This is a genomic window from Nitrosarchaeum sp. AC2 (genome assembly GCF_013407385.1).
GTDB lineage: Archaea > Thermoproteota > Nitrososphaeria > Nitrososphaerales > Nitrosopumilaceae > Nitrosarchaeum > Nitrosarchaeum koreense.
The window spans coordinates 509,791-625,133 of the sequence record NZ_CP030847.1; the positions used below are offsets into that span (position 1 = coordinate 509,791).

Annotated in this window: 128 protein-coding genes, 2 tRNA genes, 1 other RNA gene and 6 pseudogenes (2 of these 137 only partly in view); 63 read left to right on the forward strand and 74 right to left on the reverse strand. The window is 32.5% G+C overall.

The annotated features are described in order from the left end of the window. The 4 genes from DSQ20_RS03005 to DSQ20_RS03020 form a co-directional block, all read left to right on the forward strand. Positions 1 to 416, forward strand: partial view of a diphthine--ammonia ligase gene (locus DSQ20_RS03005; protein ID WP_179365976.1) — the 3' portion only. It extends 274 nt beyond the left edge of the window; 416 of the gene's 690 nt are visible here — the last part of the coding sequence; its start codon lies off the left edge, out of view; it ends in the stop codon at positions 414 to 416. Then, on the forward strand, positions 409 to 1,734 hold the full coding sequence (locus tag DSQ20_RS03010; protein ID WP_179365977.1) for a signal recognition particle receptor subunit alpha: 1,326 nt from the start codon (positions 409 to 411) through the stop codon (positions 1,732 to 1,734). The genes DSQ20_RS03005 and DSQ20_RS03010 overlap by 8 nt, the downstream gene beginning before the upstream one ends. Before the next feature lie 31 nt (positions 1,735 to 1,765). Continuing rightward, positions 1,766 to 2,926 carry a tRNA pseudouridine(54/55) synthase Pus10 gene (locus DSQ20_RS03015; RefSeq protein WP_179365978.1) on the forward strand — a complete coding sequence of 387 codons (1,161 nt, stop codon included), beginning with the start codon at positions 1,766 to 1,768 and terminating at the stop codon, positions 2,924 to 2,926. A gap of 167 nt (positions 2,927 to 3,093) precedes the next feature. Beyond that, positions 3,094 to 3,801, forward strand: a complete 708-nt coding sequence (locus DSQ20_RS03020; protein WP_179365979.1) for a hypothetical protein — start codon at positions 3,094 to 3,096, stop codon at positions 3,799 to 3,801. Positions 3,802 to 3,853: 52 nt separating this feature from the next. Here the strand turns inward: DSQ20_RS03020 and DSQ20_RS03025 are convergent, their stop codons facing one another. The 3 genes from DSQ20_RS03025 to DSQ20_RS03035 form a co-directional block, all read right to left on the reverse strand. After that, positions 3,854 to 4,210, reverse strand: coding sequence for a DUF6659 family protein (locus DSQ20_RS03025; RefSeq protein WP_179365980.1), 357 nt, complete (start codon positions 4,208 to 4,210; stop codon positions 3,854 to 3,856). Positions 4,211 to 4,328: 118 nt separating this feature from the next. After that, positions 4,329 to 4,520: a 30S ribosomal protein S27ae gene (locus DSQ20_RS03030; protein ID WP_007549998.1), complete on the reverse strand. Its 192-nt coding sequence runs from the start codon at positions 4,518 to 4,520 to the stop codon at positions 4,329 to 4,331. Then, positions 4,520 to 4,861: a hypothetical protein gene (locus DSQ20_RS03035; protein ID WP_179365981.1), complete on the reverse strand. Its 342-nt coding sequence runs from the start codon at positions 4,859 to 4,861 to the stop codon at positions 4,520 to 4,522. The genes DSQ20_RS03030 and DSQ20_RS03035 overlap by 1 nt, the downstream gene beginning before the upstream one ends. Before the next feature lie 83 nt (positions 4,862 to 4,944). Here DSQ20_RS03035 and DSQ20_RS03040 point away from each other — a divergent pair, with 83 nt between their 5' ends. Beyond that, positions 4,945 to 5,505: a DUF309 domain-containing protein gene (locus tag DSQ20_RS03040; RefSeq protein ID WP_179365982.1), complete on the forward strand. Its 561-nt coding sequence runs from the start codon at positions 4,945 to 4,947 to the stop codon at positions 5,503 to 5,505. Here DSQ20_RS03040 and DSQ20_RS03045 read toward each other — a convergent pair. Next, positions 5,489 to 6,754 carry an alkaline phosphatase family protein gene (locus DSQ20_RS03045; RefSeq protein WP_179365983.1) on the reverse strand — a complete coding sequence of 422 codons (1,266 nt, stop codon included), beginning with the start codon at positions 6,752 to 6,754 and terminating at the stop codon, positions 5,489 to 5,491. The two genes, DSQ20_RS03040 and DSQ20_RS03045, sit on opposite strands and share 17 nt — an antisense overlap. Positions 6,755 to 7,002: 248 nt before the next feature. On the opposite strand from DSQ20_RS03045, the gene DSQ20_RS03050 reads away from it, so the two are divergent. Then, positions 7,003 to 8,019: a galactose-1-phosphate uridylyltransferase gene (locus tag DSQ20_RS03050; RefSeq protein ID WP_179365984.1), complete on the forward strand. Its 1,017-nt coding sequence runs from the start codon at positions 7,003 to 7,005 to the stop codon at positions 8,017 to 8,019. A gap of 34 nt (positions 8,020 to 8,053) precedes the next feature. Next, positions 8,054 to 8,494, forward strand: a complete 441-nt coding sequence (locus DSQ20_RS03055) for a hypothetical protein (RefSeq protein ID WP_179365985.1) — start codon at positions 8,054 to 8,056, stop codon at positions 8,492 to 8,494. Here the strand turns inward: DSQ20_RS03055 and DSQ20_RS03060 are convergent. The 3 genes from DSQ20_RS03060 to thiD all read right to left on the reverse strand — a co-directional run bounded on the left by DSQ20_RS03060 (position 8,491) and on the right by thiD (position 11,006). Then, on the reverse strand, positions 8,491 to 8,928 hold the full coding sequence (locus tag DSQ20_RS03060; protein WP_179365986.1) for a GNAT family N-acetyltransferase: 438 nt from the start codon (positions 8,926 to 8,928) through the stop codon (positions 8,491 to 8,493). The two genes, DSQ20_RS03055 and DSQ20_RS03060, sit on opposite strands and share 4 nt — an antisense overlap. Positions 8,929 to 8,938: 10 nt before the next feature. Then, the gene (locus DSQ20_RS03065; protein WP_007550006.1) at positions 8,939 to 9,640 is read right to left on the reverse strand and encodes a nucleotidyltransferase family protein; all 702 of its coding nucleotides are present in this window, start codon (positions 9,638 to 9,640) and stop codon (positions 8,939 to 8,941) included. Positions 9,641 to 9,701: 61 nt separating this feature from the next. Then, positions 9,702 to 11,006 (reverse strand): bifunctional hydroxymethylpyrimidine kinase/phosphomethylpyrimidine kinase, encoded by a 1,305-nt coding sequence (gene thiD / locus DSQ20_RS03070; protein ID WP_179365987.1) that lies wholly within the window; start codon positions 11,004 to 11,006, stop codon positions 9,702 to 9,704. Positions 11,007 to 11,752: 746 nt separating this feature from the next. On the opposite strand from thiD, the gene thiC reads away from it, so the two are divergent. After that, positions 11,753 to 13,072, forward strand: a complete 1,320-nt coding sequence (gene thiC / locus DSQ20_RS03075; protein WP_179365988.1) for a phosphomethylpyrimidine synthase ThiC — start codon at positions 11,753 to 11,755, stop codon at positions 13,070 to 13,072. Here the strand turns inward: thiC and DSQ20_RS03080 are convergent. The 11 genes from DSQ20_RS03080 to DSQ20_RS03125 all read right to left on the reverse strand — a co-directional run bounded on the left by DSQ20_RS03080 (position 13,058) and on the right by DSQ20_RS03125 (position 22,682). Continuing rightward, on the reverse strand, positions 13,058 to 13,462 hold the full coding sequence (locus tag DSQ20_RS03080; protein ID WP_179365989.1) for an NUDIX domain-containing protein: 405 nt from the start codon (positions 13,460 to 13,462) through the stop codon (positions 13,058 to 13,060). The genes thiC and DSQ20_RS03080 overlap by 15 nt on opposite strands. 5 nt (positions 13,463 to 13,467) lie before the next feature. After that, positions 13,468 to 14,322: a prephenate dehydrogenase gene (locus tag DSQ20_RS03085; protein WP_007550014.1), complete on the reverse strand. Its 855-nt coding sequence runs from the start codon at positions 14,320 to 14,322 to the stop codon at positions 13,468 to 13,470. Next, positions 14,319 to 15,689, reverse strand: coding sequence for an aminotransferase class I/II-fold pyridoxal phosphate-dependent enzyme (locus DSQ20_RS03090; RefSeq protein WP_179365990.1), 1,371 nt, complete (start codon positions 15,687 to 15,689; stop codon positions 14,319 to 14,321). The genes DSQ20_RS03085 and DSQ20_RS03090 overlap by 4 nt, the downstream gene beginning before the upstream one ends. Before the next feature lie 4 nt (positions 15,690 to 15,693). Continuing rightward, a complete protein-coding gene (gene aroC / locus DSQ20_RS03095) occupies positions 15,694 to 16,791 on the reverse strand; it encodes a chorismate synthase (RefSeq protein ID WP_179365991.1) in 1,098 nt (365 codons plus the stop codon). A gap of 324 nt (positions 16,792 to 17,115) precedes the next feature. Next, complete coding sequence (gene aroA, locus DSQ20_RS03100; RefSeq protein ID WP_179365992.1) at positions 17,116 to 18,384, reverse strand: 3-phosphoshikimate 1-carboxyvinyltransferase; 1,269 nt, start codon at positions 18,382 to 18,384, stop codon at positions 17,116 to 17,118. After that, complete coding sequence (locus DSQ20_RS10555; protein ID WP_255458313.1) at positions 18,374 to 18,643, reverse strand: hypothetical protein; 270 nt, start codon at positions 18,641 to 18,643, stop codon at positions 18,374 to 18,376. The genes aroA and DSQ20_RS10555 overlap by 11 nt, the downstream gene beginning before the upstream one ends. Then, the gene (locus DSQ20_RS03105; protein ID WP_255458314.1) at positions 18,604 to 19,227 is read right to left on the reverse strand and encodes a shikimate kinase; all 624 of its coding nucleotides are present in this window, start codon (positions 19,225 to 19,227) and stop codon (positions 18,604 to 18,606) included. Before DSQ20_RS03105 ends, DSQ20_RS10555 begins: the two co-directional genes overlap by 40 nt. Then, a complete protein-coding gene (gene aroE, locus DSQ20_RS03110) occupies positions 19,227 to 20,048 on the reverse strand; it encodes a shikimate dehydrogenase (protein ID WP_179365993.1) in 822 nt (273 codons plus the stop codon). The genes DSQ20_RS03105 and aroE overlap by 1 nt, the downstream gene beginning before the upstream one ends. 120 nt (positions 20,049 to 20,168) lie before the next feature. Then, positions 20,169 to 20,843, reverse strand: coding sequence for a type I 3-dehydroquinate dehydratase (gene aroD, locus DSQ20_RS03115; RefSeq protein WP_179365994.1), 675 nt, complete (start codon positions 20,841 to 20,843; stop codon positions 20,169 to 20,171). 2 nt (positions 20,844 to 20,845) lie between these two features. Next, positions 20,846 to 21,907 (reverse strand): 3-dehydroquinate synthase II, encoded by a 1,062-nt coding sequence (locus tag DSQ20_RS03120; RefSeq protein WP_179365995.1) that lies wholly within the window; start codon positions 21,905 to 21,907, stop codon positions 20,846 to 20,848. Further along, positions 21,894 to 22,682, reverse strand: a complete 789-nt coding sequence (locus DSQ20_RS03125) for a 2-amino-3,7-dideoxy-D-threo-hept-6-ulosonate synthase (RefSeq protein ID WP_179365996.1) — start codon at positions 22,680 to 22,682, stop codon at positions 21,894 to 21,896. The genes DSQ20_RS03120 and DSQ20_RS03125 overlap by 14 nt, the downstream gene beginning before the upstream one ends. A 152-nt stretch (positions 22,683 to 22,834) precedes the next feature. Between DSQ20_RS03125 and DSQ20_RS03130 the strand changes: the two genes are divergently transcribed. Continuing rightward, the gene (locus tag DSQ20_RS03130; protein ID WP_179365997.1) at positions 22,835 to 23,953 is read left to right on the forward strand and encodes a CofH family radical SAM protein; all 1,119 of its coding nucleotides are present in this window, start codon (positions 22,835 to 22,837) and stop codon (positions 23,951 to 23,953) included. Here the strand turns inward: DSQ20_RS03130 and DSQ20_RS03135 are convergent. Next, a pseudogene (locus DSQ20_RS03135) lies at positions 23,948 to 25,389 on the reverse strand (menaquinone biosynthesis decarboxylase). The gene DSQ20_RS03130 and the pseudogene DSQ20_RS03135 sit on opposite strands and share 6 nt — an antisense overlap. Positions 25,390 to 25,502: 113 nt before the next feature. Between DSQ20_RS03135 and DSQ20_RS03140 the strand changes: the two are divergent. Further along, complete coding sequence (locus DSQ20_RS03140; protein ID WP_179365998.1) at positions 25,503 to 25,733, forward strand: hypothetical protein; 231 nt, start codon at positions 25,503 to 25,505, stop codon at positions 25,731 to 25,733. A gap of 5 nt (positions 25,734 to 25,738) precedes the next feature. Here the strand turns inward: DSQ20_RS03140 and DSQ20_RS03145 are convergent, their stop codons facing one another. Next, positions 25,739 to 26,113 carry a hypothetical protein gene (locus DSQ20_RS03145; protein WP_179365999.1) on the reverse strand — a complete coding sequence of 125 codons (375 nt, stop codon included), beginning with the start codon at positions 26,111 to 26,113 and terminating at the stop codon, positions 25,739 to 25,741. A 98-nt stretch (positions 26,114 to 26,211) separates the two neighbouring features. Here DSQ20_RS03145 and DSQ20_RS03150 point away from each other — a divergent pair, with 98 nt between their 5' ends. Next, the gene (locus DSQ20_RS03150; RefSeq protein WP_179366000.1) at positions 26,212 to 26,847 is read left to right on the forward strand and encodes a trans-sialidase; all 636 of its coding nucleotides are present in this window, start codon (positions 26,212 to 26,214) and stop codon (positions 26,845 to 26,847) included. Positions 26,848 to 27,069: 222 nt separating this feature from the next. Beyond that, positions 27,070 to 27,972: a trans-sialidase gene (locus DSQ20_RS03155; RefSeq protein WP_179366001.1), complete on the forward strand. Its 903-nt coding sequence runs from the start codon at positions 27,070 to 27,072 to the stop codon at positions 27,970 to 27,972. Between the two features lie 20 nt (positions 27,973 to 27,992). Here the strand turns inward: DSQ20_RS03155 and bcp are convergent, their stop codons facing one another. Beyond that, positions 27,993 to 28,457, reverse strand: coding sequence for a thioredoxin-dependent thiol peroxidase (bcp, locus tag DSQ20_RS03160; protein WP_179366002.1), 465 nt, complete (start codon positions 28,455 to 28,457; stop codon positions 27,993 to 27,995). 99 nt (positions 28,458 to 28,556) lie between these two features. On the opposite strand from bcp, the gene DSQ20_RS03165 reads away from it, so the two are divergent. Both DSQ20_RS03165 and DSQ20_RS03170 read left to right on the forward strand, forming a co-directional pair. Beyond that, entirely contained in the window at positions 28,557 to 29,261 is a 705-nt protein-coding gene (locus DSQ20_RS03165; protein ID WP_179366003.1) for an MIP/aquaporin family protein, read from the forward strand. 49 nt (positions 29,262 to 29,310) lie between these two features. Further along, positions 29,311 to 29,385: transfer RNA gene (locus DSQ20_RS03170), tRNA-Arg, on the forward strand. 40 nt (positions 29,386 to 29,425) lie between these two features. Here the strand turns inward: DSQ20_RS03170 and DSQ20_RS10560 are convergent. Next, a complete protein-coding gene (locus tag DSQ20_RS10560) occupies positions 29,426 to 29,605 on the reverse strand; it encodes a hypothetical protein (protein WP_255458315.1) in 180 nt (59 codons plus the stop codon). A gap of 298 nt (positions 29,606 to 29,903) precedes the next feature. Here DSQ20_RS10560 and DSQ20_RS03180 point away from each other — a divergent pair, with 298 nt between their 5' ends. Further along, positions 29,904 to 30,464 (forward strand): DNA-3-methyladenine glycosylase I, encoded by a 561-nt coding sequence (locus tag DSQ20_RS03180; protein WP_179366004.1) that lies wholly within the window; start codon positions 29,904 to 29,906, stop codon positions 30,462 to 30,464. Positions 30,465 to 30,467: 3 nt separating this feature from the next. Here DSQ20_RS03180 and DSQ20_RS03185 read toward each other — a convergent pair whose 3' ends face one another. Continuing rightward, a complete protein-coding gene (locus DSQ20_RS03185; protein ID WP_255458316.1) occupies positions 30,468 to 30,683 on the reverse strand; it encodes a hypothetical protein in 216 nt (71 codons plus the stop codon). Positions 30,684 to 30,934: 251 nt separating this feature from the next. Between DSQ20_RS03185 and DSQ20_RS03190 the strand changes: the two genes are divergently transcribed. The 4 genes from DSQ20_RS03190 to DSQ20_RS03205 all read left to right on the forward strand — a co-directional run bounded on the left by DSQ20_RS03190 (position 30,935) and on the right by DSQ20_RS03205 (position 32,351). Continuing rightward, on the forward strand, positions 30,935 to 31,453 hold the full coding sequence (locus tag DSQ20_RS03190; protein ID WP_179366006.1) for a ferritin: 519 nt from the start codon (positions 30,935 to 30,937) through the stop codon (positions 31,451 to 31,453). A 210-nt stretch (positions 31,454 to 31,663) separates the two neighbouring features. Further along, positions 31,664 to 31,813 carry a hypothetical protein gene (locus DSQ20_RS03195; protein ID WP_179366007.1) on the forward strand — a complete coding sequence of 50 codons (150 nt, stop codon included), beginning with the start codon at positions 31,664 to 31,666 and terminating at the stop codon, positions 31,811 to 31,813. 29 nt (positions 31,814 to 31,842) lie between these two features. Continuing rightward, positions 31,843 to 32,142, forward strand: coding sequence for a hypothetical protein (locus DSQ20_RS03200; RefSeq protein WP_179366008.1), 300 nt, complete (start codon positions 31,843 to 31,845; stop codon positions 32,140 to 32,142). 35 nt (positions 32,143 to 32,177) lie between these two features. Next, positions 32,178 to 32,351, forward strand: coding sequence for a hypothetical protein (locus DSQ20_RS03205; protein WP_007550044.1), 174 nt, complete (start codon positions 32,178 to 32,180; stop codon positions 32,349 to 32,351). Between the two features lie 234 nt (positions 32,352 to 32,585). Here DSQ20_RS03205 and DSQ20_RS03210 read toward each other — a convergent pair whose 3' ends face one another. The 13 genes from DSQ20_RS03210 to DSQ20_RS03270 all read right to left on the reverse strand — a co-directional run bounded on the left by DSQ20_RS03210 (position 32,586) and on the right by DSQ20_RS03270 (position 45,827). After that, entirely contained in the window at positions 32,586 to 33,380 is a 795-nt protein-coding gene (locus DSQ20_RS03210) for a DNA repair protein (protein ID WP_179366009.1), read from the reverse strand. Between the two features lie 37 nt (positions 33,381 to 33,417). After that, entirely contained in the window at positions 33,418 to 33,615 is a 198-nt protein-coding gene (locus tag DSQ20_RS03215) for a hypothetical protein (protein WP_179366010.1), read from the reverse strand. A 1-nt stretch (position 33,616) separates the two neighbouring features. Next, positions 33,617 to 35,203: a lysine--tRNA ligase gene (gene lysS, locus DSQ20_RS03220; protein WP_179366011.1), complete on the reverse strand. Its 1,587-nt coding sequence runs from the start codon at positions 35,201 to 35,203 to the stop codon at positions 33,617 to 33,619. A 2-nt stretch (positions 35,204 to 35,205) separates the two neighbouring features. Beyond that, complete coding sequence (locus DSQ20_RS03225) at positions 35,206 to 36,798, reverse strand: elongator complex protein 3 (RefSeq protein WP_179366012.1); 1,593 nt, start codon at positions 36,796 to 36,798, stop codon at positions 35,206 to 35,208. A 98-nt stretch (positions 36,799 to 36,896) separates the two neighbouring features. Beyond that, positions 36,897 to 38,141, reverse strand: a complete 1,245-nt coding sequence (locus DSQ20_RS03230; protein WP_179366013.1) for a cation:proton antiporter — start codon at positions 38,139 to 38,141, stop codon at positions 36,897 to 36,899. 70 nt (positions 38,142 to 38,211) lie between these two features. Continuing rightward, complete coding sequence (purM, locus tag DSQ20_RS03235; RefSeq protein ID WP_179366014.1) at positions 38,212 to 39,234, reverse strand: phosphoribosylformylglycinamidine cyclo-ligase; 1,023 nt, start codon at positions 39,232 to 39,234, stop codon at positions 38,212 to 38,214. Positions 39,235 to 39,283: 49 nt separating this feature from the next. After that, positions 39,284 to 40,009, reverse strand: coding sequence for a proteasome assembly chaperone family protein (locus DSQ20_RS03240; protein ID WP_179366015.1), 726 nt, complete (start codon positions 40,007 to 40,009; stop codon positions 39,284 to 39,286). A 21-nt stretch (positions 40,010 to 40,030) separates the two neighbouring features. Beyond that, positions 40,031 to 40,378, reverse strand: a complete 348-nt coding sequence (locus DSQ20_RS03245) for a hypothetical protein (RefSeq protein ID WP_179366016.1) — start codon at positions 40,376 to 40,378, stop codon at positions 40,031 to 40,033. Between the two features lie 169 nt (positions 40,379 to 40,547). Continuing rightward, positions 40,548 to 41,813 carry a 5-amino-6-(D-ribitylamino)uracil--L-tyrosine 4-hydroxyphenyl transferase CofH gene (gene cofH, locus DSQ20_RS03250; protein ID WP_179366017.1) on the reverse strand — a complete coding sequence of 422 codons (1,266 nt, stop codon included), beginning with the start codon at positions 41,811 to 41,813 and terminating at the stop codon, positions 40,548 to 40,550. Next, positions 41,810 to 42,979, reverse strand: coding sequence for a 7,8-didemethyl-8-hydroxy-5-deazariboflavin synthase subunit CofG (gene cofG / locus DSQ20_RS03255; protein WP_179366018.1), 1,170 nt, complete (start codon positions 42,977 to 42,979; stop codon positions 41,810 to 41,812). The genes cofH and cofG overlap by 4 nt, the downstream gene beginning before the upstream one ends. A gap of 42 nt (positions 42,980 to 43,021) precedes the next feature. Further along, on the reverse strand, positions 43,022 to 44,164 hold the full coding sequence (locus DSQ20_RS03260; protein ID WP_179366019.1) for a S1C family serine protease: 1,143 nt from the start codon (positions 44,162 to 44,164) through the stop codon (positions 43,022 to 43,024). A 37-nt stretch (positions 44,165 to 44,201) separates the two neighbouring features. Further along, positions 44,202 to 45,407, reverse strand: a complete 1,206-nt coding sequence (locus DSQ20_RS03265) for a glycosyltransferase family 2 protein (protein WP_179366020.1) — start codon at positions 45,405 to 45,407, stop codon at positions 44,202 to 44,204. A gap of 3 nt (positions 45,408 to 45,410) precedes the next feature. After that, positions 45,411 to 45,827, reverse strand: coding sequence for a type II toxin-antitoxin system RatA family toxin (locus tag DSQ20_RS03270; RefSeq protein ID WP_179366021.1), 417 nt, complete (start codon positions 45,825 to 45,827; stop codon positions 45,411 to 45,413). A 144-nt stretch (positions 45,828 to 45,971) separates the two neighbouring features. On the opposite strand from DSQ20_RS03270, the gene DSQ20_RS03275 reads away from it, so the two are divergent. Beyond that, positions 45,972 to 46,187 (forward strand): hypothetical protein, encoded by a 216-nt coding sequence (locus DSQ20_RS03275; protein WP_179366022.1) that lies wholly within the window; start codon positions 45,972 to 45,974, stop codon positions 46,185 to 46,187. A gap of 41 nt (positions 46,188 to 46,228) precedes the next feature. Continuing rightward, positions 46,229 to 46,555, forward strand: a complete 327-nt coding sequence (locus DSQ20_RS03280) for a tRNA-binding protein (RefSeq protein ID WP_179366023.1) — start codon at positions 46,229 to 46,231, stop codon at positions 46,553 to 46,555. 25 nt (positions 46,556 to 46,580) lie between these two features. Here DSQ20_RS03280 and DSQ20_RS03285 read toward each other — a convergent pair. Beyond that, positions 46,581 to 47,140: pseudogene (locus DSQ20_RS03285) on the reverse strand (TATA-box-binding protein). A 150-nt stretch (positions 47,141 to 47,290) separates the two neighbouring features. On the opposite strand from DSQ20_RS03285, the gene DSQ20_RS03290 reads away from it, so the two are divergent. Both DSQ20_RS03290 and DSQ20_RS03295 read left to right on the forward strand, forming a co-directional pair. After that, entirely contained in the window at positions 47,291 to 48,412 is a 1,122-nt protein-coding gene (locus tag DSQ20_RS03290) for a DUF1512 domain-containing protein (protein ID WP_179366024.1), read from the forward strand. Then, positions 48,409 to 48,591 carry a hypothetical protein gene (locus DSQ20_RS03295; protein WP_179366025.1) on the forward strand — a complete coding sequence of 61 codons (183 nt, stop codon included), beginning with the start codon at positions 48,409 to 48,411 and terminating at the stop codon, positions 48,589 to 48,591. Before DSQ20_RS03290 ends, DSQ20_RS03295 begins: the two co-directional genes overlap by 4 nt. 17 nt (positions 48,592 to 48,608) lie before the next feature. On the opposite strand, the gene DSQ20_RS03300 is transcribed toward DSQ20_RS03295, so the two are convergent. After that, positions 48,609 to 49,349, reverse strand: a complete 741-nt coding sequence (locus DSQ20_RS03300) for a TIGR00266 family protein (RefSeq protein WP_179366026.1) — start codon at positions 49,347 to 49,349, stop codon at positions 48,609 to 48,611. 101 nt (positions 49,350 to 49,450) lie between these two features. After that, positions 49,451 to 50,347 (reverse strand): type II methionyl aminopeptidase, encoded by an 897-nt coding sequence (map, locus tag DSQ20_RS03305; protein ID WP_179366027.1) that lies wholly within the window; start codon positions 50,345 to 50,347, stop codon positions 49,451 to 49,453. 75 nt (positions 50,348 to 50,422) lie between these two features. Between map and DSQ20_RS03310 the strand changes: the two genes are divergently transcribed. From DSQ20_RS03310 to DSQ20_RS03325, 4 genes are all read left to right on the forward strand, one after another. Further along, positions 50,423 to 50,499, forward strand: a tRNA-Pro gene (locus DSQ20_RS03310). A 144-nt stretch (positions 50,500 to 50,643) separates the two neighbouring features. Then, positions 50,644 to 50,889, forward strand: a complete 246-nt coding sequence (locus DSQ20_RS03315; RefSeq protein WP_255458317.1) for a hypothetical protein — start codon at positions 50,644 to 50,646, stop codon at positions 50,887 to 50,889. 135 nt (positions 50,890 to 51,024) lie between these two features. Continuing rightward, positions 51,025 to 54,312 carry a lamin tail domain-containing protein gene (locus DSQ20_RS03320; RefSeq protein ID WP_179366028.1) on the forward strand — a complete coding sequence of 1,096 codons (3,288 nt, stop codon included), beginning with the start codon at positions 51,025 to 51,027 and terminating at the stop codon, positions 54,310 to 54,312. Positions 54,313 to 54,347: 35 nt separating this feature from the next. Then, complete coding sequence (locus DSQ20_RS03325) at positions 54,348 to 54,842, forward strand: DUF367 family protein (protein WP_179366029.1); 495 nt, start codon at positions 54,348 to 54,350, stop codon at positions 54,840 to 54,842. Position 54,843: 1 nt separating this feature from the next. On the opposite strand, the gene DSQ20_RS03330 is transcribed toward DSQ20_RS03325, so the two are convergent. Then, on the reverse strand, positions 54,844 to 57,300 hold the full coding sequence (locus tag DSQ20_RS03330; protein WP_179366030.1) for an ABC transporter substrate-binding protein: 2,457 nt from the start codon (positions 57,298 to 57,300) through the stop codon (positions 54,844 to 54,846). A gap of 101 nt (positions 57,301 to 57,401) precedes the next feature. Between DSQ20_RS03330 and DSQ20_RS03335 the strand changes: the two genes are divergently transcribed. After that, positions 57,402 to 58,034 (forward strand): hypothetical protein, encoded by a 633-nt coding sequence (locus DSQ20_RS03335; RefSeq protein WP_179366031.1) that lies wholly within the window; start codon positions 57,402 to 57,404, stop codon positions 58,032 to 58,034. A 222-nt stretch (positions 58,035 to 58,256) separates the two neighbouring features. Here DSQ20_RS03335 and DSQ20_RS03340 read toward each other — a convergent pair whose 3' ends face one another. Next, positions 58,257 to 59,996, reverse strand: coding sequence for a DUF2070 family protein (locus DSQ20_RS03340; protein WP_179366032.1), 1,740 nt, complete (start codon positions 59,994 to 59,996; stop codon positions 58,257 to 58,259). A gap of 3 nt (positions 59,997 to 59,999) precedes the next feature. Then, a complete protein-coding gene (locus DSQ20_RS03345; protein ID WP_007550105.1) occupies positions 60,000 to 60,170 on the reverse strand; it encodes a preprotein translocase subunit Sec61beta in 171 nt (56 codons plus the stop codon). Between the two features lie 234 nt (positions 60,171 to 60,404). Between DSQ20_RS03345 and DSQ20_RS03350 the strand changes: the two genes are divergently transcribed. Both DSQ20_RS03350 and DSQ20_RS03355 read left to right on the forward strand, forming a co-directional pair. Further along, positions 60,405 to 61,403, forward strand: coding sequence for a TIGR00341 family protein (locus tag DSQ20_RS03350; protein ID WP_179366033.1), 999 nt, complete (start codon positions 60,405 to 60,407; stop codon positions 61,401 to 61,403). Between the two features lie 33 nt (positions 61,404 to 61,436). After that, positions 61,437 to 61,871 (forward strand): universal stress protein, encoded by a 435-nt coding sequence (locus DSQ20_RS03355; RefSeq protein ID WP_179366034.1) that lies wholly within the window; start codon positions 61,437 to 61,439, stop codon positions 61,869 to 61,871. Here the strand turns inward: DSQ20_RS03355 and DSQ20_RS03360 are convergent. Beyond that, positions 61,868 to 62,221, reverse strand: coding sequence for an Sjogren's syndrome/scleroderma autoantigen 1 family protein (locus tag DSQ20_RS03360; protein ID WP_179366035.1), 354 nt, complete (start codon positions 62,219 to 62,221; stop codon positions 61,868 to 61,870). The two genes, DSQ20_RS03355 and DSQ20_RS03360, sit on opposite strands and share 4 nt — an antisense overlap. Positions 62,222 to 62,324: 103 nt before the next feature. Between DSQ20_RS03360 and yciH the strand changes: the two genes are divergently transcribed. Together yciH and DSQ20_RS03370 are read left to right on the forward strand one after the other, a co-directional pair. Then, entirely contained in the window at positions 62,325 to 62,633 is a 309-nt protein-coding gene (yciH, locus tag DSQ20_RS03365) for a stress response translation initiation inhibitor YciH (RefSeq protein WP_048109562.1), read from the forward strand. Between the two features lie 52 nt (positions 62,634 to 62,685). Next, a complete protein-coding gene (locus DSQ20_RS03370; protein ID WP_305080065.1) occupies positions 62,686 to 63,633 on the forward strand; it encodes a CPBP family intramembrane glutamic endopeptidase in 948 nt (315 codons plus the stop codon). 48 nt (positions 63,634 to 63,681) lie between these two features. On the opposite strand, the gene DSQ20_RS03375 is transcribed toward DSQ20_RS03370, so the two are convergent. The 3 genes from DSQ20_RS03375 to cofD all read right to left on the reverse strand — a co-directional run bounded on the left by DSQ20_RS03375 (position 63,682) and on the right by cofD (position 66,270). After that, on the reverse strand, positions 63,682 to 64,590 hold the full coding sequence (locus tag DSQ20_RS03375; protein ID WP_007550110.1) for a transcription initiation factor IIB family protein: 909 nt from the start codon (positions 64,588 to 64,590) through the stop codon (positions 63,682 to 63,684). A 119-nt stretch (positions 64,591 to 64,709) separates the two neighbouring features. After that, the gene (gene cofC / locus DSQ20_RS03380; RefSeq protein WP_179366037.1) at positions 64,710 to 65,348 is read right to left on the reverse strand and encodes a 2-phospho-L-lactate guanylyltransferase; all 639 of its coding nucleotides are present in this window, start codon (positions 65,346 to 65,348) and stop codon (positions 64,710 to 64,712) included. Position 65,349: 1 nt separating this feature from the next. Continuing rightward, positions 65,350 to 66,270: a 2-phospho-L-lactate transferase gene (cofD, locus tag DSQ20_RS03385; protein ID WP_048110336.1), complete on the reverse strand. Its 921-nt coding sequence runs from the start codon at positions 66,268 to 66,270 to the stop codon at positions 65,350 to 65,352. A gap of 116 nt (positions 66,271 to 66,386) precedes the next feature. Here cofD and DSQ20_RS03390 point away from each other — a divergent pair, with 116 nt between their 5' ends. Together DSQ20_RS03390 and DSQ20_RS03395 are read left to right on the forward strand one after the other, a co-directional pair. Next, on the forward strand, positions 66,387 to 67,745 hold the full coding sequence (locus DSQ20_RS03390) for a hypothetical protein (RefSeq protein WP_179366038.1): 1,359 nt from the start codon (positions 66,387 to 66,389) through the stop codon (positions 67,743 to 67,745). 319 nt (positions 67,746 to 68,064) lie between these two features. Continuing rightward, positions 68,065 to 68,487 carry a universal stress protein gene (locus tag DSQ20_RS03395; RefSeq protein ID WP_179366039.1) on the forward strand — a complete coding sequence of 141 codons (423 nt, stop codon included), beginning with the start codon at positions 68,065 to 68,067 and terminating at the stop codon, positions 68,485 to 68,487. 94 nt (positions 68,488 to 68,581) lie between these two features. Here the strand turns inward: DSQ20_RS03395 and rnpB are convergent. Continuing rightward, an RNA gene (gene rnpB, locus DSQ20_RS03400) (RNase P RNA component) lies at positions 68,582 to 68,860 on the reverse strand. Between the two features lie 22 nt (positions 68,861 to 68,882). Then, positions 68,883 to 69,524, reverse strand: a complete 642-nt coding sequence (locus DSQ20_RS03405; protein WP_179366040.1) for a bifunctional 2-polyprenyl-6-hydroxyphenol methylase/3-demethylubiquinol 3-O-methyltransferase UbiG — start codon at positions 69,522 to 69,524, stop codon at positions 68,883 to 68,885. A gap of 390 nt (positions 69,525 to 69,914) precedes the next feature. Between DSQ20_RS03405 and DSQ20_RS03410 the strand changes: the two genes are divergently transcribed. Continuing rightward, a complete protein-coding gene (locus tag DSQ20_RS03410) occupies positions 69,915 to 72,575 on the forward strand; it encodes a hypothetical protein (RefSeq protein ID WP_255458318.1) in 2,661 nt (886 codons plus the stop codon). A gap of 14 nt (positions 72,576 to 72,589) precedes the next feature. After that, positions 72,590 to 72,880 carry a hypothetical protein gene (locus DSQ20_RS10565; protein ID WP_255458319.1) on the forward strand — a complete coding sequence of 97 codons (291 nt, stop codon included), beginning with the start codon at positions 72,590 to 72,592 and terminating at the stop codon, positions 72,878 to 72,880. On the opposite strand, the gene DSQ20_RS03415 is transcribed toward DSQ20_RS10565, so the two are convergent. The 4 genes and pseudogenes from DSQ20_RS03415 to DSQ20_RS10575 all read right to left on the reverse strand — a co-directional run bounded on the left by DSQ20_RS03415 (position 72,873) and on the right by DSQ20_RS10575 (position 75,669). Further along, complete coding sequence (locus DSQ20_RS03415) at positions 72,873 to 74,099, reverse strand: NAD(P)/FAD-dependent oxidoreductase (RefSeq protein WP_179366300.1); 1,227 nt, start codon at positions 74,097 to 74,099, stop codon at positions 72,873 to 72,875. The two genes, DSQ20_RS10565 and DSQ20_RS03415, sit on opposite strands and share 8 nt — an antisense overlap. A gap of 57 nt (positions 74,100 to 74,156) precedes the next feature. Continuing rightward, positions 74,157 to 74,366 carry a hypothetical protein gene (locus DSQ20_RS03420; protein ID WP_179366041.1) on the reverse strand — a complete coding sequence of 70 codons (210 nt, stop codon included), beginning with the start codon at positions 74,364 to 74,366 and terminating at the stop codon, positions 74,157 to 74,159. 241 nt (positions 74,367 to 74,607) lie between these two features. Then, positions 74,608 to 75,368, reverse strand: a pseudogene (locus DSQ20_RS03425) (SDR family NAD(P)-dependent oxidoreductase). A 67-nt stretch (positions 75,369 to 75,435) separates the two neighbouring features. Beyond that, on the reverse strand, positions 75,436 to 75,669 hold the full coding sequence (locus DSQ20_RS10575) for an NAD-binding protein (protein WP_255458322.1): 234 nt from the start codon (positions 75,667 to 75,669) through the stop codon (positions 75,436 to 75,438). Positions 75,670 to 75,696: 27 nt separating this feature from the next. Between DSQ20_RS10575 and DSQ20_RS10580 the strand changes: the two genes are divergently transcribed. Beyond that, positions 75,697 to 75,834, forward strand: coding sequence for a hypothetical protein (locus DSQ20_RS10580; RefSeq protein WP_255458323.1), 138 nt, complete (start codon positions 75,697 to 75,699; stop codon positions 75,832 to 75,834). Here DSQ20_RS10580 and DSQ20_RS10585 read toward each other — a convergent pair. Then, complete coding sequence (locus tag DSQ20_RS10585; protein WP_370464199.1) at positions 75,827 to 76,330, reverse strand: NAD(P)-dependent oxidoreductase; 504 nt, start codon at positions 76,328 to 76,330, stop codon at positions 75,827 to 75,829. The two genes, DSQ20_RS10580 and DSQ20_RS10585, sit on opposite strands and share 8 nt — an antisense overlap. Positions 76,331 to 76,333: 3 nt before the next feature. Further along, a complete protein-coding gene (locus DSQ20_RS03435; protein ID WP_179366042.1) occupies positions 76,334 to 76,720 on the reverse strand; it encodes a hypothetical protein in 387 nt (128 codons plus the stop codon). An 84-nt stretch (positions 76,721 to 76,804) separates the two neighbouring features. On the opposite strand from DSQ20_RS03435, the gene DSQ20_RS03440 reads away from it, so the two are divergent. From DSQ20_RS03440 to DSQ20_RS10590, 4 genes are all read left to right on the forward strand, one after another. Beyond that, a complete protein-coding gene (locus DSQ20_RS03440) occupies positions 76,805 to 77,170 on the forward strand; it encodes a C2H2-type zinc finger protein (RefSeq protein WP_179366043.1) in 366 nt (121 codons plus the stop codon). A 372-nt stretch (positions 77,171 to 77,542) separates the two neighbouring features. Further along, entirely contained in the window at positions 77,543 to 78,205 is a 663-nt protein-coding gene (locus DSQ20_RS03445; RefSeq protein WP_179366044.1) for a DsbA family protein, read from the forward strand. A 1-nt stretch (position 78,206) separates the two neighbouring features. After that, complete coding sequence (locus DSQ20_RS03450; RefSeq protein WP_179366045.1) at positions 78,207 to 78,683, forward strand: hypothetical protein; 477 nt, start codon at positions 78,207 to 78,209, stop codon at positions 78,681 to 78,683. Positions 78,684 to 78,722: 39 nt separating this feature from the next. Then, entirely contained in the window at positions 78,723 to 78,857 is a 135-nt protein-coding gene (locus tag DSQ20_RS10590; protein WP_255458324.1) for a hypothetical protein, read from the forward strand. A 577-nt stretch (positions 78,858 to 79,434) separates the two neighbouring features. Here the strand turns inward: DSQ20_RS10590 and DSQ20_RS03455 are convergent. Then, a complete protein-coding gene (locus DSQ20_RS03455) occupies positions 79,435 to 80,358 on the reverse strand; it encodes a cobalamin-binding protein (RefSeq protein WP_179366046.1) in 924 nt (307 codons plus the stop codon). Positions 80,359 to 80,457: 99 nt separating this feature from the next. Here DSQ20_RS03455 and DSQ20_RS03460 point away from each other — a divergent pair. The 3 genes and pseudogenes from DSQ20_RS03460 (at position 80,458) to artG (ending at position 82,849) form a co-directional block, all read left to right on the forward strand. Next, positions 80,458 to 81,614 (forward strand): annotated as a pseudogene (locus tag DSQ20_RS03460) (hypothetical protein). 306 nt (positions 81,615 to 81,920) lie between these two features. Beyond that, a complete protein-coding gene (locus DSQ20_RS10595; protein ID WP_255458325.1) occupies positions 81,921 to 82,334 on the forward strand; it encodes a hypothetical protein in 414 nt (137 codons plus the stop codon). After that, entirely contained in the window at positions 82,220 to 82,849 is a 630-nt protein-coding gene (gene artG, locus DSQ20_RS03465) for a thaumarchaeosortase (RefSeq protein ID WP_255458390.1), read from the forward strand. Before DSQ20_RS10595 ends, artG begins: the two co-directional genes overlap by 115 nt. Here artG and dinB read toward each other — a convergent pair. Then, a pseudogene (gene dinB, locus DSQ20_RS03470) lies at positions 82,836 to 83,929 on the reverse strand (DNA polymerase IV). The gene artG and the pseudogene dinB overlap by 14 nt on opposite strands. A 68-nt stretch (positions 83,930 to 83,997) precedes the next feature. Here dinB and DSQ20_RS03475 point away from each other — a divergent pair. The 3 genes from DSQ20_RS03475 to DSQ20_RS03485 all read left to right on the forward strand — a co-directional run bounded on the left by DSQ20_RS03475 (position 83,998) and on the right by DSQ20_RS03485 (position 84,992). Next, positions 83,998 to 84,249 carry a hypothetical protein gene (locus DSQ20_RS03475; RefSeq protein ID WP_179366047.1) on the forward strand — a complete coding sequence of 84 codons (252 nt, stop codon included), beginning with the start codon at positions 83,998 to 84,000 and terminating at the stop codon, positions 84,247 to 84,249. A 262-nt stretch (positions 84,250 to 84,511) separates the two neighbouring features. Beyond that, positions 84,512 to 84,769, forward strand: a complete 258-nt coding sequence (locus tag DSQ20_RS11000) for a DNA-binding protein (RefSeq protein WP_338038918.1) — start codon at positions 84,512 to 84,514, stop codon at positions 84,767 to 84,769. Continuing rightward, positions 84,750 to 84,992 carry a hypothetical protein gene (locus DSQ20_RS03485; protein WP_179366049.1) on the forward strand — a complete coding sequence of 81 codons (243 nt, stop codon included), beginning with the start codon at positions 84,750 to 84,752 and terminating at the stop codon, positions 84,990 to 84,992. The genes DSQ20_RS11000 and DSQ20_RS03485 overlap by 20 nt, the downstream gene beginning before the upstream one ends. Here DSQ20_RS03485 and DSQ20_RS03490 read toward each other — a convergent pair. The 5 genes and pseudogenes from DSQ20_RS03490 to hsp20 form a co-directional block, all read right to left on the reverse strand. Further along, positions 84,989 to 85,606 carry a LysE family transporter gene (locus DSQ20_RS03490; RefSeq protein WP_179366050.1) on the reverse strand — a complete coding sequence of 206 codons (618 nt, stop codon included), beginning with the start codon at positions 85,604 to 85,606 and terminating at the stop codon, positions 84,989 to 84,991. The two genes, DSQ20_RS03485 and DSQ20_RS03490, sit on opposite strands and share 4 nt — an antisense overlap. A 58-nt stretch (positions 85,607 to 85,664) precedes the next feature. Beyond that, positions 85,665 to 86,377 (reverse strand): annotated as a pseudogene (locus DSQ20_RS03495) (proteasome assembly chaperone family protein). Between the two features lie 41 nt (positions 86,378 to 86,418). Continuing rightward, positions 86,419 to 87,360, reverse strand: coding sequence for a deoxyhypusine synthase (locus tag DSQ20_RS03500; RefSeq protein WP_179366051.1), 942 nt, complete (start codon positions 87,358 to 87,360; stop codon positions 86,419 to 86,421). Positions 87,361 to 87,767: 407 nt separating this feature from the next. Beyond that, on the reverse strand, positions 87,768 to 87,980 hold the full coding sequence (locus DSQ20_RS03505; RefSeq protein ID WP_255458326.1) for a hypothetical protein: 213 nt from the start codon (positions 87,978 to 87,980) through the stop codon (positions 87,768 to 87,770). Between the two features lie 111 nt (positions 87,981 to 88,091). After that, the gene (hsp20, locus tag DSQ20_RS03510) at positions 88,092 to 88,589 is read right to left on the reverse strand and encodes an archaeal heat shock protein Hsp20 (RefSeq protein WP_179366052.1); all 498 of its coding nucleotides are present in this window, start codon (positions 88,587 to 88,589) and stop codon (positions 88,092 to 88,094) included. A 122-nt stretch (positions 88,590 to 88,711) separates the two neighbouring features. Here hsp20 and DSQ20_RS03515 point away from each other — a divergent pair, with 122 nt between their 5' ends. The 6 genes from DSQ20_RS03515 to DSQ20_RS03540 all read left to right on the forward strand — a co-directional run bounded on the left by DSQ20_RS03515 (position 88,712) and on the right by DSQ20_RS03540 (position 95,248). Further along, complete coding sequence (locus DSQ20_RS03515) at positions 88,712 to 88,918, forward strand: hypothetical protein (RefSeq protein ID WP_007550156.1); 207 nt, start codon at positions 88,712 to 88,714, stop codon at positions 88,916 to 88,918. 51 nt (positions 88,919 to 88,969) lie between these two features. Continuing rightward, positions 88,970 to 89,350, forward strand: a complete 381-nt coding sequence (locus DSQ20_RS03520) for a VOC family protein (protein ID WP_048109581.1) — start codon at positions 88,970 to 88,972, stop codon at positions 89,348 to 89,350. Between the two features lie 34 nt (positions 89,351 to 89,384). Then, positions 89,385 to 89,627, forward strand: a complete 243-nt coding sequence (locus DSQ20_RS03525; protein ID WP_179366053.1) for an NAD(P)-dependent oxidoreductase — start codon at positions 89,385 to 89,387, stop codon at positions 89,625 to 89,627. A 23-nt stretch (positions 89,628 to 89,650) separates the two neighbouring features. Further along, positions 89,651 to 90,271 carry an NAD(P)-dependent oxidoreductase gene (locus tag DSQ20_RS03530; RefSeq protein WP_255458327.1) on the forward strand — a complete coding sequence of 207 codons (621 nt, stop codon included), beginning with the start codon at positions 89,651 to 89,653 and terminating at the stop codon, positions 90,269 to 90,271. Positions 90,272 to 90,336: 65 nt separating this feature from the next. Continuing rightward, on the forward strand, positions 90,337 to 91,431 hold the full coding sequence (locus DSQ20_RS03535) for an inositol-3-phosphate synthase (RefSeq protein WP_179366055.1): 1,095 nt from the start codon (positions 90,337 to 90,339) through the stop codon (positions 91,429 to 91,431). A 292-nt stretch (positions 91,432 to 91,723) separates the two neighbouring features. Continuing rightward, a complete protein-coding gene (locus DSQ20_RS03540) occupies positions 91,724 to 95,248 on the forward strand; it encodes a chromosome segregation SMC family protein (RefSeq protein WP_179366056.1) in 3,525 nt (1,174 codons plus the stop codon). Here the strand turns inward: DSQ20_RS03540 and DSQ20_RS03545 are convergent. Then, entirely contained in the window at positions 95,245 to 96,210 is a 966-nt protein-coding gene (locus DSQ20_RS03545; RefSeq protein ID WP_179366057.1) for an ABC transporter ATP-binding protein, read from the reverse strand. The two genes, DSQ20_RS03540 and DSQ20_RS03545, sit on opposite strands and share 4 nt — an antisense overlap. A gap of 96 nt (positions 96,211 to 96,306) precedes the next feature. Between DSQ20_RS03545 and egtD the strand changes: the two genes are divergently transcribed. Continuing rightward, positions 96,307 to 97,332, forward strand: a complete 1,026-nt coding sequence (gene egtD, locus DSQ20_RS03550) for an L-histidine N(alpha)-methyltransferase (protein ID WP_179366058.1) — start codon at positions 96,307 to 96,309, stop codon at positions 97,330 to 97,332. A 2-nt stretch (positions 97,333 to 97,334) separates the two neighbouring features. Here the strand turns inward: egtD and egtB are convergent, their stop codons facing one another. The 3 genes from egtB to DSQ20_RS03565 form a co-directional block, all read right to left on the reverse strand. Next, entirely contained in the window at positions 97,335 to 98,645 is a 1,311-nt protein-coding gene (gene egtB, locus DSQ20_RS03555) for an ergothioneine biosynthesis protein EgtB (protein WP_179366059.1), read from the reverse strand. 3 nt (positions 98,646 to 98,648) lie between these two features. Beyond that, on the reverse strand, positions 98,649 to 100,091 hold the full coding sequence (gene proS / locus DSQ20_RS03560; RefSeq protein ID WP_007550167.1) for a proline--tRNA ligase: 1,443 nt from the start codon (positions 100,089 to 100,091) through the stop codon (positions 98,649 to 98,651). Positions 100,092 to 100,163: 72 nt separating this feature from the next. Beyond that, a complete protein-coding gene (locus tag DSQ20_RS03565; protein ID WP_007550168.1) occupies positions 100,164 to 100,451 on the reverse strand; it encodes a hypothetical protein in 288 nt (95 codons plus the stop codon). A 251-nt stretch (positions 100,452 to 100,702) separates the two neighbouring features. Between DSQ20_RS03565 and DSQ20_RS03570 the strand changes: the two genes are divergently transcribed. The 6 genes from DSQ20_RS03570 to DSQ20_RS03595 all read left to right on the forward strand — a co-directional run bounded on the left by DSQ20_RS03570 (position 100,703) and on the right by DSQ20_RS03595 (position 104,642). Next, entirely contained in the window at positions 100,703 to 100,843 is a 141-nt protein-coding gene (locus DSQ20_RS03570) for a hypothetical protein (protein WP_179366060.1), read from the forward strand. 114 nt (positions 100,844 to 100,957) lie between these two features. Then, positions 100,958 to 101,608, forward strand: a complete 651-nt coding sequence (gene serB / locus DSQ20_RS03575) for a phosphoserine phosphatase SerB (protein ID WP_179366302.1) — start codon at positions 100,958 to 100,960, stop codon at positions 101,606 to 101,608. Positions 101,609 to 101,642: 34 nt separating this feature from the next. After that, positions 101,643 to 102,368, forward strand: coding sequence for a coenzyme F420-0:L-glutamate ligase (gene cofE / locus DSQ20_RS03580; RefSeq protein WP_179366061.1), 726 nt, complete (start codon positions 101,643 to 101,645; stop codon positions 102,366 to 102,368). Positions 102,369 to 102,418: 50 nt separating this feature from the next. Further along, positions 102,419 to 103,333 carry a PHP domain-containing protein gene (locus tag DSQ20_RS03585; RefSeq protein ID WP_179366062.1) on the forward strand — a complete coding sequence of 305 codons (915 nt, stop codon included), beginning with the start codon at positions 102,419 to 102,421 and terminating at the stop codon, positions 103,331 to 103,333. Between the two features lie 70 nt (positions 103,334 to 103,403). Further along, entirely contained in the window at positions 103,404 to 103,640 is a 237-nt protein-coding gene (locus tag DSQ20_RS03590) for a sulfurtransferase TusA family protein (RefSeq protein ID WP_179366063.1), read from the forward strand. A 9-nt stretch (positions 103,641 to 103,649) separates the two neighbouring features. Beyond that, on the forward strand, positions 103,650 to 104,642 hold the full coding sequence (locus tag DSQ20_RS03595) for a cysteine synthase family protein (RefSeq protein ID WP_179366064.1): 993 nt from the start codon (positions 103,650 to 103,652) through the stop codon (positions 104,640 to 104,642). Positions 104,643 to 104,653: 11 nt separating this feature from the next. On the opposite strand, the gene DSQ20_RS03600 is transcribed toward DSQ20_RS03595, so the two are convergent. The 8 genes from DSQ20_RS03600 to DSQ20_RS03635 all read right to left on the reverse strand — a co-directional run bounded on the left by DSQ20_RS03600 (position 104,654) and on the right by DSQ20_RS03635 (position 110,277). Further along, a complete protein-coding gene (locus DSQ20_RS03600) occupies positions 104,654 to 105,145 on the reverse strand; it encodes a hypothetical protein (RefSeq protein WP_179366065.1) in 492 nt (163 codons plus the stop codon). A 38-nt stretch (positions 105,146 to 105,183) separates the two neighbouring features. Continuing rightward, positions 105,184 to 105,402 (reverse strand): hypothetical protein, encoded by a 219-nt coding sequence (locus tag DSQ20_RS03605; protein WP_179366066.1) that lies wholly within the window; start codon positions 105,400 to 105,402, stop codon positions 105,184 to 105,186. A gap of 121 nt (positions 105,403 to 105,523) precedes the next feature. Then, on the reverse strand, positions 105,524 to 105,829 hold the full coding sequence (locus tag DSQ20_RS03610) for a P-II family nitrogen regulator (RefSeq protein ID WP_179366067.1): 306 nt from the start codon (positions 105,827 to 105,829) through the stop codon (positions 105,524 to 105,526). After that, on the reverse strand, positions 105,826 to 106,914 hold the full coding sequence (locus tag DSQ20_RS03615) for a sodium-dependent bicarbonate transport family permease (protein ID WP_179366068.1): 1,089 nt from the start codon (positions 106,912 to 106,914) through the stop codon (positions 105,826 to 105,828). The genes DSQ20_RS03610 and DSQ20_RS03615 overlap by 4 nt, the downstream gene beginning before the upstream one ends. A 51-nt stretch (positions 106,915 to 106,965) precedes the next feature. Then, positions 106,966 to 107,958 (reverse strand): thioredoxin-disulfide reductase, encoded by a 993-nt coding sequence (gene trxB, locus DSQ20_RS03620; protein ID WP_179366069.1) that lies wholly within the window; start codon positions 107,956 to 107,958, stop codon positions 106,966 to 106,968. A gap of 85 nt (positions 107,959 to 108,043) precedes the next feature. After that, positions 108,044 to 108,397, reverse strand: coding sequence for a hypothetical protein (locus DSQ20_RS03625; protein ID WP_179366070.1), 354 nt, complete (start codon positions 108,395 to 108,397; stop codon positions 108,044 to 108,046). 252 nt (positions 108,398 to 108,649) lie between these two features. Beyond that, positions 108,650 to 109,435, reverse strand: a complete 786-nt coding sequence (locus DSQ20_RS03630) for a DUF6775 family putative metallopeptidase (protein WP_179366071.1) — start codon at positions 109,433 to 109,435, stop codon at positions 108,650 to 108,652. Positions 109,436 to 109,458: 23 nt separating this feature from the next. Beyond that, a complete protein-coding gene (locus tag DSQ20_RS03635) occupies positions 109,459 to 110,277 on the reverse strand; it encodes a sulfide-dependent adenosine diphosphate thiazole synthase (protein ID WP_007550188.1) in 819 nt (272 codons plus the stop codon). A gap of 182 nt (positions 110,278 to 110,459) precedes the next feature. Here DSQ20_RS03635 and DSQ20_RS03640 point away from each other — a divergent pair, with 182 nt between their 5' ends. Continuing rightward, a complete protein-coding gene (locus DSQ20_RS03640) occupies positions 110,460 to 112,268 on the forward strand; it encodes a nitrite/sulfite reductase (protein WP_179366072.1) in 1,809 nt (602 codons plus the stop codon). Next, positions 112,265 to 113,068, forward strand: coding sequence for a sulfurtransferase (locus tag DSQ20_RS03645; RefSeq protein WP_179366073.1), 804 nt, complete (start codon positions 112,265 to 112,267; stop codon positions 113,066 to 113,068). The genes DSQ20_RS03640 and DSQ20_RS03645 overlap by 4 nt, the downstream gene beginning before the upstream one ends. Here DSQ20_RS03645 and DSQ20_RS03650 read toward each other — a convergent pair whose 3' ends face one another. Beyond that, positions 113,069 to 114,187, reverse strand: a complete 1,119-nt coding sequence (locus DSQ20_RS03650; RefSeq protein ID WP_007550191.1) for a tetratricopeptide repeat protein — start codon at positions 114,185 to 114,187, stop codon at positions 113,069 to 113,071. Between the two features lie 173 nt (positions 114,188 to 114,360). Here DSQ20_RS03650 and DSQ20_RS10965 point away from each other — a divergent pair, with 173 nt between their 5' ends. After that, positions 114,361 to 115,343, forward strand: the 5' portion of a protein-coding gene (locus DSQ20_RS10965) for a collagen-like protein (RefSeq protein ID WP_179366303.1). It continues 622 nt past the right edge of the window; the window shows 983 of its 1,605 coding nt (coding positions 1-983); it begins with the start codon at positions 114,361 to 114,363; the stop codon falls past the right edge of the window.

Consider the following 115,343-nt stretch of genomic DNA (forward strand, 5'->3'; position numbering starts at 1 on the left):
TTGAAGGAATAGTACACGGTGGTATACAAAGCCAATTTCAAAAAGAAAAATTTGAAAATTTATGTAATAAACTAAATCTCGAATCTGTTACTCCCTTGTGGAATAGTAATCCATTTGAATACATGAATGAATTAATCTCTTCAAATTTCCGATTCATTATTTCCAGTGTCTCGTCTGGAGGATTAGATGATTCATGGCTTGGAAAGATAATTACCAAAAATGACATATCTGTTTTATATGATCTCTCTAAAAAATTTGGTTTTAATTTAAATTTTGAAGGTGGTGAAGCAGAAACGTTTGTTGTTGACTGTCCACTTTTTTCACATTCAATTGATATTATTAAATCTGAAAAAATTTGGGATGGATATAGAGGAAGGTTTGAAATAGTGGATGCAAGGCTAAATTATAATGCTTGATGGTCTTAAGAATAACCTTCGTGATGCAATTAAGAAAATTGTAAAATCTTCTGGTATAGATGAAGAACTTATCAAAGAACTATCAAAAAATGTTCAGAGAGCATTATTACAATCAGATGTTAATGTTAGATTGGTTCTTGAAATTACAAAGCAAATCGAAACACGATCATTAAATGAAACGCCTCCTCCCGGACTCTCTAGAAAAGATCATATTGTAAAAATTCTATATGATGAACTTGCAAAACTACTAGGAAAAGAATCTGATTTTGATTTTAAATCTGATAAACAAAACAAGTTAATTATGCTTGGAATCCAAGGTAGCGGAAAAACAACTGTAACTGCTAAACTTGCTAAATTTTTAACCAAACAGGGGTATTCTGTTGGTGTTATAGGGGCTGATACGTACAGACCTGGAGCCTTAGTGCAATTAAGAACCATGTGTGAAAAATCTAATGTTGAGGTATATGGTGAACCGAATAACAAAAATTCTCCAGATATTGTGAAAAATGGATTAAAGTATTTTGAATCATTGCCTTTAGATGTGATATTAATTGATACAGCTGGACGACATAAAGAAGAAAAAGATCTTTTATCTGAAATGGAACAAATTAACAAGGTGGCAGAACCTGACCTCGCAATACTTGTAATTGACGGAACTATCGGTCAACAGTGTTTTAATCAAGCAGAAGCATTTCATAAAACAATTCCAGTAGGTGGAATTATTATTACAAAATTAGATAGCTCTGCAAAAGGTGGCGGTGCAATAGCTGCATCTGCAGCTACTGGTGCTCAAATCATGTATATTGGAACTGGTGAAAGAATTGATGATTTAGAAAAGTTTTCACCAACACGATTTGTTGGCAGATTGCTTGGAATGGGCGATATTCAAGCAGTTTTAGATTTAGCAAAAAGATTAGAAAATGAGGGTGATGATGTTAGACTAAAAAGAATTTCAAGTGGAAAAATGAACATGGATGATTTTTTCTATCAATTGGAAGAAGTTACTAAAGTAGGATCATTGAAAGGATTTCTTGATAATATGCCGGGACTTTCAGGTATGGTTAAAGATGATCAATTAGATCAAATGGAAGGACGAGTTTCTAAATGGAGATTTATTATTCAAAGTATGACAAAGGAAGAAAAAGCAGATCCTGATCTAATGAATTCATCTAGAATTAAAAGAATTTCAAGGGGATCTGGTTGGCCAGAACACGAAGTGAAAGAATTACTAAAAAATTATAAAAATTCAAAAAGTATGATGAAAGCATCAAAAGGAAGACAGATGCAGGGTACTCTTCGTCGCATGGGATTCGGTTAGAATTTTTATTTCTTAAATATTGGAAATTAAAATGACTACTCTTAAAGAAATTATTCCTATCTCAAATGAATTAATGAAAAATTATGGTTTATGCGATAGTTGTCTAGGTAGGCTTTTTTCTAAACAGCTAAATTTATCTTCAAATAAATTACTTGGAAAAAAATTAAAGGCACATGTAAAACAATCAACAAAAAAATGTTTTATTTGTAAAAATTTATTGGATAATCTTTCTACGTATTTGAAATTGATGTTAGATGCTTCTTCAAAATATACTTATTCTTCAATAGTTATTGGAGCCTTAATCAAACCATCCATCATAGATAGAGATGATTATATAAAATCAAAATACAAACTACGTGGAATTGATAGTGTCAAAACTGATATTACAAAAGAACTTGGAAAACAATTTATAAAAAAAACAAAAAAAATTATTGATTTTTTAAATCCGGATCTCACATTTACAATTAATTTTAAAGATGAATCATGTCAGATACGTTCAAAATCCATTGTATTATACGGACGATATACAAAGTCTGAACGAGGATTACCCCAAAAACAAAAGTCTTGTACTAACTGTTATGGAAAAGGTTGTAAGAGTTGTAACCTTCATGGCATTTCTGAGTATGATAGTGTTGAGGGTAAAATCTCAGAATTTCTTTTTACTAAATTTGGCGGTACTACTACAAAATTTACTTGGGTTGGAGGTGAAGATCAATCAAGTTTAGTTTTAGGTTCAGGTCGTCCATTTTTTGTCAAACTTCAAAATCCCTTTAAAAGAAATATTTCACTCCCAAAAAAAATAATTTCTGATAAAGTTGTTATTCATAATTTGAAAATTATATCTGATCCTCCAAAAATTCCTATCAAATTTAACTCACTGATAGAATTAAAAATATCTACAGAGCACGAAATCATTTCTGAGAATCTGAAGAAATTAAAGAATATACTTTCAAACCCTGTAGTGGTTTATGAAAAATCTGGAAAACGTTCTGAAAAGTTTGTTTCTATTTTAAAATATAAAAAAATATCCGAAACTCTCTTTAATCTAATTATTAAAGCTGAAGGTGGGTTGCCTGTAAAACGATTTGTTGATGGTGATGATGTGGCACCTGGAATCACTCAAATAATGAGTGATAGGTGCACTTGTGTAACATTTGATTTTCTTGAAATTAGCCTAAATGATAACAATTAACTAATCCCTGTTTTTCCACATTATTCATGCCCATGAGAAAAAAAGGTAAACATGCAAGACGTGCCGATCAACGAGCTGATAGACGTAGAAAAAAGACTGCAAAATCTGGAAAGCCAAAATCTAGATAGAATCAACCTTTTTACATTCTAATTCCGCGAGGTGATACATTGGATCCGTTAGTACGACTAAAAGAAGCCCGTCTTAAAGGACTAATCCCAGACGATGTTTATGATCTTGTTGTAAAACGATTTCCTATAACTGTAGATGGAATTAATAGAATTGAAAAAGCATCAGGAATTCGTTATCCCACTGCTTACGTAGAACCCTCAATTGTTATTTCATCTCCAAATCCTAATTCTTATGAGTTTGGGATATTATTTGCTAGAACCATCCCTGTATTTTTTGATGAAAAATTTCATGTAGTGATTCAAATTTCTGCACCTCTGGTTGCATATGGTCTAAAGGGCACAATTCATGCAATTTTGGCACATGAGTTTTTACATTTTCTTGAATTGACTAGAAAAATTTCTAAAATGGATTTACTTTCAGATGAAATTACTGGAAATCTCTTTGAAAGTGTTTATGCTGATGAGGGAAGATTATTTGAGCCTAAGGCTGTGTTTAAAGATAGAACTTTGTTAGATCACATTACTAAACGATTTCCAGCTGGTTTTAGGGATTACAAATTAGAAGATAAGGTGATGAAATTTTGGATAGAGAAAAATCTTCCAAAAATCAATATTTCACTTGATTCTAACACAGTTAAATTATCTGCTGAATCACTAGCAAAAATAAAACTGGATCCTTTGTTTTTAGATAAAATAGCACAACTTGAACAAAAAAGTGCAAAAATTAGAACAAAAAAACTTTATTGATATTTTTTTATTCTTGCATTTTTGATATTAAGGTACATTATTGTATCTTAAACTAATTTTGTAATTCTGCGATAATTGTCTTAGTTTTAGAAATTATATTCATATAATCAATATTAGGATCTGTGCTTAGCAAAAAGAGATTTTTACCGAATTGAATGCTAATTAAAATGACATTCTCATATTCTGTAACTGATAATTTTTCTTTACCAAATTTATAAGATAAATTTTGAAGACGAGTCCATCTTTCAAAAGTATAATGAATTGACATTTTGACTTCTTGTTCATTTAGTAATGTTACATTATCCCGATTTTTTTCAATTATTAAATCACCTTTTGAATCTAAGACTCCTGTGAATCTAACATGTGGATCTACTTCTAATATTTTATTGCATAGTTCTTCAAAATCCATTTTTCATCAGTCCTTTTAACTCCTAACTGTCTTCTTATTATATTTTTTTTAGAATATGTTGATATACAGAATTTTGTGAAAATTAAAACCAATTTTTAATTTAAATTAGACTGATGCTTTATTGATTAAATTCCGTTAATCCACATTTTCCGCAAGTGTTTCTGTCTTTATGTTTAGACATGAAAACTCCTTTTCCGCATCTAGAACAATTTTTTCTACCTCTTGTTATTTTGTCTTTGTCTACTTTGAAATATTTATAGACATTTGGACTAGAGCCTTTTTTTCCTGCAGATGCTTTTTTTGCTGCCATTATTCGGTTTTCTCCGCGGTTGCTTCAGCATTTGCATTATCTACTTCTGCTTGTTTGGCTTTTGTCTTTTCAATTCTTTTGAAGATTATTGGGTTAACATGTTTTTTTGCCAATCCTTCATCATCATAGATGAAGAAAGTTCCTGTAACCAGTGCTTTTCCAACATGAGTTTGCAATCTCATAGGAATCACAATTTTTCCAGAAAGTTTGAATTCTTTTGTAATCATATCTACTGCCTCAAGTTTTTTGAGTTTACCGCCTAATCCTGTAAAATTACAGATCAGCTCTCTTCTTGATAGGAAGGCATTATTTACGTCAGTTACGGTCTGAATAATAGACATGTATCCAAAATCCTTAAGATATTTCATATAAACCTTGATTGATAATAGAGAACAAATTTAAGAAAATTCAGTCTAATTCCCACATGGAACGATATATGATTCATTTAAAAAATAATGGTTACAATCCTAAAGATTCCTCTTATCTTGTAAATCATGCAAGAAAAATATGTTCCACCATTCCAGCTTCAGTAAGAGTTGCTCGAGTTGCACGTAAATTTTTGGAATTTGACGTCTCTGTAAATCCTGACGATTTAGATCTTGTAATTGAAAAATTATCTCCAATCGGACCTTTGGATAATGCAAGACATATCTTTGAAGAAAAGATTGGGAAGGAAGATGGAACTCGTGATGGTGTCTTTTATTTTAACAATGAACGATTTTGGGAGAGTCATGAATCTTTAGAAGGTGTGTGGAAGCAATGCTATGGCAGAGAAAAAGAACTTGTTCAGGGAATTATTCTTCTAGCAGTTGCATTTGCTCATGCACAAAAAAATGAATCTCGTATAGGTATTGGAATGTTACAGCGAGCATTAGAAAAATTGGGCGACTCTCCTGGAACTTATGGTAAAATAGATGTCGATAGGATTAGAAATAAAATCAAAGAAATGCAAAAAACTGAAGAATTAACTATATTTGAGATTTGATTAAATTAAGAGCTGTTGTCACAACATCTGCTCCTTGAATTAAACCAATGCTCCCTTTTTTAGCTTGATCTTCAGTAACTCTAGTTGTTCCATCGTTTTTGATAAAATTCCCGGATACTAAAATTGGAACAGGATCATCACTATGTCCTTTATTGATACACGGTGTCGAATGATCTGCTGAAATAACTATTGCAACTTTATCAAAATCGATATTTTCAAGTAGTGTTTTGAAAAATCTACGATCAATTTCTTCAATGTTTTTCATTTTTCCAATAGCATCTCCATCATGACCAAATTCATCTGGTCCTTTTAGATGAACGTAAATTGCATTTTGAGTCTCCATCGCTTTTGCAGCTACTCTTGCTTTTTCCTCATAATCTGTTAATCCTCCTGCTTCAAACGCTTTCATCTTTAACACTTCTGAAATTCCAAGTTCTACTGGCATATCTACAATGCATGAAAAATTCATAGAATACATTTCATTGATGGGCTTTACATCTGGATATTTGTTTCCTGCATCTCTTAGTAAAATACAACTCAAACTTTTCTTTTTTTCATTAATTCTTTTTTTATTAATCTGACTTTCTTTCATAATTTGAAGTGACTGTGCCGTAAATTCGTTAACTAATTTAGCAGTTTTTTTAGCACTCTCAGTTTCATCTAACGGTAAACATTTTTCAATTCGTAAAAAATCTCCAACTGCTTTTGCTATCCCCATGCCTTCTACTCTGGCATATGCAGGATCAGTGTTAGTGATTTGAGATGATAATTTTTCGTTCTCAGTTCTAATTCTTACTGTTACTCTATGACCTATGGTAGGTGATACTACTACAGATGTACTTGGAAATGAAAATTTAATTTTATTTTCGATTTCTTTTGCAACTCCCTCTGCGTCATTTTTTTCAATATGTCTTCCTGCACGTCTATCGATAATAATTCCTTCATCATTTAATGTTGCATAATTTCCTCTTAGTGCTAAATCTCCGTCTTTAAAATCAATTCCTACTCCTATTGCTTCTATTACTCCTCTTCCAGCGTAATCAACATGGTGAAATCTGTATCCTAACATGTTGAAAACTGCAATGTCTGATTCTGGTGCAATTCCTTTTCCTACTGAAATGACTTCTCCTATTACGCCCTTTTGTGCTAATTTGTCTAAAGTAGGGGTAGTTGCCGCTTCGAGTGGAGTTTTACCGTCTAGATCTGGATGTGGAAGATCACCTACCCCATCTAAAAGAACATAAATCATATGAATGTCTGAATTATTGATTCTATCCGTATTTCCAAATTTTTTGTTGCTCTCCTTTAAATCTTACATAAAAATACGCGATCATGAAATTTTTAGTTTTGATTTGAGGGATGTTGTTTCTGTTTGTTGTTAGTGTTTATAGAATATGAAAAATCTCAAAATGATATTTTATCATCATTTGTTTTTTTATTTTTAATTTCTTGTATATTGGAAAACGTTTTAACATACTTAAACTTCAATTATGAATTATGGGGGACATGCGTAAAGATTATGTTTCTGAACGCTTTATGATCGTCTCTAAAAAAGATGACAAAGTTGTAGATCCAAAAAAGTCTCCTTATGCTCCTGGAAACGAATCAATGACAAATCCTTCTGTTCTATCACTAGTTGCAAAAGACGGTATGTTGCAGCGTCTTCAGGATAATGAAGATGAATATGTTGAAGGTTGGTCGATTAGAGTATTTGAGAGTAAAAATCCTATAGTTTCCGTTGAAACTGAAAATTCATACAGTGACAGACCTCATTATAGTGAACCAGCTTATGGTTATCATTACATTGTGGTTGCATCTCCTAAAGAAAAAGACACTCTTGCTACTATTGATTCTGAACAATGGTCCAACATTCTTGTGGTTGTTCAGGATCGATTACGATGGCTCTATACCCAAAAAGGTGTGACATACGTTTCAATCTATGCTGATCAGGGAGAATCTGCAGGCAGTAAAAACCCCCATCCGCATTTGAATATTTTGACCTTTTCAACAATTCCCCCTGTTATTGAAGAAGAAGCAGAAGCTTCCTACAAAATCCTTAATGAAAAAGGTGTATGCCCAATGTGTCAAATTGTCAATGAAGAAATGGGTGGACCGAGACAAGTTCTTCAAACTGAAGGATTTATTGCATTTTGTCCTTGGTCTCCATCATATCCATACGAATTTTGCATTTCTCCAAAAAAACATACGACTAGTTTTTCTAAAATAACTCAAAAAGAAATTAATGATCTTTCTCTTATTTTACGAGCTACGCTTGGTGGTTTGTCGAAAACTGTTAAAGACGTTTCATATAATATGGTATTTCATTTATCTCCTGAAAAGAAAAATAGCCGACAAATTCATTGGCATATTGAAGTTTATCCAATAACTAAGCCCTGGTCTGGTCTTGAACGCGGTTATGGTATTTTTCTTAATGACATATCTCCAGAGCAGGCAGCTGAGAAACTCGGTGCGTCCTGTAGAAAAGAATTAGCCAATTTGGTTGGTATTGTTTGAATAGTTTAATTATTAACTTGATTTTGTTATTGTAATGGCACTAGAAAAATGGGTAGCAATTGCAAGTGTTGGATTGTATGTGATGTTTGTTGGGGAAATTATTTCTGTATTTAATTTTATAATTAACATGCCTGCTAATTTTGAATTTGGAGCTTCATTTGAACCAAGTCCAAAAATATTGCAATTCATCTCAATTGGTGTAGCTCCAGCATGTGTTTTATCTGGACTTGCATTTTTACTATCAAGACGTTATGGTTCTAAGCAAATTGGTTCTATGATCCTTAGTGGTGGAATTATTTTGTTAATTGGAATGGTATATTGTTATTCTCTTTTAGATAAAATTCCTGATTCTTATATGGTTGACGCTGTTATCATAACTCCACCTTTGTTCATGGGCGTTTCTATACCTGTGATAATAGTCGGATTGATTTTAATTAAAACAAACAAGAAACGTCCAAAAAAAGAATATTTCTAAGCATGATCAAATCTTAGTGCATTTGCATTATGTTTGAAGCCTAATTTTTCATAAAATGGCTTGACATCATCTACACAATCTAAAATTGTTTTATAACATCCTTGTTCCTTTGCATATCTTAAGAGATATTTTATCATTTTTTCTCCAATTCCTTTCTTTTGATATTTTTTATTTACTACAACATCTTCAATATGTCCAACTTTGCCACCATTGTGGATAAATTTAGTTTCAATCAATAATGTAGTTGCACCTACCACTTTTCCCTCTAATAATGCTACTATGATTAATTGATCTTGGTTTGAATTTATTTTTTCAAATGTTTTTTCTATAATTTTTTTATCTGTGTTGCTAGTTTGCCGTAATGAATCTAATGTTTGTAAAAATCCATTTGTTAGATCCTCTTTTTGTAATTTTCTAATTGTTAAATCGTTCATTTTTATTATTTTAAATTTTTCCTAGTTTTTGAAGATATTCTTGATTTGCTTTTCTATATGTTGTTTTGTTTCCAATATCCAAAAACCCCTTTTTAGACACAACGCTGCTAACTAGTTTATTTTTTGCCATTGCTTTTCTAATTACATCATCCATTCCATAAGGAACATTTTTTGGAATCAACTCCATTATCTCTGGCTCCATCACATAGCATCCAGTATTTACATTTGCAGTGATTTCTGGTTTTTCATTCCATGCAACTACCTTTCCTGTTTTGGTGGTTTCTATTACTCCATATGGTAGATTTGTTTTGTATTCATACAAATTCATTGTTACAAATGATTTTTTTTGTTTATGATGTTTTATCATATTTCGTAAATTGAAATCAAATATGGAATCTCCATACATACAAACAAAAGTATCGTCAATGAACTCTTCTGCTGTTTTAAGTTGACCTGCGGTTGCTAATGGTTTGTTAGATACTGCATATTCAATATTTACTCCGAAACGTTTGCCATCTTCAAAATAATCTTCAATCGTTTTTCTTAGATAACTTACACATAATACTATTGATTTTACACCGTTTTTTTGTGTCCATTCTATTAGGTGCTCTAAAATAGGTTTTTCACCCAAAGGAAGCATCGGTTTTGGTAGAAAAGTTGTATATGGTTGCAATCTTGTACCTAAACCCCCTGCAAGTATTACGGCTTTCATGAATCTATAATTAAGATATGACTATTTATGTTCAAGTATGTATTTCTCTTATAGTTTAAAATTAATTAAATAATTTTGAAACTTTTTCAATAATAGATACTGGAGTTTTGGCAAAAATAATGATCATTGGTTCTTTACCGAAATCTCCTTTATGATAAATCACATCTGGAGCTGCTTCTAGTTTTTTTATTGCTGACTTTATTCCCCATTCTATGGATGATCCTTCTTTAGTTTTAATTTTATTTGGTTCTGAATTTCTATCATATCTAGAAATAATTAATTTTGTTTTTTTTAATTTTGAAATATTTTCTTCATTATATTTTAAATTAATTGCTGAGCGTATTTCTGGAAATTTTTTATTCATAGCAATCAACGCTGTAGCAACATGTTTTGAACCGCCATATTCCAAATCTCCTGCAACCATGACCTTATTCCCAGTTTTAACTATTCTTCCTGCAATTCCTACTATATCTTTAATTGATTTTGGATTTATTTTTGAAAAGACAAAATTTGTTTGGCATTCCGGAATATTTTTATAAATATTTTTGATTCCAATGAATTTGTTAATCCCATTTGATAATTCAATTTGAATATTATCTCTTTTTTTTATTTGTGTAATTTCTATCCCACGTCCAATATTTTTGGCATTTTTTATTGAATTGTACGTGAATTGTTTTGAAAACTTGGCTGATTCTTTTAATGATTTTCCATTTACCAATGAAACTAGTAGTGCAGATGAATGATTACAACCACTACCATGATTAGTTTTTGGAATTATGTTGCTCGATACAATGTATTTTGTTTTTTCTTCTAATATGAAATCTGAGATTTTCTCATTTTTTGTTTCTATTCCTGTAATTATGACGCTTTTTGCACCTATCTTTTGAATTTTTAGAGCAGATTTTAGAAGTGATTTTTTTGAATTTATTTTAATTTGAGATAGGAATTCTGCCTCGAATTTATTCGGTGTAATAACTGTCGCTAATGGAATTAAATATTTTTTAAAATCTTTAATGGCGTTTTTTTTAATTAGTAAGCCTCCTGTGGTTGATTTTATTACTGGATCTAATACAATTGGAATCTTTAATTGCTTTAATTCATTATGTATTATTTTTATTATGTCTGAATTGTATACCATTCCAATTTTTATTCCGTCTATTTTGAAATCTGAAATCAATAATTCAAGTTGATTTTTTAATATTTTTTTTGACACAGGTTGAATCATTCCAAAATTAGATGTATTTTGTCCTGTTACTGCGGTAATGACAGTCAACCCATACCCATTTAACATATCAAATGTTTTAATATCGCTTTGTATGCCAGCTCCAGATGATGGATCAGAACCACCTATTGAAAGTAAGTTCATTTAGTATTGTCTAATTTGATTGCACTAATCTGTTTTTCCATTTGATTTTTATTTTTTCTATTTTTATGGGCTTGTATTTTTTGTTTAATTTTTTTCTATTATGATAGAGCATTTATAGATCTAATCCAATTCTTAATTATTAATTTGACTGAAAAAATTCCTTTGGCTGATGATACTCCGTCTGAATTGAACTGTACTGTATGTTTGTTACCGATGCAATATCAAAAGAAAATTAACAATGCCTTTCTTTGGCAATGTTTTAAATGTGGCAAAAAATATTTTGTTTCAAACTCTGTTGTTGATTATAGTATATCTGAAACTTGGAGTTCTGCTAAATGAAAATTACTATTTGTAGAATTATCATGTAAATGAAAAACCATATGATATTTTTTATTTGAAATTAATCTATCAAATGGGATGAATAGTTTACTCTAATGATATCATGCCTAGATTTCTGTATTTTATCATAATTTTACATTTAACTATGCGATTTGATATTTTCAGTAGATGATATTGCTAATTCATTATGATGTTTGGTTAGCGCATTCAAATGAACAAAACTCATCTTTAAAACTTTGAAATTCTTTCCCACAATGTACACATTCTTTTGCCATTCTCATACTATCTATTGTTGGTTTAAGCATATAAGATCGATCAATTTTACGTTTATAGTGGCAAGTGTTATTGAATATTTTTATTGCTTGACACTCATGATTGTTTAAATCAGGCAAAAACGTAGATTATGCATGGGTACTCAAATGACTGCAGCCAGAAGGGGTGTTGCTACAGACGAAATGAAAATTGTGGCAAAAGATGAGGATGTCACATTAGAATGGCTTATCCCTAAAATTGCAAATGGTTCTATTATAATTCCTAGTAATAATGTTAGACCTCAAAAAATTCACAATGTTGGAATTGGAAAAGGTCTAAAAACTAAAGTGAATGTAAACATTGGAACTTCTACACTGAATGTCAACCTTGAAGAAGAGATTGAAAAAGCAAAGGTTGCTGTAAAATACCATGCAGACACATTGATGGATTTAAGCGATGGCGGTGATGTCAAAAAAATACGACGAGCATTATTAGAAGTTACACCTATTACATTTGGAACAGTGCCAATCTATGAGGCATACAACTATGGTATTGAAGTTCATAAAAATCCTTTAAATTTAACTGAAGATGATTTTTTAAACGCATTTGAAAATAACGCAAAAGACGGTGTTGATTATACTACTATCCACTGTGGAATCACAAAAGATATTGCAAAAAAAATTCTAAAAGTCAAAAGATATGGCGGTGTGGTGAGCAAAGGTGGAACAATCACTGCTGCTTGGATGTTGCGACATGATAAAGAAAATCCATATCTGACTCATTATGATTACCTCATTGAAATTGCTAAAAAATACGATGTTACATTTAGCTTAGGTGATGCATTACGACCTGGCTCTATTCTTGATTCTCATGATGAACTTCAGGTTCAAGAGATGATACACATGTCTCAACTAACAAAACGTGCTCATGAACAAGATGTTCAAGTGATGGTTGAAGGACCAGGACATGTTCCTTTAAATGAAGTTGCTACTAATGTCCGGTTAGCCAAATCTTTGATAGGTGACGTTCCTTACTATGTGTTAGGTCCTTTGGTAACTGATGTTGCTTCAGGGCATGATCATATTGCAAGTGCTATTGGTGCTGCAGTTTCTGCAAGTGAAGGTGTTGATCTATTGTGTTATCTTACTCCTTCTGAACATCTTGCATTGCCTAATGCTGACGAAGTAAAGGCCGGTCTAATTGCATATAGAATTGCAGCACATGCAGCTGATTTGGTGAAACTTCGGGATAAGGCAATAAAATGGGATATGGCAATGACTGAAGCTCGTCGAACATTGGATTGGGAAAAACAAATTGCGTTATCTATTGATCCTGAAGAAGCAGCCAAAATTCATGGTAGAACTGGACAACGTCCAGGAAACAATGTTCCTTGTACAATGTGTGGTGGAGCATGTGTCTATGTTATGCTACCTCAACAAAGAAAATATGATAAAGAAAAATTACAACAGATTTAGTAATACTTTTTCAAGACTGGGAACTGAATTATAATTTTTTAATTCATCCACTGTTATCCACAAATATTCTGAATTTTCCCAATTTAGTTTTATTTCCGGATTTTTTGCTTCAAATAAAAATGGAAATATTTCCCACTCATGATTTTCATATTGCGGTGAATTTACTCTAAGTTTTTCTGCAGATTTTATTAATTTTATTTTGTCTTCTGCAATCCCAGTTTCTTCAAAAATCTCTATTTTTGCTCGTGTTAAAGGAGTTTCATTTTTTTCAATGATGCCACTAATTCCTGCCCACAATCCTTTCATAGTTTTTACTTTATCACTTCTTTTTAGAATGAGTATTTTTTGCTCATCTTTAATAAAAGATGTAACAATTTTGGTTGCACGCATTTTTCTTATTTTTCAACTGCATGTACCATTTTTGTCAATTTTTTATAAGAATCCTCCAAGTTTGTATTTGCAGAGAGTTTCTCTTGACAATTTTTAATGTAATCTATTACTTCTTCCGTCTTTGATTCTTGCACTGCTGTCAGTAGTCTGCCTATATCTTTCCAAAGTTCTTCTGCAACTCTTCTAATTTCAGGATTTGCGATAATTGTTTCAATTAATTCTGGAGATTCTGTCATTATGCTTTCAGCAAGTATTTTTTGAACTCTGAATGTAGTTCCTGACATTTTTTCAGTTAATGACATTTTTTCATCTTTTGAAATAATATTTGCAAATACAAGATTCATCAAATGTGTTAATCCTAAAATAACTGCAATTTTTTTATCATGCTCAACTGCATCAATTGTTACAAAATTTGCACCATCAAAAAGTTCTTTTACAACTGTCAATTCTTTTTTTGCATCTTTTATTGGAACCGAAATTATGTTTTGCCCTTTGATTGATTTTGCTCCAGGACCAAACATGGGATGAATACATATGGGATTAATTTTTGCAGGCATTTTTGATAATGACGCTACTACTTTGGATTTTTCTGATGATATTTCAATTAGATATGTTCCTCTTTTCATCTCTTTTGCAATTAATCTAATTATTTCTGGTGTTCTTCTTGTTGGAGTACACAACACAACATAATCTGCTTTTAAAATACCTCCTACCAGAGAATCTGATTGGATTATTCCTTTTCCTTGTATTTTGTTTTCACTATCATAACCAGTAACTTCAAAGTCATTTGCTAGAAAATATTTTGCAAACCATTGCCCCATTTGACCCCCAACTCCAATTATTGTAATTTTCTTCTTCATTGCTTATCTCTCAACATATTACCAAGTATATTCATTCCCTCCATTAGTATTTTTTCGTCTTGACATGCCGATAATCTAATGAAATTCTTGAATTCTCCAAAACCCTCTCCAGGTGCAACAGCTAATCCTTTTTCTAAAAGATTGTTTGCAAATTGTACCCCGCTAAAACCATCTTGATTGATGCGAGCAAATAGATACATTGCTCCGTCTGGAGCAACAAAATCCAAATTCATCTCTTTTGCCTTTTTAACCAATATATTTAGTCTGGTTTGTACTGTATTAGTATTATCTGATATGTCTGCCTCCAAGGCTTTCATGGCAATATATTGAATAGGTTCAGACACATTTGTAAGGCAAAGAGCCTCTAGTTTTGATAATTTTTCTATAATTTCTGGTCTTGAAATGGCGTATCCTATCCTAAATCCTGTCATTGCATGTGATTTTGAAAATGATTGCGTGATTATACTTTTATCGTAATTATAACAAAGTATGCTTTTCCATTTTTTGTATGCATATTGAGAGTAAATTTCATCACTTAAAATGTATAAATTATTTTTAATTGCTAGCCTTACAATTTCATCTTGTAATTCTTCGGGAAGAATTTTTCCCGTTGGATTGTTTGGATAATTTAGTATAATCATTTTTGTGTTATTGTTGATAACTTTTTGAATTTGTTCAATTGTTGGTTCCCACTTTCCTTCCAAAGTAGTGGTTATGGTTCTTACTTTAATTCCAGAGTTTAATGCACACTCTTTGTATGCTGGCCATGATGGTTCAATTACAATTAATTCGTCTCCTGGATTTAATAAAGTGCTAATTGCGGTATAAATTGAAAAGCGAGCACCTGGACTAACCATTATGTTATCTTGTGAAACTTCAACTCCGAATTTCTCAGATGAATATTTAGCGAGTGCTTCTCTAAATGAAGGTAATCCTTTTGCATTTCCGTATTTTAAAAATCCTTTATCAAAAACTTCTTCAAGAGCTTTTTTAACAATTTGAGGAGGGGGAAAATCTGGTTCGCCTACTTCCATATGGATGATTTTTTTCCCGTCACGTTCCATTGCTTTAGCTTTATGAAAAATTGATAGATGTGTTTGTTTACTATCTGACTGTACCTTAATTGATTCATTAAGTAAAAAGTTTAAAAATTTTGTTGCAATTGACTCATCAAATTTTAATTCGTTACATAATGTGATTATTTTTGAGCGAAGATTATCTTCACGAGTTTCATCTGTTACTCCTTTTCCTATGTTTTTTTTAATTTCTCCAATTTCTTTAGAAATATCTGTTCGCATTTTTAGCATCTTGATCATTTCTATGGTGATCTCGTCGATTCTATTCCGAAGTTGGTTGATGTCTGACATATCTTTACAATACAGGCTTGATTGCTCCAGATAAAAGAGCATGATCTGCCAAAGTTAGAGCAACCAGCGAATCTACTACTGGTGGGGCTCTAGGAACTACACATGGATCGTGCCTTCCTTTTACTTGTAGTATGGTATCTTTTTTGGTTTTAATGTCTACAGTACTTTGTTTTTGTGCTATTGATGATGCAGGTTTGAATGCAATTCTAATTGTTATTGGCATACCATTTGATATCCCGCCTAAAATTCCTCCTGAATTGTTTGTTTTTGTAATTATTTTCCCTTTTTTTATTGTGTACAAGTCATTATTTTCTGAACCCAATAATTCTGAGCCTTTAAACCCAGAACCAAATTCTACTCCTTTAACGGATGGGATTGAAAATATTGCTTTACTTAAATCTGATTCTAATGACCCGAAGATAGGTTCTCCAATTCCCACTGGTACATTTGTTGTGATTGATTCTATTATCCCTCCAAGCGAATCTCCTTTTTTTCTTGCATCTAATATTACTTCTCTCATTTTTTTTGCAGTTTTTTCTTCAGGACATCTTACTTCATTTTTATAAATTGAGTTAATCATTTTTTCATTAAATTTATTTTCCATTTTTATTTTTCCAATCTGTGTTGTAAATGAATTTGTTTCAACACCTAGTGTGACTTTTAATAATTTTCTTGCAATTGCTCCTCCCATTACATGAGTTGCAGTTAATCTTCCCGAAAATCTGCCCCCTCCTCTATAATCATTAAAATGATTGTATTTTACCATGGCTGGATAATCTGAATGTCCCGGTCTGAGTTTTGTTTTCAAATTTTCATAGTCTTTTGATTTCTGATCACTATTCCAAACTATCATTGTAATCGGTGCACCTGTAGTATGCCCTCTAAAAACTCCCGAAATAATTTCTACAATGTCTCCTTCTTTTCGCTGTGTAGAAATCAGTGACTGTCCAGGTTTTCTAAGATCTAACATTTGTTGAATTTCTTTTTCATCAATTTCTAATCCTGCAGGGCATCCATCTAAAACAGCTCCTATGGATTTTCCATGACTTTCACCAAAACTGGTTAAAACAAGACGCTGACCAATTGAACTTCCCGGCAACATATTGTGATAGTAAATTGATGCTTATAATTCCTCATTATGAAAAAACACAAAAAATTTTCTCAAATTTAACGAATTTTGTATCAATTTACATATGTTTAAAAATTACATATTTTCTTTAAAATAATTATAATTATTGCAATTAATACTTAAATATCAAAATAACGTATATTATATGTGCAAAAACGTGTAAAATCTAACAAATGATTTGCGCGGCTCTGTGAAAAATGCATGTTATCTTCGTAAAAACGAAGCGGGTGAGGAGAATGCTTTTCACTCTATACAGGGTCGCGCCTTTTACCCCTTTTTGATAATTTTTTTAAAATTTTACTCTAGTATGATTTTTGCCCCTAATTTGTTCATCTCACTAACAAAATTAGGATATGATACTGATACTGATTCATAATCTGTTACGATACAATTACTAACATACATTCCAGCAATACAAAATGCCATGAATAATCTATGATCATTTTCGGAATTTAATAACGCCCCTCTTAATTCATTTGACGACTCTAAAATTAAACCGTCTTCTTTCTCTTGTACTTTAATTCCTATTTTAACTAGTTCTCTAGATAGTATTGATATTCTATCTGTTTCTTTTAATCTTGCATGTTTTACATTTATAATTTCAATTGGGTTTGTTGTTTTTAATGCTAGAATTGCTAATGGTGGAAGCAGGTCTGGTGAATTGTTTAAATCGAATCTTCCCCCACTAAGTTTATCTGGTGTTTTAATTGTGATATGTTCTTCTGCTATGATTACTTTTACTCCCATTTGTTCTAAAATATCGATAAACACTTCATCTCCTTGAGGTAGGTTTCCAATTTTACCATGGATTACAACGTTTTCTCCATTTAATACTGCAGCTGAAAGTAGTAATGCTAAACTTGAAAAATCAATTGGTACAGTAAATGCAGATGATTTGTATAATTGGGGTGAAATATTGTATTTTTTATATGGAATTAATGTTTGTACTGTAACCCCAAAGTTTCTCATTGTTGCAATGGTTGCATCAAGATATGGTTTTGAAACTAAATTTCCATCGATGTTTAAGTTAATTCCTTTTTCAGTTAATGGTGCACAAATTAGTAGTGCTGATACAAATTGACTCGAAAAATTTCCAGGAATTGAAATATCTCCACCTAAAATTCTTCCCGTAATTTTGATTGGTGGCATTCCATTTGTTGAAGTACATTTTGCTCCTATACTTTTTAATGCATCAAGTAGTGGTTGCATTGGTCTTTTTTGAAGACTAGTATCTCCTGTCAATGTAATTTCGTTAGTGAATAATCCTGCAATCCCCGATGCAATCCTTATGGTAGTTCCTGAGTTTTTAGCATCGATTTCAGGTACATCTATGTCAAATTTTATTGGTTTTCTGACAATTATTGACGAATCTAACTCTTCAATTTCCGCTCCAAATTTCTTACATGTATCTATTGTTGCAACTGTATCGTCTGAAAACAGCACATTGTCAATTTTGCTATCATTGCCTGCAAGTGCTGCCAGAAAGATTGCTCTATGTGAATAACTTTTGTTTGCAGGGCATGTGACGTGACCTGTTATTTTTGATTTTTCTACTTTACAATTCATGAACTTCGGCCTTTTTATTATTGATTTTGGATACTATTACATTTCCTTCTAATGCTGAAAATACTTTTTTTATGTTTGATTCGTTTTCCTTTTTTGTTACAGCTGCAATTGCAGGACCGTTCCCTGAAACTGATGCTCCAAGTGCTCCTTTCTCCAACAAATTAATAATTATTTTCGGATCTGAATTTAATATTGCAGCTGTTGCTAATCCATTGATGTTCATTGCATTCCAATACTCTGCTTTTTTGCCAACTCCCATGCGCCATTAAATACATCTGAAAGAATTTTTAGATTTTTTAAATTTCCTCGTTTTCTATTTTTAGGAATAAATATCACTGCAATTAAATTTGCTGGTGCTCTTTCTGAATGAATTCTACTTTTTTTAAGATTGTCAGTTACATTGAATCCTCCATAATAACATGAACATGCATCATCATATGCTCCAGTTATGCTTACTTTAGATTCTAATGATGCATCAACTCCTGCAAGTAAAATTTGTTTATCTGTTAATTTTGGTTTAAATATTTTTGCACATGCAAGAGCGATTGCTGATGAAATTGCACTTGAACTTTTTAATCCATATCCTGTAGGTATTTCTGAATTTAGCGTAACATCAATTCTGTTTTCTTCAATCTCTTTTTTTGAAAGTATTTTTTCTATAGTTTTATTTATTAATCTTGAACTTAGGCTCTTGTTTTCTGATTGAATGAAAATTCCTTTGCCTGGACTGGTCTCAATTATTGCATCTACTTTCAATTCAATGCCTAATGTTGCGCCCTTGTGGGTAGCAATTGCATTTACAAGTGATACTGCACCGTGTACTGTAGCCATTGCTTTTGCCATTATACTCCTCCTAACAATGCTTTTTTCATGGCATTATAAGGTGCTTCTACACCATGCCATATTTGAAACGCTCTAGATGCTTGACCCAATAACATCTCATAGCCATAAATTATGATGGCTCCTTTTTCTTTTGCTTTTTTTATAAAATCTGTATTTATTGGAGAATATACTATATCATACACAATTGTTTTTGAGTTAATTCCATCAAGTGAAATAACACTTGGTTCGTTTTTCAATCCTACTGATGTTGCATTTACGATAATATCATAATTTTTTGTAGTCTCTCCTATCTCATCTATTCTAATTGGATTTGCTTTTAATCCAATTTTATTTGAAAACTCTGAGATCTTATTTGCATTTTCTAAAGTTCTGTTTGCTATAGTGATACTTTTTGCATGTTCTTTTGCAAATCCTGCTACGATAGCCCTTGCAGCACCGCCTGCTCCTAATAACAAAACTTTCAAATCTCTTATGTTCAAATTTCTTTTTTTAAATGGTTCTAAAAATCCGTCCATATCTGTATTGTATCCTTTTAAAATTCCATTATCGTTTGTAACTGTATTCACTGCACCTATAATACTACAAGACTCGTCTAATTTATTCAGGTATTTCATCATTTCAACTTTATGTGGAATTGTAACATTAAATCCTGCTATCTTAATTTTTTTAAGTGATTCTATTCCTTCTTCTAATTCGTCTTTTGCTATTTTATATGCGATATATGAGCAATCCAAATTCAATTCTCTAAATGCTGCACTATGAATATTTGGTGATAATGAATGATCAATAGGATCTCCAATAACTGCAAATGTTTTTGACATCTTATTTTCTAGATTACTATGATTGATTTAAACTCTCGACATGTATGAAATGTCTTTTTTATTATTATTTTTTTTATAAACTCTAAAATTATATTCTTTATTTGGCTAGGCTCTTAATATTTAATTCATCTTTAGGTTGATGATTTTTTTCACCTCATCAACACTGAATTGTCCAGGTGCTATTGGCTTTCCAAGTGATACGTAGGTGTATGGGCTTCCTAGGTATAGGCACAAAATTCTTGATAATCTTCCATTATTCCCCATCGCAAACGCTATCAAACTGTTTTTCTTATTTTGGCTATAGAGTTGAAGAGTTACAGTTGAATCTTTAGCTGATTTGGCTGTAGTAACAATTTTTACATTATTTGAAAATTTACCCATTTGGTTCATTTTGTTTTTTAACTCAGAAAATTTTGGAGTTTTTTTAAAGTCATGCCATGAAATAAGTAGTCTGGTCTTTGTTGATTTGAGATATTTTGCCAATTCTTTATTTTTTTTAATTGTATTAAATTCAACATCTAGTAAAAATGGATTATACTCTGAAATTAATTTTAATATTGCAATTCTTTCTTTTTCACTTCCTTCAAATTTTCCTCCTTCTGATTTTGGTCTAAGTGTGCATACTACTTTTTTTAAATCATCTTTGATATTTTCTAATGTTTGTGGTATGTCATCTGTTTTTAAAAAATCAAATCTTACTTCTGCATAGTCTGATTTTTTTAGTGCTTGTTTTAGATTGTTTTTGATCTTATTTGAAGAATTTTCTGCAATTGATACACACGTTTTGTATTTCATTTTTACTTTTCTAAAATATATTCATCTGATACTTCCATTCCAAAATGTCTACCTGTTGCAGATTTTGCATGAACCATTACTGAATCTCCTTTCTTGAGATGAGTCACTGATACAAGTTGACCGTTTGGTTTTACAAAGCGAATTGTTTCAGCGTCTTGTGCAATTATTCCTCCAATTTCTCCTCCTACAGATGCTTTAATCATCAACATTGGGCGTCTTTCTATTTTTGACCTTCCCACAGTAGCTCTTCTTGCTTTACCTTTAGAATTTATTATTAATACTTCAGAACCTGCTTCTACTTCTGAAAGGTAGTTTGTAGTTCCATCAGGAGATAGTGTATAACAATGAACTGCTCCAGCGTTTACTCTAAATGGTCTTGGTGATGTAAATGATGAACCTACTGATTCATTATGAACTAAAAATAGAAAATTTGATCTACTTCCAATAAGCATTCCTTCTCCCTTGTGTAACATTGATGCTGTATCGACACAAACTCTCTCACCGTCTCCTACTTCTTTAATCTCGATAATTTTTGCAGATTTCAAATCAAAGCTTCTAGTTCCTAAATACACCATAGCTTCTCTTACTTCACTAATTGAACCTGTATTGAAAATAACTCCGTCTACTCCAACTTCAAGTATTGAAAACATCTTTCTTACTTCCTCTGGTGTATTTGCCATAGCAAAAATTTTTGTATTAATTTTGTGAAGTTTTGCAATTATGTTTTCAAGTGGAATAATTTTCCAATCTTTTACTTCAACTATTACAAAATCCAGTCCTTTTTTTGCAACTGTTAAAATATTTTCAATATCCTTGTTGGATAAAACCTCAAATTTCCTGCCTATTTTTTTCCCCTTTGGTTTTGCTGAACCTTCCTTTTCAATTACTATGTAATTTGCAGCAGATGATGGGTATACTGTATCTAGTTTTGTCTTTTTAGAATTTAGTTTTTTTGGATCAAGATATACTGTCTTGATTCCTTCTTCTTCTAACTGTGGAAGAAATTTTGCTAATTGCGCTTGAGAGACTTTGGGCGAAATTATTAATTCTCTAGTTTTGCTCAAGTTTTTTCATTGCTTCCTTTGCGGATTCTTTTCTGAAAATTATTGATGCTAATGCTTTTACTATCTTTTCTGGATTTTTATGTGCAAAAATATTTCTACCATATGTTACACCTTTAGCTCCTGCAGTCATTGCATCTTCCGTCATCTGTAAAATATCTAAATCTGTTTTAGTTTTTGGTCCTCCTGCAATAACAATAGGAACTGGAGTACTCTTTACAATTTTTGCAAATGAATCTACATCCCCTGTGTATAATGTTTTAACAATATCTGCTCCACACTCTGCTCCTATTCTTGCAACATGTCCTACAATTTCTGGGTCATGTGGATCTTTGATATTTTCGCCTCTTGGGTACATCATTGCTAATAATGGCATATCCCATTTGTGACACTGGTCAGCAGTCATTCCAAGATGTTCTAACATCTCAGGTTCTTCTTTACCGCCGATGTTGATGTGAAGTGATACTCCATCTGCTCCTAGTCTTACAGCTTCTTCTACTGTACCTGTAAGCATTTTACGATTAGGAGACATTGACAAAGAAGTACTGCTTGAAAAATGAACTAGTACGCCAATCTTTGTTGGTTTTGGTAATGTTTTGAGAATCCCTTTGTTAATTATGATACTTGTAAGTCCATGCGTTTCACATCTGTAAATTATCGATGCCGGATCTGCTAATCCTTCAATAGGACCATTTGAAATTCCATGATCCATTGGAATGCATAACATTTTTCCTTTTCTAAGAATTCGATTTAGTCGAATCTCGTGACCCGATACCATGGCTGAATCTGTTTTTAGTGCCCTACTTAAAAATAACGTGAATCTTTAACTCAAAATTATCTTATTTATGCATGAATATGTCTGATGTGTTGTTTTTTGCCATCTCTTCTCAAGGAATAAATAGAAATCATAGATGTTGTTGAACAAGTTAATTGAGTCAAACTACTGAACAAATTAATCGAAGTGACATTGGAGATATTCTTGAAAATTCTCTAAATGGTAATAGGCTTGGTCCTGCAGATTGTCTTAGATTATTAGAGTCTGATGATGTGCATCTAATGGGTCTAGTTTCTGGCCATTTGACAAGAAAGCAATTTGGAAAGAAGGTCTCTTTTGTAAATAATATTATTTTGAATTATACTAACGTCTGCATTACTGATTGTAAATTCTGTGCATTTTATCGCTCTCCTGGTTCTGATGATGCTTATACACTATCTCTGGATCAAATTGAATCTAGAGTAAAGACTGCATGGGACATGTTTAAGATTAGACAAGTCTTGATTCAAGGTGGACACAATCCAAATCTGAAAATTGAATATTATGAAAATGCCTTTAAAATGATTAGACAAAAATTTCCAGAAGTCGGTGTACATGGACTTTCTGCATCTGAAATTGATATGATCTCTAGAATTGAAAAATCATCCACAAAAGAAGTTTTATCTAGATTAAAAGAATCTGGATTACAATCAATTCCTGGTGCAGGAGCTGAAATTCTTGTAGACTCTGTTAAAGATGTGATTAGTCCAAAAAAAATATCCAGTGCAGATTGGATTAGGATAATGGACGAAGCTCACTCCCTTGACATTCCAGCATCAGCAACTATGATGTATGGACATGTAGAAAATAATGATGATATTGTAGACCACTTTTTTAAAATTGTAAAATTACAAGAAAAGACTAGTGGATTTATGGCGTTTATTCCTTGGAATTTTGAGCCAAATAATACTTTGATGCAAGAAGAAAAATTAGTGGAGTATGGAACCGGTGGAACCCAATTGCTAAAAATGATAGCGATATCTAGACTTGTTTTTAATGGATTAATTCCACACATTCAGTCTTCATGGCTTACAAATGGAGTTGGAATGGCGCAACTTGCTCTTCAATATGGGGCAAATGATTTTGGCGGTACATTGATTGGTGAAGAGGTCGTATCTTGTACCGGTTCACGTTCTACTGAACTAACTGGTAAACTAATTGTAGATGCGATTCACCAAATTGGTTATCAAGCAGAAGAGCGAGATAATTTTTATAATCCTATTGCTTTGCTATAGTCCGTAACTAGACCATTTAGAATCTACTAGATTTTTTGTTTCTTTATCAACCTTGACTAATTGTTGAATTTCTCTTTGATACCCTTCTTCTCTAGTTTTTTGAGTCGCATCAATTCCTAACTTTGAACCCAAATTCACCATTGGAGATGCAGGATCAAGTGTATCTGTAGGTGTGTTGTTGATAATTGTTGTATCACGTGCAGCATCAGCTCTTGTTGTAATTGCCCATATTACATCATTGATATCATGAACATTGATGTCCTCATCTACTACAACAAACATCTTTGTTAATGCTAGCTGTCCCATTCCCCATAATCCCATCATTACTTTTTTTGCTTGTCCTGGATATCTTTTTTTAATTGATATTATTGCAAAACCTTGGAACCATCCAGATGCTGGCATACTGAAATCTACAACTTCTGGATGAAACATTCGTATCAATGGCAAAAATGACTGCTCGATAACTTTGCCAATATATGCATCTTCGAGGATTGGTTTGCCTACCACTGTTGTGACATAAATGGGATTTTTCCTTCTCATAATTCCAGTTAATGTGAAAGTTGGGTATGGCTCAATCGGAGTGTAATAGCCTGTATGATCTCCAAACGGTCCTTCGTCTCTGATATCATGTGGGTCAACGTATCCCTCCAAAACAATTTCCGCGTTTGCAGGAACTTCCAAATCAATGGTTTTGCATTTTACAGTTTTGATCCCTTTTTTTCTTGTAATTCCCGCAAACAAATACTTGTCAAGTCCTTCTGGAACTGGGGCAATTGATGAAAACACAGTTGCAGGTTCACATCCGATAATTACAGCTGCAGGTATTTTCTCTCCGCGCTCTTTTGAAATCTCTCCGTGTTGTGCACCGCGTTTATGTTTTTGCCAGTGCATCATTGCATGTGTGCTATCTATAATTTGCATTCTATATACTCCAAGATTTCTAACTCCCGTTTCTGGATGTTTTGTTGCAACTAATCCTAATGTAATAAAACGTCCTGCGTCATTTGGCCATGATTTTAAAATTGGTAATTTATCAAAAGATGCGTCACTTGAAGTAATCTCAGTTACTGGTCCACTGTTTTCTAGTTTAGGAAAAGATTCTGCCATTTTTGAAAGTTCGGGAAGTTTTTTTATCTTATTTAGAAATCCCGATGGCATATCCATCTTTGTCATATCTACAATTCTTTGTCCTATCTCTGTAAAGTCTGTCATCTCTAGTCCAATTTCCAATCTTTTCATTGAACCAAACGCATTGCCCAATACTGGCATGTCATAATTTTTTACATTTTCAAAAAGTACAGCTGGACCATTTGAATACATCTCTCTTCTCAAAATTTCTGCAATTTCTAAATTTGAATCAACTTCTGTTTTTACTCTTTTTAATTCCCCCTTTTTTCTAACTCTGTTACAAATTCATGGATGTCTTCAATTGCCATAATTTTACTAAAATTGAATCCAGTATAAGCTTAACTAGATTTACGCATACTTGATATTTTAAAAATAATTCTAACGCATGGCATTTAATTCCTACCACTGGGAAATTATCTCATTGGTTGATGACAAATGTGTAGTTTGTAAAGGATCTGGTACTATTGAGCTATTGGGTTCTCAATGTCCATTTTGCAATGGAACTGGTGAATCAAACAAATTGGCCAAATCTTATCTTGACTCCCATATCTGTCAATGCGTTTTTCTTGATAGAAAACAATGTCCATTATGTGGAAAGAGATGTCATCATGACACACCAAACAAACCAAAAATTTTACTTAGTCCTGAATAGAAATTTTACATTGGTGGAAGTTCGTTTTTTCTATCATGTCCACCAGAACCAAATTTACAATAGAAACATAATTCTGATTCCATGTATTTTAACTGCTCTACTTGAATTGCTCCCAATTTTAATGCAATTTTTGTTAAAATTCTATATTTTAATGGCATAGCTGGAATTACCTCTTGAGTATACACTCTATAATGATCAGGACAGAATTTTAGAGTTATTTTTGATGGCTCCTTACCTTTCTGATTTACCTGTCTTGTAAAATTGATCTGTTCTCTAATGTATTCATGTTTTGGACAAGGACAATCTTTTCCTCCAGGGTGTTTGTATGCAGGAGTATTTTTCCAATCAAATCCCGGATACTCTTTTTCAAAATCATCCATAGTTACAGTTGGGTGTATTATGCATATAAAACTTGATCAAATTTTACTTTGATACTTGACCCAAATGTAAATAAACCCCGAAAATTCATCCAAACTAAATGTCGGCTGCTAAAAAGCAAACAAAACAAGATCTTGAAAACAAGATTGCCGAATTAGAAGCTAAATTAGATAAATTGGCAACACAGCTTGAAGCAAAACCAGCACCAAAACCAGCTGAGGTAAAACCTGCTGAGGTTGCAAAACCAGCACCAAAACCAGCTGAGGTTGCAAAGCCTGCTGAGGTTACAAAACCAAAAGGCGTATTGCCAAAAGGTTCTGAGCCAAAACCAGCAGATGTGCCAAAACCATCTGAGACAAAAGCATCACCGCCAGCTACTGTACAGGCAGCTTTAGAGAATGCTTATCAAAATGCCAAAATGACAGATTTTCATTGGTATAGGGCACATGTAACAGGTTATTCTCCAGCTCCAAACAGATACTTTGTAAGAAGAACTGCTCCTGTAGGTAAAGTTCCATCAGGAAATTGGAATGATCAAAAAGCTAAAGTTCCTGGATATACACAACCATCAAACCAGTACTTTGCAACAAGACCTAGACTTGCATATCATCCAGCAGATAAAATGTTTGGAGGTTTCAGTGGTGTAACAATGACAGTTGATGGAGTAGTTGCACAAGCTCAAACACAGCAAGCACCTCCAAAACCAAGTAAAGGCACATTGCCAAAAGGATTCTAATTCAATCATTCTTTTATTTTCTATTTTTGATAAAATCCATATCCTGACCGCCTATGTTGTTTTAATTGATATTTAATTTCAAAATTCATTTGTTTTTATTTTATAGTTCATTTTATATTTATGAAATTTTTACATATTATGATTTATTTTTTCCAATTAATTTTAACTAATTATTCAGTCTGATCAAAATGTAAATAAACAATGTAATATTTACTGAAAGGAATGGCAACTAAAAAGCAAACAAAACAAGATCTTGAAAACAAGATTGCCGAATTAGAAGCTAAATTAGATAAATTGGCAACACAGCTTGAAGCAAAACCAGCACCAAAACCAGCTGAGGTAAAACCTGCTGAGGTTGCAAAACCAGCACCAAAACCAGCTGAGGTTGCAAAGCCTGCTGAGGTTACAAAACCAAAAGGCGTATTGCCAAAAGGTTCTGAGCCAAAACCAGCAGATGTGCCAAAACCATCTGAGACAAAAGCATCACCGCCAGCTACTGTACAGGCAGCTTTAGAGAATGCTTATCAAAATGCCAAAATGACAGATTTTCATTGGTATAGGGCACATGTAACAGGTTATTCTCCAGCTCCAAACAGATACTTTGTAAGAAGAACTGCTCCTGTAGGTAAAGTTCCATCAGGAAATTGGAATGATCAAAAAGCTAAAGTTCCTGGATATACACAACCATCAAACCAGTACTTTGCAACAAGACCTAGACTTGCATATCATCCAGCAGATAAAATGTTTGGAGGTTTCAGTGGTGTAACAATGACAGTTGATGGAGTAGTTGCACAAGCTCAAACACAGCAAGCACCTCCAAAACCAGCCGAGGTTGCAAAGCCAAAAGGTACACTGCCTAAAGGAGTAGAACAAGCTCAAACTTCATCTACATCTGAAAGTTCTGGAAAGTCAAGAAAAGAACAATTAGAAGAATATGAAAAAGAGTATCTTCAAAGAATGGAACAACAAAGAATTGAAGATGAGAAAAGATACCAAGAAGCTGTTGCTGAAGAAGTAAAAACTAGAACAAATACAACACATGGTGCTTTACCAAAAGGATTTGAAGCAAAACCAGCTCCTGAACCACCAAAAACTTCTAGAGGCACATTGCCAAAAGGATTCTAATTTTTATTCTCTTTTTATTTTTAATTTAATTTTAAAAAATCATCTAATACTTCCTTTGAATGTCCGGCCGGTTTTACCTTAGGATATACCTTGAAGATTTTTCCTTTCGCATCAACTAAAAATGTACTTCTTGCTACTCCCATGTACTCTCTTCCCATGAATTGCTTTTTGCCCCATACTCCAAATTGTTTTGAAATTGTTTTATCGACATCTGCAAGAAGTGGATATTTTATTCCCATCTTATCACAAAATTTCTTATGTGAATCAACATCATCTGGACTAATTCCTATAATCTCAATTCCTGCTTTTTGAAATTTTTTATAATCTTTGGAAAACTCATCAGCCTCTGTTGTACATCCTGGCGTAAAGTCTTTAGGATAAAAATAGATTACATGCTTTTTGCCCTTAAAATCACTTGATTTGACACTGCTTCCGTTTGCATCTTTTACTTCAAATTTTGGAACTGATTCTCCTTCTTCTAACATGATATGTCTAAAGATATTTTGACCATTAATTACTTTTTGACTTGAGATGATCTATTCTACTTCGAATGTTTTATATGGAAATCCGATTGGCTTTAGCTTATGGTTAATCCAAGAGCGTATCTTGCAGAAGCAATTGCAACATATGGTCTGGTATTTTTTGGCCCGCTTTCTGTAATTATTGCAGTAGCATCTTTTGGAGAAACTCTGACAACACAATCTGTATTGTTTATCTCACTTGGTCATGGTGGTGCAATCGCTCTTATGGTTTATGCATTTGGACATGTATCTGGGGCTCACATCAATCCAGCAGTTACAATTCCAATGATGATTACTAAAAAAATTGGAATTAAAGATGGTATTGGATATATTATTTCACAAATAATTGGTGCAGTTGCCGCAGCTGCAACTCTTAAAGCAATTTTGCCGGAACTCGGTGCTAAAGTTAACTTTGGTACTCAAGGCGGTCCAAGTGAACTTATCAATAATAGCATAAGTTCTGGTTTTGCAATTGAAGCAATTTTGACTTTCTTCTTAGTACTAGTAATTTTCATGACAGCCGTTCACAAGAAAGCATCACCTGGATGGCATGGATTTTCAATTGGTGGAATGGTGTTTTTGATTCATCTTGTTGCAGTTCCATTAACTGGCGCATCTGTAAATCCTGCAAGAACATTTGGTCCTGCATTAATTTCCGGAGCTTGGGAGTTTCAATGGTTGTATTGGGCAGCACCAATTCTGGGTGGTATAATTGCAGGTTTGATCATGAATTATGTCTATGTCAACAAGGCAGAAAAAGAAGCATAGTTTTTTCAAATACCAAACGTTTTTAAAAATTTGATATCCCGATTCTGTTGGACTCGTTGCATAGCTTGGATAGTGCGAACGCTTGCGGAGCGTTAGGTCGTCGGTTCGAATCCGACCGAGCCCGCTTTACTTGAATTTTTAGATTCTAATTTGAAATGAAATTTTTAGAATGTTTTTGTCTTTCTTAAAAAAATAGTTACTGATGTCATATAACATGTAGTAGCTATAATTTCTGATATTAATGATGCAATAAATGGCTCTATGCTCATTTCAAGAAAATAATACAAAGAAGGCCATCGTACTGCAAGATAAATAATTTCACCTGCTCCAAATGATGAAATCATATTCAGAATCTCTTTTTTAATTAAACTTGAATTCATTTGCTTGTATCTGACTTTATTATCCAAATAAAATAAAACCGAAAAAATTCCAAATATACTATGTATCCTGTTATTATTGTAATTGTAGTTGTGAGGTGATTCTCATATCCTGTTAATGATTGAGCAACAATTGCTGAAAGTGAGGCTGAAATGATAAAACAAATTATAAAATTCCTGTTTATTTGCAGTAATTGCTGGTTGACCTTCATGTTCTCTTTTTCATCTAGTAACTATTATTTTATGTTAAACAAACTTTCATTCTATGAGAACTAGATGCCAATGGGCAAAGGATGATCTTAACATTGAGTATCATGATAATGAATGGGGAAAACCTCAACATGATGATCGTAAACTATTTGAATTTTTAATTTTAGAAGGAGCTCAGGCTGGCTTAACATGGACTACTATTCTTAAACGACGAGATGGATATCGAAAAGCATTCTCTGACTTTGATCCAGTTAAAGTATCCAAGTATACTGAAAAGCATATCAAAAATTTACTAAACAATCCTGAAATAATTCGTAATAAATTAAAAATCAATTCAGCAATCAATAACGCAAAACTCTTTATAAAAATTCAAAAGGAGTATGGCTCATTTGATAAATTCATTTGGAGTTTTGTTAATCATGCTACGATAATAAACAATTTCAAACGTCTTTCAGATATACCTGCATCTACTGATATTTCCAAAAAAATGAGTGATGAATTAAAAAAATATGGTTTTAATTTTGTTGGTCCTACGATCTGTTATGCTTTCATGCAAGCTGTAGGTATGGTAAACGATCATACATGTGACTGTTTTAGATTTCAAAAATACACATAATTTCTATTTTGATGCTTCAAGTTTTTTGATGGTATCGCTATAGAGATTCATTGGAACTATTTTGACTGTACTCATTGATGAAATTCCGACATCAATACATAATTTTTCTATATCATGTGCATGAACCGCATCAATAACTATGATCCACTCGTGTTCTAACACGGACATGTAAAATTCTACGATTTTACTTATGTTGTATTTCTTTATTTCCTTGTCCATATTGGATTTAATCTTTAAGAAAATTTTCTTACTTTTTTCATTGTTTAGCGGGCACAATTCTGGGCTATGTGTTGCAAATACACCAAAAAGCATAACGAAATTATTATTATCTGATATTTAACTTTAATTTTTTTATGTCTTTGTATTTTTTTTAATTGTAATGTATTCTGTTTTTTTGATAACTTATTCATATATCTGAATGTATTTTTTAGTAAGTTTTTTTAATACTAAAACATTTCATAAAATAGAATATGAAAATTTCAAAAAATATACAAAATGGATTAAACAATCAAATCTCCTTAGAAGCAAATGCTTCTAACATCTATTTGTCAATGGCTTCTTGGTGTGAAGTGATTGGATATGAGGGTGGTGCTAGTTTCTTTTATGCTCAATCTGATGAAGAAAGAGCCCATATGTTAAAAATTGTTCATTACTTAAATAATCTGGGAATTGCTGCAACAATTCCTGCAACCAAATTGCCTTCATCTGATTTTAAATCATTAGAATCTATTTTAAAAACGGCTTTAAAAAACGAACAAGCAGTTACTGCTGCAATTCATAAACTAGTTGAAATTGCACAAAAAGATAAAGACCATTCAACTTATGCCTTTCTAGAATGGTTTGTTAATGAACAAGTTCAAGAAGAAACAAAATTTGAGACTTTGATTCAAAAGTTTGAATTAATTGGAAGAGATAAGATTGCCATTAATGAAATAGATAAAATTTTGGCATCCTCTGTTACTTCTACAAACTCTGCAGGATCCGCCTAGTTTAATCTAAAATTCATAATTTTAAATGATATATTTTTCACATTTACAACCTTTTACAAGACATCTGCCATTTCCTTCAAAATGGATAGCATTGTCGTGATAGCATCCAATTTTCATATTGTTGCATTTCATTACAAATTCCTGTTTATGATGATTCTTTAATCTTGTTTATCAGACAATTATAATTACACACTAAACCTATTGTCTATCATGGCTAATCTCAAAAGCATAGGTCATTTTTTTATTTTTATTGTAGGTGGACTTGTTGCTATTATTGTTGGCTCGTTTATGATTCGCGGAACTATGCACATGTGGGATAAACCTGATTCAGATAAAAAATCTGATAAAAATAATGACTAAAAAACAAGTATAATAAACTAATTTTAGAAATGATGCCTGATTCTTCAATTAGAAAATCTCTTGAAGATTATGTAAAATTAAGAATTAGAGATGTTCCATCTGAAATTCATCAAACTTTTCCAAATGTTAAACAAATTTGGAAATGTGAAAATCAAGTTGATTTTCTTTATGGCTATTATGTCGGAAAGATTGAAGAAGGAACATTACATTATTTGCTCAAAGCAACTCGATCATCAACAGGCGGGTTTGTTGATGCTTTTGAAATTAGAGGTATTCTTGAAACATATCGGACAGATCTGAGAAATTCTATTGAGAAAGCACTCTCTTAGTGAAGTAGAAATACTACACTGTTCTAAATATTGACATGGTTGGACCTCAAGACGGTGGATTTGGTTTTGATCAATCAAAAAAATACACTAGTGTCGAAAATATAGAACAGGTATGTGTTCAATGTCAAGCCGGCCAACACAAAAAATGTTTGGTAAAATCAAAACAACAAGAAAATTGTGAATGCGAACATTGCCTAATTTATGGATGATATTTTTTTCAAAATTAATTTAATTATTTATTTTAATCTCTTATTGTTGTAAAATTCATCATTGTGATTTTTTAATAATTGCGTAGATTCAATAATATGTTGTTTCTTAATTTAATGATAATGTCTAAAATTAAACAAATTATTGCATGGATTGCAATTCTTGGTGGTGGTATTGGCTTCTTCTTCTTCTCATTATATGCTGTAGACTTTATGCGCTAAATTTGGAAATTGTATCTATTCTTTAGATTCTTTCTTTTCTTTTAGTTTTTCAAGTTCCTCTCTAGTTTGAGCATGTTCTCTGCGTTCTTTGTCTAGTAGAACGTGAAGCGTTTCTAGCTCTTTTTCTGCCTTACTTAGTTTTGATTTTAACCCTCCCACTACTGCGCTAGCAGCTTCGATTATTCCTTTAGTTGCTTTTTTGTCAGTAATTTCTCCTTCGATGAATTCTTTTTCTTTAGAAGTAAAAATTCCTGTTTCACCATCAATATTTTCCTGTATGTTTTTTACATCATGTTTTGCATTATAGAGTCTAGAAGTAATTTCTTCTAGCTCTTTTTGTGCTTGAATCTGCTGTGCACGTATTTCTCGTAATTCTGATTGACCTTCTGTGATTTTTTCTTTAACATCATCATACTCTTTTGTGATCTTTTCAAGTTCTTGATTCTTTTTTGTAATATTGATCTCTGCTCTATCTATTTCCTCGATATTTTTTTTATTTTTATTGAATTTTTCTTCCGAGTCATTTATTTTTGTTTTGATATTTTTATATTCCAAGTATATTGTATCGAGTTCTAATTTTTTTTGATTTGATTCTCGTTTTATCTCCATTAATTTGCTAGTTGCTTCATCGTATTCTTCTTTTACGCTTTGCAGCTTTTTTGTAATGTTGTCAATTTCTTCTTGTTTTGTTCTAAATTCAATTTGCAGTCCTTCTACTTCTGTTTCAAGTGATTCCTTTAAAACTCTCTCTTCATTTTTTTCATATGTCTTTTCTTCTACTTGCTCCTTTTTCTTTCCAAAAAGACCCATGTTAATCTACAAAAATCTCCAAAAGATGAACGTTTCTTTAGTTTTTTGCTCTTGTGCGAATAAACTTGAGGTAAAATCCAATTCCGCCAATAACTATGCCCCCAATCAATGCCAGCATCCCTAATTCTGGATTATCGGGATTTATGTTGGGTGCTAAAAATAATAGTAATGCCCCAAATATGATTAGAGCAAAACTGCTACTGCCTCTTGATTTATTGTGCTCGCTGTGTACCATTTTAGATATATTCTGAAACTGTTTTTGCTACTTTCTTTCTTCCAATATCTGTTATTAGTGGTCCAATTTTAGGTCCTCTTGATGTGCCGAGTATTATTTGATATAAAATTCTAAAGAAGTCTTTTGGTTCAACCCCGTTTGACTTTGCAATTTGATATATTGTATTTTGAATATCTTCTGGTTCATCTTCTGCATTGAGTGCATCTACTAGTAGTTTCAAAACTTTTTTTGCTGATTCATCCATGTCAACTTGTGCTTTTTCTTGTTGATCAAACTCATCTGCAAAATTTCCAGCTAACTCAATTAATTTTTCTATTTGTGGATCAGGGTTTTTGATTACACCGTAATCTAATAGTTTTTTCATTACCCTTTCAGTTCTGTTTTCTTTGAACATTTTTGCTAATTCAACTAATAATCTATAATTGACATGTATGCTTGGTTGCTTTGGAGGATTTAGTAAATTTACATATTCATAGAGTCCTTTTGATTTTATTAATTTGGCCTCATTGTCAACCTTGATTTTTCCAAAAAATATGTCCTCTAATTCGTTATACTCATTCATCAACGATGGTATGTCTTCAAATCCTAATTCTCTTGCACCTGTAATTCTTTTGTAAAGTAGTAGCAAAATTGATTTTGGACTTCCAAACTCCATCCATTTTTGTCCTGTAACCACATTTCCTAATGATTTTGAAATCTTTTTCCCCCCCTTATCCAAAAACATTTCATATTTTACATGATGAGGATGTGGAAAATTCAAAATCTCATCTGAGACCCAGTCATTTACTTTTACTGAATCCATGATGTCTTTTCCATATGCTTCAAATCTAATATCAAATGCTGCCCATCTTGCTGCAAATTCTACTTTCCATGCTAATTTGCCGAGATCTTTTGTAATGTCTGCTTCTCCATCGTGTCCACAACCTTTGATCATTTTTGAGCTAATCTCTGTATCATGACACTTGTATCTTACTTTCTTCTCATTTTCTAGATACTCAAATGCTTCTGCTGTGTAAAGTCGGTCACAATTTGAACATACTGGAAAGTATGGTAGGAATTTCTGATATTTTTCTTGCCCTACTAATTCTGAAATCTTATCTCCTATCTTTGCGCTGTTTTGTAAAATTGTATGAATTTGATCTTTTAGCAATCCATTTTTGTAAGTGTCTTTCGCTCTTCTAAATTCATATTTAATTCCCATCTTGTCCAGCCCATCTAAAAGAATACTACTCATGTGCATTCCATATGACTCATGACAACCGTAAGGGTCTGGAATCAACGAAACAGGTTTAGCAATGTGTTTTTCTAAATCATCCGGAAATCCTTCCGGAATTTTTCTCAATCCGTCTAAATCATCTGAATATGCAATTAATTCTGATTTGAATCCATAATTTTCTAATGCAAGTTTTACTCCATATGCCCTAACTGCATCTCCTAAACTTCCTATATGTGGAACTCCTGAAGCACCAAGTCCGCTTTCAACTCTTAATAGTTCTAAACTTCTACCTAGAGTTTTTTCTCGCTCTAGTAACTCATGCGCTAATTTATCTATCCAAGTTCCCTTGCCGAAAATCTCTTGTTCTGACATGTCTATTCTTTATTCAACGATTTTGTCATGTATGGCCCATATAACGAATACCCTATTTTTTGATAATATTCTCTTGTTCCTACAGCACTAATTACTAGTAGTTTTGTAGCATCAAATTCTTCTTTGGAAATTTTTTCAGCCTCTTTCATTAAATTTTTCCCCAATCCTGAATGCTGAATCTCATTTTCTAATTTTTCTCCAAGCTTCAATGATTTACCATACACATGTAATTCGCGTACAATACAAGAATTATCTCCAATTTCTTTTCTATGTGCAAGATTGCTTGGTTTTCTTAATCTCAAAAACCCATAAATTGATTCATTTGAATCTTCATATGACAAAAATACTTCTTTTCCATTTGATGAATCATAATTAATTCTGTTTAATTTTATATCTTGTTCGTTAGTTTTTTTGTTTGATAGTCCTGCCTCTCTGCATCTGATGCATTTACATGAAATGCCTTGCTTACTTAGATTTTGTTGTACTATTTGTCTGAGATTTCCTGATTTTGGACCTGCTATGATTTCATTTGGTGATATCTCTCTTTGAACTCTCATTATTCTGACCCATTTTGGAACGTTTTTCTTTACTTCAGTTAGAACTTTGATCATATCTTGATCAGAGTATGGTGAGTATCTTCCTTGTTTGTATTCCTCATAGAGTGGTGTGTTCTCAATTACTAGTGATGGGTAAATTTTTAACATGTCTGGTCTAAGTTCTGGGTCTTCAAACAATTTTTTAAAATCTGCAATATCTCCTTCTGGTGTCATTGTAGGAAGTCCAGGCATCATATGTGCTACAATTTTATATCCTGCATCTTTAGAAATTTGAAATGATTCTATGACATCATTGTAATTATGTCCTCTATTGACAATTTGGTATACTCTGTTTTGTAATGATTGTACTCCTATCTCTATTCTAGTAATTCCGTAATCTAACATTGCATCAACATGTTTTTGCTTGCAATAGTCTGGTTTTGTCTCAATTGTAAATCCTACGTTTCTTATTTTTGCATGTTCGTTGTTTAATTTAGCTTCCTCCAAATTTTTTGAATCAATTCCATTTAACGCATCATAGCAAGATTTGATAAAATTCTCTTGATAGTCTTTTGGCATGAACAAAAATGTTCCTCCTACAATTACTATTTCCATTTTAGATGGATCATGTCCAAAAGCAATTAATTTTTCAATTTTTGATATTATCTGCAGTTTAGGATCATATTCATTTTGTATTGCGTTAAGTGTTGATGGTTCTTTCCCAGTGTAGCTATTTGGCGAATTGAATTCTATTCCGCCTGGACAATACGTACATCTTCCATGAGGACATGCATAAGGTTTTGGCATCAATGCAATCACTGATACTCCAGATGCCGTCTTGATTGGTTTTTTTAACAAAACTTTTTGTAATTTGAAAAAATCAGTATCTTTTACAGTTGAAAGAATTTCATGATTTCTTGGAATTCTTTCTAGTGCATATTTTGCACATATTTTTTTAATTTCTGCCTTTACTTGTTTTTTAGTTGGCTCTTTAATTGTCAAAAGATTCTGGGTTATTTCAGTGCATGCAGTTGAAAATAACACATCTAGTTTATTCATATTTGAAATCATATCTAATTGAACATAAATTCGTTAAATAATCTTGGGACGTTAGATGCCTAATTTTGCCTGAAAATTCATTCTTTTACTCTATCTATTCATAGCAGATTATTTGCTTGTGGTTCTGCCCCTTCATGTTTCTGTTCTTTTTTATATTCTATCTTTAACCATATTGGCGTTATGATTGTTGTAACTGCTACCATGATCACAATGGTGGAATATACACTTGATGTTAAAATTCCCGACGCTACTCCTACTCCTGCCACAATCAAACCTACTTCTCCTCTTGATATCATGCCTATTCCTACTTTCATTCCCTTGGATTTGCTTTTCAAAAACATCATTGCTGGAAGTCCACATCCCAATAATTTTGTAGCAATTGCTATTGCAATAATTATCCCACTAAGATACAATATCTCTGCATTTACCTGTCTAAAATCTACTTGTGCACCAATTATTGCAAAGAATAACGGTGCAAAGATCAATCCTATTTGATGTGCATAGTTTTCAACTTTTTCAAATACCTTGGTAGTTGATAATGCCATTCCTACTGCAAATGCACCTACGATTGGCGACAGTCCAATAGATCCTGCAAGTGCCGCTGCTCCAAAAAATGATGCTGTTGCAATTCCTTCTACACTTCCTTTTGCTTTCCATAATCTTGGTGTAATGATTTTTGGCATTACCCAAACAGATGCTATGAGCATTGCTGCAAAGAATCCTAACACTTGAAGAATTTTTATTGTTACATCTGAAATATCGATACTATCCACTCCACCTGGACCGTTTGCAATTGATATTACCACTGACAGTACTGCTATAGCTAAAATATCATCAACTACTGCTGCTCCAATAATCAGACGTGCTTCTGTTGATTTGAGTTTTCCAAATTCACTTAATACTTGAACTGAAATTGCGATACTTGTTGCTGTAAGTGCTGTAGCAATAAGCATTGATTGCAACGCATCAAAACCAAACATCTGAAAAACTATCAGTCCTACTGCAAATGGAACTACAACTCCTAATGTTCCAACTGTAAACGATGCTTTTCCACCTTTTAGGAATTCCTTTGGAGTCATCTCAAGTCCTGCCATAAACAAAATTACTATTGCCCCAATCTCTCCAAGAATTTTTATCTCGTTGTTAATGTTAACTAGTGATACTCCTCCAGACCCAACAATGTATGCTCCAAGTGCAAATGGGCCGATTACCATGCCTGCTATTAATTCCCCTAATACAATTGGAAGTTTAAGCCTAAGAAATAACTCTGCCATTAATTTTGCGGCAAATAGTAGAATTCCTACCCCAATGATCGTTTCAATAAAATTCGCTTCTGCTGCCATTCTCTATCTTTGTTGATTTATTGCTAATATAAGGCGATATTTGGTTGAAAATTATTTCATATTTGTCTAATTATGTGATTTTTGATGAATTTACAAAAACTCCTTTTTTGGATACTATCCGCCCTATTTCTTGAGTTGTAATTTTATGCTTTTTGAAAATTGATCTTATTCTTGATACCTGATCTTTTGGAGATATAATGCAAAACCCTATGCCCATGTTAAATGTCTTGTACATCTCTTCTGGTTTTACTCCTTGCTCTTCAATTAATCCCATTATTGGAGGTATTTTTGGTAAACTATCTACCTCGTATCCTGTTTTTTTAAGTCTCATTAGTTTTGTAAATGCTCCTCCAGTGATGTGAGCTAATCCATTAATCTTACATTTTTGAATGCTTTCTAAAACCGGTTTTACATAAATTTCCGTTGGTGTCAATAATGCATCTCCTATGACTCCTACTCCTTTTACTTTGTCTTTTACAGAATATTTTGATAGCAGAGCTTTTCTTGCAAGTGAGTATCCATTTGAATGGATACCGCTACTGTTTGCCCCAATAATTACATCTCCTGGTTTTATTTTGTTACCCAACACAATATCTTTTTTTGAAACAAGACCTACCACCATTCCTGCTAAATCAAATGAGAATCCTTTTCCTGTAAGAACGTCTGGCATTATTGCTGTCTCTCCTCCTACAATTGGCAGTGCTGATTTTTTTGCGCCATTAACTAATCCTTCTACAATTTTTTTAAAGATTATTTGATCATTTTTGTTTGCAGCAATGTAATCTACAAATGAAACAGGAGTTGCACCGATACATATTATGTCATTTACATTCATTGCGACACAATCAATTCCAATTGTGTTGTATTTTTTCATCATATTTGCAATTACTACCTTAGTACCTACACCGTCTGTATGTGTAGCTAGTAGTTGCCCTCCTGGAATTTCTACAATTCCTGCATAATGTCCAAAACCATGTGTTATCTTTGCCATTTTTTGGAGTTTATGCGTGGATTCAATTAGTCTGCCTATTGCTGCCTGACTTTGTTTAATTTTGGTAATGTCCACGCCTGCATCTTTGTAGGTTAAACCCATAGTTTCATGCGTATTTGCTGTGAATAAAAGAATTTGCCTATCTTTTGGCTTACATGTACATTCCAGAAAACTCTTCCCTGTGTTTGACATATTTTTGAGATAATTCGTTAAATTCAGAATGAATTCTCTCTTTTTCTTTCTCCAAACTACTTGTATCTATTTTCATATCGTAGAATCGGTTTAATGCTTCTATCAATGTAGACGCCGCTGTAGGATCAGGTGATGCTTTATTTGCTTTTGCAAGTAATGCCACTCCTTGAATTTTTCTTACAATGCATTCGTTTAAAATTCCTCCTGGAATCCCAGTGATGAATCCTTGCGGGATCATGCTGATGTCTTTATCTGCCATCATTCTTACCAAATCTTCTTTTGCTGCACAATATGCTTTATCGTCATGTTCTTCACTTGGAATTCCATCAAGAATTACAATTTCCTTTGATCCTTTTTTTTCTGACCAATCTAAAATAGCTGAAACCAGCGAATACAATCCTTCCATTCTTAATGTTATTTCACAAATTATTGCACATATCGTTCCGTCTTTATTTGCATAAAATCTAAAAGGATGACGTAGTCTTCCTTTCATAAAAACAGTTGATGGTGGAAGATATTTTGATCTCATCAATCCAATTTCTTCCATTTTTAATTCTTCAATTATGTGACTAATTGAAAGTGATCCTACTAGGCCTGCTCCGACAAACCCTGCAAATATTATTGGACTGTTGAGTTCTATTTTTTTTATCTCAAATACTTCTGCTTCTGGAAATCCATCTGCCACTCTCTACGTCAATTATTCTGTCTAATTACTTTTATGAATAAACAGATTCAACATGGTTCTTCCTTTGTCTGTTATGGAATAGATCATGTTTGCTCCCACTGCTTCTTTTTGCACAAAGTTATAATCTATACAAAGATGCAAATAATTCAGAAATGATTTTTTCATTCTTATCTTAGATTTTGAATATAGATCTGAAAACGTCATTGGATTTCCTCTGAGTTGGTATAGTAATTTTAAAAGAGATAACGTGCTGTAATCTCTTGTTCTTGCTTTTACTGCATCTAGTATCTGGACGTCTCTTTTTATAATAAAATCTTCGAATTGGTCTGCTACTTCTACAGGTATGTATGTTAATCTTGCTCGCATCATACCGTATGGTACGGTACATTACCTTATTAATGTTCATCTTAAGCTTTGTTACTCTGTCTGGATGGTTTTTTTACACCAATTTCATGCCTATTGATCTAACGGTGCTACTAAAATATCAAAAACCGCCAACTTCAATATGATTATTTGACTAATTTTATTGAAATAGTTTCTATGGTTTGTCGCTTCTTGGATTCTTGTATCTGAATTTGTTAATTTTGATCAGTTCTGCATATGATCCAAATTTAGACGCGTCTGAAATTTTATCAAGCTCATCATCTGATTCATCATTACCATCAAATCTCTTCAATATTTTATAATTGGTACTTCTTTCAGCAGGTACTCTTCCAATCTCTTTGACAAGTCGTCTGATCTCTTTTGGTTTTATCAATTGTCCGTGATTAGAACCAGCTGAAGTTGAAATGCTCTCGTTGATTAGCGTTCCCCCAAAGTCATTTGCTCCCCACATTAACAATAACTGTGACATTTTTTGTCCTTCCTTTACCCAAGACATTTGAATATTGTCAATCTGATTATTCAATAAAATTCTTGCAATGGCATGAGTAAGTAAAACGTCTTTTCCACTACCTCCTTCTCTTATCTCTTCATGAAGTTGATGTTTGTACATTGGAGCTTCACTGTGAATAAAATTAAGTGGAACAAATTCTGTGAATCCTTTTGTCTCTTTTTGAATTTCTCTGATTTTTACAATATGGTTTACTCTGTCTTCTGGAGTTTCAATATGCCCAAACATCATAGTTGATGTAGTGTTGATTCCAAGATTATGCGCAGTCTTGATTACTTCTATCCAATCTTTCACACTTATCCTTCCTGGAGAAATTTTATCTCTTAGTTTCTGATCTAAAATTTCAGCTGCAGTTCCTGGAAGTGTATTTACTCCTGCTTCCTTGAGTCTTTTTAGATATTCTCTAATTGTAGTCTTTGATCTTGATGCTCCATAAAGTACTTCTTCAGGTGAAAATCCATGTATGTGAATATCTGGAATTTCTTTTTTAATTTCTTTACAAATATTTTCATATAGTTCTCCCTCCATGTCTGGTGGAAGGCCTGCTTGGATACATACCTCAGTAGCCCCTAATTGATGTGCTTCTTTTGCGCGTCTTACAATCTCCTTAGTTGGGAGAAAATATCCTTCTTCTTCTCTAAAGTCTCTACTAAATGCACAAAAACCGCATTGCTTAATGCATACGTTAGTGAAATTGATGTTTCTATTTACAACATAGGTGACTGTATCTCCTACTCTTCTACTTCTAATTTCATCTGCTACCAATCCTACTAAATGAAAATCAATACCTGATGTATTGTACAGCCTTAATCCTTCTTCTGCTGATACCTCTTTATCAGATAATGCTTTGTTTAAAATTTCAGAAATAGATGAATCTGATTTTTTAAGTAGGGAATCTATATTCACATTCATTTCCAATATTCCTTCCTTACCAATCCTTCCTCATCTTCAATATCTTTCATCTTACCTCTTAACTCTTTGCCAATAAATGAAAAAAATTCTGGATAAATTGGAAATCTGCATTTTAATTCAAATCCTGCATTCTTTGAATTCTGTTCAACTTTTTTAATCTCTGGCCATGAAAATTCTGGATTTACATAATCTGGTGTAAGTGGTGAAATTCCCCCCCAATCATTAATTCCTAAAGATAGAAAACTCTGATATGAATTTGGAGATAAATTTGGTGGAATCTGTATGTTCATTTTTGGCATGATTATTCTTGTTAGTGCGACAATTATTTTGAAATAGTTTTCATTTGCTGGAGGAAAATTCTTCATCTTAGTGTCTTGCTTTGGCTGAAAGTTTTGGATAATTACCTCTTGAATATTTCCATATTTTTCTTGTAGTTTTTTTATTGCAATGATAGAGTCTATCACCTCAATTGGTGTTTCTCCAATACCTACAAGAATCCCTGTAGTCATTGGAATCTTTAATCTTCCTGTGTTTTCTAATACTTCAAGTCTTGCTTGTGGTCTTTTACTGGCAGCTAGATAATGAGGCATGTCTTTTTTTGTCAATCTTTCACTAACGTTTTCAAGCATTATGCCCATTGACACATTGGTTTTCTGTAATTCTTTTAGCTCATCATGGTTCAAATTCCCAGCATTGGTATGTGGGAATAATCCCTCCTCTATTGCTAATTCTGATGCATGAGCCAAATATTCTGCAGTTGATCTGAATCCATTTTCTTTTAGCCACTCTTTGGCTTCTTGGTATTTCTGTTCTGGTCTTTCACCTGTCACAAATAATGCTTCTACGCATCGATATTTTTTTGCAAGACTCAATAACTGTTTTATTTCTTGTTTTGACATTAATGATATTTTATTTTCATTAGGTTCTGCCTTGTAAGTACAGTATGAGCATGTGTCTTTGCATAAATTTACAATATTAAAAAATGCTTTTTTTGAAAATGTTACTGAATCATTTTTAAATCTCTGTCTTAGTTTTTGTGCCGTTGAGAATAATTCTTTAGAATTTATTTTTGAATTTTGATATATCTCTACTATGTCTTCTCTGGAAATTATTTTATCTTCTAAAACACTGTTTAAACTCTCAGAGTTTAATACAAGCTCATTCAATAGTTGGTGTTTTTGTCTAGAGGTATTTATGCTTGTATTGCATCAATTTCCGTTTGGTCGTTCATCTAGAGTAATTGTAATGTTCGTTGTTCTGCCCTCTCTTAGAACCTCTAACACCATTTCATCTCCTACGGATTTTGCTCTCTGCAAATGAATTAAAATATCATCTATTTTTCTTACTTGATTTCCATCAACTGATAAGATAATGTCCCCTCCGATTGAATACTTTATTCCATCAACTTCTACAGTTTCATTCGAACCGTGTATTCCAGCTTTTGCAGCTGGACTGTCATCTACAACTGTAATTACTAGAAAACCTACCGCATCATTTAGATTCAAAACTTTAGCAAGATCCGGATCAATATCTCTACCTGCTATTCCAATCCATGGGTGTATGTATTTTCCATCTGCAATTATCTTTGGAACAATTTTAGCTAAAGTTTGTGATGGCACTGCAAATCCTACTCCCGTAAATTCGCCCGTAGTTGATTGTATTGCTGTGTTTATTCCAACAATCTCCCCTCTCATATTCAATAGTGGTCCTCCTGAATTTCCTGGATTAATGGCAGCATCTGTCTGAATCACATCTGGAATGGAGTATCCTGCACCTGAAGGTAAGAGTCTGCCCAATTGACTAATAATCCCTGAAGTCATAGAACCTGATAACCCAAATGGATTTCCTATTGCTGCTATTGGTTCTCCAACTTTGAGATTTGCTGAATCTCCTAGTGGCAATGGCTGCAATAATGATAAATCTGCATTGACCTTGATTACTCCTATGTCTGTATATTGATCAGAGCCCACAATCTCTGCATTATATGATCTGCCATCCAAAAATGTAACTACTGCTTTTTTTACATTCTTAACAACATGAGCATTTGTAATTATGTGGCCTTGTTTGTCAAAAACAAAACCAGAACCTACTCCACTAGTTCCGTTTGACTGCTCCGCTCTTTGAACGTTAATTCTAACTACTCCTGGTTCTGATTTTTCAAATATTTCAATTAATGAAAGCTTTTTTGAGTAATCCGTCAGTGTTGCTCCTGTTGCACTTGGAATTGATTTGTTATCTGAAATGACATCTGCTTTTACTGCAGTTGGAGGTACTGCTAAAATTACTGCAAAAATTATTGCAACAATTGCTGCTCCACTTATGGCTCCAACAATTACTCCAGATTTATCCATGCAAAATCGGTACCCCTTTTTCTATCTAAAAGCATTGCTATACACTAATTGAGTTTTGAACATGATCTTTCATGTAATATTTTCGCCCTCTCCATGATACAGTACTATTCTTAGCTTGAAGTAATCCACTCAAAAAACCTAATACAACTACTAGACTTCCTATTGGGGCAAACAAGGCATCAATTAATTTTAACTGCAATAATTTTTTGACTTCGATTATTGCTCCAACGTAAATCATTATTGTGGAAATAATTGATGCCACAAATAATAATGAAAATGATGTCGTTTGAAACACTCCAAAGACTGAATATGCTAAAATTGGAAATGGCATAAATAATAAAAACAATACTGCAAAAAAACATCCAATTGCAATTTTTTTACTTTGTAAATATAGCGGAACCATTAACCTTTTCAATGCATTCCAAAGTGTACTTCGGTCTCTGGCCCAAACTGCATCAATTAGGTGGTCTCCTCTAACGATTTTCATTTTATATCCTGATTCTTTTACTTTTTTTCCAAGGGCACCGTCTTCAATAATTTCATGTTTAACACTTTCATGCATTCCAACTGATTCGTATGTTTTTCTTTTAATTATGAAAAAACTGCCAAAAAAATACGCTGTTTTCTTTGAAGGATCATTAACTCTTAGCGCTGAAAATCTAGTGTGGAGAAAGACCGAAATCATTGGTAGTGTGATTTTTGTCCAAAAATCAATTGCACGCATTTTTGGAATTGCTGATAATGCATCCAAATCAAAAGAGAGTAAATGAGATACTGCCAGGGAAATTACATTTTGTGAATGCTTTGTATCTGCATCAGAAAATAATAAAATCTCACCAGTTGTTTTTTTGTATCCTTCCATACAGGCCCAATTTTTCCCCATCCATCCATCTGGTTTTGTTTGTGCACTTACTGGAATTATTTTTGAGTTTTTCTTTGCATATTCAGAAATAATTTTACTAGTTGAATCATTTGATGAATCATCTATTACAATTATTTCATAATTTGAATAGTTTTGCTCAATTAGTGAGTCAAGACATCTTCCAATGAATTCTTCTTCATTTCTTGCAGGAAGAATTATTGAAACTTTAGGGTTATCGTGCTCTTTTTTTTCAAAGTCTTCAAGCTTTGGTGTAAATCTGGCAGAGTCAACCATCGATTTTATTAGAATTATCCATGCTGCTGAAATTCCAATTAAAATTGCGATTAATGAATAATTTAAAACATCTAAAACTAATTCCATGAATTATCTCTCTATCTCTTCTTTGATCTTCTGTAATGCCTGCTCAGTTCCACTTTGAATGTGTTTTTTTATCATTCCGGTGAACATCCCCATCATTCCAGAAAGTTTGATATCCCATTTTACATCTAGGATTGTTTTTTTATCTTTTGCAGTTAATGTGATTATCTTACTTCCTACTATGACTCCTTTTGTGAATAATGCTTCGATCTTTTCTTTTGGATATAGTTTTACTTCCTGCATGCATTTTTGATCTCTAAACGCTATTGTAATCTCTCTGTTTACCACGTTGTCGTTTTTTGATATGTTTCTAATCTCTTTGGTTCCCTTCCAAAATTTTGGTTCGTTATCTATGTCTGAGACTATGTTCCAAACATTATCAATTTGGGCATCAATTTCTACTGAAACCTGAATTTCCGCCATGCCTTTCATCATTTCGCATTAAATATATTAGATTCCAATAACATAAGAAACTGACTGTGATGGGCAACATGCCTAAAATCCAGAACAGTAACTCCAGTTCTAACGGCAATTGCCAAACTTCCGTCACAGTCAATTACACTAAACATGAAACCATCACGATATATGCCAAAAATTGGAACCTTTGACGGAGCGGGGTTTTGGAAAAACGCCTATGCTCATCAACGTGGTAAGTTACTAAAAATGGTAAATGTGCCTGAAGATCAAATAATTGTTTTAGTGAATAAAAAATATGTTGAATTGCCAGCTGCATTGAAATATGAAATTGAAACAAGTGGCATTGATAAAAAAACTCTGTTGTGAAATTTCGAAATTGATTTTAATGAGATAATTTAGGAATTCTTATGTCTCATGTGTCTTATGATGATTTTGCAAAATTAGACATTCGTGTCGCAAAAATTATTTCAACCGAACCGATTACAGGCAAAACTAGAATTATCAAAGGAATAATTGATCTTGGAAATGAAACAAAAAATGTGATAATTGGGGGAGCGCAATATTACAAACCTGAGGATATTATTGGCAAAGTAGTAATTGTTATTGCAAACTTGGAACCTAAAACTATGGCCGGAGTTGAATCAAATGCAATGCTTTTGGCTGCTGATGTTGATGATAAACCATTTTGGCTAACCGTTAATGAGGACGTCCCTTTAGGAAGTCCCATAAAATAATTAAGAAAATAAATTCAATCTACGTTTAATCGTAGATCATTAGATTTTTCTCTTCTAGTAAGGCATGTAAGTTGTTAACTGATCTATAGACATCAGGTTCTTTTTTAGCGCCTGTACAGACAAGTTTTCCAGAAGAAAATAACAAAATTACCGTTTTTGGGTCTAACATTCTATGAATTAATCCTGGAAACTGTTCTGGTTCATACATGCTTCTTGGCAATGTTCTTGCAGCTTGTTCTAGATGAATTTTGCCCCCTAAGTTAATCGATGCTACAATATTTTGAATTTCTACAGTAGCATCTTTTTTACTTTTATCCCTCCTTTTCGAAGTTTTTGAACTACAGTTTTTACTGCCTTTCTTGCCATTTCTTCTGATTTTGAACCTGTACATACCATCTTTCCTGATGTGAAAATCAAAGTTGCAGTTTTCGGACTCTTTAGTCTAAAGACTAGCCCAGGAAATTGATCTGGATGATATTCTACATCTGGGAATGTGCGTGTTATTTCATTCAAGTCCATTTTCTGATCAACTGAAGCCGATGCTACAACATTTTCCACGCTTACAATTGGCTTTGTTTGTGGCATATTCAGGTTGATTCTATCCTAACTATAATAAAAGCACTCGCCATTTTTTTACCTTCAAGTAGACTATTTTTATAATTTCTATGAATTATTGAGATTTCCCTTCTTGAGCATACGAATCATTTAATTTAGAATCTCAAATTTCTGTGTCTATTGGATTTTACAGACATTGATTTCGATCAACTCTTTGGATCAGGTGGGGATACTAATCCAATAATGATGTTGATCTGGATTATTCCTATTTTCATCTTTGTATTATACGGTCAAAGAATTCAATTGGCGGTAACTTCTGGCGAAATAAAAAAAGGAATAAAAAAACTTGAAGATTACAAAACAAAATCACGAACTGAATTAATTAGTTATATTAAAAAAAATATGAATCCTGCAGAAGATCCTACTAAAAAGGTTGACCGTTTTTTGGATTATTTTACAATAATGCCAGTCGATATGGATCCTAATGGAATAATTGGTAAAGTACGACATATTGTTAGAGCAAGAGAGGATTATACTCGTGAGCATGTAAAATCCTTATCTCCACAAACAAGTGAGTTGGAATTAACTAAAATTCAAACATTGCTTGAAATTGCTACTACTCTACAGATGATTCACAAAGTAATTAATCACATGTTCTTAACTGCCAAAAAACAAAACAATTATCCGTTAATTTTACCACTTCAGATGATTTTGCCTTTCATACTAGAAGAAGCAGAAGCAATGCACAAAGCTATCCCTGCTTTTAAAATGGGTCAGCCAATAGGTGATGGCATAGGCCCTATGGTTGTAGGTAAAATGATGTTAGAGTCTAAAAAAGAATCTATTGCTTTTCAAACTGTTTTAGGTGAAACTCAACATGATCAACGAAAATTATTACTACTAAAAGCTGAAGGTCCTGGTTCCACAGTGGGAAGACCTGGAGATGCAATGGAGACAATACTCTCTAAAAATAAACCCGATATTATCATCATGGTTGATGCTGCATTAAAAATGGAAGGCGAAGATTCTGCAACAATTGCACAAGGATTTGGTGCCGCAATTGGTGGTATTGGAACTGAAAGATTTCAAATTGAAGACATTGCAACAAAAAATAACATCCCCATCTTTGCAATTGTCATAAAACAATCAGTCAAAGAAGCAATCACTTTAATGACTAAAGACATTGCTGACAAAGCTGACGATGTTCGCTCCCAGATATCTGAGATGATTCACGATAACACAAAACCTGGCCAAACTGTTTTGTTAATTGGAGTTGGAAATACTATGGGGATCCCACAATGATATTCTCAAAAGAAAAAACCATTGTTGAATATACTGTAGAAAAATGCCAAAAATGTAACTTGGAAAGAAAAAGAAAATATCGTGAAGGTGATTTTCTCTTTACTGAATCTTCAAAATGTGATTCATGTGATGGAATTACTGTAATTGAAAAAATCTTTGGCGAAACTATGGAAAAATAATTTGAAACCTTATTTCTTCATTTAAATCCTGACGCAAATCTCAACCCTAACATTGCAGCTTGAGCCATAGTATGTGTGTTTGAAGAATTATCCTTCGTATGTTCTCCCGAAATAAGGTCCATCAGTTCTTTTAGATTTTTAGTTTGAAAGTAAACTATGGCAGGACCTGTAATTTCCGTAACTAATCCTTCTCCACTAAACAGAGTACTTTTGATTCCTCCAAATTTAGTTACCACATAATGAGAATTGTTGCTAAGTGCAACTAAATGATAATTATCCAGAGTCATTGTTTCACCTGATTCTAATTCTTTTTTAATAATTCCACCATATGCGTTAACAAAAACAGAGCCTTTTCCAGTAGCTTTTAACATGAATAATTCGGTTCCAAAAATTCCTTTTGAAAACCCCTGCCATTTGGTATCTAGATCAACAGAACTTGTTGATGCAACATACGTACCAGATTGTATGATGAATCCCTGTTCTGCAGTGATGGGAATTTCAATGATATCACCCACTGGAGGTCCTGATAGACCCAATTTACAACTGTCTCCCATGGCATTAAAATCGTTAATGAAAAATGATTCTTGTCCTAAAATTGATACTTTTAGATTTTTTAGAAATCCTTCTCTTGTGTGAGTCTTTATGTCAAAATTTCCTATTTTAAAAACAAATGACCCTCCATCTGCTCTAATCGACTCTCCTTTGTTCATGTCGATTTCCAACATGCTCATAGGATCTTTTATAATCTGAAATTTCATATCGGAAGTTGATTATTTTTATACATTATAACCTATATGTTATTTGCAATTATGGATTGAATTTCCTTCCTAAACATATCTTGGAATATGGAAAATTTGTTCTATTGAGAAATAGTAGTTATTGTAACTCCGTTATCATTTGGAATAAAGGTGTGCTCTGCCTGTGCTACTCTTTTCTCATTTATCTCAATTAAAACTGGATATGCTTGGACTGCCTTTTTGTTAACAAGTAGTTCTAATAGTTCTCGGGCTTTCTTTTCTTCCCATTCTTTTGTAATCCATCTTAGCGCAAAAGGTAACATGTTAAATTTCTCCCATATGTAATCAAGCAGTTTATCTGCTTCATCATTTTTTGTTTTCTTTCTAGAGTTTAACGCAAAAATGTTTTTTATTTTTCCATTCCTTACAAAACCCCCACCATCTTCCGTAGTGACAAATGGTTCACACGCATAAGCTGTATCTCCTGCAAGTGTAAATCCGCCAACCGACCAGATGTTCGGAATAGATCTTCCTGCATGAATTGTATACTGTCCTAAAGAATGACCGCTAAGATTTGCAATTGGTTTGAATCCCGTTTGTTTAATTGTTTTTTCTATAGTTCTACCGATATCACTTGCCTTGACTCCAACTTTTATCATGGACATTGCATTGCTTAGTGCTTCTTCCGCTGCTTGAATTAATCCTGTGTATTGTGGATCTTGACATACTGTAACTGCAGTATCTGCAATGTATCCATTAATTTGAGCACCAAGATCAATTTTTAACAAATCTGATTCTGAAATAGTTGTCGGATCATTTGGTTCTGCCGTGTAATGAGCAGCAATTTCATTAATACTTGTATTTACAGGAAATGCACATTTTGCTCCTCGTTTTTTAATTTGACTTTCTATTTCTTCACAAATTTCATAAACTGTTTTTCCAACCCAGTTTTTCTCTCTTGCCATTTCTCTTACTTCTGCAGCTATTTTTCCAGCTTTGATATAATCTTCAGATTGCAATGTTTTTCTGTTCTTTTGACTGCCTTTAAAATGATTATCTGTCAAGCTTAAATTGGGCGACTTTGGGGATTCACTGGGATCGTGGTCTAGCTTGGTATGATTCTGCGTTTGGGACGCAGAGGTCGTGTGTTCAAATCACGCCGATCCCACCACTAATCATTATCTTATTATCAATTAACATTCTAAATTTATCGCCGAGCAATGAGGAAGAGTTAGAGTAATGAATTGATATGAAGTAAAATTAATCGCTCTGAGCTCCGGCATGTTTTTATCAATTATGATTTGTTTTAATTTTATTGAATTTTGAAAAACATGACATAATTCTGATAGTGGGACTTGTATTTTTCATGCTTGGGTTATCTCCATTTGTAGGAATAGCGGTTGCTACGATAATTGTCATTGTCATGTATTTTGGAATCAAATTCTATGTGGCTAACAGGAAAAAAGCATTAGAGAAAGATGTAGGTGAGGGTATTTGTGCTGAGTGTGGTTCATCAATATTTAATAAAAAATGCCCTAATTGTGACTCTGTAGGAGAATAACTTCTACGTATTACTTAAAACGATAAAAATCCCATATTTTGTAATGATTTTAAGATATATGACTTTCACAACAAGCTCAACTTTTGCTCAATTCAATTCTAAAATGAGGCTATTAAGCACCCTATATTGGACAACATGAAAAATATTCTAGTTTTATTTTCCATTTTGCTACTCGGTGGTTTGGTTGGTACAGCAAGCGCTCAATCTACTAATCATGTCGTAATAAATGAAATTGATATTAATCCGCCCGGAGATGATTCTAAATCCGTTTTAGAATGGATTGAACTTTACAATCCGACAAGTTCTAAAATAGATATCAGTGGTTGGCAAATTGCTTCGACTACTGCATTGAAAAAAACAATGACAATTTCATCTGGTACTTTTATTGAACCAGGCAAGTATCTGACATTTTCATATCAAAGTTTATGGTTTGCCGATTCTAATGAATTAGTAGAACTAAGAGACAAGAATGGAGTTGTTATAGATAAAACTCCATTACTGTCTGATCCTAAAAATGATTTAACTTCTTGGCAACGAATCTATGATGGATATGACTTGGATAATTCTAACGACTGGAAGTTTACAATTCCTACAGCTGGCTCATCCAATGGAAAGGTAACTACTACTGAAACAAAAACAGACGTCACAGTAACTGTATCTACTAATAAAGAATCATATCTGTTTGGTGAAACTGCATCCATTACCGGCAAAATCTCAAAACAAGTATTCATCACTGCCCCATATTTCCATGCTGATGAAATATCTGTAAAGATTACTGGACCCAAATATGATAAAACAATTTCACTCTACCCTGATCTTAATTTGAATTATAAGACTTCGTTGAATCTTCAACAAGTTCTTGGTATAAGCAAAGGAGTTTACTTGGTTTCAGTTACATATGGTGGAGCAACTTCACAAACAAGCTTTACGGTAGGGAATGAAATTGTTCCAGATATTATTGCAAAAAACAACACTCTTAGTATTGCTACTGATAAATCACAATATTATCCTGGAGATACTTTGTCTTTAACAGGAATTACTACTGAGGCAATTCCATTTGAAGGCTTGAAATTTAACATCAAGGATCCTAGTGGCAAAATAATTTCATTAGGAAGCTTGTATCCTACCAATGGGAAATTTTCAACAAATGTGTATATCACTCCTGTGAATCCAGCATTTGGTACCTATCAGATCACTGCCGAATATTATGATAAATCATCCATTGCATTTTTTGAAGTAGTAAAAGACATCAAAGAGGCAAAAGCAATTTCGATATGGACCGACAAAGATGCATATGCTTTAGGCGAAACTGTTACAATTACTGGTCGACTAAACACCGTGTGGGTTCAATTTATGAATCTGGAAATATTACAAACCAAAAATGCCGCACTTGCTACCGCTGCTCTTGGTGGTGGTAATTCTGGGTTTAAAATATTAGATACTTTGAAAGTATCTGGCGATGGAACTTTCTCATATTCTTTTAAAATTCCAGATAGTGATGTTCGATTAGGAGATTACAAAATCTCTGTATCCCAAAGTCTTGGCTCTGCATCAAAGACAATTCACGCTGTAGCAAATCCTGATGACTTTATTGTAAGTAGTAATCCTATCTCAATTTCCACAGACAAACTGATCTATAATTTAGGTGAAACCATGACAATTACTGGTTATATTAAAAATCCTGTTACCAGTTCGACTTATCAAACCGCCTCAGTAGCAATTTCAATATCTCATGAGGATGGACGTCCTTTGGAAATTGTCGCACAAATGCCGCATACTAAAACTAGATTGAATAATGGATTGGTCGTTGCATATGAATTAACTGCCACTCCAGATCCTTCTGGAAGATTTTCAGTTCAAACAAAAATTTTACAAAATGCATTTGCTGATGGAAATTATAAAATAAAAGCTGAATATCGTGGACTGACAACTTCTACTTCTGTTGGAATAGTTGATCCTTTGAAATTAGAAAATGGCGCATTAATTTCTCTAAATAAACAAGTTTACGGTCTAGGCGAAACTGTTGTTTTGACTGGAATTCTTCCTCCTACAGGCGATAATTCTATAAAAATTTCTCTTACAAAACCTGATGGAAGTATAGTTAATTCTGGTGCTACTGTAGATAACCAACAATTTTCTTGGTCTTGGGTCACTCCAATATCTGAAAAACCTCTTACCATAAAGACAGATGATCGTTCTGTCACCACATCTAATTATGGAATTTATAAAATTAGAGTATCCATCGCATCTGCTGGCACTGATGTTTTTTTCAAAGTTTCTTCTGATCCTGCCAATGATTCTTTAACTTTGGTTCCTCTGTATGTTACAACTGAAAAATCTCTTTACAAAGCAGGAGAGAAATTAAAAGTAATTGGAAATATAATTAAACGAGATCAAGGTTCTGAAGGGTTAGTAGTTCCAGACAGAGTAACAATACGTGTACTTGATAACAAGACTCCTTTCAAACAAATCAGTGAGGCATCTGTTTATCCTGATCAAGGAGGAAACTTCCAAAGCTCATTTGAATTACCTGTAACTGTTTTCAGTGAAGGTGAGTATAAAATTAAAGCATTGTATTCTGGAAAGCAATCTGAATCTATTTTCACAATTGCAAATGACTTTTCTTTCGGCTCAACTGACAAATTATCGCTTTTATTAGCTACTGACAAGTCTGATTATTATCCTGGAGATACTGTAACTATCTCTGGTAAACCAAACAAGCTAATTTATCTTGAAAAATTTGATGTTAGTGTGATTCAGAAAAAAGAGGGTGAGATAACATGTGGTACATTTTATTGTGGCAAACATGTGGGTCCAGTAACTACAATTCGACCAAGTTCATCTGGATCATTTTCACACCAAATTACAATTTCTGACACTCCATCAAGTATCGGTTCATATGAAATTACAGTAGATGCTGGCTTTGAGACAAAATCTATAATGTTTAATGTGATAGAGAAACCAGTCATTGTTGAACCTGTAAAAGTTCCATCAACTTTAATTGATAAGGTAAACCGAATCTCCGAGGATAAAATATCTATAATTACAAATGAAAAAACCATTGATGATGCCCAGGCATTTCCACGTGTGTTGTCTGGCTCATTACTTTCTTCAAAAACTGATCAATCTGATGTGAATCTGAGAATTACTTCTGAATCTGGAATTTGCATTATAGGTCAAGAAGTAGATTGTCTTGTACAGGATTCTACTAGAAAACCTGGACAAATCTATGATGTAGTGTCTGTAGATGGAGTTGAATTAAACGTCAGATATAGTGGTCCAGATGTATATCTTGAGAAATTTGATATTCTTCCTGTATCTTCAGATGTATTTTTGCCAAACACAAATTGGAATGTAGATGTAGTCAAAGAAGATCAAACATCGAGATTTTACTATAAGATTAACTACAAAATGGTAGAGTAAGTTCAAAATACTATTTATTTCATATTTGAACATAGATGAATCTACAAGTTTTGATGTTTTATCAGGATGATCCAAAAAAATGTACAGCTGCAAAAATGGTCAAGTTCGGAATTGCAAAAAGCATCAAAAAAATTGGAAATAAAGGACTGGTTTTGGATCCTTTTTCTGAAAAAACTCTTTTACCTAAAGACAAATCTTTGATAAATTCAATAGTTGGAATTGACTGTTCATGGACTCTAGCTGACCAAGCATTTTCAAAAAAATTTAATGGAATTACAAGAAAACTTCCACCATTACTAGCTGGTAATCCTGTTAATTACGCAAAGCTCAACAAGCTTACTACTGCAGAGGCGTTATCTGCATCATTGTTTATTTTAGGTTTTAAAGATGATGCCCTTGCAATACTTGATAAATTCAAATGGGGACACACATTTTATGATTTAAATCAAAACCTCCTAAATGAATATTCTAAATTGGAATCTGAAGATCAAATTGATATTATTTTAAAAGAATACGGATTATCTGAATAACTCATTTCTTTCTTTTCTTAATGTAAATCATAGTGATGATGCCAATTATTATGGGAACAAGTAGCCATGCAAATTCAGATGAATTATTTTGATCATACTCTATGTTATCTTGATTAAGATCAGGTAACTCTCCGTTGTTTTCTACCATTAAGAAACTAGTTGAATAGTAATCTGGCTTTAAAACTGAATCTGAAATTGCAAATATCTTTAAATCTTTAGCACCAACTCCTAATTCTTTAATTTTTTCAGCATCGATTATAATTTTAGTGGAACTACTATCGATGTTAATTAATTCTGATATTGAATTATTGTTGCTATCTGTCAAAAAATAAAGAACAGAGTCTGCATTTTTGGTATCTATGTCAATTTCTAATTGAACTCCTTTTTGAATTATGTTTGGTAAATTTATGTTTGTTATTTTTGGAAATTCTGTTTTTTCAAATTCTGACCAATAACCCAACTTGAAAGGATAACTCTGATCATCAAAAGCATTTACGACTATTGTTCGTGATTCAGGTGAGTATGCACTGAGATAAAATGGTCCATTGCTAATCACTGCATGGTTGTGTGATTTGACCCACTCTGATGATGCCGTATATCTCTCATCAAAATATTTGATGTCTTTTTCAAATATTTTTAATGAATTTGGAATGTATTTCTTTTCACTAAATTCATTCAAATAACTTTGTATCGTTTGAGCATCATTAGGAATAATCAACGAAATCCAATTCACATTTTTATTAATTGCTCCAGATCTTGAAAATGACACTTTTCCATCTAACACTGCTTGTTCCATAGCTACTGAAATTTCCCACGGCATTGAACTCCATAATGAGGCCCATTCTGCAATTTCATCATTATCAAAATGCCAGTAATCTACATACACCTCAATTGTATCGTCATCAATCACTTTTATCCCAATAATTGTTTTTACAGATTGTGATGCAATAGATGTGAATTCTACATCATAAGTCTTATCGTTTTCATCTGTTTGAACTCCCCACTCCATTACAAAATACAATGAATACAAAATATCATTCATATCCATTTTTTGACCATTGTGCCAATTGCTAAACTTCAAATCGTATCTGACTTTGCTTGTTGCTTGAGTTCCATGATCTACTTTCTTCCATTGATGTGTGATGGGATCCCACATAATCGCATCATCAGGTAAAATTAATTTTCCATTTGGTCCTGCAGTATCTACATTCCAATCTGCTCTGACTGGAAATGTTTTTCCAGTAAATGGATGTTTGAACGTGATTGGATCTGAAATTATGCCCCAAATCTGTCTACTGTATGTATCACTTAATCCCATGACTGGATTCCAGGACCCTTGATAGATCTGTTTTACTCCGATAACTAATTCACTTTCTCCATTTCTCGAATTAATTGGTGTGAATCTACTTGGAACGCCTGCTCCCAAATCATTTACGATTCCTTCCATTTTTTCATTTGCTACAAACTGATCAATTTTACTTGCTATGAAAATTCTTACTGATTGGTCTACTCCTTCTGCGATTGCATCTTGAATCAATAGCACTCTTTCTTCTTCCGATTCAAAATCTCCGGTGTAAATTTTCTGAGTTATTTCATCAAGTTTATCATTTTTGTAATTCCAATATGATGGATCGTTTGAACCTGGCATGTTTGAGAACCATGGAGAATACATCTGTGATAATCCCACCGAATCATACCTTACAAATGCTGATCTTGACCACCCTTCAGTGTATAGACTCCATTTTAGTTCTGCTGGATTGGAACCATATACAACAACATATGCTTTATTCAAATCACCATAGTCTTTTTTTACTGTAAATCCTATTTTTTCTAATTCTGAAGCTAATATCTCTCCAATGGATTTTCTTACCTGATCATCACTTCTTATGAAAACTATGATCTCTATTGGCTTTTGATTAATTTCCCATTGTCCGTTTGATTTTATTGCACCATTTTCTTTTAGTGCATTTGAAATCATTTCTTCAGCTAGTGCTGGATTGTATCTGAAATTGAATGTCTCTAATTGTTTGATTATTGTAAGATATTCTGGGTCAGATGGACTATAGTTTGAGATCATTGGTGCACCATAACCTCCCATCAATTCGTTTACAATCAATTTTCTATCTATTAGATAGTTTAATGCAAATCTGATATCTTTAAGCGAAAATGGATTGAATTCATTTGATTCTGCAGGATTTACCAATATACTATATGATCTCCCTGTCGAATCAAAAACCTCTAATCCTTCACGTGATTTGGGATTTTCTAGTCTGTCTGACGAAATTCTGTCATAGTATATATCCAAATTTCCATTTCTAACTTCTTCAAGTGCAGTATTTTCGTCCAAATACTGGATAAATTTTACAGAATCAAAATATGTGCTTTTTTCTGCAAATGATTCATTATTGATTCCATATACAATTACAAGAGCTAGTATGAATACTAGCAATAATTTCATAACCGTTAATTTGATTAGTTGTAATAAAACCTATTTCATAATAACCAGTTTAGTAATATCTCCTAAAACCTATATCATCTAAACTATAAAAGAAAAACAATATGAAATTCAATCAAATAATACTATCTGGATTAAAAGGAATTATTCCTGGTGGCATATCTGTAGAAGATTTCAGTGTAGTTATAAAATCAAACATTGTTGATTCACAGAATATCTTGGATGGTTACGTGAAATATGGCATTGGAAAAAAACAGAATGACATGTATTATTTTGAAGATGGTGATAAACTAAAAGCTGCTATCCAATTGATAAAAAATGGTGGTCCTCTTGATGAGATATCTGTTCTACTTGACTGGAAAGATTTTGAAGGGTTGGTTGCTGAAATCCTATTCTCAAAAAACTTTGCGATTATTAAAAATCTGATTCTGACAAAACCCCGAATGGAGATAGATGTTATCGGTATTAGATTGGGCGTTGCTATGCTAATTGATTGTAAACATTGGAAAAGATATAGTTCTTCTGCATTATCATCTGCAGTAAAAAAACAGATAGAACGGACAAAACATTACATCTCTAAAACTCCTGGTGCTATGGCTGTGCCTGTAATTGTAACTCTGTACCAAGATAAGATTGATTTTATAGATCGAGTGCCTATAGTTCCAGTTTTTCAATTTTCATCATTTATTGATGAATTTTATGGAAATCTTGATCAAATGAACACTTTAGAAACATAGATCGCTTATCTATTCTCCTCTAGTCTATGTTAATTTTATGTTAACTAGTAGTTGATACGTGATGAATAAAATCATTAAAATTTATTTATCTTGTAAAATGGTCATGAGAAACAGAATAATCTGTAAAGAATGCCATTTGGAATTAGAAACACGTTCTGAACGAAGCATGAAGAAATGCGAAGGTTGTCAACTTCAATAGTTCTAAATTGAATTATTTTTTGTTTATAGAAACAAGGTAATTATGAATAATGTGACACTTCCAATCATGAATCCTTTTGTTAATTTCAGAGATTTGTCTAGTGCCTTGGAATAATCTTCATAAATGCCTTGACCCATGACTTTTACATCTGCTTCATTTTCCAAAATTTCAAATTTTGCTGAAGATACTTTTGATTCTGCTTCATATGCAATTTGTAAAAACCACTTGGTTAGTTTGTCAGCGCCAGTAATGAGTCCTAGTTGATAGTATCCGTTTCTGTTTCTAGCTTTGACTGGAGCATAATGTGTGTCTGATGTACAAATTTCCAATAATTGACGTCCTTGTTTTGCAAAGTTCTCAACTATTTTTTCTCTTACTCCATTTTCCATATTGTTTGCATCTGCCCATCCAAGAAAGAATTTTTTACCATTAATTTTTAGACATACTACTCCTAGACCTCCCATTGCCAAGTCTTCAGTCCATACATCCATACTGTCTGAATTTGCGTACCCAAACTCTATAGGATAACTATCTTTTGTAATTAGTGAATCCAAACATGATTTTGCTGCCTTTAACATGTCTTCACCATCTTCTTTTGAAATTTCTTCACCCATTGCATTATGACAATCAACTATCAGTGTTCTGACATAATTTCTATTTTTAGCATATTGCTCAATCTCCTTTTTCATATAGTTTGGAATATCTTCCATTCCATGTGGTGACAATGAGAGAAACAACAACGGATTATTTCCAAAAAGTAACCCTGTTACACGTGCTTTGTTAATTTGAACTGTTACTGGTTCTGTACACATCAACCCTTCTTCTTTTACTATGCTGGAATCTAGATTTTTTAAATAATTTTCAACTTCATTTTTTGATGGAAGATTTAATGAGTGATCTGAAATGCTATGCATGATCATCGCTGAAGATTCTAAATTTTTGTACATCAAATATGGAATATTACTTCCTCCAACTGGATGATATGGGCCTGGATGAATTTCAGGTAATACCATTCTAAATTTCATATTCCCATCTGATGCACTTAACCTAATTTGTGATGTGGATACTTTTGTTTTAAATGAACGCTGTTCAATTATTGCTTCCGCTTCTGTAAAGTCATTACCCTGTGATGCCAAGTATGCTTGTATTGTTTTATGTGTGCTCTCCATACCTGGTCTTCCCGCTCTATCTGTTAATACCGACCATACACTTGCAATTATTAGAAATACTGCACCAAATCCTATTGCCAATGGATTTGTCAAAGTTGAATACCACATATCAAATGGTATCATTACTAAAAACATGGCAAGTGGTTGAACCATGCAAATTGCCCAAGCTTTTTTGATACTTGCACCTAATGTTGTAGTAAAAATTCCTATTCTGAAACTTGCAAATAGAAACATTCCATATGTTACAAAAAATAACGATGTCTCTTTTACTAGGACAACGCTTGCAAGTAATCCCATTAAAATCACTGCAATCCATAACATGTTTCCAAAAAGAGATGCATGTAGAGATTTTGAATATTCTTTTTTTCTGGTGAATCGTGTGTCAATTAACTGGGATAATGCTAATACTCCAATTACCATTGGAATCCTAAACCAATTTTCGTTTGTTCCAATATACCCCAAATAGACTATCGATGTGATTACTGCGGAAATTACTAATGATCCAGCTAGAGAAAAATAATGTGATGCTGGATTGATTAATGTAAGTGAAAACCTATTGTGTATGTTTGAAACATCGTCTGAAGATTTTTCCATATCTTATTTCGGAACTAAAAATATGTCAATTAGCCAAGAAACCACAATCAAGCTAATGGGAACGGAAACAACAATTCTTGGATCTACTTTGAATCCTTTGGTTTCGTCCTCAAAGAATCTCATGAGGCCTCCACTTGATGCTGGTAGTGGTGCTCCTTTCTTCTTACTGCTCATTGCTACTTTTCAAAGCTTGAATTTTGACATAAATACTTTATTCCTTAACAAGATTGGCATACGTTTCTTAAAATAAGATGATTTGAGACTATTTTTTATCAAAATTTAGTAGAAACGCCTAAAATCTCTCATCTGATTGAACTTATTCATTAATTTAGCGCATTATGCCTAAAAATACAATTTTGAGATGTCAGTGAAATCATTAATTAGTATTTTTGAAATATAATTAATTAATTGAAAAGAATTGAATTAACTTGTTTTGAACAACAATCTCCAAGTATCGAATACATCTTAAAAAAATACAAAGTTTCATACAATTTAAAATTGGCAATGATTGATGATCATAAATTAATTCATTACAATGTAATTGTCCCTGATATAATTTCAAGGACTGTAATAAATGAATTAAGTGATATTCTAGATACCACTCACAAAGAGATTTATCTTATCAGTCAAACTCTGGATGCTGCAATATCTGAATATTCTGATCGATTACATGAAGAAGAGAAGCTAAAACATGTAAAAAAAGACAAAAAAACAACTGAAGAATTTAAGACACTTACAGAACCTTCTGTAGAACTAAAGACAAATTTGGTATTTATGATTGCAATTGCGTCTGCAGTTGCTTTAGTTGGTCTTTTTGCAAATAATGCATCTCTAGTAATTGGTGCCATGTTGTTGTCTCCGTTACTTGGTCCGATAACTGCATTTTCTTTTAATGCTGCTGTGGGTCAGCCAAAAAAAATGTACAAAGCTGCAAAGTCTGGATTAATTTTAACATTGGTGATAATCACTATAGGTGCAGGATTAACTGCAATTGCATTATCTTTTATGGAATTAGAAATTACGCCTGAAATTCTTGCAAGAACTGAAATGACTCCTGTATTTTTAGTAGTTGCAATTCTTTTGGGATTAGCTGGTGGCATAGCTATGTCTTCAGATATTCCGGGTATTCTTGTTGGCGTGGCAATAGCTGCTGCATTAGTTCCACCAGCAGTAGTCACTGGAATATCTATTGCTATGTTAGATTATGACATGTTTATCAATTCACTTACATTGACTATCGCAAACATTCTTGGATTAGTTCTAGGAACTATGATAATATTTTTTGCTCTTGGTGTAACTCCTAGAAAATATTATGAACAAGAACAAGCAAAAAAATATCAAACCTATACAATTATCATCTTTGTTGTAATGAGTATTACATTAGGAATTTTGACATTTTGGATATAATCAATTTTATTAGGATACATTCTTACTTAAATTATGTTTAAAAAAATAGTTGTTGCATTTATTACAAAACAATTTGAGAACAAGTCTTTCCTAACTGGATTAGATATTGCACAAAAATTTGAAGGGAGTCTTACTGTTATTGACTGTGTTTATAAAAAACCTTCAAAATTCGTTTTTTTTGAAACTAGTCATGATAAAAAATCATACGCTAAAACCAAAGAAAAAATTTTAAAAAATCTTGAAAAATTTGAAAAGATTGCAAATGCGAAGGATATTCCAATTAAAACAAAAGTTGCATTAACTGATTCTATATCTGACTGGATAGTGGATTTTGTAAAAGAAAAAAAGACTGATCTTCTGATAATTGATCATCCTCATTTGTCTGAATTTGAAAATGATCACTATGAATTTATAATAAAATCTATAACTGATAGCATTAAAGTTCCAATACTATTGTTACGTTCCTAGGATTCTTGTTTTTTTGTGGTCTGATTAATTCTTAATTTTTCTACTGTTTCGATGATTGAATTAATAGATCTTAGAATTTGTTGTTGTTTTTCATGATTTGCTTCCTGTTCTAATTCCTTAGATAATTCAGAGAGTTTTTTTTCTAATGTTATTTCTATACTTGTTTTTTCAGTTTGGTGTTTAGTTTCAGTTGGAATCTCTTTTTTCTCTGGCTCTCTTCCACAGTTAATGCATAATGCATGCCCTTCTTTCATCACTCTTACTCCTGAACAATATGGACATGGCTCACTCAGCAATGTTGCTCCATTCAATAGCATTTCTGCTGCTTTTTTTGTAAGATCTTTTGACACGTGGATAGTTATAATTTCTCTTTAAAAAATACAATTATTTTGTAATCTATTTTTATATCAAACAAGGCTTAATAGTGCGTAAAATTGAATTAATTTAGAACGTATGGCGGTAATTTGTAATACTTGTGGTCTACCAGAAGATCTGTGCGCATGTGGTGAACTTGCTAAAGATAGTACAAAAATTATAATTCGTTTAGAAACCAGACGATTCAAGAAAAAGGGAACCATGATTGAAGGATTGGATCCAAAATTAAATAATCTGGAAATAGTTGCAAAAGAATTAAAAAACAAATATGCTTGCGGAGGAACTGCAAAAGACGGATACATATTTCTTCAAGGTGATCATCGGGACACAATTAAGGAAACCCTTATTCATCTAGGATTTCCTGAAGCTAGCATCGAACTTCATTAGATATACGTTGCAATCTCCAAACAAAATACTCCAATTGGTAGGAATTCCCCATTTGGCACTTCTGTCTGTCATATTTGGTATGATGTTACTGTCGTTTCCAATTGGTTTGTTTACTGTATTTAACACTGATATTGGAAATGACATTAATTTTGAATATCCTCTAAAAGACCTTGATATTTTTAAAACAATTGAATATCTAATTCCAGATGGAATTGAAATAGGCGATGTTTTTATTGTCTTGTGGTCAATTTATGCCTCTCTTTTTGCGATAGCTATGTTTGGACCTAAGTCTGGATTTTTGAAATTACTTTCTTTGAATCTATCTCGTGGAAAATTTGAAACAAAATCTAACTATATGATAACAATTACTAAATGGTTTTCAATAATTATTTTGCTCTCGATTGCAATTGATTATGTTCAGCAATTCTTTGGAATTCCAACTGTTCCCCCACCAATAGATAATAACTTAACTCAATTTTTGTATGTTAGTCTTTCCCCTATTGTTGAAGAGTTTGGATTCAGAGTTCTACTTATTGGACTACCTCTCTTTGTATTTTATTCACATAAACTATCTCCAAGTCATTTTTTTAAATCACTTTGGAATCCTAGCCATTACTTACACATATCTGATCATAAGAAATCATTATTTTTGATAGTTTTTGTAGGTGTATTTTTTGGATTAGCTCACATAATGACTGGTGAACCGTGGAGCGAAGGTAAACTTGTACAGGCTAGTATGAGTGGAATAATTCTTGGATGGTTGTATGTTCGATTTGGTTTGATAACTGCAATTCTAGTTCATTGGGGTACAAATTATTTCATATTTTCTTATGCAAATTTTATTTCTCAAATAAATGAAATCGCAATTGATGTTGCGTTTTCTCATTCTCTTCTCAATACTATGGAGATTCTATTTTTTATTTCTGGTGCCTTTTCAATTTTGGTAGTGTTGCTTGATTATTTTAATTCAAAAAAAGAACAAAAGTTAAAAACTGAATAAATTTTATTTTCTATTTATTTAACTATTTTTAATATCGTCTAAAAACCATTACAGGTTTAAAGCAACTTTCAAACCTTTGTATCTGTTTCTTATTGTAACTTCAGTTACACCAGCTGCTTCTGCTACGTCTCTTTGAGTTTTATTTTCACCATTTGTAACACATGCCACGTAAAGTGCAGCAGCTGCTAACCCCATAGGATCTTTTCCTGCAGATATTTTTTGTTCTTCAGCTGTTTGAAGAATTTTAGTGGCGGCTCTTTTTGTTTTTTCAGACAATCCTGCCTTACTTGCTATTCTAGAAATACATTTTACAGGATCTACTACAGGCATTTTCAAATTAAGTTCTCGTAATAGCAATCTATAACATCTTGCAATATCTTTTCGTTTTATGTTGCTAGCATGTCCTATATCTTTTAGAGTTCTTGGTGTTTCAGTATCTCTACATGCAGCGTAAAGTGCAGATGCAATCAATGCTGAAATTGAACGACCTCTTACAAGTCCTTTTTCTAATGCTTTACGATAAATATACGCAGCCTTTTCAATGACTGCATCACCTACTGCTAATTTGTCTTTTAATCTATCAAGCTCACTAAATGCCTGCCTAAAATTTCTGTCAACTGGTTCATGAACCTGACTTCTACTGTCCCATGTTCTTAGCCTCTCTATTGTGCTTTTCATTGCAGATGTGAGAGGTTTGCCTGTTGCATCTCTATTTTGAGGATTGATGACTGTTGCCAATCCCATGTCGTGCATTGCTAAAGAAGTTGGTACCCCTGCTCGACTTTTGTTTTCACCCTCATTTGAAAATGATCTCCATTCTGGTCCTGACTCATCTACTTTATCTGTAATTACAAAACCGCATTTTCCACAGAAATTTTCACCTGTAGTTGCATCTGTAACTAATGTGCCTTGACCACATCTTGGGCATCTGTCTTTTGGATTTACATTTTTAACCATATTTTTTTTCCTTCAAAATTTTATTCTGATATATAACCATTGCTGAATTATTTCTTATAAACTTGCTGGTGATATTTGTTAAAAAAATATTTGATCTACAAAAAATATAATATTTTTTCTTATTTTAAGTCTAAAATGCCCTTGATTTTCTTTGAAATCTCTGGTTTTTCATTTTGTTCTAATAGGAACTTCAAATCCTCCATGTTATCCACATCTAACATTATTCTTTTTACAAAAACTAGGGCTATGTTTCTTGTAACTTCCTTTGCTGTTTTCATATGAATTTTGTAACTATCTTCATCGTAATGCGTTATCATCAAATCAATTGGCATTCTTACTAAGGCATTTGTACCATCAAATCTTCTAGATGGTACCACTATGGCAAAATTTGGGGGTATCTTGTAGTTTAACATAAAATCAATATCTTGAGTTTTGATAAATGGTATGTCTTGGGGAAAAACTATTGATGCATCAAATTTATTTTCTAATAGATATTTGTCCGCCAATGCAACTGCATTGTTTACACTCTTTTCTTCATTATCTGATATGATAATTGCATTGTATTTTTTAGCAAGTTCAATCGCTTTTGATTCTTTAGTAACAATTATTGTTTTATCAATTTGTGGTGAAATTGATAAAGTATGTAAAATTTCTTCTAACATAATTTTACAAATTTCTTCTTTTTGATGTGATGATAGATCTAAACGTGTTTTTGCTAATGAGAAAGTCTTTACAGGAATAATCGCTGCAATTTTCAAATTATACGTGTATTTGTTTAAGAATAAAATTTGCTAATGCGTCTTCAGCTAATTTATTATTCATAGTAATTTTTGTTTCGTATACTTTCATATCTAAACTTTGGATTTTCTTTACAAGTAGTCTGTCTTTTGTATCTACTACTATATTTGAACAGACATCAGAATACATTTTTGCAAGACCATATGCATTTGTTTCAATTCCAGCTGCTTCCATGTATTTTGCAGCAGGTCCGCTAACAGCTTTATCTCCTATGAGCGGACTTACTGCAATCACTTTCTTTTTAATTTTTGAGAGTTCTTTTCTAATTCCTTTAATTTGTAACATTGGACCAATAGATGTTAACGGATTTCCAGGCGCTAAAATTATCATGTCTGCATCATGAATTGCATTTACTGCTTCAGGATTTGGGCGTGCTTTATCCGCTCCAATATATTGAATTCCTTCTACTGGATCTCTTCCACGATGTTTTACCCAATATTCTTGGAGATGCAATTCTCCTTTGTCTGTCGTTATTCTTGTTTCAATACTGTTATCTGTTACTGGAATTATGTTTGCACTAACTGCAAATTTTTCACACATCCATTTTGTAATGTCACTTAAATTTTTACCATTTTTTAACATATTCGTTCTAATCAAATGTGTTGCTGCATCTCTGTCTCCCACTCTGAACCATGTCTCTTCGCCAAATACTTCCATCTGTCTTAGAAAGTTGAATGTGTCTTTTTTGATTCCCCATCCTCTTTCTTGATCTAATAAATCTGCAAGACCATAGATTATAGTATCGATATCTGGACATACGTATAATCCGTAAAGCCAATAATTGTCTCCTACGTTAGTTATTACGTTGACTTTGGATTCTTGTGATACTAATCCTCTAACTAGCTTTACCGAACCTGTCCCACCTGCTAATACTGTAATCATTCCATTTTCTCCTAAAACCGAAAAGTCATTTGCCGTCACTACATATTACTTTTTCAGAAATTCGCGATCTTATTTTTGAGGATAAGTTTATTACTAATTAGTAATCGATTTTATTCGTGTCTAGGACTTTATTCTTGGCAGTTTTAGTTGCAGGTTTATTTGTAATTGGTTCAAGTTCTTCTGTTTGGGCAGCTCAGGTGGATGCTAAAATCAATCCTAACAGTAATGAATCGCCATTTACTTACAGTTATTTGAAAACCATCTTTATTGAATATCCAAATGGTGGAAAACTCTTTGATGAATTACATGCTAAGGAATGGACCGTAAGTGGAACTGCAGATGCATCAAATCCTGGGGTTCAAAAATTAATTGCTAGCATTAATAAAAAAATGCAAAATGATGGAAGTCATGCCCGTATTTCTGATCTAAATGTTGCTTATGATTTTCATCTCAAAGGTAGAAATCTACAAACATCTGTTGATTACAAAGTAATTCTAAAAGGAACTTTAACTGACTATATAATTACTAAAGACCAAGTTCGTACTTTAGTTGATTTGGGTTGGAGAGGAATGGGCACTAATGACTCTATTATGATTGATGGTGTAGAAATTAACATACCACTCTCTTTGTTAGAATCTAAAGAACCAGCTGTTTATGAAATACTTCAAAATACTGAAGCTGATTCAATATTATCAAAAGGTCTACTTAACGCTGATTTTATTTTACAACAACCGATGTCTAATTGGCACTTCTTATTTGATCCTACTGGAATCAATGTAGATGCAGGTACATTTGGATTAGATCAATCAATCTCTGGATTCGTTGTATCTAGTTGGACAATGGGTGAAAGTAGTCTTAGAGAAGGTAGACAAGTAGAAAGAATTTTTGAAGCACAAGTAGCGGCTGATCAAAATTATGTTATTCGAAGTGTTCAATCAGCTGATCAAGGAAATATTGCAGCCATTGGATTCGGTGCATTAGATGTACTTGATGGATTAGAAATTGTAGGACTTACCCCAACTCCTCCAAAAGATTATGGTACTACTTCTACAGGTGGATTTCCAATTGCAATTGTTTATGGAATGGCTGGTATGGCTGCAATTGGTGGTATCGCATTTTTCATTTTCAGTAACAGGGCACTAAAGAATCAAAAAGTCGGTCAACAAGGTATTGACCCAGGTAGGTTAGTAAGTTATCAAACCAGCGCTTCTTCTGGTGGTTACCAAACTAATAGAGGTGAAGCATATCTTGCAGATACCTCTGATTATGAACAAACCAGAAGTGTTTATGAAGACCAAAAACAAACTCCTCCACCAGCAATTCCTAATAATCAGGAAGAGGCCGCTTGTGGTTGTGCAGCATCAGCTGAAATTGGTACTGAATGTGATTGTGTAATGCATGGTTCATGTTTGTGTGATGCAACCTGCAAATGTAGTGCTGAACTTTGTCGAGAACAAGCAAACTCAATGAGTTAGTATCTATAATATTTTAAAATTACACTAGATTAATCTATTAATGACTTTTTATTAGATTCTGATCATATTTTGCCATTGTGCTCACATGGATAGTATATCCAATTTTGTAATTGTGATTGAAATTCAATATGATCTTCGATGATAGTTATTTTACAGGATTTATCCAATGATGTACTAATCAGTGCCTCCAAGAAATATTTGATATACAACGAACTCTTCTTTTAGATCATGGGCGTACTACGAACTATAAATGAATCAGCAAAATATCATCTGTGGAAATCATGCTATTTTTTATATTTGAAGAAATAAATTGAAAAACATGGTAAAATTTAACAAAATTCTTGTCCCACTGGACGGCTCTAGTAATTCTATTAGAGGACTAGATCGAGCAATTGAAATTGCAAAAGGTGGTGGTGCAGAAATTACTGGATTTTATGTATTTCATTTACCATTATCTGCCGGAATAAAATATACGCAAAAAATGAAAGATGATGCACAAACAAAAGCTATCAAAGCAATTGGACCAGCAATGAGACGAGCTCAAAAAGCAGGAGCATCATTCAAATACAAAACTGGAGGCGGTCACACAGGTTCTGAAATTGTCAAGTTTGCACAAACGGGAAAGTATGACATGATTGTTCTAGGTGCTAGAGGCATCGGTGGTGCTAAAGAAGCTTTTCTAGGAAGTACCTCAAATTATGTAATGCATAAAGCAAAGATTCCTGTTTTGATAGTAAAATGAATATGTCAAAAATTAATTAAATAATGCATTTTTTGATTTTTTAAATAACACGTGATAACATAATACATTTCTTTTTGTTTTTAAAAAAATTTATGTGTGCTGGGAGTAACCCTCCTTCTGTTTTCACGATATTACGCTTTGCAGCCTACCTGAACTTGGTACAGGATCCTATAGTTCTGTTTGGCTTTGCTCCATGTGGGACGTCTTTTTCATTCTTTCTCTGGAAATCTCAGGTTTTGCCATCATAGTGCGCCAGGTTAGATTCTTTTCTGCATCGTTGCCAATCATCTCTGATTATCCATCTCCGGATCACATTTCCTGTATGGAGGGAGGAGTTTCCTCTGCCGTAGCAGTGTATCGTGCTCCAGCTCACACATCTTAGTCATATTTTTGATTTAATTTGAAGATTGCTTTTCTGGCTTCTTACCTATAATAAATAATGTCCCAAATTCTCTTTTCCATTTTTTCTTATTTTTTAAATCTTTTACTTGTTTTGTTTTAGTTTCAAATCCTACTTCCTTGAAGAAATTTATCCACTCTTGCTTTGAATGCAAATGCATTTGAATTTTCATCATCTTTGCCCATTTTACAGTTGCTTTATTATCTGAATAAAAGTCTGTTCCGCAAAAAAATTTTCCTTCTGGTTTTAATAATTTGTATATTTTTTTCAGAGCCAATTCAATTGAATCCACATAGTATAGAGATTCCATTGAAAATATTATGTCAAATTTGTTATTGAATTTAAAATTTTCAAGATCTATGTTAGCATATTCTTCATTATTGTTGATTCTCTTCTTATTAGCTTCTATGATCATATTTTTACTCTTATCTATGCCAACTGCTTTTTTACAAAAAGGATCTTTAGAAATTCTTCTGACTATCCATCCATTACCACATCCAAAATCTAAAAACAGAAATGGTTTGTCAAAAGAAATTGTTTTTAAAATTTTTATTGCATTTTTTCCATGTTCTTTTTCCATTAAATCTGCTCTTCCATTTTTGGCCCATTTATCAAAAGTTTTACGAACAGAATCCATCATTTTTTATTAGTGATTTCTAAATATAATCTTCTTCTTACTGAGCTTTACTATGAACGACTTCTACGTTTTCTTTAAATTCAAATTTTCAATTGATATTTTGAAAGTAAAATGCCTGATGAATCATGTCGTAGTTGTGGTGGAATATTGATTGAATACACTAAATGTGCACATTGTAATAAAATAATTCAGTTTATCTGTTCTTATTGTAGTACTAGAACCATAGAACAATACCATAGTCTTTGTGTCTTTGGGAAATATGGAACTAATCATATAAATGAAAATAGTAAAAATTACTCTGTTTTGACAACTATTGCTTGACAAGTTAAGAAATTACGCGTATTATTGTTTCCCAAATTTTAAGTATCATGAATTTTAGAATTGATCCTTATGAGTCGAACAGGTACCGTTTTAGGGCTAATTTTGATATTACTTATGCCTGTTTATGCAGATGCTCAGAGTCCGGAACGAATAAGCATAATTGATAATTTCGGAAATTTTGATAGAGGTGAATCTCTTTTTATTTATGGACAAGTCGCTTCTATTCAGAATGATTCTTTTTTGATTATGCAAATAATTAATCCTGAAGGTGATTTATGTCAAATCCAACAGCTTATTCCATTACCTAATGGTGAATTTATGACTGATGCAATTCCATTAAAAGGTAGAATATGTGGAATTGTAGGAGATTATGAGGTTAAATTGTTTTATGGTGATTATTCCACAACTACTAATTTTCAAGTAACAAGTAAAGTGTTTTCAGAACTAGATTCTGAAGCACTAATTACTTCTGCAAAAAATTTACTTTCAAAAACTTTATTTGTGCTAGATGAACAATTTGAACTTGATCAGTCATTTGTAAATAGTGTGGATGACGCTCTCTTGTCTGATGATTTATCTATGCTAGAAAATACGTATGTTAATCTACTGGATGAATTTTATTCTAATGATTTTGGTTCTGAAATAACACCTGTTATTAGACCTGCAATTACATCGTCTTTAAACTCTGTATCTCAAATGTTGATTGACGGAGAAATTTCATTTGATAATGCAAAATCAATCAATCGAACCATCTTTTCATCTATCTTTTATTATGAGATAAATGATAAACGTACATCTATTGATTTATTGTCTGATGTATTTGTTGAGATTAGAAACATAAATCCGACAAAAACCCCATCTGCAAAAATTCTTACTTTTGATGAACTTGAAGAAACTCTTCTAAACTTGATGAAAAAATCTGATACTGTGATGAGTAGATTTGTAAAAGAAGAAGTCGCTTTTATTTTTGCTAGGGGAACTGCACCTGTACATGTACAAGAAATTTCAGATCTGGTTGATTTATTGTCTGAGGCTAGATATCTTGATATTGTTTCAAGAAAACAAAGTGAACTCTATCGTCTAATCCAAAATGATTGGGAAGGAACTAAAATATCCCTTGAAAGTAAGGAATCTTTAGCAGACTTGCTTGCTTCTGGAGACAAAGTATCTCGTCTTCATCAAGCTGCGCTCTTACTGGAAGAATTAGAAGATGTGGATCGTTTTATTTCTTCAAATTCTGAAGAGAATTCTGAACTTGCAAATTTATTGATGCCTGATTGGAATAATCTTAAATCTAATTTAGAGTTCGCATCATCCCCAAACGATATCATTGAATCTGAAATTCAAATAAAACAAATGAAACAGATTATTGATATCTCTTCTAGAATAAATAAGGCAGTGGAAATTACACAGTCAAACGAAATTGATTCTAGTCTTGTATCTGATTGGAAATTCCTTTTAGAAAAAATTGAAAATGCTAAATCTACTGATGAAATTCTATCTATTGTTTCTGAATTTGATCATACTATGACTGAATTGAGAGAGAAAAGAAATCCTTTGACTGTTTTAAAATTTGAATATCAGACAATGAAACAAAAAGCAGAACTACAAGCTGACTATGATAATCTATATTTAATTGATAGTGCACTGAAAATTCTTAACACTGCAGAACAAATGGAATCTGGAAATCCGTCAATTATGAGAATTGATAGGATAGAGGTCTTGTTGACATGGGTAAGTGAACAAGCCCCTAAAATAAAATCTGATTTGAATTCATATGATTCCGATGCTTTTAAAATTAGAGCAAGTGATATTTTACAAAGAGCAAAATCTATTGAAAATTTAGTTGAATTGGGATTGCGTGCCAATAAATTTTTGCCTGGGTATATAGAATTTACATCTTCATTTAATGAAAAAATCGACAATGTTAGAGATCTTGTTATAAAAAATGATCTTGATGAAGCTGATAAATTAGTTAGAAATTTGTTTACTGAATGGAATCAAGTTTCAAAAGCATACGCCGATAACCCATATGGCTCAAATGTTGGTTATAGTGGGGATGAGATCAAACGAATTGATTATCGTGAAAGATTAAATAACTATTCTGACATGGTTGCTAAATTCTATAACAGTGAATTTTCTCAATATGCTAGTGAGTATGATGAAATGATTTCTGATGCTTATTCCTTAATTGATTATGGTAATTTTATTGATGCTGAATCCAAAATTTTGGAGATTGGTGAATTTTTAAGCGAACATCTGATTTTGAATAATCCAAGAATAATCTATGATATCTCTTATGATCAAGAAAAAAATATCTGGATAATTCAGGGTGCCGTAGAAAAATCTCTTTTTGATAGAAGATCTCCATTATATGTTACTGTTTTCAATATGGATGGCAGTACTCATAGTAACTTAGAATTTACAGATACAAAATTTGGTGATTTTTACACTCAATGGATCGCTCCTACAGATCCTGGTCTTTATGTTGTGATGCTTCAATATCAGGATTCTAAAGCAACTCAGATAGTAAATGTAAAAGAACGATTTGAAAACACTTACACTCCTACTGACCTAAGTATGGTTGAACTTGCACGTGATTTTGAAGAACTAAAGACATTCATTGAAAAATTTGGCCGATCTAATGATGACTCTTATTTTTCTTCAACTATTAATGAAATTAAGGTAGGTTTGACAAGCAAGGATTCAAAAAAGTTAACGAAAAATTAGTCGATTTACGGTATTTGATTGAAAAATATCTTCCAACCCGTTCAAGGTCAGCTGTAGTTGAAGTTCAATACAGTGATAACGGCCTTGTTGTTTCAGGTGCAGTGCAAAAAACCATAGCCTTTAGAGAGGATTTGTTTGTTGATGTTTTTGATCAAAGAGGTACTCTAATAGAATCCATTATTCTCAAAGATAATTCGTCTGGTCTCTTTAATGAAATTATTACTAGGCCATTTGATTCTGGAGTTTATGTTGCTCAACTCCAATATCATGATGTAATCGTTACTGATTTCTTTACTGTTAGGTAATTCCTTTGTTTTTGCTTTTTACTAAATTGAATAACTGTCTTACTGCTAACTTTGGGTGATGAGTTGCTAATTTTATCATGTTTACCAATCCAAATTCTGCTTTGATAAAATCTAAAAATTCTTCAGGTCTTAATTCTTTAATTATCTCTAATTCTTTATCCCATTCTTCATCTGTTAATCCAATCCATCTATCTTGAACTTTTCCAGCTGATTTGATTTTTCCTTGAATCTCTTTTTTCCAAGTTTCTTCATAAGGATATAATGCGCTTTCATTAGTAATTCCTGATTTTATTGCTGTAGCTGCTACTTTCCCTGCAACTCGTCCATATTTTATAGCGTATCTAATCCCTTCTAACACTAATGGATTAGCTTGTCCTGCAGAATCTCCTACTAGAATCAAATTATTATAAACTGTTTTTCTTGATAGTCCATCATTTGGAATTAATCCATAATGAAATTCAATTGGTGTGATCTTTCCTAATTTTTTAATTGGGCCTATTTTTGAATCCATCAACTCTTTTAATCTCTCAGTTGGGTCAATTGATGACTCTGGTTTACCTATGCCTACTCCTATTCTTACAATATTTCTTCCAACAGGAAAAATCCATGCATATCCTGATGGGGAATATTTCTGACCTACCATGAGCCACCATGTTTCAGAATCTACATTTTCTGCACTTACTTCGTACTCTGCTCCTGCTCCGAATCTTTCCCATTGAGTAACAAAACCCATATCTTTTGAAATCGTTGAAGAAAATCCGGTTGCGTCAATTATTATTTTTGCATAAAATACTATTTCGCCATCTTTGCTTGTTCCGCTCACACCAATAATGTCCCCTTCTTTGTTTTTTATTGCATTTTTGATACTAGTTTTAAGAAAAATATCGACTCCTTCATTTTTTGCTTGCTCAGCTAACCATCGATATGTTTTTCTTACATCTAGAACTGCTGCATGTGAAACAGTATCTGAAATAGTGACTTCGTTGTTTGGCGAACAAAATGAGTAATTTTTAATTGGATTATAGCAATCATCTGGGATCCCAAATTCTTTTATGTTTTGTATCCAAGTTACTCCACTTGTCCTGACAGATTGTGCAATTGTTTCTTCTTTTTCTATCAGTGCTACCTTTATTCCATTTTTTGATGCTTCAAAAGCTGCAGACGAACCAGCGGGTCCGCCTCCAACTACAACTAAATCATAGTAATACTCTGAAGCCAACTTCAATTGTTAATTGAACCTAGGATATAATTTTGAGGTCTTGATTTTTCTTGATAATTATTTCTTTAAAATTGGATTTCCTACTCCATCATTTTCTCTTTCGGGATCAAATGTGCTCATATGTCCCGGATCTCTATGCATGAAGCTCTGGGTTTCTCCTTGTTTTTTTCTACAGAATTTTCCATGAATTGTTTCTTCTATTTTTAACGTATCTTCATTTTCATGAAATAAACGCTTTCCACAATCAGGACATATTAATTCCGGCATGAAAGTTCTTTATATCAAATCTATTTAGATGTTTCAGAAATATTGAATTTTATTTTATTGTCATGTTTTTAAACCGAAACTTTAGATTCCTATTTTATTTATGTAAGGTGTGCTAGAATCGGACATTACTTCTTTTGTAATTTGGTCTGCTGTAACGGTAATAATCATGGGAGTGACGGGCTTTGTATACAAATCTTACATTTTGAGAAGAAAAAATCGTTTATTCTGAGCTAAATGACAACTATCCTTCCGAAGCTGTTTTTCCACCATCTACATTGAGGATGGTTCCGGTAATCCAATTGGCTTCATCTGATGCTAAGAATAATGCCGCATTTGCTACATCTATAGGTTCTCCTATTCTTGCTAATGGTAGTCTTTCTTCTAAAACTTTTCTTGCTTGAGGTTGATCTAGATATGGCTTTATCATTCCAGAGTTAATTATTCCTGGATTTACACAATTACATCTGATATTTTTTCTTGCGTATTCTACTGCAATTGATTTTGTGAACATTGTTATTGCAGCTTTAGTTGCTGAATATGCTGCTAGGTGAACCCTTGGTATTGCTCGTTCACTTGAAATTGATCCAATGTTTACAATTACTCCCTTTTTGGCATCTGACATTTTATTTAACACAGCTTTTGTAATATGAAAAATTCCAAATAAATTAATGTCGATTAATTTTCTGATTTCTGAATCTTGCATTTCATGAAAGTGAACTGGATCATTGATGGCACCTGCATTATTCACCAAAATATCTATTTTTCCATATGTGTCCATAATTTGATTAATTGTTTGCATCACTTGTGACTCGTTAGTTAGATCACATGACATTGATGCTGTGGATTTTTCATGTCCTATCTCTTTTCTTGCTTTTCTAAGCCTTCTAGATTTCTTGCAATGAGAACTACTTTAGCTCCTTCTTCAGCAAATCTTTTAGCAATTCCTTTTCCAATATCACTTGAAGCCCCGGTTACAATTGCAACTTTATCTGCAAGTCTCATATTGAGATTTTATTGTTGTAGCTTATAGAATTTTTGGTAAATTTTAGTCATAATTCCCAATTATTGTCTATCCGTCATTTATTTTTCTAATATGTGCTAAGATTCCTGTATAATCTATATCTCCAAATCCCTGTGTTAGCGCATTTTGGTATACCTGCTCGGCTTTTTTAATCATTGGAAGATTGATTCCAAGTGATTTGCTGGTTTTTGTAATTGTGCTTATGTCTTTTTTCAAATTAGCAAGAGTAAAAGTGGGATTAAACTCATTTTGTATCATTTTGTATGCTTTTTTCTCACTCATCCCTGTTTTAAAATACGTTGAATTTAAATGTCTAGAAATATTTTTGGATTTGCCTTTGAACTTCTTACTAATGTGATCCCCTCTGAAAGTGCAAGAGCAAGCATTGTAATTTGTAGATTCATTGCAAGTTTTACTAGATGGGCTGTTCCGGACTCTCCTAAATAAAATATCTTGTTTGCAATTTTCTCAAAAACTTTTTTGAACTTGTTAAATGTTTTTTATCCCCTGACACCATTAACACCAGTTTCCCAATAATTGCCACATTGGGTCCACCCATAACTGGTGTGTCTAATTTTATTATTTTATGTTCTAGAAACTTTTTTGTAATTTCTTTTGATTCTATTGGGCTTATTGTGCTCATATCTGCCACTGTTAATCCATTATGATTTCCAAATCTAATCCCATTTTTTCCAAATGCAATTTTTTTCACTGCATTTGCGTCTTTTACGATTATTATCACTAAATCTGAATTTTCAGCTACTATCTTTGGTGATTCAGCAATTTTAGCACCGTGTTTTTTTAATTCATTAGTTTTTTCTTTAGTGCGATTATAAGCTGTCACGTTGAAACCTGATTTAAGTAAATTTAATCCTACTGCATTTCCAAGAATTCCTGTGCCGATAATTCCAATTTTTATATTTCCATTTTTTTTATTATGTATTTTTTAATGTCTTTCTTCATTTTTTACCTCCCATTCTCCTTTTCCAAATCTTGATGCTTCAAATTCTATCTGTCCTATTGTTTTTTCATCCTTTCTAATTTTTGCATAATCAAATTTTTTCATTTGGAATATTCTTTCTTTTGGTTTATACCCTCCTTCAATCACTTTAATCTTGAATCTTTTACTAGCTTTGTTGATCATTTTTCTTGCAATCTGCACATCTCCAATCCATGAAAACATTTCAAAATCTCCAAAGTTTTTTGTGGATACTATGTAGCCATACAGTCTTGCCTCTAATTTAGAACCATTTACTTTAGCTTGTTCATTTAACCATTTGACTACTTCTTCCCCATGTCCTTTCTCTATTCCAAATGTTTCTGAATCTTCCATCTGTGAAAAATGATTATCTTAAACTATTATAATCATTATTACCCATTTGTTAAACTAAAATATTGTTCTTTAGGTATGTTTAGTATGCTTACTATTGACTGTAGAGACGTTGAATCTATAAAATCTGAATTGGTGGTCTATGTCTCTGATCAGGTTGCGGCAATACCTACTCTGAAAAACCACGCCTTTATGTTATCTTCATTAGATGATGAAATCATCGATAAAGATATTGTAATAACATCAATCAAAGAGTTTTTGGGGTCAATCGGTGAAGGGAATAACTTTGCTGTAATTTCTAATAATGATGTTATCTCGATCAAGTCAATCTATGGGAAACCAATTGAACGTGATTCACTTCCTAATTCTGATATGTTTTCATGTACTCATTGCGGTTTTCTTACTAGGTATGAAGTAGAATTGCAAAATCATATGAAATTGCATTACCTATAATCTATTATTTTTATGATAGACATTATTTTAAAAAACATCCTATTTTATTTGAAATATTCCCTCAAAATAATCGTAAATGAGATTTTCATTTTACGATTTTTAACAAGATCTTTATAAGATCTGATTATAAAAAGTACCTGTGGTAGATTTTTCTTCTAAAAATAACATTGCAAAAGTTTACTGTGTAAAATGCGATATGATCTTTAATTCTAGAAAAACCTTTGAAAAACATCTAGTGAGGCACTCGTCACCTATTCAATGTGAAATCTGCCCAATTGATATTGCAATTTCAAAATTTGTAAACATATTCAAGAAAAAATTCTCACACAATCTGGAATAAGTTTTTTAAACAAATTTTTAATACACATTACTATGGCTAAAAAAGGAATTTTGTTTGGTATTATCGTATCTATAATTGCTGTTGGTGTGATTCTAGTCTATTCTACGTCTTCAGTTGAAACTGCAAATACCGATGTACGACTACATGGTACTATCTCTACTACTACCGGCTCGCCTATTATTGGGTCCCCGTCTGCACCAATCACTATTGTTGAATTTGGTGACTATCAATGTCATCAATGTTATAACTGGTTTCATAATACAAAACCCTCTATTTTTCAAAATTATGTTGATACTGGAAAAGTTAATCTGGTTTTTGTTGATCTTGCTTTTTTGGGTAGGGATTCACCAAAAGCAGCTCAAGCATCATATTGTGCAGAGGACCAGGGAAAATATTGGGAATATCATAATCAACTATACATTTCTCAAGAATCCAAAATAGATAATGGATGGGCAAATTCTGAACGCTTAAAATCATTTGCATTTAGTTTAGGTCTTGATCCAGAATTGTTTGATAGTTGTCTTGATTCAGGAAAATACGCCAAAAGGGTTCAATCTAATATTGCCGAGGCAAAAAAATTTGGTGTGAGTGGAACACCTACATTTTTCATCATTGGTCCTAATGGACAACAAGAAAAGCTAGTTGGTGCACAACCTTACTCTGTTTTTACACAAGTGTTGGATTCAATGATTTAGCATGACACATGCACTAAAGTTTGTTTTTTCAAACTATGCATATCTTGTTTTAGCCTTTGTGCTTTTTATAACGATGCTTTTTGGTTTATTGTTTCTTTCAGAGTATATTTTTTTGGAGCCTTATCTCATTGGGCATATTGCACCTGGAATGGAACTAGGATTTACTTTGATTGTAATCCTTACTACGTTGTCTGCAGTGGTAATCCCTATGAATATTTACAGAATCAATATTTTGAAAAAATCTAAAAGGAAAGTTACTGGTAGTGTTTTTGGTTCATTTGTTGGTTCTGTTGCTGGCGTCTGTAGTTGTGGCCCAATTGGGTTTGCAGTCTTCTCAACATTTGGTTCTGTAGGTGCAACTGGGCTTGCATTTCTTACAAATTATGAACTTCCAATAAGGGTTGCTGCAATAGCATTGTTGGCAGTTACTTATTTCACTACTGTGAAATCACTAAAAATTGAGTGTAAAATCATTTAAAATTCTAAAATCATATCTTTTTACTTAATATTTTTCATTATGAATTCATTCGTTAATATGGATGTACAAAAAATCCAATACATGTTGAATGTTAAAGTTGGATTGAGTTTCTTTGTTCCATTTGCAATATTGGCAGTAATGATTGCTGTGGATACTTATCATTCTATTCAGTAGCACTTGAAATATTTTTTTAAATTTTATTTATAGAAAAATCTGCTCTAATGACTTTGCTATATGTATGATGAATTTTAACTAAATAATGAAGTTATCATATCATAAATTGTACCAAATATTGAACTTAGTACATTTGTCATTTCTTGTATTTGCAAAATTTGGATTTAAGCTTGAAGCTTAGAATAATTTACTAAATTTTATCCTGTTTATCTATTATGTCATGTACTGTCTAAAATTGCATTTACCTCCTTTCTGTGCTCATTGCAGTACGGTGGACTTTTTTTACATTCTGGGCAGTTTAGATATTTTCTAAAATCAATCATGAACTTGCTTTGATTCTAACTTAAAAGATCTTACGTATGAATTATCAGTGTTTGTAAATACTCGTTCAGTCTTTCAAATTGATTTATTATGATTATCAATTTGTTTAAAAGATACACTAAAAGGGCAAATTTTTAAAACCTTGAACTCTATTTTGTAGAAAAATCTAGGATTTTTGTGTCTATAATATATGTCCCAATTAGACCTGGTAGAAGAAATTCTGAATATGATGAATTAGATGACACTGATGAGTAATCTATTTTATCTGTAAAAATGAATTCTCAGGCACATTTAAGTTCAAAAAAGTATTTGGTTGAATAATTTTTGCTAATATCTCTAGCCCTATTATTGTTCTAATGCTTGGTTTGCTGAAATATGAGTTTGCATCTACTGCAAACACTTTTCCGTTTCTAATTGCTCTTAAGGAATTCCATGATTTATTGTTCTTCAATGTTTTGTTGTATTCTGATATTGTACGATATGTGTCAAAACCACATGGCATCATGATAATAATATCTGGATCTGATTTTGTGATCTCATCAATGTCTATCTTTCTTGAATGTTCTCCGTCTTTACTTATCATATTTTCTCCACCTGCATCATTGATCATTCCTGGTATCCAATGACCTGATGTAAAAAACGGTTCAATCCATTCTAGTGCAAGAACTTTTTGTTTTGTTGTTGGAGTGTGCTTTTTTATATATTCTATTCTACTTGTAAGTGATTCTGTAATTTTCATTGCATTATTTTCTTTTTTTATTACTCGACCAATTTCATTTACTGATTTAACAATTTCATCTAAATTATGTGGATTCATCGAATGGATCATTGGCGTGTTTTGTAAAATTTGAATTGCCTTGTTGACTTGATTATTATGTGCAGCACATGCCTCACATGTTTCTTGAGTTATTATTAGATCTGGATTTGCTTCTATCATGTTTTTTTCATTTAATACAAAAATCTCTTTTCCTTCACTCAGTAACTGACATGTTTTTGTATCTATTTCATTACTTGATAGTTCTTCTGAATTTATTACTGAACTAATTACTTGCAATTTTGTTTTTGCATTTTCAGGATATTTGCATTCATGAGTAACTCCAAATAGAATATCGTCTGCCTCAAGCTCATATAGTAATTCTGTGGCGCTGGGTAGAAAAGAGACTATTCTCTTTACTGACATACTTTATGTCCTAATTTGTTCTTTAAACATCATACGTTAAGCCATAGTCAGCTATGTTGATTAGGCAACTTAATAGGCATATTTTAGGCATAATTTTCATTGTCTTCTAACTCTCAGGATATTCGAAGAGCAATTCTAGCAAAATGGCATGAGAATTTATCAAAATATGGAAATTTATTTTCTTCAGATTCTATTAGTGGAACTAGTCCTCCATCGGTGTTTGTAGGTTCATATAATTATCCAAAGGTTTTCGTTGGACCCATGGTTCCACCAATACATGGTAACACAAGTATCCTTGATAGTCCTGAAAAATGGAAAGGTAAATCCCTTGAGGAGATTGTCAATTTTAGATTAAATTTAATTCGTGGAATACAAAAAATTTCAATAGATCAAACAGAAGGTCGTTATATAGAAAACTTGCAAGAAATTACAATGTCTTCTAAACCTACTGATTCTGATTTACAATTCACTAAAACCACATCTGCAAGTGTCTCACTTGATGGTGAGAGTGCTCCGTTTGGGCCTGTAGGTGAAATCAAATCTGCAAAATTTTATGACACAAGTGCAACAAAGTCTATCGAAAAAATCTATTATGATAAAGATCTTAATGCGCAAGATGCGGTCCTAAATTTGTACAACTCTGGCATTGATATTTCTAAAATCCAAAAATGTTTTAGTATTGGTATGCTGGGACAAAAAGAAAACTCGTCCCTACTAAATGGAGCATCACTGCAACAGATGATATAATATCTAAATCTCTTGTCAAAGACATTTTGGATTATCCATTAATTGATTCGTATAGAATTTTTACCTATGACCATCTTGGAAATTTATTTTCTGTAATTTTATTTCCTCATAGGTGGATCTATGAAATGATTGAAGCATGGTATTCCAATGGTATTTTGGGATTTGGTTATGATTTTGAGGATGCACGTGGAATTAATCACCCACCTGCAATAGCTGGCGCATATTTTGCAGCTAAATTAGGTGTGTTAGAATATCTTGTAAAAAATAAAATTCAGGCCGGAGTTATAATACTGCGTGAAATTAGACCTGAATATGCCATTCCAGTAGGTGTATGGCAGGTAAGAGAAGGAATTCGTTCTGCAATGAGTCACCCTCCTATATTTGGTGATTCTTTTGATGATGCACTCGCATTGGCTTCAAATAAAACTAGTATTAGTAAACTTGAATGGATCTCAAAAGGCAATATTATGAAATTAATTCGTCAAAAAATAATTGCTGATTTTTTCTAATTGGTTTTCTACTAAAAAACCACGCATAAATTTTCTAATTCTGGTCTTTTTGGAACATTACATCCTATTTCTAAAGTATGTTTTTATCCAAAAAATTATGATGGATACTCTAAGATGTGTTAAATGTAGTAAAATCATACCAAAAACTGCTAATTATGCAATAACTGTGTTTTTAGTCAAGGATAAATTGTCTGATCCATTTTATGAGCATCTTTGCTGTCCTGAGAAATTATCTATTACATGTTAATGTAATCTTGATCTATTTATTGACCATTTTTTAATTCAATTTTAGTGCAAAATAAGAGATTGTTAATTGGAATTGCTATTATTGCTAGTCCAATTGTTTTTGCCATTATTGCATTTCCTGATAGCTTTAGTCTAAGTTGGAATCAAGGTCGAGGTGGATTTATTTTTGCACTAGTATTTATTGTTGCAGAATTAATTGGTCTAAAAATTATTATTTCTAAAAAAAGATTACTATCTGTAATTCCAATAGCTGGTGTTGTAATCGCATATCTTATAGGATTAGAATATGGACTGAGAGATTTTATTTTATCTGGTGAAGAATTGTTTAATGTCCAACTAATTTATTCTTGGACATGGATGTGGGATTTTATCATCATGAGCATTTTTGTTGTAGTTGCACTGAGTATATTTTTGGTAAACGTTGGATTCGAATTGCTCCTGCAGGTCCAATATTTCTTGCTGGCAGTGCAATAATTCTTTCACTGGATGCATTTTTTCCATATGACTCACTTGGTCCATTACAATATGTTGTACCTTATTTGGTTCAAACCAATGTCTGGCTGATAAATGTCCTTGATTTAGGAACTGCTACTGCTCGAGATAACATTATGTTCTTAAAAGGTGATTTTGGACCGATGGTACTTCAAGTATTTTGGCCATCCGCTGGTGTACATAGTGTAATTATCTATTCATTGGTAATGGGGGCATTTCTGCTAAAAATGAATATTCATAGAAATAGGAAATTGATTTACTTTAGTATAGGAATTGCAGGTACTATAGGTGTAAACATGATTAGGATTTTTTCTCTATCATGGTATGCACTCAAAGTTACTACTGATGCTAAACAATGGGAAGAATTCCATTCAGTTGCAGGTGAGATCATGTTTTTGCCTTGGTTGTTTGTATTTTTACTGATAGTAATTATCATAGAAACAAGAAGACTAAAAAAATCAGAATCTGAAGGAAAAATCAATCCTAAAAATAATTAGTAATGCTACTTTGACCTCGTATTTCTGCAAGTTCTGAAACTTTTACACCTAATCGTCTGATCGTATTTTTTTGCTCCTCTAAAGATTCTTTTAGTAACAACAATGCATTTTTCTGTAATTCTTCCAAACTAGAAGTGTGATTTTTTAGCATTCTGGATTTTGTCTTATTTGTTAAATCTGATTGAATGAACTGTATTCCTACTGATTTGAATGTTTTATTATTTTTTTTAATTACTTCGTGTAACTCTTTGCATAATTCAATAAGATTTTCTGCAAGGAATTCATAATCAATTGAATCTTTTTTAGTGTAGACAGTTTACTATATTGTATGCTCGCTTCTCTTTCTTTTACTGGGTCAGTGTCAATTCCTCTAACTGCATTGAATATGTAGGTTCCATGTTTTCTCCCAAATTCTTTATTCAAAGTAAACACATCTAATTTTTTAACATCCTTGATTGTTTCAAAATTCATTTCAGTAAATCTCTCCTCTGTTTTCTTTCCAATTCCTGGAATCGCTCTGATCTTTAACTGTTCTAAGAATTCCTCAACCTTTTCTGGTGATACAATTGTCAATCCATCAGGTTTTCTAAAATCTGATGCAATTTTGGAAATTAATTTGTTTGAGGAAACTCCTATTGAGCAACTAAGTTTTAATTTTTCTCTAACTGCATTTTTGATCTGTTGTGCTAAATGACTAGCTGTATCAAAATTTCCATCTACTCTATCTGTGACATCTAAATATGCTTCATCTTTTCCTACATATTCAAAAATGTCTGCACTTTTCTTAATAATGTCCATGGCCTTTTGAGACATCTCTTCATAATACTCAAAATCGACTGGAAGAAACATTGCATCTTTTCTTTCTTCTAATCTTTTTTTTGCAAAAATAATTGGTATTCCTGATCTTACCCCAAATTTTCTAGCTATGTAATTTGCAGTTGCAATTGCTCCACTATCTCCTCCTCTATCTGAAAAAACACAAACGCATACTGGCTTTGATTTTAAATCTGGTGTTCTTATCTCCTCACATTGTGCAAAGAAATAATCAAAATCTATATGGAAAATTATTCTAGACTCCAATTTGAATTCCTCCTATGGTTATCTTTCTACTGTGTATCATCTAAATATTGAACATTTTTAACAATATTATGACTTATCCTATCTCATCTGATGAAAATGGCATTAACATAAAGCCAGAATTGATGGAAAAAGAAAAATTATATCATTTTGTGTTCAAAGATAAAGTTCTATTGCTGTTCAAAGACTCTCAAGATTTCTTAAATTGCTATGAAATCGAAGAAGAAGAATTAGTAAATCAAGTAAAGAATAGTAAAACTGATGAGGAAGTTGAAAAAATCTTTGAAAAATACATCCAACGTGATGACCCAAAAATTAAATAAAAGACAATGAAGATTTTGTTATTAAAGGAACAATAAATTGAGTGAATCAAAAAAATCTAAAGACGCGGAAGACATTTTGTCTGAATTTCATGACACTCATGTATCCTCTGAACCAGAACCAGCATTATCTTCACCAGAACCAGAACCAGCATTATCTTCACCAGAACCAGAACCAGCATTATCTTCACCAGAACCAGTATTATCTTCCCCTCCGAATACTTCATCCACTGAAAGTAAACATGATCCTGAAGAACGGGATGTAATTTTTGTTGGCAATAAACCCATAATGACATATGTCTCAGCTACTTTAACACAACTTTCAACAAGACATACAGTTACCATTAAAGCTAGAGGCAAAAAAATTACACAGGCAGTTGATGTATCTCAAATGATTGTTAAACGAATGAATACCGTGGGATATGTTATTAGTGATGTACGAATATTATCTGATTCACTTCTTTCTCAAGATGGTAAATTACGTAATGTTTCTACAATTGAAATTGACATTACAAAAAATTAAAACTATTAGAAAATTAATCTTACTATCTACAGGCATTTTTGTTGTTATCTTGCTATTGGGATTTGTCTTATCTTCTTGTGGGATACAACATATTATAATTATCAATGATTTAAAATCGTATGAATCTTCTTTTGATCCTGAATTTTGTGATGGTTTAGTTGAAAGAATTAATTTGTTTAATGTTGAATGTGAACCTAAAGTTGAAATCGTAGATTGTGGTTAAATAACATCTGATATGAATGATATTCCAAAATAAATTAACATAGAACTCAAGACAATCATTAAAATTTTATAATTTCTACTAGAAAGAATTTTAGCACTTTTAGATGCAAGATGTGCTATTGAATACAACCATGCAAAATCCATCCAAATATGTAACGCAAAAACAATTAGTATTCCTGCAAATGCCCATATGAGCATTGCATCTGAAATCAATTTAAAACCAATACTTAACCACCAAATAATAAAAAATGGGTTTAATGCACTAAGAATAATTCCTGAAAATATTGCTCCATGTTTTGGATTGAATTGTTTTGTATCTTTTCTTTGTAATGTTGTTTTAATCTGTAATCCTGCAAAAACAAAAAGTACCATAGATCCTAAAATGGAAATTATAGTTCTAAATTCTGGAAAAATTTCTAATGAAAACACTCCAATTCCTAACAAAATTACTAATGGCAGTTCTACCATTGTATGTCCTATTGCCATTTGTATCCCTGCTTTTCCTCCACCACGCAAGCCTTGTGCTATATTCGCTGCAAATAATGGTCCTGGAGCCATTACCCCTGATGCCGAAATAAGAATAACAGTTAATGCAAATTCTGGTATTTGGTTCAATGATTTTCTATTGTTATTGATTACGTTATAAAATAAACCTGATAGTGTTATAATTTTATTATCTGTAAATTGAATCTTTTATGTTTCGTGTTTCTTCATCTGTTTCTTTAATTGCTAGTTCTGCTTTTTCTGCCTCTTTTTGTAATAATGGGATATCACATGAAGTTCCAGGAATTAATTTTGCTATCCCCATACATAATTCTGCACTTGATCTAAAATCAGGACCAGTACCATCTGTTTGAAAAAGAACAACAATTACATCTTGATTTGTAATGCTACCCTCATTAAGTAACACTCCAGGAATTCCTGGAATTGTTCCATGCTGAAGAATTTTTAATCCTGATTTCTTTAATTTTTCTCTTGCAGATTCTGTATTGCCTACAGCAACCATTCCTCCTAATCCTCCCAGAGATTTTACTGCAACACTACTTACCACTAGTTCTATTTTTTGTTTTTTGCCCACTTGAGCATTGTTCTTGCAATCGATCTATGTAATGATTCATGAATGGTAAGATAAGATAAGAAAATTGAAACTTTGAGATCATCATTGATAAAAATTCTTGTTGGATAGTTTGGTTTCCCTTCTTTAACAACGCTAATAGTTGGAAAATTATCTGAATCAATAATTCCTGCTACACTAAACTGTGATGTCTGAATCATTGATTCGGTTGCAATTGCACTAGCAAACCCCATAGAAGGAAATCCATCTATCAGGTATCCTCCTTCTACATTAATTGGTCTTAATTCTTTAATTCTAATTTTAGAGTACAATGTATTGTGTTAAGATTTGGTGAATAATAGTTTTTATCCGATTATTTTTTTAATTTTGCAATTAATGCAGCATAAATAAAAGGCAAAATGGTTGTAACTTCTGCATGAAGTGTAGACTGTCTTGCCTGTTGTGTGACTTTTCCCCATGAAATAGCTTCTCTTACAAGTGCACCGCTTAAACTACCATCAAATTCTTGTGCCGTTGTAATATAAAATGCATAATCTAAACCATCTCTGTACTGATTCCACCATAATGTATGGTGTTTTGAAATTCCTCCCCCAATCATCAAAGCTCCTGATTTTTTCGCTTTGAATATCAATCCTGATAATAGTTCTGAATCTGCCGTAATGTTTAATTTAAAATCATTATGTTTTTGTGTGAATAACCATATTTGACTACCTACTGCTCCGTCCATAATCCCAGGTACCACCACATCAATATTGTTTTTGTAAGCCCAATACAGAAATGAATTTTCTCCTAAATGTTTTCCAATCATCTTGCATATTTCTGCTGTCGACATTTCTTTTACTCCTTTTTTGTATTCTTCTTCTAAAAATGACTGCATTTTTTCTTCAATGAGTGGACCATAGCTTTCCATTGGTACTAAAATATTTCCAAGTCTGTGAATGTGTTGATCTGCCAATTCTCCATCATCCATAGTGAATGACCCTTCTTTGTAATTTGAAAAATGTCTAGCAATGTCATGATCCAAAGCTCCACAAGTTGTAATTGCAACGTCAAACCACTTGTTTTTTATCATGTCTTTGATGATCCCTCTTAATCCTGTAGATATTACCGCTCCCACAAAGGACACAAACTTTAGACATTCTTTATCTGAAATCATAGTTGTTAAGATGTCAAGACCATCTGAAAGATTAACTGATTCAAATCCACCTGATTTAGATATCTCGTCAAAGATTTTTTCTATCGACGTGTTTGAATCTATTTGAATGTCTTTTACAGGACGGCCGGGTTCTATCACAATCTGATTTTTTTTGAGCTGTATAAAATTCTGCCTTAATCTGTCTATTTTTTACTAGAATTCCAAGTTTCTCTTTATAATGCCTTAAACGAGAAACAGATTCACATGATATCAGGCTGAGCCTGACAAGAGATCGTCCTGCTTCTCACCAATATAATGTATTTTTACCTAAAAAGGAACGCGTATCATTTGTTAGTTGATAATACCTGAATGTTATTGCTTTTTGAATTTATCCAGTATTACCCTCAATTCATAATATGTCTATTTTTGAATTCTTTGTCGTTAACATTCTAAATCACTAGCATGAATTTTTAATTGATTTAATTTAAAATATGTATTCTGTCCTCTCTCTGATTTTTGATTGTATAATTATGAATCATGTAATTAAAAAATATGTGAATTAGAGATTATGCCGTTGTGATTGGAAGAATTTGTACCGGCGGCTCTATCAACGGCATCATCTCAAATCCTGATGAACATCTACTGTGGATTCTCTCTAGTGTTGCATAACTGCATTCAGAACAAATTTGTTGAATCGGTTCCTTGCATGTGAAACACGCGTTTTGTACTTGAGGATTTATTCCACAATTTTTGCATAATTCATCTGGTATTTTTATCACCTCGTTTTGAAAATTGGATGGGTGGAAAAAACTTTCCCATCCACAATTTCATGTGATGTGACAATGTTTGAATGGTTGATGGGATACTTTGAGTAATCATTTCCAATCTCCCTATTCTACTGATACTCTCTTGCCTTTTGGTTTTTCTTCGGCAAGGGACAAGGTCAGCTCCAGTATTCCATTGGTGTATTGTGCCTTGGCTGAATTTTCATCTACTTTGTACTTCAATGGAATTTTTGCGCTGTATTTTCTGTCTCCGTGTTTGGCAGAAATTTCTACTACTCCTTCTACTATGCTTACATTGATGTCTGATTTTTCAATTCCTGGCATCTCTGTAATCATCTTTAGGGTACGACTTTTTTCGTCAACGGATTCGTCCACATATGGCTCTCTAACATCTAACTCAGTCAGTGAACCCTTAGGCTTTACATTTCCCCATTCTTTTACATGAGGTTTTCCGTTAGGTCCTATGGTCATCTCATAGCCATAGTAATACGGACCAAATGTTTGAATTTTTGAATCATTTGGAAATTCAAAGACGTCATCCATGGTAAAAAAAGGATCAGACAATCTTCGAAATGCTCTTTCGAATTGGTTATCAAACCACATTTTATTCACCGAGTGTATGTAATATGTATTACATTATATAAATATTTTGCAAATTATGTGAATATATGACTGATTGTCATTTTTATGACAATGTTAAAATATGATTCTTTTGAGTGGTATTCATGCTAAATTCCATTCTTGCATATGAAGAAGTTCAATCAAAACCAAGAACTGAAAGACAGGTGACATATTTTTGTAGATTGTGTAGAGAGTATGGAATAAAAACTCGAAAAGCGCATTTACAAAATTACCATAATGCCAATCGGGATACAGTAACAAAGAGAAGTAATCAGGATCTCGTTGATGTTATTTTTATAGAATCTAAATAATGATTGCAATGTTTAGTTATATTTTATTAGCGACCTCAATTAGTATTTCCTATGTCTAAACCATTGAAAGCTAGTTTTATTGATCATATCAATATGGAAGTAAAAGATTTAGAACAAAGTGTTGCATTTTACAAAAATCTTTTTGGATTTGAAATTAAAAAAGAACAACCTGAAGAGAAATCAAAAATTATTGGTAATGCCAATATCAAACTCTGTCTGTATGAGAATCCTGAGATGAAATCTGAAGGTGCAATTGCTCATTTTGGTTTTCATGTTGAAAATTTTGATGAAATAATAATGACATGTAAATCCCTAGGTGTTACAATTCATTATGATGGTCCTGTTCAATTTGAAAAGTCACGTTCCGTATACATAAGTGATCCAAATGGATATGATATTGAGCTAAGTGAAGTTTTTGGAGGTGGATTATGATGAATACCATTTCAAAAATAATGAGACAAACACAATGAATCTACACGATACTTGTATCCTAGTTACTGGTGGAACAGGATTTATTGGTTCCAGACTTGCAAAAAAGCTACATGATTCTGGTGCAGATATAACAATTCTTACTAGAAGAAAGCAAGAAAATATGCCTTTCAAAATAATTCTGGATGATCTAACCAATCCTAATTTACGTTTTGAACAAAAATTTGATGTTGTGTGTCATTTGGCATCTGTGACACCTCTCGAAAAAATAAAAAAATAATTCAATCTGTAAATTACGATGGTGTGAAAAATCTTTTTTCTGCTGTGTCTGGCGCTAAATTGTATGTGTATATTTCAGGTCTAGCTGTATTTGATCCAAAATACGACAAAATTATAGAAACAACTCCTAAAAAATCTGATACTGAATTCATTAAAACACGAATCAAGGCACAAGAGTTCCTAGAAGAAAACTGTAAAAAATCAGGAATAAATTTTTCTGTGGCATATCTAGGAGATGTTGTATATGGTAATGGTGGATTTTTCAAATCAATGATACTTGATAGAATGCAAAAATGTACATTCCGAATCCCTGGAAATGGTAAATATATCAAAAATTTCATTCATGTTGAAGATGTTGTCGGTGCATTAATTGCAGTTATTCAAAAGTCAGAAACTGATTCCTATATTTTGACTGATTCTAAGCCTGCACCGTTTGTAGAATTTTTAAATTATATCTCTGACAATCTTGGAGTCAAAAAACCAAAAATGGTTCCAACGGCTTTGGCAAAATTGGTATTAGGTTCTGATGCAATTAAACTGTTAACCCGTTCAGCCAGTGCATCAAATCATAAAATCTCACAAATTTATGATTTCAAGTTCCCAACTTACAAAGAAGGTCTAAGTAACCTACTTCCTAAATTATGACTCTACATGTATATTTTTTTATGAATTAGAAAACTTAAAACCTGCATCCTGTCTTTGATTTTTGAATGGGAAATAGAATCCGAGTAGGTTTAGTAGGTATAGGCAATTGTTTTGCAGGTTTAATCCAGGGAATTGAATACTATAGGCAAAATCCTTCTCAAGAAGTAACAGGTATAATTCATGATAAACTAGCCGGGTATGGAATTCATGATATTGATTTTGTATGTGGTTTTGATGTGGGTGATAATAAAGTTGGAACTCCTCTAAATGAAGCAATTTATGCATATCCAAACATGGTTGATTGGATTCCAAAAGAAAAAATGCCAAAAACAAATGCCAAAGTCTATGAAAGTCCGTTGTTAGATGGAGTAGGAATTTGGGTTGAAAACCGAATTAAACCTCTTGAATCTAAAAAAACTCATGAGCAAATCACTGAAGAAGTAAAAAAAATTATCAAAGAAAATAATGTTGAAATTATTGTGTCTTACTTGCCTGTAGGCTCTGATAAAGTAACAGAATTTTGGGCTCAAATTTGTCTTGACACAAACACTGCTTTTGTAAATTGTATTCCTTCTTTTATCGCGTCTGATGAAAAATGGGCAAAAAAATTCAAAGAAAAAAATATCCCAGTAATTGGTGATGATATTAAGGGTCAAGTCGGAGCCACAATTGTTCACAGAACGCTTGCAAAACTCTGCAGTGATCGTGGAACTAAAATTGAAAAAACTTACCAAATTAACGTAGGTGGAAACACTGATTTCCTAAACATGAAAGAACAAGATCGTTTAGCCTCAAAGAGAATATCTAAAACAGAAAGTGTTCAAAGTCAACTCAAGGAAAGATTAGCCGATGATCAAATTTATGTTGGTCCATCTGATTTTATTCCATTTTTAGGCAATACTAAACTAATGTTTATGCGAATTGAAGGTAGACAATGGGCTAACATTCCGTACAACATGGAAGTTCGTTTAGAAGTAGATGATAAGGCAAATTCTGCAGGTATTGTAATTGATGCTATTAGATTAGCAAAAATTGCACTAGATAGAGGAGTAGGAGGTCCAATTATTCCTGCAAGCGCATATTTAATGAAACATCCTCTTGAGCAAATGTCAGATGTTCAAGCAAAAAAAGACTGTGAAAAGTTTGTTGAAGGAAAATAACTCAAAATTATTAGATTCTGAATTTATTTTTATTATTTTTTAAAAGAATACCTTTGATATCTTATTTTAGATCAATACCATGCGTAAAAATATAATCTAATTCTATTTTTATATCCAATTTAGGCTCGATTTTTAGTATTTCTAATCATTGAAAATCTATGCTAGATCATATTATAATTTCATAATAACCACCGTTACGAAAAAAATGATAGTAAACCAAGAAAAATTAATCAATTATGTCAACTAAACTTGTTAACCATCGATTATCCAACCAACTGAGAAAATAATTTCATTGGTTCATATTAAAAAAGTAGAGATCTTTGGTTTCAAATCGTTTGGCTTTAAAAATACTACAGTTATGTTTGAACCTGGATTAGTTTCGATCTCTGGCCCAAACGGTTCTGGAAAAAGTAACATTCTTGATGCGATCATTTTTGCACTTGGTGAAAACAAACCAAAAATGATGAGAGTAGACAAACTTCGATCTCTTATTCATGATATTGAAGGTAATAGACATGGACCAAAGATGGCCCGATCTAGTGTTCATTTTGATAATTCCGACAGAAAAATTCCTGTAGATTCTGATTCAGTAGAAATTACTAGAGAGATGGATGATAAGGGTGAAAATAATTATTATCTAAATAAAAAACCAACCAATCGAAGTCAGATATTAGATCTATTGGATGTGGCAAATGCTGGATTGGGTCAGCTTAATGCAGTGCAACAAGGAACTGTTACTAGGATTTCTGAATTCACATCTGAAGAAAAACGAAAAACAATTGAAGATTTAATCGGTCTATCTTACTTTGATGAGAAAAAAACTGAAGCCATAAAACAACTCGATGATGCTGATAGACGATTAGAAATTGCACTGGCAAAGATGGGTGAAATTAAAAAAAGAATTGATGAGCTTGAAGAAGAAAGAAATCAAAAACTACGTCATGATATTCTTGAAAGAGAATTAAATCGTTACAAATCTATTGCCGCCTCAAATAAACTACGTCTAATAATAAGTCAAAAAACCTCAAAAGAAGACACATTTAACAAAATTAATACTGAAATTAAGACATTTGACGATGAGCGAATTCAGATTAGAACTGAAATCAATGCTTTAGATGCTGAAAAATCAAAATTAATGACTGCTGCAAATGATTACAGTCAAGCTAAGGCTGCTATTGATTCTGAACTAAGTGCTGCAATGGAACAATACGAAATCGATAACAGTGCAATCGTTGCATCCAACAAACGACTACAACAAATTGAAATAAGAATTCCTGAAATTCAAAATGAAATTGAAGTAATTAATCAAACTGGACAAGAAATTAAATCAAAGATTTTACATTGTCAAGAATCAATAAATGAAACTAATGTAAAAAAGAATAAAATCAATGATGACTTAGAAGTTATTGATTCTGAAAGAAATAAAATATTAACAGAACAATCTATTGTTGCATCTAAAAAATCTGAAATCGATAATAAAATAAAATTACTTTCTGATCAACTTAATGATGCCAAACTTAAACTATCAAAAGCCGAAAACGAAAAAGATGAATCTCAAATTAAAATTAAATCCAACTCTATACGATTATCTGAATTGGAACAAGATGTTGTAAAACTTTCTACCTTAAAATTAAGATTAGAAACTATCATTGCTAATCACAATGCATCTATCTCTGAATTACAATCAAGAATAGCAAGATTAAATTCCAAAAAATCAAAAACTGTAAATGATATTGAAGAACTTGATTTAATTTTAGAAAAATCTAGTAAGGCTGCTGCTCAGTATGAATCAAAAATTAAAACTGTAAAAGGAATAATGCATGAAGATTACACTGTTGCTAAACTGAAAGAAGATGCAGATAAGCTTGGCATTCAAGGTTTAGTTTATGAAATGATTTCTTGGGATAAACAATATGAGCGTGCCGTACTAGCTGTAAGTTCTGATTGGATTAAGGCAATTGTTGTACCTGACTTTGCAACTCTACTCGGAATTGCAGAAGTAGCACGTTCAAAAAATCTACCAAAATTAAAAATAATACCGCTTGATGCAATTCCAAAATTCAAATTAGATTTACCAAAAGATCCTGGCGTAATTGGCGTGCTCTCTGACTATGTGAAATGTGATCAATCTCATTCATCTCTCAAAACATTTCTTTTTGGAAATGTTGTTCTAGTTGATTCTAGGGATTCTGCGTATAGGATCTCTAAACTTGGTCATAAGGCAGTGACTATGACTGGTGAGTATTTTGAGGCTAAAGGTGGAGCAGTCATTATTGATATTAACTCTAAAATTTCTAAATTAACAAAAATCATCTCGATGAGTACTGATATTGATGGCTTGCTAGAATCTATTAGCCTTCTTAAAAAATATGTTTTAAAGAAAAAACACTCCTTGAAGAAACTTGAAGACTCTATTCAGAGCTATGCCAAAAGATTATCTCTTTCAGAACAAGGTCTTGCATCTACTGATGAGAATTATTCCCATTTGAAATCAAGAATTTCATCTGCAATTAATATGAAGCAGCAATTAACTGAAAGAATTTCCGAATTAAATAAAAGACATGCTACTTTGCTTGTAGATGTATCTTCTAATGAATCTCATATAGAGTCACTTAACTCAAGAATTACAATTGTTGAAGAAAATTATGCGAGTGGAGAGCAAACACGTATTGCAAACGAATTATCCAAAATTAATGAAAAAAAATCTAATCTTGAAAAACTTTACACTACAATAATGAATGAATATCGTGATAAAGATTCACAATTGACGACATTACAAAATGAAGAAAATAGAAAACAATCTCAAATAAAAAGTCTTAATGATGAAATATCTTCATTAAATTCACAACATGAAGAATTAGAAAATAAAATTAAAGAATTAGAGATAAGAAAAGAATCTAAAACAAGCATACTTGTAACACTTAGAGAAAAAGAACAAGAACTAATTTCTACTTCTGGTTCTTCCATTGGTCAGCTTAAAGAATATGATGATAAAATAAAAATTCTTTCAGAAAAAGACAAAGAACTTACTAAAGAAATCAACTCACTTGAAAGACAATCTGATTCTCTTACTCGTGATTTACATGATTTAAATGAAAACGAAACAAAACTAAATGCCCTTTTGTCATCATTTGGATTTGATAAAAATATGGAGACCTTTGATGTTGAATCTATCGTTCATGGCTTAACTGCTGAGTTTAATTCTCTTAATGCTCTTAATGCAAAAGCTCCTGAAACTTATCTTGAAGTATCTTATGGTTATCGTTCTATGTCGGTGCGTAAAAATTCATTGGAGGAAGAACGAAATTCTATTGTTAAATTCATTGAAGATATTGAAAAAGATAAACGCCAAACCTTCTTAGATGCATTTGACAAAGTTGACAAAGAAATACGTCTTATCTTTAGTAAAATGACTGGTGGTAACGCTTGGCTTGAATTACAAAATGAGGATGATCTTTTCAATTCTGGCATATCTTATATGATTCAATTTCCAAATAAACCAAAAAGAGAATCAACATCAATTAGCGGTGGTGAAAAAACTCTTGCAGCAATTGTCTTTGTCTTGGCACTTCAAAAATTAAAGCCATCTCCATTTTATCTATTTGATGAGGTGGATGCACATCTTGATGCACCAAATTCAGAACGACTCGCTAAAATTTTAGAAGAACGTTCACAAGAGAGCCAATTCATTATGGTCTCTCTCAAAGACTCTGTTGTACAAAAAGCCAAACTAATCTATGGTGTTTATCCAAAAAATGGCGTATCCTATGTTGTTACATACAAAGACAAACGTATGCCTTCAGTTAAAACATCCTAATCTAGACTAACATAACAAGCAACAAAGTGATCTTTTTCTATATTTTCCAAAATTGGTTCAGTTTTACATTTTTCGATGGCATACGGGCATCTTGCTCTAAATCTACACCCTGAATAAACATCAATGTCGAGAGGATCATTGATTCTAATTTTTTTTTCTTTATTGAGATTTTCTGGATTTGGTTCAGAAATTGCATCAATTAATGCTTGTGTGTATGGATGCTTTGGTTTTAATAATATTTCATCAATTGCCCCTATCTCTACAATTTTCCCAAGATACAGAATTCCTATTCTTTGGCCAAAATGTCTAGCAGTAGCTAAATCATGTGTAATGTAAACAAATGAAATTTGATATCTCATTTGTAATTCGTGCATTAATTCAAGCATTTCAGCTCTAATTGATACATCTAACATTGAAACCGGCTCATCTGCGATGATTATTTTTGGTCTTAACGCTAAGGCTCTTGCAAGTACTACTCTTTGCCTCTGACCTCCTGATAGCATATGTGGGTATTTTTTCAGAATATCATCAACAGGTTCTAGTTTTACTTCATGTAATACTTCGTTCACTCTTTTTTTACGGTCGTCTTTATTTCCAATTTTATGTATTTCCAAGGGTTCTGAAACAATATCTGCAATATTCATTCGTGGATTGATTGAATCATACGGATCTTGATGGATCATTTGACAATTCATTCTAATTTTCTCTAAACTTTTTTTATCATCACTGATTTCTTCATTTTCAAAAATTATTTTTCCAGAGTCCGCTTGAATGGATTTGAGAATTAATTTTGCAATTGTGGATTTACCCGATCCTGATTCACCAGCCAATACAAAAACTTCTCCTTTTTTTAGACTAAATGATATGTTATCAACTGCTTTTATTGTAACTGTTTTTTTTCTAAATATGTTTTTTTTAATAAATATCTTCTTCAAATTTTCTATTCTTAGAATTTCATCCAACGTATAGAATTGGATAAAGAGGTATATCAAGAAATATCATTCATGCCTGTTGATTTATCATAAGGCATTTATGTTAAAAAAAGTCTGTTTTATTACTTGAGTAAAACAATTCAAAACAGTCTAAATTATAAAAAATATGTAGTTGATTCTAAATTACAATATTTTAAACCTAATTCTGCTAAAATTGAAAAGAGTTTTGCAGACGAAGTTTCTTTTAGCTTAACTCAAACTTCTAAATTCATCAGCCCTAAATTTTTTTATGATAAAAAAGGTTCTGAATTATTTGAAAAAATATGTGATTTATCTGAATACTATCCTACTAGAACCGAAATTAACATACTCCAAAATCTAAAAGAAAATTTTGCTAAATATGTTGATCATTCCTTTAGATTAGTCGAACTTGGTAGTGGTTCTTCGGTTAAAACAAGGCTGATTTTAGATGTTTTAAATAAATTTCAAGAAAAAATTGAATATTTTCCAATCGATATTTCTGAAATTTTGACTGAAAGTTCTTCTTTACTTCAAAAAGATTATGAAAATTTGCATATCACTGGAATAATTGATACCTATGAGGGTGGTCTTGAATTTATAAAAAATTATGATAATAAAAAAAATCTAATTATTTTCTTAGGTTCTAGTTTTGGAAATTTTGTTCCTGAAGATGGGAAAAAATTTCTTAAAAAAATCAACTCTACTATGAAATTGGATGATTTATTTTTAATTGGTTTGGATTTAGTAAAAAATAAAGAAACTTTGGAAAATGCATATGATGATTCTAAAGGAATAACTGCACAGTTTAATCTTAATGTCTTATCTAGAATCAATGATGAATTAGATGCCGATTTTAATCTAAATAATTTTAGCCATTATGCAAGATATAATGAAAATAAACAAAGAATTGAAATGTATCTGAAATCTTTAGTGGAACAATTTGTTGTTATCCAAAAAGCCAATCTTTCAATAACATTAAAGAAAAATGAATTAATTCATACTGAGCATTCACACAAATACAAATTATCCCAAATTAAAGAATTAATGACCCAAACTGGGTTTGACATTAAGCATATTTGGTTAGACGAAAATAATTACTTTGCATTGACTTTGGTATCTAAAAGATCTTAGTTCTAATTATTTTCAACACATCTGAATCCAGAAAATAGCCATCTTTCATCCAATCTGAAAAAATTTCGATAACTTCCACGAATAGACATCTTTGGCGTTCCAAATGAACCGCCTCGTAATACTTTTTGATTTGTAAACCACTTGTCATTATATTCATCAAATCCAGATCTGAATCCCGGATAACCTGTAAACTCTGATGCTGTCCATTCCCAGACATCGCCAATCATTTGATGACACCCTGATGAACTTACCCCATTAGGATATGATCCAATTTCTGTACATCCCCAATGATATGATTCTAATAAATTGGCATTTTGTTCTGTTGGAGACTCATTTCCCCAAGGAAATATTGTTTTTTGTTGTTTTTCTTCATTCCAACAAGCAGCTTTTTCCCATTCTGCTTCTGTTGGCAGTCTTTTTCCTGCCCATTTACAATATGCATCTGCTTCATAATAGCTAACATGGCATACTGGCTCTTTTGGATTTAATTTTCGGGTTCCTAGAAAATCTCTAACTTTCCATTGACCATCAATTTTTTCCCAATACATCGGTGATTTCCAATCATTTTCTTTTACTTTTTCCCATCCATCCGATAGCCAATGTTTGTATGTATCATATCCACCATCCTCAATAAATTTTAGATATTGTTCATTGGTAATTGGAAACACATCAATTGAATAATTTTCTAGATACACTTTGTGTTCTGGCAGTTCAATATCATAACAATATTCATTACCATTATACCCCATGGTGTATATGCCTCCTTTGATTTGAACCGATTTTTGTTCAATACTTTTTGATTTTGGCATTTCATTTTTTTTGATTGGTCTGTATTGTTCTGCCAATAAATGTTGTAAATCATACACTAGTAATTCTTGATGTTGACACTCATGATGTAATCCTGTTATAATTAATTTTATTGCGTTGTCGTTTAACGAATCTGATTCGATAAGATGATTTACTCTTTGACTAATTGTATTAAAATATTGAAAAATTTGTTCTATTGTTGGTCTTGATATAATTCCTCTTTTACCCTTGTCATGAGGAACTCCAAACTGTTGATAGTAAGAGTTTAGATATTCTGAAAATTCTTTAGAGTAGAATTCATATTTGTTGTTTATTTTACTCATAATTGCTTCGTAGATCCAACTCACATGACCGACATGCCATTTTACAGGACTGGTAAAAAATGCAGTTTGTACTATGAAATCATCTTTTTCAAGAGTTTTTACTAATTCTAAAGTTCTGTTTCTTGTTTCTTTGAATTGCTCTAAAAGTGATTTATTTTCTTCCACATTTGTGGCAGTTTTCATTTTTTAATAGCCTCTTGCAAAAATTGGGGTTTCTTTGCTTTGTTCATTACAGTAAATGCATTTTCCATTAGTGTTTTCACTACCAAATGGAATTACTCTTATGTCTGCCCCAGTTTCCTCTTTAATTTTTTCTTCACATTCAGTTTTACCGCACCAATATGCATTGAAAAATCCTCCTTTTCCTATTTTTGATTTGAATTCTGAATATTCTGAAATATTTATTGTATTTTGTTTAGCTTTCACTTTTGCAATTTCTAACATGTCTTTTTGTATTTCGTCTAATATTGTGGATATTTTTTCAATTTCATTGAATCCTATGCTTATTTTTTCTCGATTGTATCTTTTTGCTAAAACAATTTGTTGTTTTTCAATGTCTTTTGGACCAATTTCTATTCTTAATGGGATTCCTTTTAGCTCCCAATCGTTGAATTTGTAACCTGGTGTTAGTTCGTTTCTATCATCTACATGAACCCGAATTTTTTTAGATTCTAGTTGTTGACGAATTTCATTTAATTTTGGAAATATAACATTTTTTGCATCATCAGATTTGTAAATTGGAACAATTACAACCTGAATTGGCGCTACTTTTGGTGGAAGCACGAGACCTTTGTCGTCACCATGCACCATGATCATTGCTCCTATCAGTCTCCATGATACTCCCCATGATGTTTGCCATGCAAATTGTTCAACATTATCTTTATCTGAAAATTTTACTTCAAATGGTATTGAAAAGTTCTGTCCTAGAAAATGTGATGTTCCCATCTGAAGTGCTTTTCCATCTGGCATTATTGATTCCATAGTGGTAGTGTATACCGCTCCTACGAATTTTTCTTTTTCACTTTTCTTGCCTGTAACTACAGGAATTGCTAATTCATCTTGAACCGTATTTTTGTAAATTTCAAGAATCTCAATAACTTCTTTTTCAGCTTCCTCCTTAATTGCATGTACGGTATGGCCTTCTTGCCATAAAAATTCTGAAGTCCTAAGAAATGGTTTTGTAGCTTTTATCTCTGCTCTTAATGCTGTATTCCAAAAATTAATTTTAAGAGGTAAATCTCTCCAACTTTGAATCCATTTTGAATACATTGTATATGCTAAAGTTTCTGAAGTTGGTCTAAGTGCTAATCTATCCCCTATTTCATTTTCTCCTGAATGTGTAACCCAAAACACTTCTGGATTAAAACCTGCAAAATGTTTTTGTTCTTTTCCTAAAAGTGATTCTGGAATTAAGATTGGAAGAAAACCATTTCTAATTCCTTTTTTAAAGAATTTTTCATCAAATGTATTTCTTAATGATTCCCAAATAGAGTATCCATCAGGTCTTAATACTATTAGTCCTTTAACTGGTGCATAATCTGCTAACTTAGCTTTTAGTACGACTTGTGTATACCACTCACTGAAATCTGCCTCTTTTGAAACTGTAATTCCAATATCTTCTTTACTCAAACTAGAATTCAAAGAAATAATTTTACTAATGAGCCTTTCGTGATGATTGTACCTGTTTTGTTTGAATTTCTTTTATTTTAAAGGGTCGCCTTTACAGAGGACTTTGCCCATTACTCTGCTTTGAAAATTGGGGCAAACAAAACACTGGATAAATTGAATATCTTCTTTTAATACCGGACATTTTACAAATTCTTGCTTCATTTTTTTAAGCATTTTTGGACTGACTCCTTTTAATTTTAATTTTCCTTTGTCATCCATCATGCCTGATTCTTTAAGCTCATTTTTGACATCTTCTGGAAGTTTTTGTTTATCTTCTGTCATGTCGATTGTTACTTCGTATTTATGTTCTAACTCTTCCATGAGATAACCTATCATCAACCTTGATTTATTACTAGCGTTTTTGATACTAGAAAAAATTATACTTTAATATCTTGAACCATTTTGATATTAAATACCTTCTAACAAATATCGAATTTTTATAAAAACAAGTATTATTGTGATTTTTTAATATATTTAATATGAAATATCCTAGAATTTCTGGTTTGCGTAAATATTGTATGTAATTCAATACACATACGGTTCCTTATGTTTACAGAACGTTATTATCTAATATGAAAGATAAACGTCAGATTTCTAATGATAAAGAAAAACCTGCCTCAAAAACATTGGTGACTTCAAAATCTTTGGAATCTAAAAATAAAACAATTGAAGAAAAACGACTAAAACTTGCATTAGACCTACGTAAGTTCTGAAACTTTAGAATTATTTTGGTTAATGCGATCATTTAATGTATACTCGGCATATTGAGTGTAAATTTACACTCAACTTTAATATAATTAGTAATTTTTTTGCAAATTAGAAAACAATTGCTGGCAATTTTTGATGTTGAAGGAGTTCTATATGATGCAGAATATCTTCCAATTCTTGCAGAAAAACTCCATAAAGAAGATGAAATTTGGGAAATCACAAAAAAAGGTATACAAGGTGTGATAAATTGGGAAGACGGTCTTAGAACAAGAGTTGAAGCATTAAAGGGACTAGATTATGAGACATGTAAAGAAATTGCAGATGCATTACCAATAATGACTGGTGCAAAAGAGGCGTGTAGAGTTCTAAAAGCCGCAGGATGGAAACTATTAGCTGTTTCTGGTGGATTTACAATAATGACTGACAGACTAAAAAAAGAATTAGACTTGGATTATGTTTATTCCAATGAATTGGTATTCAAAGATGGTAAACTAGATGGACTTGTATTACATGTAGATTCTGATAAATCAAAATCCGCAAAAATAAAAATTGCAGAATGGAATGAAAAGAAAGAAGATATCATATGTGTTGTAGATGGTGCAAACGATGTCAAGTTATTTGATATATCTGGTCTAGGAATTGCATATAGAGCTCAGGATGTTGTAAAGGATTTGGCAACTACCACATTAGAAGAAAAAGATCTTTCAAAAATCCTTGATATTATAAATAAACACTATCATCTAACACTTGAAACTCAAACTCCTGCATAAACAATATCTTACTGTGTTTTTACAACTAATGTAATTGCAAATCATTCCTATACACATAGAAAAAGAAATTGAACCTGATGATGATTTATCTGAACTAATAATAAATTCACAGGAAATACATGATGGCGATGTTTTAGTTATTGCTCAAAAAATAATCTCTAAACAAGAAGGCCGTATAGTTGAACTCTCATCTGTAGTCCCTTCATTATTAGCTGAAGGTATTAGCTCCGAATATGAAAAAGATCCGAAGATCATACAATTAATTCTAAATGAATCAAAACAAATTATACGAATGGATCGTGGAATAATCATAGTTGAAACAAATAATGGATTTATTTGTGCAAATGCTGGTATAGATGAAAGTAATGTCCCAAATGGATATGCAACTCTACTTCCGCTTAACTCAGATCTTTCTGCAGACTCTATTCGTAATGAAATATTGAAAAAAACCAACAAAACAATTTCTGTTATAATCTCTGATACATTTGGTCGTCCATTTAGAATGGGGCAAACTGATTGTGCCATTGGAATTTCTGGTATGAATCCAATTCTCGATTATGCTGGCACTAAAGACTCTTTTAACAAAACATTACGTGTAACGGCAATTGCAATTGCTGATGAATTATGTAGTGCGGCTGAATTAGTTATGAAAAAAACAACCAATTGCCCCGCTGTAATTATACGTGGTTATGATTTTAAAAATGAATCATCATCCATAAAATGTCTTGTTCGTCCAGAAAAAGAAGATCTATTTAGATGAGTAGATATTTGCAATAGGATTATAATCAAAGAAGCCAATTTTACATTTAATTGATTATTAAAACTGAATTACATTGTCACAACTCATTCTCAAATTTTCATGTGGGGGATAAAGAAGCACCATATGATTGTGATATATCGATAAGAGATCAACTTGAACGCTCTTTTCATTTAGGATTAGGTGCAATCTTTGTTACCAATCATAATACTTTGGATGGATACCACCAGTTATTACAATATAAAAAAAATCATTCAAAATTTCAAAATATTGAAGTTTATCCTGCAGAAGAGATCACAACTGATACTGGAGCTCATGTTCTGGCATATGGGATTCATGATGCTATAAAGTCTGGAATGACTTTGGATGAGATTATTGATCAAGTAAAAAGCCAAGGTGGTGTTTCATCTGCACCACATCCATTTAGTTTACTTGATGCTCTCCGTGACGATGCTAAAAAATGTGATATGGTTGAGGTTTTCAATAGTAATAATATTGATATTCTTTCAAATGCTAAGGCCACCCAATTTGCAATGGATAATAAAATGATACAGGTATCTGGTAGCGACTCTCATGTTCTTTCAACATTAGGCCGCTGTGTGAATTTGATAGATTCTGAAAACAACCTTGATAGTATACTACACTCAATGAAACGTGGTAAAATTGAAATTTTGCAAACCGGTTATGCATTACAAAATGAAACACTTGATCATCTAAAATACAAAATTCATAATTCAAAAGATTACCTGATAGATTATATCTCTGAGCATTATCCTCATGCAAAATGGCTTTTGACTTTTCTGCTAAAAATATACGATGTGAATCAAAATAGCCATGTATGGGCTTTATTTTATAAAATTGCATTATTCTTGATGAAGAGAATTTCTCAAAAAATTAATTTCCAAAATCATGATCCGGGATTTATGAAGGATCGAAATCTTACAACTATGTTTAAAATGGCATTATAATCAAAAATATGATATTAAAACTCGTATGATTTTAATATGACAAAACATGCATAATGGATTAGATAACATTATGTCTGAATCAACTGAAAAAAAATTAAATGCAACTGGATTGTTTTGTCCAGAACCTGTATTTAGGACCAAAATTGAGATTGAACGAATGCAAGTAGGACAAGTGTTAACTGTATCTGCGGATGACCCTGCAGCCGAAGAAGACATATCACGATGGGTTACAAGAAATGGTCATGAATTATTAGACTTGAAAAAAGATGGTAATACTATAACATTTAAAATTAAAAAGGTAAAATAAATTAAAATCATGACATCCGTCACTAGTTCTGATATTTTAAATCGTGTAGGCAACACTCCATTAGTAAAATTAGATTCCCTTTCGAATTCAAGAATTAACTATTTTGCAAAACTTGAAGGACATAATCCGTTTGGTTCTGTTAAAGATAGAGCCGCATATTGGATGATTAAAGACGGCGAAGAGAAAGGTAAACTGACAAAAGGAAAAAGTATCATAATTGAACCAACATCTGGAAACACTGGGATAGCATTAACTGGTATTGCAAATTTACTTGGTTACAAAGTTGAAATTGTAATTCCTGAAAAAGCCAGTAACGAAACTAAGGATATAATTCGTAAGTTGGGTGCTAAAGTTTTTGAAACTAGCGATGATCTTTGTCCTAAAGTAGGAGCTGGAACTGATCAAAGTATAGCACTGGCAACCTCAATAGCATCATCCAGACCTGATACATATTATTCCCCAAATCAATATGCAAATGAGGCCAATTTTATGGGTCATTATGTTGGTACAGGTCCTGAAATTTGGAAACAAACAGATGGAAAAGTCACTCATTTCTTTACTGGGGTTGGGACTGGTGGAACAATCACCGGAATTGGTGCATACCTTAAAGAAAAAAATCTAAATGTCAAAATAATTGGTTGTCAACCACAGCAAAATCATCTTATTCAAGGATGGAGAAATTTTGAAGAGTCAGCAAAGCCTGATTTATTTTTAAAACGTGAAAACATAGTTGACGATTGGGTATCTGTTGATAATGACGAAGCTTTTTCAGTTGTAAAAGATGTACTTAGGAAAGATAAATTATTGATCAGTCCTTCTTCTGCCGCTGTTTATGCCTGTATGAAAAAATATCCTATAGATGGAGATGCATGTGTAGTTGGAATATTTGCAGATGATGGAAGAAAATTCAAAAGTGTTTATTCTACACAAAACATAATGACTGAAACTGAATTTGATGATGCTCTGAAAGGAGCAAAACATATGTCTGAATTGGCATACTGATTTTCAATTGTCTATTTTTTAGTTTCATCTTCTTCTAACATATTTTTCAAATGTTTTTCATAAAATTCTCTAAAAAATTTATTCATATCCATTTCATGATGAAGACATGCGTTACTTGTTTCTATTAATTTTTCTCTTAGTTCTTTGCTCCACTTACTTTGTTGCTTATCATTTGATTTAATGCTTGATGGATTCTGTTTTACCTCTTCCATGTTTGTAATTAATTTTAATCCTATTTGGCGAAATTTGCTAATGTTAAGTAAAAATAAACCTGATTGCTCCTTGTCTACTAAATTCATTAATACGTGAGCCTGAGTATAATATTCTGTTCCCTTTTCACTATATTTTTTAAATTCATTGACACGTTTTTGCCAATATTGTTCAGTGGCATTTTCAATTACTTTGTAATTGAATTGAATTTCTGATAATTCTTTTCCAAGATTTGCTAAATTATTACTGTATTCTTTGGCTGTTTTTTTTAATTTTTCAAGATCTTCAGCCATAAGTTCTCAATATTTTCCTTCAATAAAGAGTTTGAAATCTAATTTTTGGAATCATTTTTCCAAATCTCAAATGAATTTTTTGAATAATTCATTATGCATTTTTCACAAAATGAATCCCATTCATCAACTTCTAAATTTTTGAAAAATTCCACTATCCATGCATATGGTGGCTCTTTTCTATATTGAAATTGCTGAATTGTGTAGATGTCTTTTTCATTAAACTTGTTTAAACACTTTTTACATTGAGCATTCTTCATTTAATATTTCATCATCTATGTTAGTTATTTAGTAATTCTTAGTTCATAAAATCCACGATCTAGTCATATGCATTGTTACACACAAAACGGTATTTGATAAAATAAAATTTATCCTTAAATTTTAGATGAATTTTTCTGGTCTTAGTACTTGAACATCTGAAAGATATACTATAATTGCAAAATCTGAAAATAGAGAACGTGTAATTTCTTCAACTATGTCTTTTAGCCTTGTTTCTGTGGAAATAATTTCTATTTTTACATTTTTTTCATTTTTAAATCCCTGCCCTCTAACTCCTTTAGACCCATTTCCATCAACCTCGTACAAAGTATATCCTGTAATACCATGTTTGTTTAGTATTTCTAAAATATTTTTTTGAGCAAGTATCTCACATGTCACAGTTAGTAATTTAACATCAAATAGTTTCATATTAAATTAATTCCTAAATAGTTGAATAAGTTTATCGGTGCTTCTAAATTATGTAGCACTGAAGATACTGTGAACATTATTGGTAATAAAATTATGATGTTATATGGAAAAGTTATCCCAAGTGCAGATGTTATGTATAAGCTTGGTTTTGCTTGTGGTATGGCATGTCTTAAAACTGCAGGTGCGGCAATAAACGATGCACTTGCCATCAATAATCCAAACATCACTGCTCCTCCTAGACTCAATCCTAATGTCGTCGCTACAAGTACGCCGATAATTCCATTAAATGTAGGAAGCAATATTGAAAATGCAACTAGAAACAATCCAACTTTTTTAATGTCATCTAATCTTTGACCTGCTATTATTCCCATCTCTAACAAAAATATTGCAATAGCTCCTGTAAACAATTCATCAAAGACTATGCTAATAGAATCAAATCCTTTATCCCCAATAAGATATCCAATTACTATTCCTCCCAGTAGAATTACAATTGCTTTTCCTGTTATTGATTCGTGTAGTACCTTGGAAAGATTGGTTTTATTTTGTTCTACTACCTCTTTTTCATTATTGCCTAACATGCCCTCAGGTAGTGATTGTTTTTTTGATTGAATTTGTTTTGAAACTGCCATGTTTGTAAGAAATATTGCTAGAATAAAGCTTACGGGTTCTAATACTGCTAAAATTGCTGCAAGATATCCTTCTGATTCTATGCCTTGATTTTTCAAAAATGATAATCCGACTGAAAAAGTTACAGCTCCTACTGCTCCATATGTTGACGCAAGAGCGTACGAATCAAAAATATTGAACTTTCCAAGCCTTCTTAATATTTGATAATGGTTTAATGTGAATACTAAAGAAAGTCCAATAGCTACTAACATTGGAATTAACATATCTGAAAATCCAGTGTTTCTCATCTCCAACCCTCCATGAAGACCGATTGCTGCAAGAAGATAGATTGGTAAAAATTCTGAAATTGCATCGGGCATCTTCAAATCTGATTTTATCCTTGCTGCAATAATTCCTAAAATGAAAAATAATACTATTGGAGTTAGTATGTTTGCTTGAATTAACTCTAAAATATCCATTTGAATTAATAAATTATTTTTTTGCTCCCATAAAAATCAAGGATTCCCTTTTTACGATTCTTCTGTAAGATACTTGTCTACATCAATTGCAGCCATGCATCCATACCCTGCAGCTGTAATTGCCTGTCTGTAATTTCTATCATGTACATCTCCAGCTGCAAAAACTCCTTCAATATTTGTATGAGTTTTATTTTTCAAAATGATATATCCCTCATTATCAAGTTCGATTTGTTTTTTGAAAAGTTTTGTATTTGGTTCATGTCCAATTGCAACAAAAAGACCTCCTACATCAAGTGTTTTTTCTTCACCTGTTTTAATATTTTTTAATACAGCTTGACGCATTTTTTGATCTCCTTTAATGTCTATGACCTCTTGATTCCAATGAAATTTTATTTTATTATTGTTGAATGCTCTTTCTTGCATTATTTTACTTGCTCGTAATTCCTCTCGTCGGTGAACTAGATGTACTGTTGTAGCAAATTTAGTGAGAAATGTGGCTTCTTCAATTGCTGAATCTCCGCCTCCAACTACTATCAACTCTTGATTTCTAAAAAATGGCCCATCGCATGTGGCACAATATGAAACTCCTTTTCCTGCAAATGTTTGTTCGCTATCTAGTCCTATTTTTCTAGGATTTGCTCCAGTCGCAATAATCACTGCTCTACCTTCGTATTCTTCTGATGCTGTTAGAACCTTGAATGGTTTATGTCTAAAATCCACATCAACTGCTTCATCATCGATAATTGTTGTTCCCATTCTTTGTGTTTGTTTTCTCATTTCAATCATTAAATCCGGACCCATAATCCCTTTTTCAAATCCTGGATAATTTTCAACTTCAGTGGTGTTTACCAGTTGACCTCCGGGTAATATTCCAGATAAGATTAGTGTATCATATCCTGCTCTTGAACTGTAAATCCCAGCTGTATATCCTGAAGGTCCAGCACCAATAATTATTATGTCAAATTTTGTTTTCTTTTTATCAGGCATTTTGGGAGGATCCCCTTTGTTTTCTTGAATTGTTGCACTAGAGTCTGCTGCCATCATATAACCCCCTTTGAATTTCATTAATTTAAGTTGTTAATTGTAAATCCGCATTGCTATGATCTAATCATGCTTCAAAAAATTATAGTTATTTTGTAATTTTGTATGTTTCATGAAACTCTTTGCATATTGTATATGCTATATTTTCTATGTGAAAGACCTCTGATATGTTTTTTTTACCTTTTGCAATTTCTCTCATGATGGTCATACATTTGGTGTTTTTTATGGAATCTGGCTCTTTTTCATCTGTCCAAATCTTAAAACATTCTTCAAAGTCTAGGCAGAACTTTAAAATGATTACTTCCCAATCTTCCGTAGATTTTGGAATTGCTAGTGCAGTTGCTAGTTCTTGAAACTCATTTTTCCTATCCCGTAGTAGTAAATTCAAAGTTTCTCTAGATCTTTTCTCGTCATAGTCTCCGATTAATCTAATTCTGTTCATTTCTCAATCCATATTCTTCCATTATTAAAAAGCAATCTTCTGTTTTCATCTCTGAAAATCAATAGGATGTTCTTAACTGATTAAGTTTATTATTTATTTATGATTGCTGATTCTTTCTGTCACTGTGGTTTATGTGGTCATGAATCTATAAGCGAATGTTATTCTAAACAGTGTCCTTGTTGTTTGACCGATCATCAAGGGGCATTTGGAAAAAATAGATAATTTCTATTAATGCCTTGTCTTAATTTTTAATTATTTGCTATTGTGCTCATTTAGTTTATTTAACATCAGTCGATGTTTTTCGCATAATTTTCCATTTTCTAATTGTGAATACAATAAATCTTTTTGCCAATGTGCATTAAAAAGTCTACATTCTATTTTATTACAAAATGCATCTCCTGTTTCAAAATAAAATATGGCCTGTAAAAGATAACCTTCTATGATTTGAGATAAGCGAGTATCGTTGTATTCTAAATACGTTCCTTTGTATTTTTGTTTTATTGATTCTACGTTTATTCCTTGAGCATAATTTGTCATTAATTCTAAATAATACTCTCTTGGTTTTGCAGGAGCTTCAATTACTCCTGTGGTTGAAATTATTGAAGGATTTGCGCCAATTAATGCTCTACCATGATATCTGTAATCATTATTGTCATAGGTACAAGTTAATTTATTTGTGAAAAATATGTGAAATGCTTCTAAATTTCTTTCTTTCTCTGGAATTAATTCTGTTAGTACTTTTTGTATTTCAAATCCATCATACATAACAATGTTTTCTGTTTTTGACGTGTTTTCAAAATTTGCTTCTTCAAAAATAATTTCATCTTTATTTGGATTATGCTTTTCATATGGTTTTCTGAGATTAAAAATTCTACATGCTGCAATTTTTTCAGCTGTATCTTTTTTTGAGAATTTTAGAATACTCTCTCTTGTTTCAATTGGAATTGAAAATGTTTTGTTTAGAAAAACAGCTAATTTATCAAGTTGAATTTGAGTTACTGCAGGTTCATCATACAAAAATACTTTTGAAATCTTCAATGAATCAATAAACTCGTAATAGTTTATCTTTCTAGCTCTTTAATTTTTTCCGCTGTGATCTCAGCAGCTCTTCTTCCTGAAAATAGCATTGACCCATATGTTGGACCCATTCTTGCTAATCCATGTGTTTCAGTCACAGACATTCCTGCAGCTACTAGTCCTGGATAAACTTCACCAGTTTTGTTAACTACGTGTTCTTCTCCTTCGTTTACGTACATTGGATTCATCCCTTTCCATTCAACCAATCCTCTATCGACTAGTCGTTTTACTGCAACAGAATCATGTCCTGATGCATCAATGATCATTTTTGCTTCAAGTGCAATTGGATCTACACAGGTGATATTTCTTGGTAATGCTGATACTGGCATCCAATTAACAACAATGCCGCAGACTCTGCCATTCTTTAAAACAAGATCATCAAACTTTGTAAGATTGAGGAATTTTACTCCAGCATCGCATGCTGCCGCAATTAATTTAGAAACTGCATGTGGTCCTGGTGTTAAGTATAACCCTTCTGAAACTTTTTTGTATGGAACTCCTAATTCATCCCAAATTTTTTGAGCTGGTTCTCTAACTGTTACTGGATTCATCATATATCCACCTAACCAATAACCTCCTCCAAGGTAATTATTTTGTTCAATAACTAAAACTTTGAAACCCATGTTTGAAAGATCTCGACTTGCTGTTAATCCTGCAGGACCTGCACCAATAATTATTACATCTGATTGTGCCCTATCTATTAGAACTGAATGCCATTCATTTGCAATTGCTCGAGTAATCTCAACCTCACTAACATCTGTGAATATTTTTGTTGATTTTTCTGCAATAGTAGCTTTTTGCACGAAAATCAAGATTCATAGAACCAATTAATACTTTACCACTTTTTTAAAATTAGGATAAACTAATTCTAAATTACTAGGCAATTTTTAACATGAGGAAAATTCATGTATGGTATTGAACCGTTTTCTCCTAAACTTCCCTATATCAAAAATTTATATCATAACTCAAAGCACTTTCTATTGTATTGACAGTAACTGATCTTAAACAATCGTATTCTGACTCTCCCAAGCCTAAAATTAATTGGGCAAGGATTGAAGAAGCTGAAAATTTTGCAAATACTGTAAAATTATTCCGTCAGGGTAAATACGATGAAGATAGTTTTAGACGATATAGGCTTCAACATGGAGCATATGGCACCAGAATGACTAATGACTATGCAATGGTCCGAATTAAATTACCTGCAGGGGAAATCTATCCTAATCAAATTGAAAAAATATCTCAACTTAGTGAACAGTTTTCTATAGGTAGTGCTCATTTTTCTACACGAGAAAACATCCAATTACACTGGGTAATACTAGAAGATGTTTCAGAAATTTTACGTGGATTGGCCGAAGTTGGTCTTACTTCTCGTGAAGCATGTGGTAATTCCGTACGAAATGTAATGTGCAGTCCATTATCGGGAGTTTGCCCAGATGAAGAATTTGATTCAACACCGTACGCACTTGCAACTGCAAGATTCTTTTTGAGAAATCCAATGTCTCAGAATCTCCCAAGGAAATTTAAATTCAATTTTACATGTTGTGAAAAACACGGCATGGTAAGAATGGTTGATGTTGGATTAATTCCACAAACTAGAGAATTGGACGGTTCTATCCAAAAAGGATTTAAAATCTTTCTTGGTGGTGGATTAGGTAACAGATCATTTGTAGGTCATCAATTAGAAGAGTTTACTCCAGAAGAAGATCTTTTGTATACTTCGATTGCTGTTTTGAGAATTTTTGATAGACTTGGCGACAGAAAAAATATGGCTCGAAATAGAATGCGTTATCTTGTAAATGATATGGGTTGGGATAAATTCCAAAACTTGGTTCTTAAAGAAAGAGCTATTGTGAGAGCAACTCAATCAGTTGTAACCAGTCTTGAAGTAGATCACACTCCGTCAGTAATTAAAAGACCAATCAAAATATCTGATGAAAGCGGAAGTCCTAGTCCTGATGGTTACACAAGGTGGTTAAAGACAAATACACTAAAACAAAAACAATCTCCATATCACTCTGTGTTTATTACTTTAGAGGCTGGTGATATCACATCTAACCAATTATCCGAACTTGCAACAATCATTCGAGAATTTTCCTCTGAAGGGCATGCAAGAGCTGGTTTTGTTCAAAACATCGCTTTACGATACGTTCATGAAGATGATTTGCCACGATTATACTCGAAATTACTTACTGTAGGACTGGCAAAATCTGGTGCATTGACTATGGCAGCACCAATAGGATGCTCCGGTACAACTTCGTGTAATCTTGCCTTGACTAATTCTCATAGATTGGCAAAGGAGATTCAGAGAAAATTTCTTGAACTGAAATTAGATCAAGACGACGATTTACGTGATTCATCAATAAAGATTAGTGGCTGTCCAAACTCTTGTGGTCAACATGGAATTGCAACAATAGGTTTCTTTGGAGGTGGAGGTAGAGTTGGAAAAGAAATGTTCCCTAATTATCAGATGTCATTAGGTGGACGTTCTGATGGTGAAACAATGCTTGGAGTAACATGTCATAGAATACCTGCTAAACGAGTCATCCCAGTAATTTTGAAAATTATAGAATTATTCAAACAAAACAAAAAATCTGATGATACTCTTAAAGAATGGATTCATAGAATTGTAAACGGAAAAGAAGATTCTGAAATAAAATCTGTTTTAGATATGAGAAAAGTTTTGGACCAATTAACAATCCCACCAACTAAAGAAGATGATCCTGACTTTTACAATGACTTTGGAAGTGACTCAAGCTATCACACAAAAACAGGAAAAGGCGAATGTGCAGCATGAGCCAAGAAAAAGCAATCAAGACAACAACTAACGTCGATTCATTAAGATCTGAAATTAGGGATAAAAGTGTTCGAGTAATTGATGTACGAAGAGAAGATGATTACAAACAAAGTCACATTCCAACTGCGGTTAATCTTCCACTGGCAAATTTATTATCTGATGATAGTCCAGAACGTGTTTTAAAACTTGTAAATTCAATGGGTATAGACGATGAAACTCCCGTAGTTGTTTATGATGATACATTTGGTGCACTTGCATCTAGAGTTGCCTGGACATTGGAATATCTTGGTCATTCTGATGTATCTTTGCTTGAAACAACTTTTAGTACGTGGAAATCTTTAGGCTTGGAAAATGATAATCAAGTGCCAAATATTCAAAGCAAAGAACACTCCATTCATTTAAGACCTGAAATTTTAGCTACTTCTGATTATCTGGAAAAATCTAAGGATAATTCTGGTGTGATTCTAATTGATAATAGAGAGAGGCTAAACTACCTTGAGCAGCACATTCCAGGTGCAATTAATCTTCCATATAGAACGCTTTCAACTCAAGATAAAATTTTACGCCCTAAAGACGATATGAAACGACTTTTAGAGAATCGTAGAATTTCAGGTGATTCTGAAATAATTACTTACTGTGGTAGTGTAGGAACTCTTTCTGGTTTGGCGTATTATGCATTAAAATCTGTAGGACTACCAAATGTCAAATTGTATGTCCGTTCTTTTAAAGAATGGAAAGGTCTTGAAAAACCCATAATAAAACAACAAGATGCTCACTATTGGGATTTATCTGCAGAGTGACTAGGCTATTTCGTTTCTAAGTTTTTTGGTAATTGTCACTTCTACATTATCAAAAAGGTTTAGCATCTTTGTTTTATTTTCAATAAGATAATCAACCCCTCTATCTTTTAATCTAATTTTCCATAATCTGATTTCTCTGTGTTCTTCAAAGAATTGCTCAATCATTTGCTCTCCTGATTTTGTTGGGTCAATAAACACTTCAAAAAGATCCATCGTCTTTTCAATGTCTTCTTCTTCTATAGCTTCTCTAACTGATTGTATTGCTTGACTGATCTCTTTTAGATTCTTAACAGGTTTTGGTAATTGCTTTTTCGTAATTCCAAACAATCCTTTCTTTTCTTTTCCCATTCTTTCTGCAACTTCACTTGAAAGATCATATATTGGAATTTTACTTAGACCGTCTCGTTTTTCATTTTGGATGATTAATCCCTTCTCCAGTAATTTTCTTAATGCGTCTTCTGCATCAACTTTATCTAGAAACGTCGTCCATACAATAGACCCAATCGTGTGATATCCTTGTCGTATTGATTCTAAAACCACGACTTCTACAATTCTTTTAAAACCTTCTTCAATTCTGACATTTGCAAAATCTTTATCTCTAATTGATTTTCTTGCATTTTTTACATCAATCTCAATTGAGCGCTTTAATGCTTCAAGTGATTCTGGAACTTGATTTACTAGTGACAGAAAACATGCTTTGTTATACCATGCCATTGCATATGTTGGATCTGACTCTACTGCTTTTTCAATCGCATCAAGTGCTTTAGCATAATTTTTTTGTTCATAATGGACTAAGGCCTTTAAATTCCAGGCCTCTGGATTGGTGACATCTATATCTAAAATTTTATCATAAATCTTTAGTGCATCATTATAATCTTCTAAATGAAATCTTGCATATCCTAATTTCATCAATGTTTCAATGTTGTCTGGCTCTATTCGTAATGCTTGCTCGAAGATATCTGCTGCCTCCTCAAGCTTTTCGTCTGCCATGAGGTTTACGCCTTTTTTGAATAATTTTTTACGATTATAGTCCGGATCTACTAAGCTAGTCTCAGTTCTAGGTTCTTTTTCTTCCCCATTGTCTTTATCCTTTGACTTTTTTTGAAATAGTTTCTTCACTAGCTCATCTTTGGGCTTTTGTCTAGATAAATACTATCCTTATTTGAGCCTAGTTCTACATGAATTATTATTTCTAATTGACATTTTTTTGAGGCTAATTGACTTCACTGGTGATAAAAAAACCGGTTATTTTGCACCAAATACAGAAATACTTGGAATTTACACAAACGATTATGTCTTCAAGGTTGGAGGTTCACGGTCAAGCCCCATTCAAACAATCTGGTATCTATGAGGTGCAGATCTTCATTACTGACTCTAAACCATCTGTTGACAAAATTAGAACTAAGCAATTTTCTTCACTCTGGAAAGGAAACTTCCATCTTAGAGTAAAGGATGGAATGTTTGCCGAGACACTTGGTTCTGACACAAATCCAATTCCATCCTCTGTTTCTGATCTTGATAATATTTGGATTGTAGTCGTTGATCTATTTTCTTCATTACATTCTGTATTTGATGTATCATTAGGTTCTGGCGAAAGTAAACCTGAAAGTAAACCAGAACCTAAACGTGAAACTAAATCTGAACCTGAATCTCCAAAACAACAACGTACTGTAAAATCTACTGATTCTATGTATGGTGCACCTGGCCCACAAGGCAACAAAGGTCCAACAGGTCCACCCGGTCCAATGGGTGACAAAGGTCACACAGGACCCACTGGTCCACCCGGTCCAATGGGTGACAAAGGTCCAACAGGTCCTCAGGGTTTTCCTGGTGATAAGGGTCCCCAAGGTGACAAAGGTCCAATGGGTGACAAAGGTCCACCTGGAGAAAAAGGAATTACTGGAGATAAAGGCGATAAAGGCGATAAGGGAATTTTTGGTCCTCCTGGAGAAAAAGGCGACAAAGGTTCAACTGGTCCAATGGGTGACAAAGGTCCCGAAGGAATACGAGGTCCACTTGGTCCTCCTGGTGACAAAGGGTTAACTGGTCCAACTGGCGATAAAGGCCCAATTGGATTACGGGGAATCCCTGGTGATAAAGGTGACAAAGGTCCCCAAGGTGATAAAGGTGAAAGAGGATTAACCGGTCCAACTGGCCCTATTGGTGATAAAGGTCCGACTGGACAATCTGGTGTTCAAGGAGAAAAAGGTATTCAAGGTCTTCCTGGTCCTGTTGGAGAAAAAGGTCCAACTGGCCCTATTGGTGATAAAGGTCC

Bases quoted from the DNA above. Each gene is read 5' to 3' on its own strand.
- DSQ20_RS03420 (WP_179366041.1), bottom strand. From the start codon at position 74,366: ATGCCGGAATTAATATGTCCTGATTGTGGAAAGCGTTTATTTCATGAA.
- DSQ20_RS03090 (WP_179365990.1), bottom strand. From the start codon at position 15,689: ATGTCAGACATCAACCAACTTCGGAATAGAATCGACGAGATCACCATA.
- hsp20 (WP_179366052.1), bottom strand. From the start codon at position 88,589: ATGTGGTTTGATAACCAATTCGAAAGAGCATTTCGAAGATTGTCTGAT.
- bcp (WP_179366002.1), bottom strand. From the start codon at position 28,457: ATGTTAGAAGAAGGAGAATCAGTTCCAAAATTTGAAGTAAAAGATGCA.
- DSQ20_RS03085 (WP_007550014.1), bottom strand. From the start codon at position 14,322: ATGAAGAAGAAAATTACAATAATTGGAGTTGGGGGTCAAATGGGGCAA.
- DSQ20_RS03155 (WP_179366001.1), top strand. From the start codon at position 27,070: ATGGCAACTAAAAAGCAAACAAAACAAGATCTTGAAAACAAGATTGCC.
- DSQ20_RS03450 (WP_179366045.1), top strand. From the start codon at position 78,207: ATGACACATGCACTAAAGTTTGTTTTTTCAAACTATGCATATCTTGTT.
- DSQ20_RS03615 (WP_179366068.1), bottom strand. From the start codon at position 106,914: ATGGATATTTTAGAGTTAATTCAAGCAAACATACTAACTCCAATAGTA.
- DSQ20_RS03445 (WP_179366044.1), top strand. From the start codon at position 77,543: ATGGCTAAAAAAGGAATTTTGTTTGGTATTATCGTATCTATAATTGCT.
- DSQ20_RS03330 (WP_179366030.1), bottom strand. From the start codon at position 57,300: ATGAAATTATTGCTAGTATTCATACTAGCTCTTGTAATTGTATATGGA.
- DSQ20_RS03565 (WP_007550168.1), bottom strand. From the start codon at position 100,451: ATGGAAGAGTTAGAACATAAATACGAAGTAACAATCGACATGACAGAA.
- DSQ20_RS03215 (WP_179366010.1), bottom strand. From the start codon at position 33,615: ATGGTACACAGCGAGCACAATAAATCAAGAGGCAGTAGCAGTTTTGCT.
- DSQ20_RS03200 (WP_179366008.1), top strand. From the start codon at position 31,843: ATGATGCCTGATTCTTCAATTAGAAAATCTCTTGAAGATTATGTAAAA.
- DSQ20_RS03590 (WP_179366063.1), top strand. From the start codon at position 103,404: ATGTCTGAATCAACTGAAAAAAAATTAAATGCAACTGGATTGTTTTGT.
- DSQ20_RS03260 (WP_179366019.1), bottom strand. From the start codon at position 44,164: ATGGATAAATCTGGAGTAATTGTTGGAGCCATAAGTGGAGCAGCAATT.
- DSQ20_RS03335 (WP_179366031.1), top strand. From the start codon at position 57,402: ATGAAATTCAATCAAATAATACTATCTGGATTAAAAGGAATTATTCCT.
- DSQ20_RS03345 (WP_007550105.1), bottom strand. From the start codon at position 60,170: ATGAGCAGTAAGAAGAAAGGAGCACCACTACCAGCATCAAGTGGAGGC.
- DSQ20_RS03395 (WP_179366039.1), top strand. From the start codon at position 68,065: ATGGTAAAATTTAACAAAATTCTTGTCCCACTGGACGGCTCTAGTAAT.
- DSQ20_RS03040 (WP_179365982.1), top strand. From the start codon at position 4,945: ATGGAACGATATATGATTCATTTAAAAAATAATGGTTACAATCCTAAA.
- DSQ20_RS03210 (WP_179366009.1), bottom strand. From the start codon at position 33,380: ATGGGTCTTTTTGGAAAGAAAAAGGAGCAAGTAGAAGAAAAGACATAT.
- DSQ20_RS03195 (WP_179366007.1), top strand. From the start codon at position 31,664: ATGGCTAATCTCAAAAGCATAGGTCATTTTTTTATTTTTATTGTAGGT.
- DSQ20_RS03230 (WP_179366013.1), bottom strand. From the start codon at position 38,141: ATGGCAGCAGAAGCGAATTTTATTGAAACGATCATTGGGGTAGGAATT.
- cofD (WP_048110336.1), bottom strand. From the start codon at position 66,270: ATGATTACAGTATTAGCAGGTGGGACAGGTTCGGTAAAGCTAGTTAGA.
- DSQ20_RS03625 (WP_179366070.1), bottom strand. From the start codon at position 108,397: ATGAACAGAATTAGATTAATCGGAGACTATGACGAGAAAAGATCTAGA.
- DSQ20_RS03455 (WP_179366046.1), bottom strand. From the start codon at position 80,358: ATGTCAGTAAAGAGAATAGTCTCTTTTCTACCCAGCGCCACAGAATTA.
- DSQ20_RS03325 (WP_179366029.1), top strand. From the start codon at position 54,348: ATGAATCTACAAGTTTTGATGTTTTATCAGGATGATCCAAAAAAATGT.
- DSQ20_RS03025 (WP_179365980.1), bottom strand. From the start codon at position 4,210: ATGGATTTTGAAGAACTATGCAATAAAATATTAGAAGTAGATCCACAT.
- DSQ20_RS03520 (WP_048109581.1), top strand. From the start codon at position 88,970: ATGTCTAAACCATTGAAAGCTAGTTTTATTGATCATATCAATATGGAA.
- DSQ20_RS03525 (WP_179366053.1), top strand. From the start codon at position 89,385: ATGAATCTACACGATACTTGTATCCTAGTTACTGGTGGAACAGGATTT.
- DSQ20_RS03610 (WP_179366067.1), bottom strand. From the start codon at position 105,829: ATGAAACTATTTGATGTTAAATTACTAACTGTGACATGTGAGATACTT.
- DSQ20_RS03190 (WP_179366006.1), top strand. From the start codon at position 30,935: ATGAAAATTTCAAAAAATATACAAAATGGATTAAACAATCAAATCTCC.
- DSQ20_RS03265 (WP_179366020.1), bottom strand. From the start codon at position 45,407: ATGGAATTAGTTTTAGATGTTTTAAATTATTCATTAATCGCAATTTTA.
- DSQ20_RS03410 (WP_255458318.1), top strand. From the start codon at position 69,915: ATGAGTCGAACAGGTACCGTTTTAGGGCTAATTTTGATATTACTTATG.
- DSQ20_RS03570 (WP_179366060.1), top strand. From the start codon at position 100,703: ATGAAAGATAAACGTCAGATTTCTAATGATAAAGAAAAACCTGCCTCA.
- DSQ20_RS03340 (WP_179366032.1), bottom strand. From the start codon at position 59,996: ATGGAAAAATCTTCAGACGATGTTTCAAACATACACAATAGGTTTTCA.
- DSQ20_RS03600 (WP_179366065.1), bottom strand. From the start codon at position 105,145: ATGGCTGAAGATCTTGAAAAATTAAAAAAAACAGCCAAAGAATACAGT.
- DSQ20_RS03245 (WP_179366016.1), bottom strand. From the start codon at position 40,378: ATGATGCGAGCAAGATTAACATACATACCTGTAGAAGTAGCAGACCAA.
- DSQ20_RS03015 (WP_179365978.1), top strand. From the start codon at position 1,766: ATGACTACTCTTAAAGAAATTATTCCTATCTCAAATGAATTAATGAAA.
- DSQ20_RS03080 (WP_179365989.1), bottom strand. From the start codon at position 13,462: ATGCGTGCAACCAAAATTGTTACATCTTTTATTAAAGATGAGCAAAAA.
- DSQ20_RS03605 (WP_179366066.1), bottom strand. From the start codon at position 105,402: ATGAAGAATGCTCAATGTAAAAAGTGTTTAAACAAGTTTAATGAAAAA.
- purM (WP_179366014.1), bottom strand. From the start codon at position 39,234: ATGGGTTTAACCTACAAAGATGCAGGCGTGGACATTACCAAAATTAAA.
- DSQ20_RS03185 (WP_255458316.1), bottom strand. From the start codon at position 30,683: ATGGACAAGGAAATAAAGAAATACAACATAAGTAAAATCGTAGAATTT.
- DSQ20_RS03295 (WP_179366025.1), top strand. From the start codon at position 48,409: ATGATATTCTCAAAAGAAAAAACCATTGTTGAATATACTGTAGAAAAA.
- DSQ20_RS03050 (WP_179365984.1), top strand. From the start codon at position 7,003: ATGGGGGACATGCGTAAAGATTATGTTTCTGAACGCTTTATGATCGTC.
- thiC (WP_179365988.1), top strand. From the start codon at position 11,753: ATGGGTACTCAAATGACTGCAGCCAGAAGGGGTGTTGCTACAGACGAA.
- DSQ20_RS03150 (WP_179366000.1), top strand. From the start codon at position 26,212: ATGTCGGCTGCTAAAAAGCAAACAAAACAAGATCTTGAAAACAAGATT.
- lysS (WP_179366011.1), bottom strand. From the start codon at position 35,203: ATGTCAGAACAAGAGATTTTCGGCAAGGGAACTTGGATAGATAAATTA.
- DSQ20_RS03405 (WP_179366040.1), bottom strand. From the start codon at position 69,524: ATGGATTCTGTTCGTAAAACTTTTGATAAATGGGCCAAAAATGGAAGA.
- DSQ20_RS10555 (WP_255458313.1), bottom strand. From the start codon at position 18,643: ATGGGAGTTGGCAAAAAAGCAGAGTATTGGAATGCAATGAACATCAAT.
- DSQ20_RS03475 (WP_179366047.1), top strand. From the start codon at position 83,998: ATGACTTATCCTATCTCATCTGATGAAAATGGCATTAACATAAAGCCA.
- thiD (WP_179365987.1), bottom strand. From the start codon at position 11,006: ATGAACTTACTTTCAATAGGTGGTTCTGATCCATCATCTGGAGCTGGC.
- DSQ20_RS03030 (WP_007549998.1), bottom strand. From the start codon at position 4,520: ATGGCAGCAAAAAAAGCATCTGCAGGAAAAAAAGGCTCTAGTCCAAAT.
- DSQ20_RS03355 (WP_179366034.1), top strand. From the start codon at position 61,437: ATGTTTAAAAAAATAGTTGTTGCATTTATTACAAAACAATTTGAGAAC.
- DSQ20_RS03375 (WP_007550110.1), bottom strand. From the start codon at position 64,590: ATGGTTAAAAATGTAAATCCAAAAGACAGATGCCCAAGATGTGGTCAA.
- cofH (WP_179366017.1), bottom strand. From the start codon at position 41,813: ATGAATGTGAATATAGATTCCCTACTTAAAAAATCAGATTCATCTATT.
- DSQ20_RS03440 (WP_179366043.1), top strand. From the start codon at position 76,805: ATGCTTACTATTGACTGTAGAGACGTTGAATCTATAAAATCTGAATTG.
- aroE (WP_179365993.1), bottom strand. From the start codon at position 20,048: ATGTCAAAAACATTTGCAGTTATTGGAGATCCTATTGATCATTCATTA.
- DSQ20_RS03035 (WP_179365981.1), bottom strand. From the start codon at position 4,861: ATGTCTATTATTCAGACCGTAACTGACGTAAATAATGCCTTCCTATCA.
- DSQ20_RS03225 (WP_179366012.1), bottom strand. From the start codon at position 36,798: ATGAATAAACTAGATGTGTTATTTTCAACTGCATGCACTGAAATAACC.
- DSQ20_RS03055 (WP_179365985.1), top strand. From the start codon at position 8,054: ATGGCACTAGAAAAATGGGTAGCAATTGCAAGTGTTGGATTGTATGTG.
- aroD (WP_179365994.1), bottom strand. From the start codon at position 20,843: ATGAAATACAAAACGTGTGTATCAATTGCAGAAAATTCTTCAAATAAG.
- aroA (WP_179365992.1), bottom strand. From the start codon at position 18,384: ATGAATTGTAAAGTAGAAAAATCAAAAATAACAGGTCACGTCACATGC.
- DSQ20_RS03535 (WP_179366055.1), top strand. From the start codon at position 90,337: ATGGGAAATAGAATCCGAGTAGGTTTAGTAGGTATAGGCAATTGTTTT.
- aroC (WP_179365991.1), bottom strand. From the start codon at position 16,791: ATGTTGCCGGGAAGTTCAATTGGTCAGCGTCTTGTTTTAACCAGTTTT.
- DSQ20_RS03280 (WP_179366023.1), top strand. From the start codon at position 46,229: ATGTCTCATGTGTCTTATGATGATTTTGCAAAATTAGACATTCGTGTC.
- DSQ20_RS03180 (WP_179366004.1), top strand. From the start codon at position 29,904: ATGAGAACTAGATGCCAATGGGCAAAGGATGATCTTAACATTGAGTAT.
- DSQ20_RS03045 (WP_179365983.1), bottom strand. From the start codon at position 6,754: ATGATTTATGTTCTTTTAGATGGGGTAGGTGATCTTCCACATCCAGAT.
- egtB (WP_179366059.1), bottom strand. From the start codon at position 98,645: ATGAAAACTGCCACAAATGTGGAAGAAAATAAATCACTTTTAGAGCAA.
- DSQ20_RS03205 (WP_007550044.1), top strand. From the start codon at position 32,178: ATGGTTGGACCTCAAGACGGTGGATTTGGTTTTGATCAATCAAAAAAA.
- DSQ20_RS03105 (WP_255458314.1), bottom strand. From the start codon at position 19,227: ATGGCAAAAGCAATGGCTACAGTACACGGTGCAGTATCACTTGTAAAT.
- DSQ20_RS03275 (WP_179366022.1), top strand. From the start codon at position 45,972: ATGAAACCATCACGATATATGCCAAAAATTGGAACCTTTGACGGAGCG.
- DSQ20_RS10580 (WP_255458323.1), top strand. From the start codon at position 75,697: ATGTCTAGAAATATTTTTGGATTTGCCTTTGAACTTCTTACTAATGTG.
- DSQ20_RS03595 (WP_179366064.1), top strand. From the start codon at position 103,650: ATGACATCCGTCACTAGTTCTGATATTTTAAATCGTGTAGGCAACACT.
- DSQ20_RS10560 (WP_255458315.1), bottom strand. From the start codon at position 29,605: ATGATTTCATCATTTGGAGCAGGTGAAATTATTTATCTTGCAGTACGA.
- DSQ20_RS03010 (WP_179365977.1), top strand. From the start codon at position 409: ATGCTTGATGGTCTTAAGAATAACCTTCGTGATGCAATTAAGAAAATT.
- yciH (WP_048109562.1), top strand. From the start codon at position 62,325: ATGGCGGTAATTTGTAATACTTGTGGTCTACCAGAAGATCTGTGCGCA.
- DSQ20_RS03270 (WP_179366021.1), bottom strand. From the start codon at position 45,827: ATGGCGGAAATTCAGGTTTCAGTAGAAATTGATGCCCAAATTGATAAT.
- DSQ20_RS03320 (WP_179366028.1), top strand. From the start codon at position 51,025: ATGAAAAATATTCTAGTTTTATTTTCCATTTTGCTACTCGGTGGTTTG.
- DSQ20_RS03065 (WP_007550006.1), bottom strand. From the start codon at position 9,640: ATGAAAGCCGTAATACTTGCAGGGGGTTTAGGTACAAGATTGCAACCA.
- DSQ20_RS10575 (WP_255458322.1), bottom strand. From the start codon at position 75,669: ATGAGTGAGAAAAAAGCATACAAAATGATACAAAATGAGTTTAATCCC.
- DSQ20_RS03145 (WP_179365999.1), bottom strand. From the start codon at position 26,113: ATGGATGATTTTGAAAAAGAGTATCCGGGATTTGATTGGAAAAATACT.
- DSQ20_RS10590 (WP_255458324.1), top strand. From the start codon at position 78,723: ATGAATTCATTCGTTAATATGGATGTACAAAAAATCCAATACATGTTG.
- DSQ20_RS03125 (WP_179365996.1), bottom strand. From the start codon at position 22,682: ATGGTATCGGGTCACGAGATTCGACTAAATCGAATTCTTAGAAAAGGA.
- DSQ20_RS03165 (WP_179366003.1), top strand. From the start codon at position 28,557: ATGGTTAATCCAAGAGCGTATCTTGCAGAAGCAATTGCAACATATGGT.
- DSQ20_RS03300 (WP_179366026.1), bottom strand. From the start codon at position 49,349: ATGAAATTTCAGATTATAAAAGATCCTATGAGCATGTTGGAAATCGAC.
- DSQ20_RS03060 (WP_179365986.1), bottom strand. From the start codon at position 8,928: ATGAACGATTTAACAATTAGAAAATTACAAAAAGAGGATCTAACAAAT.
- DSQ20_RS03515 (WP_007550156.1), top strand. From the start codon at position 88,712: ATGCTAAATTCCATTCTTGCATATGAAGAAGTTCAATCAAAACCAAGA.
- DSQ20_RS03435 (WP_179366042.1), bottom strand. From the start codon at position 76,720: ATGGAAGATTCAGAAACATTTGGAATAGAGAAAGGACATGGGGAAGAA.
- DSQ20_RS03645 (WP_179366073.1), top strand. From the start codon at position 112,265: ATGAGCCAAGAAAAAGCAATCAAGACAACAACTAACGTCGATTCATTA.
- trxB (WP_179366069.1), bottom strand. From the start codon at position 107,958: ATGATGGCAGCAGACTCTAGTGCAACAATTCAAGAAAACAAAGGGGAT.